The sequence below is a fragment of the Streptomyces sp. NPDC096310 genome (assembly GCF_044763125.1).
Lineage (GTDB): Bacteria > Actinomycetota > Actinomycetes > Streptomycetales > Streptomycetaceae > Streptomyces.
Genome location: NZ_JBIWFO010000014.1, coordinates 1 through 112,645, shown reverse-complemented (window position 1 = coordinate 112,645; position 112,645 = coordinate 1). Strand labels below are relative to the sequence as shown.

Genomic DNA, 112,645 nt, shown 5'->3' with positions numbered 1-112,645 from the left:
CGCGCCCTACGGCGACGGCGACGGATTCGACGGGGTCGAGGCGCATGGCGCCGAGCCGGGCGACGACTTCGGCGGCTCGGAGGTCGGAGCCTGTCTGGAGGCCGTGGTCGACGGTGACGGCTCCCGCCCGTACGGAGAGCTTGGGCGCCTCGAAGGCGAGGGCGGACGCGAGCGCCATGGAGTCGGCGCCGCCGGAGCAGGCGACGAGGACGAGCGGGAGCCCGTCGGCGGCGTGAGGGGAGGTGGCGGAGGCGTGCGGGGTGGTGTTGAGGAGTTCGGCGTGGTCGGTGAGGACCTCGTGGAGTACGCGGCGGACCGCCAGGCGTATCGCCGCGACCGCAGGATGGGGACCCATATCCGGTGCCCTTCGTGATGTTATTTGGGGGGTGCCTCGGTCGGAGAACGGACGGAGAACGTCACTCAGAGTGCGTCGATGGTGACAGAACCGAGCCATTACCCGAGCATTGCACGCCTATCCCTCACCCACGGTCCCTCGGATGGGTGATACCTGAGGCGTCCTCCTGCCAGACGTCAGCATCGGCTCATGAATCCGCCTTGCGGTGCACCCGTGCGACCCAGTCAGCCGGTTTGGCGATCTCCGCCTTGGTGGGGAGGGTGTTCGGCGAGGTCCAGACGCGGTTGAAGCCGCCCATCCCGACCTCGTCGACGACGGCGCGTACGAACCGCTCGCCGTCGCGGTACTGGCGGAGCTTGGCGTCGAGGCCGAGCAGCTTGCGCAGCGCGAGGTCGAGGCGGCTGGCGCCGCGGGCCCTGCGCTGCTGGAACTTCTCGCGGATCTCACCGACGGAGGGCACGACCTGCGGCCCGACGCCGTCCATGACGAAGTCGGCGTGGCCCTCCAGGAGGGACATCACGGCGGTGAGCCGGCCCAGGATCTCGCGCTGCTCCGGGGTCTGCACCAGCTCGACGATGCTCCTGCCGTCCTCGTCCCGCTCGCCCTCGGGGCGTCCGCCCGCGAGGGACTGGGCGGCTTCGCGCAGCCGCTCGACGACGGTCATCGGGTCGACGTCGGTCTGGTCGAGGAACGACTGGATCTCGCCCTGGAGGTGGTCGCGCAGCCAGGGCACACCGGTGAACTGCGTGCGGTGGGTCTCCTCGTGAAGGGCGACCCAGAGCCTGAAGTCGTGCGGGTCGACGTCCAGTTCCCGTTCGACGTGGACGATGTTGGGGGCGACGAGCAGCAGCCGGCCGCCGTCGGCGGCCGCCGGGAGATCGCGGGTGGCGGGGGCGAACGTCTCGTACTGGCCGAGGACCCGGGAGGACATGAAGGAGAGCAGCATCCCCACCTCGACGCCGGTGACCTTGCCGCCGACCGCGCCGATGACGGCTCCGCCGGCGCCGCCGGGGCGGCGCTCCCGCATCTTCTCGAACAGCGGCTTCAGCAGCTCGCGGAAGCCTGCCACGTTGGCCTTGACCCAGCCCGCGCGGTCGACGACCAGGACCGGGGTGTCGGGTGGCTCGTGCCCCTCGGGGATCATCTTCGTGTAGCCGCGGACATGGTCCTCCGCCGCCTTGGCGTGCCGCCGCAGCTCGGCGACGATCTCGCGCGCCTCGTCGCGGGTGACCTCCGGTCCCGGCCGCGCGAGGCGGGTCGCGGTCGCCACCGCGAGGTTCCAGTCGACCATCTCTGCACCACCGATGCTCGTCATGCGTCAACCGTACGTGCTCGGCCCGGAGTGCGGTCAGGTGTGGGGCGCCCGGATCTTCCCTTGGTTCGCCCCCTAGGGGGCGGCGGAGCCCGTGGCCGCGCGGGGGGTCGGAGGGGGTACGGGGGCCGTGCGCGGGACCAGTGCGGCGGAGAGCCGGTCCAGGGCCGTCCGGGCGGTGTCCGGGGCCTTCGTCGCGCCGGCCAGGAAGGCGAAGGCGAGGAGGCGGCCCTCGCCGTCGACGACGGTGCCGGCCAGGGTGTCCACGCCGGTGAGCGTGCCGGTCTTGGCCCGGATGAGCCCGGCGGCGGGCGCGGCGTCCCCGTACCGGCTCCTGAGGGTGCCGGTGAACCCGGCGACGGGCAGGCCGGTCAGGACGGGCCTCAGCTCCGGGCGGTCCGGGTCGGCGGCGCGGGTGAGCAGGGCGGTGAGCAGGGCGGCGCTCGCCTTGTCCTTGCGGTTCAGTCCGCTGCCGTCGGCGAACCGTGTCCCCTTGAGGGGCAGCCGGAGTTCGGCGAGCTGCGCCGTGACGGCCCGGCCCGCGCCCGCGAAGCTCGCCGGTTCGCCGGCGGCGACGGCGGTCTGCCGGGCGAGGGATTCCGCGATGTCGTTGTCGCTCTCGGTCAGCGCGCGTTCGACCAGGTCACCCAGGGGCGCGGAGTAGGTGCGCGCGAGCGGTTCCGCGCCTTTGGCGGGCTTGCCGGTGGCGGGGGGCCGAGCGGTGCGTACGCCACGTTCGCGCAGCAGATGGGCGAAGGTACGGGCGGCGTCGCCGGCCGGGTTGCCGCTGCGCGGGGCGGGGCCGGTCGTGGACTTGTCGAGGCGTCCTTGTCCGGCCATCAGGGAGACGACGGGGGCGATGTTGTCGTTGGGGCCGATGGGGTGTTCCCGGGGGCCCGAGTAGAGGGAGGTGTCGTAGCGCAGTTCGACCTTGGTGATGCCGCTGTCGCGTAGCGCGCGGGCGGTGTCGCCGGCCAGGTCACCCAGCCGCTTCCGGTCGAGGGTGGCGTCCCCGCCGCCGACCAGGGTGAGTGCGCGCTGGTCGGGGGTGGCCATGACGGTGGTGGGGATGCGGTGGCCGGAGCCGAGCGCGGAGAGCGCGGCGACCATGGTCGCGATCTTGACGGTGGAGGCCGGGGTCATCGGGGTGGCGGCGCCCTTGCCGTACAGGACCTCGCCGGTGGCCGTGTCGACGACGGACGCCGTACGGGAGGGGCCGAGCGCCTCCGCGTCGAGCAGCGGGCCGAGTCTGCGGCCCAGATCGGCGGGTGACGTTCCTCCGGACGCGACTCCGGTGCGGGGGGTGTCCGGGGCGGTGAGCGCGCTGAGCACTCCGGCGGCGCTGGGGGCGGGCGCGGGCGTGCGCGGCGCGGAAGGATCGTGATGTGCGCCACCCGCGCGGTTCTGCGCGACCGCCCACTCCCGCTCGGCCTTACGCTGACCGGAGTCCCAGGGTCCCGCCGCGACCACCGCCACGGCGGCGAGGGCGAGGCCGAGTGCGGCAGAACCCGCCGTGACCTGCCACGCTTTCGGCTCAACCACGGCTGACCAGCCCCTTTCGCGATCACACTGCTGCGTGGGGGACACTTAACCACTGCGCCTCGCCCCGAGCATGGCAACCCCGGCCGGTAACGGCCTGTCAGGCCGGGGGCATGGGGCCGTAACCGCAGCATCACCCGGACATTGTGTTGATCATGGAGGAGCCACCCGTGGAGTTCGACGTCACCATCGAGATCCCTAAGGGTTCGCGGAACAAGTACGAGGTGGACCACGAGACCGGTCGGATCCGCCTTGACCGTCGTCTCTTCACCTCGACCAGCTACCCGGCGGACTACGGATTCGTCGAGAACACCCTGGGCGAGGACGGCGACCCGCTGGACGCGCTGGTCATCCTGGACGAGCCGACCTTCCCCGGGTGTCTCATCAAGTGCCGCGCCATCGGCATGTTCCGGATGACGGACGAGGCCGGCGGCGACGACAAGCTGCTGTGTGTCCCGGCCTCCGACCCCCGGGTGGAGCATCTGCGCGACATCCACCACGTCTCGGAGTTCGACCGCCTGGAGATCCAGCACTTCTTCGAGGTCTACAAGGACCTGGAGCCCGGCAAGTCCGTCGAGGGCGCGGACTGGGTCGGCCGCGCCGAGGCCGAGGCCGAGATCGAGGCCTCGTACAAGCGCCTGGAGGCGCAGGGCGGCGCGCACTGACGCACGGCTCCACCGTGTGACCGGCGCACGGCCGCCGGGCGGACGACGGGCGGCGTACCCCTCGTGGGTGCGCCGCCCGTCCGCGTGTGCCCACCCCTTCCCCATGCACATACTGGGCGGAAAGCGGACGTGACATGCCGTACCGCCGGGGACCGTCCGCCACAGGGACACGTGCCTCGGCGACGAGCGGGTACGACGACGAGCGGGTACGGGACAGCAGCGACAGCGATACGACACCGAGTGGTACGACAGGGAGTGAGGACGCAGACCGTGGTGGCCGAGCCGGACGGGTCCGAGGACCGAAAGCCTCCGTCGGACGAGGCACGCAGCGCCTTCACCCCACCGCTCGGGGTGGAACAGCCCCCGCTCCCCGAGGACGAGCATCCGACATCGGAGTTCGCGCTCCCCGACGGGACCAGCACGGAGCCGCCGCCGGAGCCCGAGGGGTCGGCCTTCGACCTGCCGGACCGGGCCCGGGTGCCCCAGGGGGCGGGGGCGGGCTCGGTGTTCACGCCGGCGCACGGTGTGCCGCGGTTCGCGCTGAGCAAGGAGGCGCCCTGGCAGGACCGGATGCGGACGCTGCTGCGGATGCCGGTCGGGGACCGTCCCGTACCGGAGATAGTGCAGCGCCACGACGACCAGGGGCCCGCCGTCCCACGGGTGCTCGACCTGACGCTGCGCATCGGCGAGCTGCTGCTCGCGGGCGGTGAGGGCGCCGAGGACGTCGAGGCCGCCATGTTCGCGGTGAGCCGGGCGTACGGGCTCGACCGCTGCGAGCCGACCGTCACCTTCACCCTGCTGTCGATCTCCCATCAGCCGTCGCTGGTGGACGACCCGGTGACGGCCAGCAGGACGGTACGGCGGCGGGGCACCGACTACACGCGGCTGTCCGCCGTCTACACGCTCATCGACGACATCACCACCGAGGACACGGACACCACGCTGGAGGAGGCGTACCGGCGGCTCGCGGAGATCCGCCGCAACCGGCACCCGTACCCCGGCTGGGCGCTGACCGCGGCGAGCGGGCTGCTGGCCGGTTCGGCCTCGGTGCTGGTCGGCGGCAGCGTGCTGGTCTTCGTGGTCGCGGCGCTCGGCGCGATGCTGGGCGACCGGCTGGCGTGGCTCTGCGCGGGGCGCGGGCTGCCGGAGTTCTACCAGTTCGTGGTGGCGGCGATGCCGCCCGCCGCGATGGGGGTGGCACTGACGCTGCTGGGGCCGCATCTGTCCTGGGAGGGCCGTCCCTCGGCGGTGATCACCGGTGGGCTCTTCGCGCTGCTGCCGGGGCGGGCGCTGGTGGCCGGGGTGCAGGATGGTCTGACGGGCTACTACATCACCGCCGGGGCGCGGCTGCTGGAGGTCATGTACTTCTTCATCGCGATCGTCGTCGGCGTGCTGCTCGTGCTCTACCTGGGGGTCCAGCTCCACGCCGAGCTGAATCCGGAGGCGGCGCTGCACGCGGACGTACGGCCGGTGGCGCAGACCCTGGCGGCGGTGACACTGAGTCTGGCCTTCGCGATCCTGCTCCAGCAGGAACGTTCCACCGTGCTGATGGTGTCGCTCAACGGCGGTATCGCCTGGGTCGTCTACGCGGCGATGCACGACATCGGCCGGATCTCGCCGGTGGCCGCCACGGCGGTCGCGGCGGGGGTGGTGGGCCTGTTCGGACAGCTCTTCTCGCGCTACCAGTTCGCCTCGGCGCTGCCGTACGTCACGGCGGCGATCGGTCCGCTGCTGCCCGGTTCGGCGACGTACTTCGGGCTGCTGGGCTTCGCACAGAACGAGCTGGACCGTGGGCTCGCCTATCTCTCCCAGGCAGTGGCGCTGGCGCTGGCGATCGCGGTGGGGGTGAACCTGGGAGGCGAGATCTCCCGGCTGTTCCTCAGGGTGCCCGGCTCGGGGCGGGCGTCGAGCCGCCGCGCGGCCAAGCGGACGCGCGGCTTCTGAGGGATACGGCGGTACGAGCGGGTACCAGCCGCCACGGCGCTACACGGGTCCGAGCGGTACGGCCGCGGGGTCAGCGCCTGGCGTGCCGGCCGCGACCGCCACCGGGGCCCTCGGGGTGGCCGCCGGGGCCCTCGGGGTGTCCTCCCTGGCCCTCGTACGGTCCGGGGGCCTGGTAGCCGCCCGGAGCCTCGTACCCGCCCGGGGCCCGGTGGGCGCCGTCCTGGCCGGAGGAGCCCGGGGCGCCCTGGGTGCCGGAGATCTTCGGGAACCGCATCGTCTCCGCGCCGGGCGTACCGGGGGCGGGGGCGCCCTGCGCTCCGTACCCCTCCATGGCGGCCGTACCGGGGCCGACCAGGCCGTCGTCGACCGCGGGGGCGGCCGGGCCCTCCTTCTTCGACTTGGAGCGCGCCCGCAGGACCTCGATCACGATCGGCAGCACCGAGATCACCACGATCAGGATGAGGATCATCTCGATGTGCTCATGCACGAAGGCGATCTTGCCGAGCGCCGCGCCCAGCAGTGTGACCCCCGCGCCCCAGAGCACGCCGCCGATGATGTTGAAGGTGATGAACGAGCGGTAGTTCATCCGGCTCACACCGGCGATGATCGGCGTGAACGTACGGACGACGGGCACGAAGCGCGCCAGGACCAGCGACTTGGGGCCGTACTTCTCGAAGAAGTCGTGCGCCTTCTCCACGTTCTCCTGCTTGAAGAACTTGGAGTCCGGCCGCTTGAAGAGCGCGGGACCGACCTTGCGGCCGAAGAGATACCCGACCTGGTCACCGGCGATCGCGGCGAGCACGATCAGCCCGCAGACCATCCAGAGCGGCGTCTTCAGCGTGCCCGCCGTGACCAGCAGGCCCGTGGTGAAGAGCAGTGAGTCGCCCGGCAGGAAGAAGCCGATGAGAAGACCGGACTCGGCGAAGACGATCGCCAGGACACCGATCAGCCCGAAGGTCCCGATCAGATAGTCCGGGTCCAGCCAGCTTGGTCCGAGCGCAAGGGTGGTCACGGTTTCCGGACTCCTGAGTCTTTGGTCGGTCGATCGTCGATTCGGCGTGGTCGGCCGCGCACAAGCTATCAACGGCTCAGCGCTCCCCCAGGTTCCACCCACCCTCCAGTGAATGCGCTCGGGATGCACACCGGGCAGAGGGGGACAAAGCTGTGCCTGACACGGGATCGCCCGGGGTCCGGGACGGAAGGCGGTACGCGCGATGGGCATCGAGGAGTACGGCGGCGGACAGGGCTCCGGGGCGGACATCCTGGTCGTCACCACGAACGACGTCCCCGGCCATCAGGTACGGCAGGTGATCGGCGAGGTCTTCGGGCTCACGGTCCGCTCGCGCCACCTGGGCAGCCAGATCGGCGCCGGGCTCAAGTCGATGATCGGCGGCGAGCTGAAGGGGCTCACGAAGACGCTCGTGGAGACCCGTAACCAGGCCATGGACCGCCTGGTCGAGCAGGCCCGCGCGCGGGGCGCCAACGCGGTCCTGATGATGCGGTTCGACGTGACGGAGGCGGCGGACATCGGGACGGAGGTGTGCGCGTACGGCACAGCCGTCGTGATCAGCGCGATCGAGATGTACGAGACGTAGGCGGGCGGCGCATGGCCGACAGCGCCCCGTCGACGCCGCCCGCGTCCCTCTCCGCCCGCGCCCTGCTGCCCCTGGTCGTGCCCTCCCTGGTGGTCGGGGTGGTCTCGGCGCTGGTGCTGCTCGGGGTGAGCGAGGCCGCGGACCAGCTCAAGAACGTGCTCTGGGGGACGCTGCCCGACGCCCTCGGCGTCGGGCGGTACTCGGCGCTCTGGACGATCGTGACGCTCACGGCGACCGGGCTGGCGGTGGGGATCGTCGTCCGGCGGGTGTCCGGGCACGCCGGCCCCGATCCGGCGACCACGGGGCTGGTCGACGCGCCGATGGCGCCCGGGGTCCTGCCGGGGCTGCTGCTCGCCACCGGGCTCGCGCTGGCCGGCGGGGTCAGCCTCGGCCCGGAGAACCCGATCACCGCCGCCAACATCGCCCTGGCGTACTGGCTCGGCCGCAAGGCGGCGCCGCGCGCCCCGGCCGCGCTCTGGGTCTCCCTCGGCGCGGCGGGCACCATCGGGGCGCTCTTCGGCACCCCGGTGGCCGCCGCGCTGATCCTCACGGAGACGCTGGCCGCGCGGCCGGGCCCCGGCTCGCTCTGGGACAAGCTGTTCGGCCCGCTGGTCGCGGCCGGCGCGGGCGGGCTGACCACCGTACTGATCGCGCGCCCGACCTTCGACCTGGATCTGCCGCCGTACACGGACACCCACTGGAGCGACCTCCTGGCCGCGCTGGTGATCGCCCCGCTGGCCGCCGCGCTCGGCATGGTGGCGGTACGGGCCTTCCCGTACGTCCACGCGCTCTTCCGGCGGATCGGGCACCCCGTGCTCGCCCTGGCCGCCGGCGGGCTGGCGCTGGGGCTGCTGGGGGCGCTCGGCGGGCCGCTCACGCTCTTCAAGGGGCTGGACGAGGTGAAGACCCTGGCGAGCGACCCGGACGGCTGGTCGGCCGGTTCGTTCGCGCTGATGACGGTGGTGAAGCTGGCCGCCCTGCTCACCGCCGCCGCCTGCGGCTTCCGGGGCGGCCGGATCTTCCCCGCCGTCTTCGTCGGGGTCGCCCTCGGCCTGTGCGCGCACGCCCTCGTCCCGGCCGTACCCCCGGCCGTGGGGGTGGTCTGCGGTGTGCTGGGGATCCTGCTCGCCGTCACCCGGCAGGGCTGGCTCAGCCTGTTCACCGCGGCGGTCATGGTCTCCGACGCCACCGTGCTGCCGCTGCTCTGCGTGGCCACGCTCCCGGCCTGGCTGCTGGTCACCGGCCGCCCGCGGATGCAGCTCCACGAGAACGGCACACCGTTGCGGTGACGGAGGGAGCCGGCCGGACCGGCTCCGTACCACCCGCCGGGCGGTACGCGGCTTTCGTCCGTATTCTCGCGGAGGGGGCCGTACCCACGCACCCACCCCGAGGAGATCCGCCGATGCCACTCCACCAAGGCGCGGACAGGGCAGCCGACCTACCCGAGGAGGACCGCGCCGAGCTGCGGCGGCTGTCGCTCAACCCCTTCTTCGGGGAGGCGGATCCCGTCGGCGAGATGACCTCGGCTCCGCCCACCCAGCGGCTCCCCGACGGCCCGACCCCGCCGCACTCCGCCTATCAGCTCGTCCACGACGAGCTGATGCTCGACGGCAACTCACGGCTCAACCTGGCCACCTTCGTCACCACCTGGATGGAGCCGCAGGCCGGCGTGCTGATGGCGGAGTGCCAGGACAAGAACATGATCGACAAGGACGAGTACCCGCGCACCGCCGAGCTGGAGCGGCGCTGTGTCGCGATGCTCGCCGATCTGTGGAACGCCCCGGACCCGGCGACCGCCGTCGGCTGCTCGACCACCGGGTCCAGCGAGGCGTGCATGCTCGCCGGGCTGGCGCTCAAGCGCCGCTGGGCCAAGCGGAACGCGGCGCGCTATCCGGCGACCGCCCGGCCCAATCTGGTCATGGGCGTCAACGTCCAGGTCTGCTGGGAGAAGTTCTGCACCTTCTGGGAGGTGGAGGCGCGGCTGGTGCCCATGGAGGGCGACCGCTTCCACCTCGACCCACGGGCCGCCGCCGACCTCTGCGACGAGGACACCATCGGAGTGGTGACCGTCCTCGGCTCCACCTTCGACGGCTCGTACGAACCGGTCGCCGAGATGTGCGCGGTGCTGGACGCGCTCCAGGAACGTACGGGGCTCGACATCCCCGTCCATGTCGACGGGGCGTCGGGCGCCATGATCGCGCCCTTCCTCGACGAGGACCTGGTCTGGGACTTCCGGCTGCCGCGCGTCTCCTCCATCAACACCTCCGGGCACAAGTACGGGCTGGTGTACCCGGGGGTCGGCTGGGCGCTGTGGCGGTCGCCCGCCGAACTCCCTGAAGAGCTGGTCTTCCGCGTCAACTACCTGGGCGGCGACATGCCCACCTTCGCGCTGAACTTCTCCCGGCCGGGCGCCCAGGTCGTCGCGCAGTACTACACCTTCCTGCGGCTCGGCAGGAACGGCTACCGCGCGGTCCAGCAGACCGCGCGGGACATCGCCACGAGCCTCGCCGGGCGTATCGAGCGGCTGGGCGACTTCCGGCTGCTCACCCGGGGGGACCAACTGCCCGTGTTCGCCTTCACCACCGCTCCCGGCGTGACGAACTTCGATGTCTTCGACGTCTCGCGGCGGCTGCGCGAACACGGCTGGCTGGTGCCCGCGTACACCTTCCCCGCGCACCGCGAGGACCTGTCCGTCCTGCGGGTGGTCTGCCGCAACGGCTTCTCGGCCGACCTTTCCGCGATGCTGGTGGCCGATCTGAAGCGGGTACTGCCCGAACTGCGCGCGCAGGAGCGCCCGCTGGACCGCGACCGGGCGGCCGCCACCGCCTTCCACCACTGAACCGCCGGCCCGGCGGCCGGATCGTACGCGGTACGTGCCCGGCCGGTGGGCGCGTACCGCGTACGGTCCGGGGCCGCCGGGCCAGGACCGCGCGCCGGTCAGTCGCTGAGCCGGCCGAACCTCCGTACCGCCGGCGGGAAGAACACGGCGAGCAGCGCCACCGGCCACCCGACCGCCAGGAGCCCCGCGTGGTCCGCCGCCCAGGAGCCGTCCGTGGCACCCGCTCCAGCGGCGCCCGGGGCGCCGAGCAGGTCCCGTACGGCGGTGGCCGTCGCCGACATCGGGTTCCACTCCACGACCGCGCCGAGCCGGCCCGGCATCGGCTCCGGGGCCGCGATCGCGTTGGAGAGGAAGCCGATCGGCCAGACCAGGATCTGCACCGCCTGCACCAGCTCGGGACGGCCCGGGAGCAGCAGCCCGGCGGCGGCGAGGAAGTGCGCGGGGCCGCCCTGCCAGCGCCAGCCGATCGCGTACCCGGCGCCGATGAGCACGGCCAGCACGAGCGCCGACTGGAGCATGTCCGCCACGCTCCGGCCCACCAGGACCGCCGACGGCGCCATCGGCATCGAACGGAACCGGTCCACCACGCCCTTGTCGAGGTCCCGCGTGACGTCCAGCATCGTCGACTCCAGCCCGAAGGCCATGGTCAGGGCGAGCATCCCGGGGATGAGGAACTCCAGGTACTCCCCCTCGATCCCGCGTCCGCCGCCGATCAGGAAGCCGAACATCAGCAGCAGCATCACCGGGAAGACCAGCCCGACGACAACCTGGGCCGGTTCGCGCGCCCAGCGCGCGAGTTCGCGCCGGCTCATGGTCCAGGAGTCGGCGAGCGCCCAGCCGAGCCCGCCGCCCCGGGCCGCCTCCGGTCCCGGCACAGGGGCCGTGGGAGCTGCGCGGGCCGTGGGGTTCACCGCCGTCATGCCGACACCTCCGTACGCTCCGGCGTGCGCCGCCCGGGGCCCTGCCCTGAGCCCTGATCGTCCTCGGCCTCTCCCGCTCCCGTCAGCCGGAGGAAGACCTCGTCCAGCGTCGGGCTGCGCAGCGCGATGTCCTGCGCCTCGATCCCCGGCGCGGACAGCGCCCGTACGGTTTCGGCGAGCGCCGCCATCCGGTCCGTCACGGGCGCGCTCAGCAGCCGCCGGTCGGTGTCCGCGCGGACGGACGCCGTACCGGCCGTACGGGCCAGCAGCCGCGCCCCGTCCGGGAGCCGGTCCGCGTCGCGCAGAACGACATCGATCCGGTCCCCGCCGATCCGGGCCTTCAGCTCGTCCGGCGTGCCCTCCTCGACGACCCGGCCGCGGTCCGTACGTCGAACCCGGCCACCCGCAGCAACGCTGTTTACTCCGGTTACTTCGGTTACTCCGGTTACTTCGGTCGCTCCGCCTACTTCGGCCAAGGTCTTCGCCTCCCACCTCAGTAATCAAACTTGACTACTGGCTGGAAAGAGTAACCTCGGCCCACCAGTTAGTCAAACTTGATTACTGAAGATCCCCGTCATCGGGGACGCCCGTCGCGTACGGGTTCTCCTCGCCCTCGCCGAGCACCCCGACAAAGGCCTCGCCTTCCCCCGCGAAGGAGTACGCACCGCCCTCGACCCGCTTGATCAGGCCCTGGGTCCACTCCGCGCCCGAGTCCGCCGAGTGGACCCAGAAGTTCATGATCTCGCCGATGTGGCCGAGCTGCCCGGGGCCCTCCTCCGGCACATAGGTCTCGGTCACCGCCGATCGCCACGCCTCGATCGCGCGCACCCGCTCCTTCAGCAGCTCGACCACCTCGGCGCGCGGCAGGTCGAGCATGCAGCCGAGCCCGGCCGACAGGATGTCCATCTTCTGGTCGTACGTGGTCAGCGCGGCGCGCAGCAGCGTGAGGTACTCCGTCTCGCCGGCGTCCGTCATCTCGTACTCCGTGCGCGGCGGCCCGCCCGCCGTGCTCGGCGCGACCTCGTGCGCCAGCAGGACGCCCTGCTTCGCCATCTGCTTCAGCGCGTGATAGATCGAGCCGGGCTTGGCGTTGGACCACTCGTGGGCGCCCCAGTACTCCAGGTCGTTGCGGACCTGATAGCCGTGGGCCCGCCCGTGCTGGCGGACCGCGGCGAGCACGAGCAAACGGATCGCTGACATACGCCCAGGTTATGGCCCGGGAACGCCGCGCCCCCCGCGGGCCCGGACCGCCGCCGCGCGGGGGCCGCCACGAGGAGGGCCGAGGGGGTTCAGAGGGGGTACTCCGTGCGGCCGTGCTGCACCGAGATCCACTTCTGCGTGGTGAACGCCTCCACCGTCGAGTCCCCGTTGAGCCTGCCGAGCCCCGAGGACTTCTCCCCGCCGAAGGCCACCATCGGATCGTCCTGCAGGGTCGAGCCGTTGACGTGCATCATGCCCGTGACGATCCGCTGCGCGAACGCGACGCCCCGCTCCACGTTCGCCGTGTGGACGGCGCCGCTCAGCCCGTACGGGGTGTCGTTGGCGATCCGTACCGCCTCGTCCTCCCCGTCGAACGGGATCAGCAGCGCCACCGGGCCGAAGATCTCCTGCCCCAGCAGCGACGAGTCGTCCGGCAGCCCGGTCAGCACCGTCGGCTCCACGAGATTGCCCCGTGTCCGCCCCCGTACGAGCGCGGTCGCGCCCTCCGCGAGCGCCTGATCGACCAGCGCCGTCAGGGCGTCCGCCTGGAAGGTGTTGATGACCGGGCCGATCTGGGTCTCCGGGTCGCGCGGGTCGCCGGTCCTGAGTGCCGCCACCCGCGCCACGAACTTCTCGGTGAACGCCGCCTCGACGCTCCGGTCCACCAGGATCCGGTTGGCGGCCATACAGACCTGGCCCTGGTAGGAGAACCGGCTGGCGACCGCCGCGTCCACCGCGTGGTCGAGCCCGGCCTCGTCCAGGTCGTCGAGGACGACGAGGGCGCTGTTGCCGCTCAGTTCGAGCACGGTCCGCTTGAAGCGGGCGGCCGCGACGGCGCCGACATGGCGGCCCACCCGGTCCGAGCCCGCGAACGAGATCACCTTCGGGACGGGGTGCTCGATCAGCGCGTCGCCGATCTCCGCGATGTCCGTGACGAGGACGTTGAGCAGTCCGGCCGGCAGCTCCGCGTCCTCGAAGAGCTTGGCCACCAGACCGCCCCCGGTGACCGGCGCGTTCTGGTTCGGCTTGATCACGACGGCATTGCCGAGCGCGAGCGCGGGCGCCACCGACCTGATCGTTATCAGGAAGGGGAAGTTGAAGGGGCTGATCACGCCGACGACGCCCACCGGCAGCCGGTAGACGCGGTTCTCCCTGCCGTCGACCGGGGACGGCAGGATCCGGCCCTCCGGGCGCAGCGAGAGCTGGATCGCCTCGCGCAGGAACTCCCGGGCCGCACTGACCTCGTACCGCGCCTTGAGGCGGGTACCGCCCAGCTCGTCGACGATCGCCTCGACGATGTCGTCCTCGCGCTCCTCGACCAGCCGGAGCACCCGCTCGAAGACCGGTCGGCGCCGGTACGGGTTGGTGGCGGCCCACAGGCGCTGCGCGCGCTCGGCGGCGCGGTACGCCTCGTCCACCTCCCGGGCCGTCGCGACCGTGATGGCGGCGAGCTTCTCCCCGTTGTACGGGTTGAAGTCGATGATGTCCCACGAGCCGCTGCCGGTCCGCCACTCGCCGTCGATGTACTGGTGGGCCAGGTCGGTGAAGTAGGACATGCGATCCCTTACGGTGCGATCCCTTACGACGGGTGCGTACTCCTGATGCGAGGCCATCGTACTGATGTCGTCAGATCAGTTGGAGCAGTCCGCGAAGGACATCGCGGCTCTCTTCGGGACCGGGGCTGTCCGCCTGTAGCCGTTCCATCACCCGTTCGTACTGGGCGACCTCCTCGCCCTTGTCCAGATAGAGCGCGCTGGTGAGCTGCTCCAGGAAGACGACGTCGGAGAGATCGGACTCGGGGAAGCTCAGCATGGTGAAAGCACCGCTCTCGCCGGCGTGGCCGCCGAAGCTGAACGGCATCACCTGGAGCGTGATGTTCGGCTGCTCGGAGATCTCGATGAGGTGCTTGAGCTGACCCTGCATGACGGCACGGTCGCCGTAGGGCCGTCTCAGCGCCGCCTCGTCGAGTACGGCGTGGAAGCGCGGCGCGCGTTCGGAGACGAGGGCCTTCTGCCGCTCCAGTCGCAGGGCCACCCGGCGCTCGACCTCGACGCAGGGCGCGTCGGGCTGGCCGCGGGTGACGACGGCGTGCGCGTACGCCTCGGTCTGGAGCAGCCCGTGGACGAACTGCACCTCGTAGATACGGATGAGGGAGGCGGCGCCTTCGAGACCGATGTACGTCTGGAACCAGCCGGGCAGCACATCGCCGAAGCTGTGCCACCACCCCGCGACGTTGGCCTCCCGGGCGAGGCCGAGCAGGGCGGCGCGCTCGCCCTCTTCGGCGACCCCGTAGAGAGTCAGCAGGTCCTCGATGTCCCTGGCCTTGAAGCTCACCCGTCCCAACTCCATACGGCTGATCTTGGACTCGGATGCGCGGATCGAGTAGCCCGCTGCCTCACGTGTGATGCCGCGCGACTCGCGCAGCCGTCTCAGTTGTGAGCCCAGCAGGATGCGCCGCACCACGGAACCGCCCGATTCGGCTGCGGTCACGTCTCCAACCCTCCCCATCGCATGTGGTTCTTCTCGGAGTCCCCGAACTCCAAGTGCCGGATTCTGCCATCAAAACGCTTCGCCCCGTACTCATTCGATTACGGAAATAAGAAGGCTTTGCGGAGAGGGCGAAACTGGTCACAGGAAGAAATGCGCCAGAACCGTCACGGGAGGGGCGAAGGCGGGCGCGTGCACGTGCATCTGCCCTTGCATCTGCCGTACGCATTCGGAACCATGGGCCCCGCGCACCTGCGTGCTGGATCGCGCGGTGACGTGTTGTGCCGCTGAACCACCCGCAGTATCGCTACGGCCGCGAACCCCGGGAGTGCTCGCATGGGGATGAATGGATCGACCATGCTCGAGCCTTTAAGGCAAGGGCTTCCCCCGATCGATCCCGCAGGGGCGGTAGGTTCGGCCTCGTGCGCCCTGCCCGCCCGGTACGAGGCGGTGCGCGGGGCCCGGCAGTTCACCCGGACCACGCTCTCCCAGTGGGAGCTGAGCGAGCGGTTCGACGATGTCGCGCTGGTCGTCTCCGAGCTGGTCACGAACGCGCTGCGGCACGCCCTGCCGGCCGACACCCCGCGCGAACCGCACGAGCCTCCCGTACGGCTGCATCTGATGCGGTGGTCGTCGCGGCTGGTGTGCGCGGTGCGGGACCCGAGCATCACGAGCCCGGCGACCCGCGAGACGGACGAGGACTGCGCGGCGGAGTCGGGCCGGGGGCTGTTCCTGGTGGAGTCGTTCAGCGACACCTGGGGGTGGCACCCGCTGGCCGGTTCGCTGCACGGCAAGGTGGTCTGGGCGCTGTTCCACCTCCAGGCGGAACAGGCCTGACGGGTCCGGTGACAGGGCGTCGACGGGCACTGACCGACTGTCGAGCGAGTGCCCGGTGAGTGCTGGGTGAGTACCGGGTGAGCGTTGAGCGCGAGGGTCTGCCGACTGGCTGAAACACGTCGTCGGCAGACCCTTTTCGCTGGGGCGCGCAGGAACTGGTCCAGACCTAGTCCATGGTTTTTCGGCCAGGCCGCAGCCAAGTTTGGCGTGTTCTCATCGCACTGAGGTGCGAATCACCGTCGGCCAGAGGTGCGACCGTCGGTAACAAGCCAGGCGCTCAGGCGCCCGCCACCAGATGGTCGAACTCGCCCGCCTTGGCGCCGATGAGCATCGACTCGATCTCGGCGAGGGTGTAGACGAGCGCGGGCCCGTCGGGGTGGCGTGAGTTGCGTACCGCCACCTCGCCGCTGGGCAGCTTGGCGAACTCCACGCAGGACCCCTGGGAGTTGCTGTGCCTGCTCTTCTGCCAGACGACTCCGTGAAGCTCTGTGGCCGCTATGCCGTTGTACACGTGGTGCACAGGTCGCTCCCCGAGTTGCAAGGTGCAGGTGTCAACTGTCTCGGATCATAGCTGTGTTTCATGTGCCGATGCATGAGCAGATGCACGTGCACGCGGGGTGGTGCCGCGATTACAGCCGGCCTTGCGGATACCCGCGCGCCCGCGTGCGAAGACGTGTGTCCCCGCTCTACGGAGAGAGACGCGGAACAAGGCCCTGAGGATCCCCTTCGGGCCCAGTCTCCACATATTGGTCCAGTCCGCGGCGCCGGGGTCACCCCTCGCGGCTACCCCGGCGCGGACAAGAGACTCCCCCGGCCGCAGGGCCGGGGGAGCGGGACCGGACTCAGACTTCCAGGAGGGCGTCGAAGGCGGGCGGCAGGCGTTTCCAGGCGGCGGGGCCCGCACCGTACTCCGCGTCGGTCAGCAGACAGGATTCGAGCAGCCGCCCGATCCCATCCCGGTCCAGCGCGGGCGAGACGAAGACCAGGTGCTGGCAGCGGTCCCCGTGGCACGCGTCCCAGTCCAGGGCCGCGGCGGCCCGGCGCAGCGGCGGCACGCCCTCCCAGTCGGCGTCGGAGAGCGAGGCGAGCCAGGGCCCCGTGCTCTCCACGCAGAGCGCGCCGCCCGCGGCGTCCCAGGCCAGCAGGGTGTCCGGCCGGTCGGCGAGCCAGAACCGGCCGCGGCTGCGGGCCGCCGCGCAGCACAGTTCCTCCAGTGCCTCGTAGAGCCGGCCGGGATGGAAGGGGCGGCGGCGGTGCCAGACGTACGTGGCGACGCCGCCGTCGTCGGCCTCCTGCGGCAGCAGGGCGCAGGCCGGGTGCTGCCGGGCCGCGGCGGCCTCGACGTCGAACCCGGCGAGGGCGACGGCGGCGAGCGACCCGGCGCCGGTGCCGGTGCCGGTGCCGGTGTCATTTCCGGTGCCGATGCCGGTGCCGTCGCCGGTGTCGCCGTTTGCGGGAGCGGTGCCGCCTCCCCCGATCCGTACCCGCTGGGCGGTCGGGTGCAGTTGGGCGAGGAGCGCGTGGTCCTCGTCGTCCGCCAGCGGGTTGTCCACCAGGGCGAGCACCGGCGCGTACTCGACCTGCCGCGCCCAGGTGTCGGCGATCGTCCGCCGGTCCGAGGCCGCCGCGGCGAGCCCCGCGTCCGCCAGGTCGTCGCCGTTGCCGAGGTAGGGCAGCACCAGCGCCGGGTCGACCGCGGTGATCACCGAGCTGACGACCAGCCCCTCGCCGTGCGCTGCCACGAGCTCCGCCATCGCCCGGGGCTCGACGGAGTCCCAGAGTTCGACGATCGCGAGCCGGGGCGGCCCCGCGTCCGCGAGGCGCTCCAGCTCCGGCACGAGATCTTCACGCAGGGCACAGCAGGCACAGTCGTTGACCAGGGGCGCCTCCTCGTGGGACAGCGTTCCCGTGGCGTCGCGGGCGGTCCGTACGACGGTGCCGCGCGCGGCCGTCGACAGGTCGTGGTGGAGCGCGACGCTGCCGGGCACGGTCTCCAGCAGTCGCTGTACGGCGGCCTTGCGCGCGTCGCTGTGCAGCCCGCCGACGATCGCGACGGACAGGCAGGGCCCGGCCGCCATCAGCGGGCTCCTGGACGGCCTCGGCCGTAACGGCGCTCGAAGCGCTCGACGCGGCCGGCGGTGTCCATGACGCGGGCGGTGCCCGTGTAGAAGGGGTGACTCGCCGAGGAGATCTCCACGTCGATCACGGGGTAGGTGTTGCCGTCCTCCCATACGACCGTTCTGCCGCCGCCGACGGCGGTCGACCGGGTCAGGAAGGCGAAGTCGGCCGCCTTGTCGCGGAAGACGACGTGCCGGTACGCGGGATGGATTCCAGGCTTCATCTCAGTCGGTCCTCGTGCCTCGTGTCGTGGTGGTGAGCGCGCTGTGCGTGGGCGGACGTCAGCGCTCTTCGCGGAAGTCGACGTGGCGGCGCAGGAGCGGGTCGTACTTGCGCAGGGTCAGGCGGTCGGGGTCGTTCCGGCGGTTCTTGCGGGTGACGTAGGTGTAGCCGGTCCCCGCGGTGGAGCGGAGCTTGATGATCGGGCGGAGTTCGTTGCGGGCCATGGGGCTAGTATATGGAAATGGTTTCCATTTCCAAAGAGAGAGGGGTGTGACGTTGTCCGCCCACTGCCAGCTCACCGGGGCGAAGCCCGGCTTCGGCAACCAGATCTCCCACTCGCACCGGCGCACCTCCCGCCGCTTCGACCCCAACATCCAGCGCAAGCGCTACTGGCTCCCGAGCGAGGGCAGGCATGTCCGGCTCACGCTCAGCACGAAAGCGATCAGGACCATCGACACGATCGGCATCGAGGCGGCCGTCGCCCGGATCCGTGCCCGCGGGGTGAAGGTCTGATGGCGAAGAAGAGCAAGATCGTCCGCAATGAGCGGCGGAAGCTGATCGTCGAGCGCCATGCCGTACGGCGGGCCGAACTGAAGGAGATCCTGCGACGCCCCGGCACCACCGTGGAACAACGGAGCGCGGCGGAGCGAGAGTTGCGACGTCAGCCGCGCGACGCCAGCGCGACACGGGTGCGGAACCGCGACAGCGTGGACGGCCGGCCCCGCGGACACCTGCGGAAGTTCGGCCTCTCCAGGGTCCGGCTGCGCGAGCAGGCGCACGCCGGATTCCTTCCTGGCGTGCGCAAGTCGTCCTGGTAGCTTGGCGCGGTCTGGCTACCGACTGGGGGACAAGAACGTGCAGAAGTTCGTACGGAACGGCGCCGCCGCGGCCGGGCTCGTCGTCGCACTCTCACTCACGCTCACGGGGTGCGGCGGCGACAGCGAGGGCGGTGACGCGGGCAAGGACACAGGCTCCACCGCGCCGAGCGGCAGCGCCTCGGGCACGGGGGCGGACTCCGGCTCCGGCGCGGATGCCGCGAGCGTCGAGGGGACGTGGGCCGGGCTGACGGACGGCAAGTCGGTGGCGCTGGCCGTCGCCTCGGGGAAGGTCGCGCTCGTGGCCGCCGAGCACGTCTGCCAGGGCGCGGTGGAGGACATGGGCGGCGAGCCGATGTTCTCGCTGAAGTGCGGCGACGGCGACACCGAGCGCACGATGGGCTCGATCGAGTCCAACGACGGCAAGACGCTGGTGATCTCCTGGACCGGTGGCAAGAAGGACACGCTGAAGAAGGCGGAGTCCGGCGCGCTGCCGACCGGCCTTCCGACGGATCTGCCGTCAGGCCTGCCGACCGGCTGATGCTTGCCTGCTGTTCGGGCTGACTGTTCCAGCTGTTCCGGGCTGCCTGCTCCCTGTCGGCCGACGCTCCCGCCCGCCCGTCCTCCGACCGGCTGACGGCTGTGTCGCTGGCCGGTGGCCGGTGGCCGTCTGCCCGACGCGGGAGCCCGTCCGCCTGGCGCGGCTGTCGCGTCAGGCGGACGGGCCCTGCTCCGGTGCGCGGGCCGCGGACCCCTCGGGGGGCCGCGGCCCGTCGCCGTTTCCGGCCCGCTCCCCGCCGCGGTCCCCGTCCGCGCCTTCCTCCAGGGCCGCCGACAGCTCCTCCAGCGCGTCGAGGAGCAGGCCCGCCCCGCTCCGTACGACCTGGTCGGGGACGCCCTCGCCGTCCCAGCGCGCCAACTCCTCGCGGACCGCGTCCCAGCGCGGGACGCGCCGTTCCCGTACGTCCTTCGCGCCTCGTTCCGTCGCCTCCCGCAACGTCTCCGCGAGTCCGGCCGCCGCCGGTACGGGGGTGACGCCGCGCTCCGGCAGGTGCGCCTCCATCAGCATCGCGACCCGCGCGAGCTGGGCGAGCGCGTGCTCCGCGTGGTCGGCGGCGGTCCGCGACAGGCCCCGGTGCCGCACCGGTTCGTGCATGGCACGCTCCTCCGACGTGTGCCAGGCGACCCGCGCCGTACGGGTCGCGAGCAGGGTTTCGCGCACCTCGCGCGCGTCGGGGCCGCCGCGGTCACCGGGCCGGGCGTAGTGGCCGACCACCGCGGCGGCGTACCGCCCGTCGGCGAGCAGCCAGTCGGCGAGGCGGGCGCGCAGCCGCGGGGTCTCCCAGGCGGGGAAGACGGCGTACGCGATCATCGCGAGCAGCCCGCCGAGGAGCGTGAGCAGGGCCCGGTCCCGTACGGTCTGCGAGACCCCGGCCCCGGCCATGCCGAGCAGGAAGACGACATAGGCGGAGACGAAGATCTGGCTGATCGCGTAGCCGGTGCGCAGCAGCAGATACATCAGGCCCGCGCTGACGACGGCGAGCGCGGCGGAGACGTAGCCGCCGGGATGGGCGGCCTGCACGATCCCGGTGGCCAGCGCGACCCCGACGAGGGTGCCGCCGAAGCGGGCCACGGAGCGCCCGTACGTCTGGAGGAAGTCGGGGCGCATCACCATGACGACGGTCATGGGCGCCCAGTAGCCGTGGCCCAGAGGCAACGCGGCGCCGAGGACATACCCCGCGCAGGTGACGGTCGTGACGCGGACGGCGTGCCGCAGGATCGGGGAGTCGCGGTGGAGTTCGCCCCGTATGTCGCGCAGGACGACGGGGAGGAGCCGCAGCAGTCCGGGGCGGTCGCGGTGGGTCGCGGGGCGGGCCGCCGACGGGCGGTCGTCGGCGCCGCCGGTCGCGCCTGTGGTGCCTGAATGCCTGGCCCCGTTCGCGTTCCCTTCCGTACTCGTACCCGTACCCGTATCCGTACTCGTACCCGTACCCGTACCCGTACCTGTCATCGCGTCCGTGGCGACGACATCCGTCTCGACCACGTCGTCCAGCAGATCGAGCAGTGAGACGAGCCGGGTGGCGGCGCGGTGGGCCGGGCCGGTGAGCAGCGACTCGGTGTCCGGGGTCCGCAGGCCCGCGACGGCGGCCGGGGCGAGATGGACCGGCGTGCCGTGGCGGACGGCGCGCGCGGTGGAGTCCAGTACGGAACCGGCTGCGGCGAGGAGTTCCCGTACCCGGTCCCGATCCGGGCCCTCCGCCGCCACGCCCACCTCAGGATCGGCGAGCGAGGCGAGTACGGGCCTGATCCGCTCGGCGAGACCGCGCGCGCCGTGCAGTTCGGCCGGACGTCTGCGCGCCTGCCACGGGGTGACGGCGGCAGCGCTGCGGGCCGTCATCAGCGGTTCGGGGTCGAACGGCGCGGTCGGGTCGTGGCGCAGCCGTCGGGCGTAGTCGCCCAGCGCGGCGAGGGCGTCGGCGAGCGCGTCGCGCTGGAGCCCCCAGCGCCTGACGGGGAAGAGCACGATCATCCCGGCCTGGACGAGACCGCCGGCCGCGATCACGGCGGCGTGGCCGGCGGCGGTCGCGACGGAGGTCGGGAGCGTCACCGTCACGAGCATGATCGCGACGTTGGACGAGGCGATCACCCCCGCGGTCGGCCCGGCCGTCCAGGCGAGCCCGGCGAGAAAGGTCCAGAGCGCGAGCAGGGCGAGGAAGAGCGGGAAGTGGGCGCCGGTGACATAGCCGAGGAACGTACTGACGGCGAGGCTCGCCCCGGAGGCCAGCGCGAGCACCGGCCGGGGGCGCCAACTGCGTTGGAAGGTGGCGATCCCCGCCTGGAACGCGCCGAACGCGGCGCTGGCGGCGACGGTCGGCCCGAACAGCGCGAACGTGCCGCACACGACCACGGCAAGACCGGCGGCTCCGCGCAGCGCGACCAGTGGTTCGAGCCGCCGTCGCTCGACGCTGAACCCCGAGAGTGCGGTCTCCCTCAGCGCCCGGAGCCAGCTCATGGGGCGAGGGTAGCGATTTATGCCGGAACAGCGCGCTAAGAAGCGCTCACGCCGCCGCTGGTGCCGCGGCCGCCACCTGATCCGTGTCGGCGCTGGCGGGGACGGTACGGTCGCGGAGCTCGACGGCGCGCTGCTGCTGGGCCACGCCCACCCCCTCCCGCGTCAGCGGCGTTGCGCTCGTCGACAGACGACAGTCAGAGGCCGGAAGGGTCAGGTGGGGCGGATGCGGCCGCGTCGGTCCGTGCCGCTCCCGTCGCCCCTGCCGTCGCCGCGCCCGGGCACATGCGCCGCGTCCGCCGCCGAGACGCCGTGGGTCCAGCCCTCGGCGTCCGTCACGCCGCGCACGCGCGTCGCGACCGTCTCGGGGAACATCCGGTCCGTACGGTCGGTCACGGCGGCTTCCCGTGCCGCGAGAACCGGGAGCAGTCCGGAGCCACCGCCGCGCGCCGCTCCGTCACCCTCCGCCAACTGCTCCGTGGCCTCGCCCGTGGCCTGTTCCGTCGCCGCCGCGAGGCGCTCGCCGAGGCGGTGCGCGTAGGCCATCAGGAACGACTGACGGAAGGTCTTCGTCCGCTTACGCCCGCCCGCGCGCTGGGCCGCCTCCGCGCGGGTCATCGCCGAGGTGCCCTGCACCAGCAGGGAGGTGTGGAGCAGTTCGACCGCCTCCAGGTCCGGCTCGAACCCGACGACCGTCGAGAAGCCGTACGCGCTGTTCCAGACCGCGCGGCAGCGGTTCGCCGAGGCGACCGCGTCGAGCAGGATCGCCTTCGCCGTCTCGTACGGGGCGTCCACGCCGATCCGGCACGCGCCGGGCACATCGCCGCGGTGCGTCCGGTCCGCGAGCAGCGCCTCGTCGATGCTGTGGCGCGCCATCAGCTCCTGCGCCTTGGCGGTGAGCGCCTCGGCCTCCTGCGGATATCCGGTCGCCTCGGCCTTGGCGAGCAGCGCGCGGATCCGGGTGAGCATGCGCGGCTCGCCGTCGGCGGGCGCCAGACGGAGGGGCGCCCCGGGCACCGGGCCGACCGGCTCGATCGCGGGCAGCCGGGCCAGCAGCAGATACAGCTCCAGAACGGTGGTGGCGTACGAGAACCGGTCGGCCCGGTACGGCCCGGCGCCGCCCGCCTCCTGGTCGAGGTCGGCGAGCTGGGCCGCCCAGCGCGGCGGCAGCCGCGCGTACCGCCGTGCCTCCGCGGTGGTCAGCTCGGCGAGCAGCCGCAGATGAGGTCCGTGCAGGTCGCGGCGGGCAAGGCGGGCCACATCGGCGGGCTGCCAGCCGCGTTCCCAGGCCAGCCGCAGGAATCCCTCGCCGCGCCGCCGGAGTTCGGCGTCGGCGTCCGGGGCGGCGGCGAGGAGGGAGGCGCCGGTGTCGATGCCGTCCTGGCCGGTGGCGAGCATCGCGGCGACGGCGCGCTCGACCGTGCGCACGGGATCACCGGTGGCATGCTTCTCACTCATGCCGCGGCCTCGGGGTGCTCCATGGCCATGGGGGCGTCTCCTCCGACGGACGTGCCGCGTGCTTCTCGTTCCCGATGAGAGCGCTCGCGTTGAGGGCGCCCGCGTTGAGGGCGTTCTCGATGGGGCGCTCGCATTGAGGGCCTTCTCGATGGGGCGTCCTCGATGAGGGCGTTCTCGATGGTCGCAGGTCCGGGGTCCTGCACCGTACCCGCCCCGTCCGGCCTCACCTCGTCCTGCCCTCGCCCCACTTTTTCCACAGCCTGTGGATATCCAACTGACTGTCGGTGCGCCCGATTAGTCTGGGGCTCCTGTCGACCGAGGGCTTTCATCCGCGGAGGAGCACCCATGGGCGAGAACAAGCGGCGCATGCTGGCCCGGGAGTGGTATCTCCCGGACGACGAGGAGCTGGGGGCGGACACCGAGCGCCGCTGCGCGCTGTGCGCGGAGTACAACGCGAACGGCGGAGCCGCGCCCGGTGACCGCGCCAAGATCCTCGCGGAGCTGCTGGGTTCGGTGGGCGACGACGTCCGGATCCGCCCGCCGTTCCAGTGCGACTACGGGAGGTACATCACCGTCGGGGCGCGTACGTTCGTCAACTTCAACGCGGTCTTCCTGGACGCCGCGCCGATCACCATCGGCTCCGACGTACAGATAGGCCCGAACGTCCAACTCCTCACGCCCACCCATGAACTGGACACGGAGCGCCGCCGCGCGGGCTGGGAGAAGGCGTCACCGGTGACGATCGGGGACAACGTCTGGCTGGGTGGCGGGGTGATCGTCTGCCCCGGGGTCACCATCGGCGAGAACACGGTGGTCGGCGCGGGGTCGGTCGTCACCAAGGACCTGCCTGCGAGCGTCCTTGCCGTGGGCAATCCGGCACGGGTGATACGTGAACTGGCCGCGCCGGACGAGCGCCCCGGAACACCGCCGGACGAGCGGCGGGACTGAGCCCGGGCGGCACGACATCCACGCACCCCATCTCTCCCCCGGAACTATCTCTCCCCCGGCGCGAACTCGCACCAGACCACCTTCCCCCGGGCGGGGCCCGTGTGGTCGCCCCAGTCCGAGGCCAGGGCCGTGACCAGCAGCAGCCCCCGGCCCTCCGCCGCCTCCGCGTCGACCGTCCCGATGCCGGTCGGCCATCTCGGCGGCGTACGGGAGGGGTCGGCGACCTCGACGCGCAGGCAGCGACCGTCCGGCGACCGCAACAGGGTGAGGGTGACGGCGCCGCGGGTGCAGCCGCAGACGCAGACGCCGTGCCGTACGGCGTTGGTGACGAGTTCGCTCACCGCCAGTTCGACGGTGGCCGCGGACCCGCCGTCCACGCGGCGCAGGGCGAGCACCTCACGGGTGTGCCGACGGGCCCGGCGGGCCGCCTCCGGCTGGTGCGGGAGCGGGATCCGGGTGAGGGAGAGCCACGGCCGGCCGGAGTCGTAGACGTCGTGCGCAGGTCCACTGTCAGTGAGCATCGCTACTCTCGGACATCAATAGATCACAGAGGGCAATCTATCGTGCATGAGAGGAGCGCCGCCGTGCCACATCACCGTTTCCGGGCCCTGTCGGGCCGGGTGTTCCCCCGCGTCCGACGCGGCGACCGGTTCCGTCCCTCAGGGCGTGATCACGAGCTTCCCGCCCGCGTGCCCCTCCTCGCTCGCCTGCTGCGCCTTCGCGGCCTCCTCCAGCGGGAAGGTCCCGGCGATCCGTACCCGCAGCGCGCCCTCCGTGGCCAGCCGGGCGTTCTCCGTCAGGCCGGCGCGCTTCTGCTCGGGCGTCGTGCCGCCGGAGGAGAAGGTCACCCCCAGATCCTGCGCGGCCATGTCCGCGATGGTGATGATCCGGTCCGTGGTGCCGCCGCGCAGCTCGATCGAGTCGGGCAGTGCGCCCTTCCCCGACGCGTCGAAGACGGCGTCGACGCCCTGGGGCGCCGCCGCGCGGACCCGGTCGACCAGGCCGTCGCCGTACGCCACGGGCACGGCGCCCAGCGAGCGTACGTAGTCGTGGTTGGCCGGGGAGGCCGTGCCGATGACGGTCGCGCCGCGCGCCACCGCGAGCTGGGCGGCCACGGCGCCGACGCCGCCCGCCGCGCCGTGCAGCAGCAGGGTGTCACCGTCCCGGACGCCGAGCGAGTCCAGGACCCGCCGCGCGGTCTCCCCCGCCACGGGGAGCGCCGCGGCCTCGTCCCAGCTCAGACCGGCGGGCTTGGCCACGACGACATCGGCCAGGGCGTACGGGGCGTAGGCGCCGGTGGCGGACCAGCCCAGCACCTCGTCGCCGACGGCGAAGTCGGTCACACCGTCCCCTGTCTCGTCCACGATCCCGGCGAACTCAAGGCCGGGCACGGCGGGGAGCGGAGTGGGAAAGGCCGCTTCCATCCATCCGTGGCGGATCTTGTAGTCCATCGGGTTGACGCCGGCCGCCCGTACCGCCACCCGGACCTCACCCGGGCCCGCGTGCGGCTCGTCCACGTCCTTGAGGTGCAACACCTCGGGCCCGCCGAACTCCTCGAAAACGACCGCGCGCATCTCGACCTCCACAGATCTCGTGTGTTCCACATGCCCTGCATGCTCTATGTGCTGTACGTGTCCTGCGTGCTGTACGTGTCCTGCGTGTTCCACGGGTCCCGCGTGCTGTCCGTGTTCTCCGTTCGGTGCGGGCCCCGTGGGGTCGTCGGAGCTGTCAACACCCCGGCCCGCGCCCCTGTTCCGGTCCCACGACCGATCTTCCCGGTGACCGGACGTGCTCGCCTCCCGGGCGGCCGGGGTGTGGCGCCGGGCCGTTGCCGAAGGCCGTTGTCAGACCCTCCTGCCAGACTCGGTCACATGGGCGGACGATGGGCGGTGGCTCCGACGGACGGCGGCGGCGCGCTGCTCGTCCCGCTGGGCGAGGACGGCCGGGCGGACGGCCCCGTGCTGCGGGAGCCGGATCTCGTCGCGGCGGTCGGGACGCGGCTGCCCGAGGTGGCGCGCTGGGTGTGGCGGGCGACGTCCCTGGTGTACCCGCGCCTGCTGGCGGCGGGGGTGCGGGTCGAGCGGTGTTACGACATCGAGGCGAGCGAGTCGCTGCTGCTGGCCCACGAGGGGCGGCTCGGGGAGCCCCGTTCGGCGGCCGCGGCGTGGGCGCGGTTGCGGAACGGGCCGGTGCCGCCCGATCCGCCGCCCCGCTCGGCGGAGCCGGGTTCGCAGTCCTCGCTCTTCGAGCCGCGGGCGGGGGCGGAGATTCCGTTCGAGGCCCTGGTGGAGGTGTACGCGGAGCAGCAGCGGCGGCATGCGGCGGCCGAGCACCCCGGGCGTATGCGGCTGCTCACCGCGTCCGAGTCGGCGGGCATGCTGGTGGCCGCCGAGATGCACCGGGCGGGGCTGCCCTGGCGGGCGGACGTGCACCGGGAGGTGCTGCGCGAGCTGCTCGGCGAGCGGTACGCGGGCGGGGGCGAGCCCCGGCGGCTGGCGGAGCTGGCGGACGCGGTCTCGGAGGCGTTCGGACGGCGGGTGCGGCCGGACCTGCCGGCGGACGTGGTGAAGGCGTTCGCGCAGGCGGGCATCCGGGTGAAGTCGACCCGGCGCTGGGAGCTGGCGGAGATCGACCATCCGGCGGTGGAGCCGCTGATCGAGTACAAGAAGCTGTACCGGATCTGGACGGCGCACGGCTGGAGCTGGCTCCAGGACTGGGTGCGGGACGGCCGGTTCCGCCCGGAGTACCTGCCGGGCGGTACGGTCTCGGGCCGCTGGACCACCAACGGAGGCGGGGCCCTCCAGATCCCCCGGGTGATCCGCCGGGCGGTCGTCGCCGACGAGGGGTGGCGGCTGGTGGTGGCGGACGCCGACCAGATGGAGCCGCGTGTCCTGGCCGCGATCTCCCGCGATCCGGGGCTGATGGAGGTGGCGGGGCAACCCGGCGATCTGTACACGGCGCTGTCCGACCGGGCGTTCTCCGGCGACCGGGAGCACGCGAAACTCGCCCTGCTGGGGGCGGTCTACGGCCAGACGTCCGGCGACGGGCTGAAGAACCTGGCGGCGCTGCGCCGGAGGTTCCCGCTCGCCGTGGCGTATGTGGACGACGCGGCCAGGGCGGGCGAGGAGGGCAGGATCGTACGGACCTGGCTCGGGCGGACGAGTCCGCGCGCGGCCGGGGCCGAGGACGACGAGGCCGGGATCCCGCAGGAGATACCGGAGCCGGAAGGACCGGCGCCCGGCTCCTCCGGCACCGCGGGCACTTCGGGCTTCTCCGGGGGTGACTTCACCCCCGGGTACGCGTCGTCGAACGGCCGGGCCCGTGGCCGCTTCACCCGTAACTTCGTCGTGCAGGGCAGCGCGGCCGACTGGGCGCTGCTGATGCTGGCGGCGCTGCGCCGGGCGATCGCGGGGATGCGCGCCGAGCTGGTCTTCTTCCAGCACGACGAGGTGATCGTGCACTGCCCGGCGGAGGAGGCCGGGGCGGTGGCGGAGGCGATCGAGGCGGCCGGGGCGCTGGCCGGGAGGATCGCCTTCGGCGAGACGCCGGTGCGGTTCACGTTCACGACGGCGACGGTGGAGCGGTACTCCGACGCGAAGTGAGCGGTGCACCACCGGCGTTCCATCTCAGCCGAGCCCCTTCTCGCCGGTCGCGATGGCGGTGAGCCACCGGCCGTGAACTCCCGGAAGCCCTCCTCACGGGAGGTGCCGGGACGCCTCCGGCCCCTCGCCGGAGCCGACCTCCGCACCGCACCGCCCCCCTCCCGCCCCGCCCCACCCCGTCTGGCATGCGGGAAGGGGCGGGTCGGGGACAAGGTGGTACTGCTGGTGCCACATCCACCACTAGCGGTGACCGGGCACCGACGAGGATCATCATCGAGGCGGCACTCCCCGACAGACGCGGCACTCCCCTACACCGGAGACGGTCATGACTGAAAATGTCGACTTCAACGCACGCACCATCGCCGAGTTCCGCGCCCACCGCGGACAGGTCGGCGGCAATTTCGCGGGAGCGCCGCTGCTCCTGCTGCACACCGTCGGCGCCCGCTCCGGCGCGGCCCGTATCAATCCGATGATGTATCTGTCCGATCAGGGCCGCTATCTCGTCTTCGCCTCCAAGGCGGGCTCCGATCGCAACCCCGACTGGTACTACAACCTGCTCGCCCATCCCGATGTCCGGATCGAGGTGGGCGACGACACCCTCGCCGTACGCGCCGTCGAACTGCACGGCGCGGAACGCGATGCCCATTTCGCCGAACAGGCGCGCCGTTACCCCGGCTTCGCCGGCTACCAGCGCAAGACCGATCGGATCATCCCGGTCATCGCGCTCGTCCCCGCCGTCGACAACGACAGCGCGGACCCGCTCGCCGATCGTCCAGAACGGACCTCCTCATGAGCATGGCCTACCTCGCACACCCCGATCAGCAGCAGAAGCTCGAATGGCTGGACGGCGGGCAGTTCGCCGTACTCCTGGACGGTGCGGCCACCGACGGACAGCTCACCGTCGGGCGGTTCACCGTCAGCAAGGACGAGGCGCCGCCGTACCACATGCACACGCGTGAGGACGAGGTCTTCATGCTGCTCAAGGGCAGTGCGCTGCTGTGGTGCGACGACCAGGAGATGGAGCTGACGGAGGGCGGCATCGTCTATCTGCCCCGGAACGTCCCCCACGGCTACCGGATCACGTCGGACACCGCCGACCTGCTGATGATGGCCACGCCCGCGGGGATCGAAGGCATGTTCCGGCACGCGGGCCGCGACATGGCGACGCCCCGGCCGGAGGGGTACGAGATCTCGAAGGATCTGATGGCCGAGGCGGCGGACCTGTACGGGCAGGTCGCCGTCGGCCCGCCGCGCTGACCGGGGCGGGGAAAAAGGGGCAGGGACCGGGGCTCCGGGCCGTACCCGTGGCCACGGGTACGGGTACGGGTACCGCTCCGGCTACGGCCATGGCTTTACGCAAACAACACCGTTGAGGGGCAGAGGATCACTGTTTCCGTCCCGCCCGGTGGACGATGATGATCCGTATGGCCACGGCGAACCACTTCGGCATCGCGCTGCGGGGCTGGCGCGAACGGCTGTCACCGTCGCGGATCGGGGTGGCGCCCGACGCGCCGGGCACGGAGCGGCGCGGGCGCGGTCCGCGCCGTGAGGAGCTGGCCCGCCTGGCCGGCCTGTCGGTGGATTACGTGGTCCGGCTGGCGCAGGGCCGCGCCAGGAACCCCTCCGGCCAGGTCGTCACCGCCCTGGCCGGAGCGCTGCGGTTGGACCTGTCCGCTGCGTGCCACGTACCCCCCGCGGCGCGGGCTCCAGGACCGTCCCGACGCCCCGGCCCAGCCCTTGGTGAGCGGCCGGTAGACGAGGCGAACGCCCGCCTGGCCATCCGCCCGACCACTCGACCGCCCGCGCGACCGACGACCCGCCCCTGGCGGAGGGGCTTCCGTCAGGGGCGGGCGGGGGCGTTCGTCAGGCGTTCGGGTCGAACGGGATGGAGGCCGGCTTGGCCTTCTCCAGGTGGCTGTTGAAACTGCCGTCCTTGAGGCCGAAGTTGGCGCTGCCGAAGTTGGCCTGGCTGAGCTTGTCACGGAGGCCCGCCGAGTAGCCGTTCCAGCCGACCAGGCTGGGGTACTGCCAGGCCTGGTAGTGGTTCTCCGGCGGCTCGTCGTTGGCGTTGGCGGCGCGGAAGGCGTGCGTGCTCAGCCCGTCCTTGTGGTACACGATCTTGGGGTGCGCCCCGTCCCAGCGGATCTGGTCGCGGTTGTGGACGGTGAACCCGCCGTGGGCCGAGGTGGAGACGTACTGGGCCTGGTTGTTCTGCACCCAGACCACCACGTGCTCCCAGTCGTGCCGGTGCCCGCCGATCGACGCCTGGTCCTTCTCGAAGTAGAGGCCATACATGATCGCGCACCAGCCGTTGTTGCACTTGGACCGCGCGTACCCGTTGGTGTTGTCGAGGTCCGACTGGTCGCGGCATTCGCCCTGGGGCGCCCCGGACGGATTGAGGCCGCCGTTGAGGGTGCCGTCGGGCCCGATGGCGGGGGTGGGGTAACAGCCGTCGGTGTCGTAGTCGTAGGCCGGCTGGTACGCGCGCTCCAACTCGTCCGCGTTGCCGGGCAAGGCCGCCGGAGGGGCGGCCAGCGCGGTACCTGGCAGGGCGACGACCAGCGCGACGGCGCTGCCGAGGGTGAGTGCGGCCTTACGTATGCGCGAGCTTCTCTTCACTGCGTCCTCCTGATGGACCGCGACGTGGGGCCGGCGGCGCTACTGACATGCCCACTTCATACATGGGGAACTCCGGCACATGACAGCTCGTTACGAACCAAACGGAGCATCGAACAGAGCAACGAACAGGAGGAGAAGCCGAGTTGACGTCGAGCTGAAGCCGGTTCGACGCCAGACACCGAGTCCGCAGAGTTCCCCGCTTCCCACCCCCCTTTCTCACGGAGGCCCTGAACCATGACCCGGAACCACTCCCACTCCCACCGCCGCCCCCACTCCCTCCCCCACCCCGTCCCCCGCGCCGTGTCCGCTCCGTCCCGGCGCGCCGTGCTCGGCGGCACCGCCCTCGCGGCCCTCGCCCTGACGGCCGGCGCCGGGCAGGCGAACGCCGCCCCCGGCGCCTGGCCGACGGAGTTCCCGCTGCCCGACGGCTTCCTCCCCGAGGGGATCAGCATCGGCAGCCGCCCGTACGCGTACATGGGCTCACGCGCCAACGGCGCCGTGTACCGCACCGATCTGCGCACCGGCGCGGGCACGGTCCTGTACCCCGGCGAGACGGGCACGGCGGCCGTCGGCGTCGAACTGGACGACGACGGGCTGCTCTACGTCGCCGGAGGCGGCGGAGGGACGGCACGGGTGATCGACACCCGCTCCGGCCGTCTGGTGGCCACGTACCAACTGACGCCCGTGACCGGCCACTTCATCAACGACGTGATCCTGCTCGGCGACCGCGCCTGGTTCACCGACTCACGTGACAGCGTGCTGTACGGCGTCCCGCGCGGCCGGGCGCGAGCGGCCGGGGGCCACGGCGAGATCCGCGCTCTCCCCCTCGGCGGCGACTGGGTGCAGACCCCCGACGTGAACAACGCCAACGGCATCGTCACCGCCCCCGGCGGCCGCGGGCTGATCGTCGTCAGCAGCCAGCCCGGCAGGCTCTACCACGTGGACCTGGCCTCCGGTCACGCCCGGGAGCTGGCGCTGAACGGCGCGGCCGACGTCTCCAACGGCGACGGGCTTCTGCGGCTCGGCCGCACACTGTACGTCGTACAGAACAGGCAGAACCTCATCGGCGTGTTCGCACTCGACACGGGGCTCCGCTCCGCCGCCCTGCGCCGTACGATCACGGACCCGCGCTTCGACGTGCCCACCACCGTCGCCCGCTGGGGCGACCGCCTCTACCTCGTCAACGCCCGCTTCACCACGCCGCAGACGCCGGAGACGACCTTCAACGGGGTCGCCGTTCCCCTCTGACACGACCCGAAGCGCTCCAGGAAGGCGAAGGCCGGGACCGGTTCGAAGGTGGCCGACCACACGATGTCGAAGTTGACCGCCGAGGCCATCACCGCCATCAGCACCTCGTCGGGCGCCAGTTCGGGCATCACGACCTCGCCCACCTGGATGGACCGGCGGACGTCGGGATTCCGTTCGTCGGCACCGACCATGCTGACGTCCCGCTTACGAATGCAGGCCGCCCGGTAGCGGTCCGGCACCGGGCCGGGAGCCCGGCAAGTCGCTCGCCGGGAGCCTCGGGCGGCGCGGCCTCGGCGGGGTGCCGATCGCCGCGGACGAGCGGGTGATGGCGAATCCTCCTCGGCGCCGGCCTGGCCAAGGAGGAGGGCGAGATCGCCTTCGGCGCGCTGCTGCGGAAGTACCCGGCGCTGACGCTCGCGATCGACAAGTCGGAGTACACCTGGCAGCAACCGCACCCGGGGATGTGCGGGCCGGCCGAACTGCCGGTGCGCCTCTGACCGTACGACCGGCCCGAAGGACGAAGGCGCTGTCGTGCACGGCCCGTCGTACGGCACCATATGGAGGGATGAGCGACAGCCCAGCGCCTCTCGCCGACCCGCCCCTCGCGTCCGACCCCGTCGTCGGCGAGCGCGCCACCCTGTTACGGGCCGCCTGGGCGACGCGCGTCGCCCTTCCCTTCGAGCGCGTTGAGGTGGTCGTGCACCCCCAGTCGTATGTCCACTCGATGACTGAGTTCACAGACGGACGGACACCGGCCCGGGCGGCGCCCGCGGACCCGCGCGGGCCCGAGGCCATCTCCACCGAGCGGACCCACGCGGAGGCACGCCCATGACCACCCTGATGACGATCCTCGGCATGGTCGTCTTCGTGATCGGCCTGCTGATCTCGTTCGCCTGGCACGAGCTGGGCCACCTGTCGACCGCCAAGCTCTTCGGGATCCGGGTGCCCCAGTACATGGTGGGCTTCGGCCCGACCATCTGGTCGCGCCGGAAGGGCGAGACCGAGTACGGCCTCAAAGCGATCCCGCTCGGCGGCTACATCCGCATGATCGGCATGATCCCGCCCGGCCCCGACGGCCGTCTGGAGGCGCGCTCGACGTCCCCGTTGGGCGGAATGATCGATGACGCCCGCGCGGCCGCCTTCGAAGAGCTGAAGCCCGGCGACGAACGCCGCCTCTTCTACACGCGCAGGCCCTGGAAGCGCGTCATCGTGATGTTCGCGGGCCCGTTCATGAATCTGGTCCTCGCCGTCGCGATCTTCCTCACCGTGATGATGTCGTTCGGGATCAACACGCAGACCACCACGGTCGGCAAGGTCTCCGCCTGCGTCATCCAGGCCGACGAGAAACGCTCCACGTGCGAGAAGGGCGACCCGGCCGCCCCGGCCAGGGCGGCGGGCCTCCAGGCGGGCGACAAGATCGTCGCGTTCGACGGCGAGCCGGTGAAGGACTGGTCGACCCTCCAGGCCGACATCCGCGACAACCCCGGCAAGGACATCACCCTCACCGTCGACCGCAAGGGCCAGGAAGTCGACCTCACAGCCCACCTGATCAAGAATCAGGTCAGCAGGACCGACGGCGCCGGCGCCTACGTCAAGGGCGAGTACGTGTACGCCGGCTTCCTCGGCTTCACCCCCGCCTCCGGCATCGTCCCGCAGACGTTCGCGCAGTCCGTGGACCGCATGGGCGACATGATGGTCAACGGCGTCGAGTCACTGTTCGCCCTGCCCTCCAAGATCCCCGCCCTGTGGGACGCGGCGTTCGGCGGCGGCGAACGTGACCCCGAATCCCCCATGGGCGTGGTCGGCGCGGCCCGCGTGGGTGGCGAGATCGCCACCCTGGACATTCCCGCGTCCCAGCAGATCGCCACGTTCCTCATGCTCGTGGCAGGCTTCAACCTCTCCCTGTTCCTGTTCAACATGGTCCCGCTGCTCCCCCTCGACGGCGGCCATATCGCGGGCGCCCTGTGGGAATCACTCCGCCGCAACCTGGCCAAACTCCTGCGCCGCCCCGACCCGGGCCCCTTCGACGTGGCGAAACTGATGCCGGTCGCCTATGTGGTGGCGGGAATCTTCATCTGCTTCACGGCGCTGGTCCTGATCGCGGATGTCGTCAACCCGGTCCGCATCAGCTGAACGCCCCTCGGAATCCGCCGGACCCCTGCCCCCCGTAAATCCATACGGGGGAGGGGCGGGTTCATTCCGCGAAAAGAAACAAATAAAGCGGCCCGCCGAATTACGGGCAGTCCCGCAATGTCTTCAGCGCGGCCACGTCGACGTGGATCAACTGGGCCGTGACATAACGGTTCGGATGCTGCGCGGTCCCGGGCAGCTTGTACCAGAACTGGTTCGCGCCGGCGTACGTTCCACTCTTGTAGTCACCACCGGCGATCTTGCAGTCCAACTTCACGGTGGCACCGTTGCTCAGCGAGCCCACGTCGCGACCGTTCAGCGCCGGCTTGTCGTGGACCGTGAGCCTCCCCCCGTTGGTGGTCACCTTGCCGTTGACCTGAGCCGCGGCCTCTACCTGGGACACCGGGTTGCCGCTTGCCGCCGGCGCGGACGCCATGGCCGTCGCGCCCGCCAGAACTCCGGAACCGCCGAGCACAAGTGCCGCGAGCGCCGCTCCAGTTCGATTCCCTCTGAGCAGATTCCTCATGATCTTCCTCTCAGTAAAGGACGCGTTCCTTTCCTCGTTTATGCCACATGCGGATTCACCGGCGCGAGAGTCCCGGCATTTCCTCACTCGTACGAGGCGGCGAAACCATTTCCCCTGTCGAGTAGACGCCAGGTGACGGGAACTACCGGCGGCGGGTGCGGCGATACCACGTCCCCGGCAGCGCCGCCGCGGCGAGCGCGAAGAAGACCGCGGCGGCCGTGACGTACTGCTCCGTCGCTCCCCGGGCGAGGGTGCACCCTCCGTCGGCCACACCGCCTGCGACGAGACACCAGGCGGGAAGCCACCGGTCGCCGGAAAGGCCGTTGATCATCACGACGTAGCACGGCAGCACCAGAACGAACAGCACCGCTCCCCGCACCGTGTGGTCGTCGACGACCTGACACCCCCCGCGCGGCCCGGCCGTACAGCCGCCGTCGAGCAGGCCGGTCAACGCCCAGGCCGCCCCGGCCATCACCAGGGCAGCCAGCGGCACCAACCACCATGCGCACCAGGGCTCTTGGCGGTGACACACGTCCTGGCCCACAGCCGCCGCGCCGCTCCGGAGATCCCCCCGCGATCACCATGGCGGGACCATATGGCTCCGCGACCGGGCAGCCGTTTCACGCTCCGGCGGCGGTGCGGCGGTCGTGTTCCTCCTGGGCGGCGAGCACGGTGAGGGCGTTCCGCCGCACCCACGCGAGCATCGCCTCCAGCGGCTCGGCCGCCGCTTTCCCCAACGGTGTCAGGTCGTAGCGCACGCTCGGCGGCACCGTGGGCAGCACCTCGCGCGAGAGCAGCCCGTCCCGTACGAGGGTGCGCAGCGTCTGGGCCAGCATCTTCTCGCTGATGCCGTCGATGAACACGCGCAGCTCGTAGAAGCGCAGGGGCCTGTCCTGGAGCGCCACGAGCACCAACAGGCCCCAGCGGCCGGTCAGATGATTGAGGACTTCCCGCCCGGGACAGTCGCCGTTGAACGCGTCACACGGATTTCGGGGCTTGCCTGCCGTGAGCTGAGGCCGTCGAGGAGGATGTCCAGGAGCCGATCGGTTGTGACCGCGTGGCCAGACTGGTGCGCGACGGTGAAGATCCCGATCAGGCAGGCTGCAACCTCTTCGGCGGTGACGTCGGGCCGGAGATCCCCCGCAGTGCGGCCTGCGTCGAGGATCGTTGATATCGCGTTCAGAAGCTCGTCCCTGGTTTGGGCGTGGCCGACCGCGCCGGACTCGATCAGGGTCGGGAGGGTGTCGAGCATGCCGTTCTTCGTCGCGATCCAGTTGCCGAAGAGGTCCATCCAGCGTCGCATCGCAACGGCCGGGGCCACGTCGGCGAGCAAGTCCCGCGCGCCGCTCGTCAGCCGGATGACCTGGTCGCGGTAGACGGCCTCCACGAGGGACTCGCGGGTCGGGAAGTGACGGTAGAGCGTTGCGATGCCGACGCTGGCCTCGCGGGCGATAGCACGCATGGACGTCTCGGCGTCGGGCGAGGCGAGCACGCGCGTGGCGACTTCAAGCAGCTGTTCGCGGTTGCGGGCGGCGTCGGCCCGCGTCGCCCGCGGCTTTGAACTCGTCAAACGGATCACGCTCCGGTTATGCTGGATTCCATAAGCGGAGCATAGTCCGTTTTAGGTGACTCCAGGAATCACGAGGAAGCGAGCAAGACATGCAGCAACACGGTGACGCACTCCGAGACGGTGCGAGCATGGCTGTCCTGCTTGATTCGTTCGGCGGCCCGGAGGTCATGGCTCTCAAGGAGGTGCCTGAACCTCAGGCGGGCGATGGGCAGATCCGCGTCCGCGTGTCGGCAGCCGGGCTGAACCCGATGGACTGGTTCATGACCTCCGACGCCGAGACCGCGGCGCGGTTCGGCCTGAGCCTGCCCTGCGGGTTCGGGACCGACTACGCCGGAGTCGTCGACCAGGTCGGCGCCGGCGCGAGCGGCTACACGGTCGGCGACCGCGTGTTCGGGGCGGCCCTGTCCCGGGCGGTCGCCGACTACGTTGTCCTCGACGCGAACGGGAACATCGCGAGCGGCATCGCCCACCACACTCCGGATGGCGTCGACGACCGCACGGCCGCCACGCTCTCGATCGCGGGCAGCACCGCGTCCGCCGCTCTCGACGTCCTTGGCCTCGGCCCGGACGACACGGTGCTGGTCGGCGGCGCGGGCGGCGGGGTCGGCGTGTTCGCAGTCCAGCTGGCGCGGATCGCGGGTGCGCGCGTCATCGGGACCGGCTCGCCGTCATCGGCGGAGTATCTGCGCAGCCTCGGCGCAGAACCGGTCGCCTACGGAGAGGGCCTGGCCGACAGGGTCCGGAACCTCGGTGCGGGCTCTGTCACCGCTGCGCTGGACCTGCACGGGACGGACACGGTGCACGTCGCTCGCGAGCTGGAAGTTCCGGATGACCGCATCTGCACAATTGCGGGCCAGGTCGACGGCGTTCCCGCCGCCAACGGCGCCAACGCCGCGCCCGACGCGCTCGAGAACATCGCGCGCCTTGTCGCGGCCGGCCGTCTGCCGGTACCCATCGCAGCGACCTACCCAGTCGAAGATGTCCGCGCGGCCGTCGAGCTCCAGGCGGCCCGACACGTCCGCGGCAAGGTCGTCATCGACCTCTTGCCTCAGCCCTGACACCCGTGCCGCAGCCCAGGATCGGCCGACGCGGCACGCAGACACCCCCTTGAACCCCGTCCCCTGCAGAGGTCCTCGTGCCCCACCCCAATGCCCGGCTGACCGTTCACGACAGACGGCTCCTGGTCGACCGGGTCCGCTCTGGCCGACCTGTCGCGCACGTGGCCGACGTATCGCGTACCCGGGGGCACGGTGGCGTCCCCGCTGCCAGGCATCTCGGCGAAGGACTGAACGGCACGCTCCCGCACCTCCCGCGTCGAGCCTGAGACATCGACACCAGGAACGACTGCGCCACATACTGATCCTCCTTCAATTCTGACAACGGGGTCTTCTGCGTCCATGCCTTCCAGGACGGCGACTCTGCCGCCATCACGAGGGGGAATCGCAGTGAACCCACCTACGTCGTCGGCCGTTTGGGCGACCGGCGAGACCGTCGACGGCCGGTACAGGGTGACCGGCGAGCTCGGCCGGGGCGGGATGGGCGTCGTGCACCGGGTACGGCATCTCGCCTGGGGCATCGACATGGCGGTGAAGAGTTCGCGGCCCGAGCTGTTCCGGAGGCCCGGCGATCAGGAACTGTTCGTCAGGGAGGCCGAGGCGTGGGTGTCTCCCTCGGACTCCATCCGAATGTCTGCGCCTGCCATTACGTACGTGTGATCGACGGTGTCCCCCGCGTGTTCGCCGAGTACGTCGACGGCGGCAGCCTGGCCGAGTGGATCGGCGACGGGCCGCTCTACGCCGGGGATGCGCGGCAGGCCCTCGCTCGTGTGCTCGACACGGCAGTCCAAGCGGCCCGTGGGCTCGAGCACGCCCATGGCAGAGATTTGGTGCACCAGGATGGGAAGCCGGCCAACATTCTGCTCGACGGCACGGGGGCCGCGAAGATCACCGACTTCGGTCTCGCCCGGTCCAGGGCCACCACGGCCCCGGCTGACATCGAAGTGGCGCCGGGTGTCAGCGCGTTGGTGCCAGCCGGCGGTATGACGGTCGGCTACGCGTCCCCGGAGCAGCTCGCGGGCGAGCCCGTCGGGCGGCGCAGCGATGTCTACAGTTTCGCGGTCTCGGTCCTGGAGATGTTCACCGGCGGTGTGCGCTGGGCGGCTGGTTCGGTAGCGGGTCTCACGCTGGAGGAATACCTGGCCGACCCCTCGAATCCGGTCGCGGCGCCGCCGGAAGTCGCCCACCTGCTCAGGCGCTGCCTGCGGCAGCCCCCAGCCCACCGGCCGGCCTCGATGGCGGACATCGCGGATGTACTGACCGGGATCTACGAGCAGGCGACCGGCTCGGCATATCCTCGTCCCACGCCCCAGGCCGCCGATCTGCGCGCCGACGAGCTCAACAACCGTGGCCTGTCGCTCCTTGACCTGGACCGGGCCGCCGACGCCAAGCGGGCCTTCGGCCAGGCCCTCGCGGTCGACCCGCACCATGTCGGGGCCGTGTACAACGGTGGCCTGTTCCGGTGGCGTACAGGGACGATCACCGATGGGGAACTCGTCGCCCGGCTGGAGGCGATCCCGCGCGGGTCCGGCGCGTCCTCCTGGCAGGTGCGGCTGTTTCTGGCCCGGGTCCACCTCGAACGCGGCGACCTCGCGGCGGCACGCGACCTGCTCGACGCCCTCGCGCGCGAACGGCCCGACGACACCGACGTACGGGCGGCGCTGCGGGTGGCGGCCTCAGGGACCGTGGCCGATGCCCGCTCCACCGGCACCCGCGAGTTTCGCGAACCGTTCGCGGTGCCGTGCGCGCCGGTGAAACTGCTGGCCCGGCACGAGGTGATGGGCTACCTGCCGATCCGGTTCACTACCGACGCACGCCTCGCGCTGAGCGGCCACTGGGACGGCGTGCTCCGGCTGTGGGACACGGCGACCCGCGCACAGCAGTTGGCGGTCAAGGGCCACCGCACGCAGGTGCTCGGCGTCGACCTCACCCCTGACGGCTCGTACGTACTGTCCACGAGCCGCGACGGCACGGTGCAGTTCTGGGATCTCAGGGCGAGCAGGTGTACCCGCGTCATCCGCTCCGCCGCACGCGCCACGGGGTGCCCGGTCAGGTTGAGTGCCGACGCGCGTCGGTGTGTGGCAGGGCGTGGACGGGCGCGTCCAGGTCTGGGAACCGCGAACCGGGACCTGCCGGGTCGCTCGGGGCAGCACTCAAGGACGGCGCCCTGGACGGGTCACAGTACGAGGTGAGCGCCGACGGGCGCCATGTGCTCACCGCCGAGGAAGACGGGGCGCGGCTATGGAGCGTGGCCGATGGCCGGTGCCTGGTACTGGCCACCGGCTCGGCGACGCATGCGCTGTGCTTCAGTCCCGACGGGCGGATGGTAGCGGTGGCCGGCAAGGACCGGGTGATCCGGTTGTGGGATGTGGGTGACGGCCTGCAGGTCCGTACGTTGCGTACCTTGACGGGGCTGAGCGCCGCGGCCGGTCACCTGGCCTTCGGCGACAGTGGGCGGCTGCTGATGTCCGGAACGACCGGCGATCACACCGTTCAGATCTGGGAGCTGGGCAGCGGCCGGTGCCTGCGGACCTTCACCGCCCACACGTACGGAATGCACCACGTCGGGTTCCCGGACAGCGACGCCCGTTTCGGCTGCTCCGTCGGCGGCCATCCCGAACTGCCCATGCATCGTTGGCGGTTGCCCGAGACCGCATACGCCGCCGAGCAGCACGTGATCAAGCCGTGCGAGTACGCGGAGGTCAACCGGCTCGGCGAACTGGCCAAGGAACTGCTCGGCGACGCACGCCAAGCGATGTCGAACGGCCGACACCGGTCAGCCCTCGGCCTGCTGACCCGCGCACGCGAGATACCAGGATACGAGCGCGCGCCCCAGGTCCTGGCCGCCTGGCACGATCTGGGCCGCTCAGCGCGCCACATACGGCTGCGCTCCGCCTGGTCGCGGCCACCGGACGCCGGCCACCTCTCCTTCGGCGCCATCACGGCGATCGGTGTCGCCGCAGGTGGCCGGCTCACCGTCAGCGGGCAGAGCGGCGGCACCGTACGGATCTGAGATCTGGACAGCGGCGCGTGCACGCTCGTCCTCGACGATCCCCCGGTCAGGGTGGGCCGGGTGGCGTTGGGGACCTGTCCCCTACAGGGTCCTGGCACGGGCGTGCGAGAGCGCTGGCGCTATTTCGACTCGCTGGCTGTCGGTGCCGGGGCGGTCTGTGCCAGGCCGGCGAGCAGCAGGTCGATCATGCGGCGGGCCTGGTAGTCGGGGAAGGTTTCGACTCCGATGCACAGGTTGCCGATGGCGAGCATGAAGTCGTAGGCGCGGATGTCCGCGTGTGTGGAGCCGGCGGCGGCGGACGCTTTCAGCAGCTGGTCGAGCACGGGCAGCAGGCGTTCGACGAACTCGTTGTGCAGGCTCTCGAATCCGGCTTGGTCCGAGTGCAGTGCCTCGGCGAGGCCGTGCTTGGTGACCAGGAAATCGGCGAATTGGTGAACCCACAGCCGCAAGGCCTCGTACGGCGTATCGGCAGCGGGCGCCGTGTGTGCGGCGGTGGAGAGCGCGTCGACCTGGTGTCTGAAGACGGCGACCACCAGTTCCGCCCGGGTGGGGAAGTGGCGGTAGATGGTGCCCATGCCGAGGCCCGATTCGGCGGCGATCTCCCGCACGGGAGCGTCGACTCCAGCACGGACGAACACGGCCGCCGCTGCGTCCAGCAGTATCTGCTCGTTTCGGCGGACGTCGGATCGCTTGCGGCCGGCAGGGGGTGGCGGCGTGTTGGGCGTGGACATCGTGAGCACCTCCCTTGCAAAGCGGAGCAACGTTCCGTATCGTAATGCGGAGCGGGGCTCCGTATTTCAATCATGCCAGACGCCGCGCAGCACGGGCCACTTGGTCCCTCCGAGAAAGACATTCACCTCATGAGCGACACCACGTCCGCCGACGGCGGCAACGACTCCACCGCCCCGGTCATATCTGTCAGGCCGATCGCGCTTGCCGCCCCGGACCGCGGCCAGGACCTGCAGGTACGGGTCTCAGCGCCGACGACCGGCCACGACCTGCCCGTCGTCGTCTTCTCGCACGGCTATACGTCGTCCATGGACGACAACGCACCTCTGGTCGACTTCTGGGCCGCCCGCGGATTCGTCGTCATACAGCCCACCCATCTCGACTCGTTGGGCCTCCTCCCCGACGACCCGCGCACCCCGCTCATCTGGCGTATCCGCACCGACGACCTGACCGGCATCCTCGACCAGCTCGGCACCATCGAAGCCGGCGTGCCCGGGCTGGCCGGCCGCATCGACCACGACCGCATCGCGGTCGCCGGACACTCGTGGGGCGCACAGACCGCCAGCATGCTCGCGGGCGCACGGGTCGTCGACGCCGACGGCACTCCCGGTGAGAGCGTGAGCGACTCACGTGTGAAGGCGGCGGTACTGCTGTGCCTGCCCGGCACCGGCGGCGCCGACCTGAGCCCCCTCGCCGTCCAGTACTTCCCGTTCATGAGCCCTGATTTCGCCGAGCTGAAGACGCCGAGCCTCATGGTCGCCGGCGACCATGACCAGTCGCCGCTGACGGTGCGCGGTCCGGACTGGTTCACCGACGGCTACCGCCTCAGCTCGGGCGCCACCGATCTGCTGACCCTGTTCGGCGCGGAACACGCACTCGGCGGCATCCAGGGTTCCAACGACGCGCGGACCACCGACGAAAGCCCCGAGCGTGTCGCGGTCGTCCAGCACGCCACCCTGGCGTATCTGCGTACCGCGCTGGGCCTCGACAACGACGCGTGGCCCACCGCTCGTCGAACCCTGACCGAGACCGTCGACCCGCTGGGAAGGATCGACTCGAAGTGACCAACCCCCTCGCACCGGCCCGCAGGCCTACTAGTTTCGGAATCATGACCGCCCCATCCCAGGTCGCCTACGACGATGTCCTGCGGGTCTGGCGTGAGGCGGACGGCATCCCGCAGATCGAGCACGCCTGGCTGTTCGACCACCTCATGCCGCTCGGCGGCGACCCGAACGGGCCCACCTTCGAGGGCTGGACACTGCTGTCCGCCCTCGCAGCCCATACCGAGCGGTTGCGGTTCGGGGTGATGGTCACCAGCAACAGGTTCCGCCCACCGGCCATGCTGGCCAAGATCGCCGCCACTGTCGATGTCATCTCCGGCGGCCGGCTCGAGTTCGGCATCGGCGCGGGCTCTCGGCCCGACGTGCCCATGGCCCGGCGTGAGTACGCAGCTCACGGCCTTCCCTTCCACGATGCCGTCCACGCGGTCAAAAGCCTCGCCGAGGCGTGCACGATCATCCGCAGGCTGTGGACCGAAACCGCGCCGTTCGACTTCCAGGGTGACTACCACCAGCTGACCGGCGCGTTCTGCAGTCCCAAACCCGTCCAGCGACCCCACCCGCCGATCCTGATCGGCGGCCAGGCCACCCCGACGCTGCGCGTGGTGGCCGAGCACGCCGACCGCTGGAACATGCCCGGGGGCAGCATCGAGCAGGCGATCGCCCGCAGCGCCACGCTGGACCGGCTGTGCGCCGAGATCGGCCGCAACCCCACCGAGATCACCCGATCCATCATCCTGCCCGCCTCCTACGACCGACCCCGGGACACCCGCCACGTCGTCCGCGCGGCACTCGACGGCGGGTTCAGGCACATCGTCCTTGGACTCGACGCGCCCTACCCGGCCGAGGTCGCACGCAGGGTCGCCGACACCATCATCGACCCGCTCTCCGACACGAACTGATACACCGAATCACGGTCCACAACGCGAGGGCGGCGCCGCCGCTGCCCGAGTCCGTCCCCGGGGCCGATGCCGCCCCAGCCCCATGAGCCCCGCTGCTCGCGTGAAGGAACCCGTCATGAACGTCTCACCCACCCCGTCCACCGACGCCGCCTATCGCTTCGACGATCTGCGCGCTCTGTTCGTCAACTGCACGCTCAAGCCCTGGCCCGGGCTCAGTCACACGCAGGGGCTGATCGACAAGAGCCGGGCCGTCATGGACGACCGCGGCGTGACCACGGACGTCGTGCGCGCCGTCGACCATGACATCGCGCCCGGCGTCTACCCGGACATGACCGAGCACGGCTTCGCCACCGACGCCTGGCCCGGGCTGTACGAGCAGGTGATGGCCGCGGACATCCTGGTGCTCGCCGGCCCCATCTGGCTGGGCGACAACAGCTCGGTCACCAAGCAGGTCATCGAGCGCCTCTACAGTTGCTCCAGCCTGCTCAACTCCGCTGGCCAGTACGCCTATTACGGCCGCGTCGGTGGCTGTTTGATCACCGACAACGAGGACGGCGTGAAGCACTGCGCGATGAACGTCCTCTACAGCCTGCAGCACCTGGGCTACACGATCCCGCCGCAAGCGGACGCGGGCTGGATCGGCGCGGCGGGTCCCGGTCCGTCGTACCTGGACCCGGACTCGGGGGCCCGGACAACGACTTCACCAACCGCAACACCTCCTTCATGACGTGGGACCTGATGCACCTGGCCGCGATGCCCAAGCGCGCCGAGGGCATCCCGGCCTACGGCAACCAGCGCTCGGAGTGGGACGCCGGCTGCCGCCCCGGGGCGGACAACCCCGAACACCGCTGAGCCAGAGATCGCCGGCGGGCAGTCCAGCAGAGCGCCGACGATGGCTCGGACCATGGCTCGCGGGCCGTGGCAGGCGGCAACGCGGGCAACCTCGACCAAGCTCTCGCGTGGTCCGCGCTCGCGGGGGACCTCGGCGTCACCTTCCCCGGGATCACATCGTCGCAGGTCACCGTGTTGACCCTGGTCGGAGCGGTGGTACTCGCCGTGCTCGCGCTGCTCGGACGGCGGCTGCTGTTCGCCTTCCGTGGACCCGAAGGTGGCCGCCGGGCGCACGGTACCGGGCCGCGCTGTCTGTGGTCTTGAGTGAGCGGAAGGGCGTCGGTGTACGAGTTCACGGGCTTGGCGATCTTCTTCACGGACCGGGCGTCGAGCGCGGCGGTTGCGGAGCTCGCGCCGAGGGTTCCGCGGGTGCCAGGTGCCCGTGACGGCCACCCAGGTGTTGGCGGACGGGGCCGGGCCAGTGATCTGTTGCCGAGCGTGATCGGCGAGTTCAGCCGTTGACCCGACTGTCGGATCCGCACAACGAATCGGTCAGCAGCCAGCCTCCAGCAACGCCACTCCGACGGGCGTCCCAACACTGTCGCTGCAGCCATGGCCGCACATTGGCCACACCTGGCTCCTGATCACACGTCAGCCACAGCCGTCGCTACCACAAATGCGCAGCTCAGAGACTCAGAACCCAGGTCGCGCTACAGAAGACACACCTCAGACCTACGCATTGCGATGCACAGACCGCGCGTGTCCGCTTAGCCCGAATTCCAAGGTCATCCGAAACAAGAAACCCCAGGTCAGAGGCCTGACCTGGGGCTCGCCATGGAGCCGCCTTCGGGATTCGAACCCGAGACCTACGCATTACGAGACCACGAGCGTTCGTGCTGTGTGGTGCCCCGTCGTGCTACCCGGTGACGTTTTGCCTGATCAGAGCATGTGTGGCGGGTTGACCCATGCCACCCCGTGATGCACGGTCCAAAGGCGTTCGTCCACCGGCTGTCCACCGGCGGGGCCGCCCAATCAGTTACCCATCGCCCGTCCCATCCATTCTGGCGAGACTCCCGACATGGGCAGAGCCTGCGATGAGGGCGACTGTCCATCTCCTACAAGGGGCGATCTCGGCGACAACGCCACACGCAGCCGGGCGCCGAGGCCCCCGTCCGCAACGACCGCCTCCCTCAAAACGATATCTACCGCCGCTGATCGATGCTATCGTTTTCATGGCAGAAGCACTCGCGAAGGGACCATTCGCATGGCCAGAACCGTCATCGACCTCGACGAAGACATGGTCACCGAGGCCATGCGCATCTTCGGCACCAAGACCAAGGCCAAAGCTGTCCGCCTCGCCATGGAGGACGCTGTCAAGAGGCACCTGCGACAGGAGGGCTTCGACGCCATCGAGGCCGGTGAGCTCGACTTCAGCGAGATCGTCGAGAACACCGGCCCCCGCAACGCCGATGGCTCCCTCCAGCGCACCGGCAACCGCGCCGGAGGCCGGGCCGCCTGATGCAGGACAGCTACCTGATCGACAAGTCCGCCCTGGCCCGCTGGGCGAAACCGAACGTCAAGGAGGTACTCAAGCCCCTGCACGATCGCTACCTTCTCGCCGTGTGCCAGCCCACCGAGTACGAGATGATCCACTCCGCCCGGGACGCCTCGGAGGCGACCCGGATCAGCACCTGGCTTCGCGCCTTCGACTACCTCCACGCCGACGACCACACGTTCGCCCGCGCCCTGGAAGTCCAGCGCCACGCTCTCAACGCAGGCTTCCACCGCGCTCTGTCACTCCCCGACCTGCTGATCGCCGCCACGGCAGAACTGCACCGACGGACCGTCCTCCACTACGACGGAGACTTCGACATGATCGCTTCCCTCACCGGTCAACCCACCGAATGGGTCGTACCGCCCGGCAGCGCCGACCAGTGAGGCCCTCGGAGCCGACCACGCTTCACCCCTCCCGCTGACCGGCGTCGTCACGACGATCGAGGCCCAGGCTGTCGGCAAGCGCCTCTTTTCGAAGACCTTCAGGCCCTTGAGACGGAACCTGCTCGTCCACCGCGGCTTTCGTCAGTGCGTTCTGGGCCCGACTACCAAGGCTGGTCCTGGGTCAGTTTCAGCAGGCGCTGCAGATGCGTGCCGGCCTTGCGCAGGTCGGCCTCGGGGACCTCCCACAGCCGTGCCGCGTCTCCGTAGCCACCTGCGCCGACGCCGCTCCAGTAGCAGGTGGACCGTTCGGCGGCGGCAGCGAGGACCGCGGCCGGGTAGTGCTCCCACAGTGCCTCAGGATCGGTCAGGCGCCACCAGGAGGCCAGGGCCCGTGCGACCAGGTGCGCCCCGTGACGGGCAGGGGTGTGCTGCCACAGCAGGTGGGCGACCGGGTCCAGTTCGGCATCGGGGTGGGGAAGACGGGGCACCGTCGACCTGGTGCCACGGGTACGGTAGCGCACCATCATGGTAGCGGCATTCATCGCATAGGGGGTCTGGAAAGGCAAGACCTCGGCGATAAGCGGGGCAGGCCCCGGGGGCCCAGCGCAGCAGTTAATCATGGTCTCCCCGGTCGGTGTGAACCTCGCCTCCGGCACCGTCCCAGCCGCGTCGTCCCTCAGCAGGGAAGACCGCGACGCTGCAGGACTCCACCCGCTCCCGGGAGCCGACGCCGATCCCGTACAGCGGCCCGGCCGCGCTGTACAGCCGCAGCAGGGCGGCGGCCGGCGAATCCGGGACGCACAGCCGCTCCAGCTTTCGGTGGTCGCCTGCCGCGGCGCGCTCCCAGAAGGCGACGGCCCGCTTGTTCAGGGTCCTGGGATCGGAGGACCGGCGCTGCGGCGGGGACGGGGCACGGCCGGGTGTGGCGCGCCGGGAGGTGGACTGGGAGGAGGCGCGCGCCGGGGACGTCGCGGCGGTTCGCCCGGCCTTCGCCTCGCTCCCGCTCAGGGGCGAGGCGCCGTCGGCCGCGGCATGGACGTTTCGCGCGGCGACGGAGGTGTCCGCGCGCACCGGTGCCGCCGTGGATGCCGCCGTGTGCGCACCCGCGCCGTCGCGGGGCGGCGGTACGGACGCCGGGGCCGGCTGCGGGGTGGGGCGCTTGGGGGCCAGGCATCGGGCGCAGCCCAGGTGGGTCTTGGCCGCGACCAGCTGCGCGCCGCTCCGGTCGCAGGCCGGGCAGCGTAGTGGGGCGAACTCTCCGGCGGGCAGCAGCCAGTCCAGGTCCAGCGGGTAGCGCCCCTCGCCCCTGCGGACGTCCAGTGCGAGGCGCAGCACGGGGACTCTCAGCAGGTGCAGCCGGTAGGGAGTGAGCGTGTGGCGGGCACGGTATTTTCGGCGATCTCGGCCAGGCGGCGGGCGCGTTCCTCGCGGGTGCTCTCGATGCGGGCGCGCAGCAACGCCGCGCGGTTCTCGGGCGCGGTGGTGGCACGGCGCTGGAGGGAGTCCACGGCGGCGGCGTAGTACTCCTCGGCGCGGGCGCGCTCCTTGGCGTGCGCGTCGCCGATCTGCCGGGCCAGTCCGTCACGGCGCAGTTCGGCGCCGGCCTCCAGCATTCGGTGATGGGCATGCTCCGTCACCCGTGCGGTCCAAGTTACCGGCGACGTCGCCAGAACCGTAACCTTCGCCTCACCCGAAAGGTGGACGGCGCCGCCCTCGCGAAACGCGCCGAAGTGCCGGTCGATAGGATCCGCGGCCGTGAGCGAGTACCAGTACTACGAGTTCCAGGCCATCGACCGGCCGTTGACGAAGAACGAGCTCGAAGGGGTGCGGGCACTGTCGAGCCGGGCCCGAATCAGCGCGACGCACTTCGTCAACGAATACCACTACGGCAACTTCCGCGGTGACGAGCGCAGACTGATGGAGCGGCTGTACGACGCCCACCTGTACTTCGCCAACTGGGGTTCGCGGCGCCTGATGCTGCGCCTGCCCACCACGCTGCTGTCCGCGCGCAGCGCCGAACCGTACTGCTGGGAAGACGCCTTGTCCTGCTGGACCAGGAAAGGCCATGTGCTGCTCGACTTCTCCTACGCGGCCGAGGACGGCGGCGAGTGGGACTTCGAGACCTCCTTCACCCTCGCCTCGTTCACCTCCTTGCGTACCGAACTCGCCGCAGGCGACCTGCGTCCCCTCTATCTGGCCTGGCTCTCCGGACTCACCCGCTGGGAGCTGGAGGAGGACGTCGACGAGGACGAGTACGCCTCCACCATCGAGCCGCCCGTGCCGGCCGGCCTGGGCCGGCTCACCGGCCCCCAGCAGGCGCTGGCCGACCTCCTCCAGGTCGACCCGCAGCTGCTCACCGCTGCAGCCCGCGCCAGCGGCGCCGCCCACTCCCCGGCGGTCGACAAGGACGCCCTCGCCACCTGGATCCGCGCCCTGCCGGCGCATGAGAAGGACTCCCTGCTGCTGGACGCCGCCCTGGGCACCGCCCCGCAGCCCGGTCCCACCCTGCTGGCCCGCCACCGCGCCGCGTCCCGCGGCGCGGCCGAACCGTCCGCAGCCGCCCGTCGCCGTTCGGCTGCGGAACTCCTCGACGCCGCCCACGAGGTGCGCAGCGAGCACGCCAGGCAGCGTGAGCAAGCCCGCGCCCGGGCCCTCCGATCCGAACTGCGCGCTCGCGAGAGCCACCTGGACCGCCTGGCCGAGAACACCGAGCAAGCCTGGCAGGACATCGCCCACCTGATCGGGCAGAAGCAGCCGGGCCCCTACGACACCGCCGTCACCCTCCTGAAGGATCTCCGTGAGGTCCACGACCGGGTGGGCACCCCCGAGGAGTTCGCCCGACGCCTGCACGACCTGCGAGAGCAGCACCGAGGCAAGCCCTCGCTGATGCGGCGCTTCACCGACGCCGGTCTGATAGCCCGCTGAGGCGCACTCAGATGTGGTCGCGTGGGCCCTCGGCCAGGAGACGGAGCGCGGCGAGGGCGGCAGGGCGGCCGGTGGCGGACAGGGAGATCGGGGCGTCGATGGCCCGTTCCCGCTCGTCGAGGTAGCCGAGTTCGCGGCCGGTGTGCCAGAACCTCCACAGCAGCCGCTCCGTGTCCTCCACCTCCATCGCGGCGCCGTCACCGCAGGAGAAGCACGCGGCAAGCACCGGATGGATGACATCGCGCAGGTCCCGTCGGAGCCGGGGCTCCGTCCACAGTGCGCCCAGGGCGCACTCGGCAAACTGCCGCTCAGCTGCTGTGGGGCCGAGCCAGGACAGCGCGGCCGTGTGCTGGCGCAGCTGGTGGTCCGTCAGCTGAACACGGCCGGCAGCCGAGAGCTTGAGCGTGCGATGGCGCTTGCTCACAAGCCGGTGGGTGCGGGCGAGCTCGTGCAGGTCGGCCAGCTGAAACAGGTCCGCCTCCGAGCGCGGCCCCTTGCCGATCGGGTACCAGTGCGGGTAGCGGGCGAACGCGGCAGCCACCAGTTCCCGCGGCAGGTAGCCGGCCTGGGTCAGGGTGACGCCGTCACCGATCTGCTCCAGCAGCCACCGCAGCGGCTCAGCCGTGTCCACGGGTACCGCATCCGACTCCTCCAGGGCAGGCAGGACGGCAGCGAGCAGGGCGCGGCGCTCGGCCGGGGGCGCCGCGGCCCACAACTCGCGCCGTTCGCGGCGGACGCCCTCCAGCGGGGCACGGCCGTCGAACACGGGCTGCGCTGTGGTGAGCCAGTGCTGGGCGAACCGTCGGCGCGCGGCCGGGAACGTACGCGCGTCCGGGTCGAGCTCGCCCTCGTCCAGGGCCTGCTCCAGTCGACGTTCGAGGTTGGCACGGGCCAGCGCTTCCTGGATACCCATGACCTGGCCCCAGCTCAGCTCGGGTACGTCCGGCGGGGTCGTGGGCGAGGCAGCCACGGCCTTGCGGTATGCCGCGAAACCCGCCTCCTCGGAGCGCTGCCAGGCCGCCAGCACCTGAGCGGTGATCGCGCTCGTGCACACCGCGGCGGCCCGAACGCGGCCGGCCTCGGCCAACAGGTCTGCCAGGACCGCGACGGCCCGCCGCTGCTCAGGTGTGTCAGCGTGCCACTTGCGGGGCAGCTCGTACCAGCAGAAGCGTTTGATCTCGGCCGCCGAGAGCGCGACGAGCGGGTCACCGTCCGGCACCAGCCAGCCCAGCAGGCGCTGTGCCATCGCCTTGTCCGCCGCCAACGCGGTCACCTCCGCGGCGCTCTAATCCATCTACCGATCCTCCCACGGGCGACGGGCGGGGGTTCCCGTCAGAGCGCGACGACCCGGCGCGGGCCGCCGCTGAGCTCACGCAACCCGACGGCGATGCCCGCACCCGCTCCGCAGGCGCCGTGACGCTTCCCGCGCCTGTCAGAACTACACAAGTCCTCACGGCGCCACCCTCCCACCTTCGATCGAACGAGCGACCGCGCCTTGGTGGAGGACATCAGGAGACTCCTGACAAGGAATCACGCACAGCCGTCCACCGGCTGTCCACCGGAGACCGCCTCCGCCTGATCAACCCAACAAGCCGACACACCAAAACCGCAGTTCGGGGCCTTGGCGCGCTTCGCCGCCAACGGCGGGTGAACCCATGACCTACGCAGTGCAATACGTAGGACGCGAGTGTCCGATTAGCCCAAATTCCAAGGTCAACGAAAAGAGGAAACCCCAGGTCAAAGGCTTGACCTGGGGTTCACTACTGAGCCGCCTTCGGGATTCGAACCCGAGACCTACGCATTACGAGTGCGTTGCTCTGGCCAACTGAGCTAAGGCGGCGTGCCGTCCGGACCATCGTGCGGTCTGCGGCGCCGCCAAGTCTACACAGTTTCGAGGGGTGCTCCGTACACCCCAGGTGTGGAGGGGTTCTCGCAGGTCAGTGCGGTCAGGAGCACTTCTTGCCCCGGGTGGGGGGTGTGCCCTCCAGGAGGTAGGTGTTGATCGCCGTGTCGATGCAGTCGCTGCCGCGGCCGTACGCCGTGTGACCGTCACCGTTGTAGGTGAGGAGCGTGCCGGAGGAGAGCTGGTCCGCGAGGGAGCGGGCCCATGTGTAGGGGGTGGCCGGGTCGCGGGTGGTGCCGACCACGACGATCGGGGCCGCGCCCTTCGCCTCGATGCGGTGGGGGGCGCCGGTGGCCTTGACCGGCCAGTATGTGCAGTTCAGTGCGGCCCAGGCGAGGCCTTTGCCGAAGACCGGGGAGGCCTGTTCGAAGGAGGGGAGCGCCTTGGTGACCTCGTCGGGGCCGGTGAAGGAGGGCGGGAGGTCCAGGCAGTTCACGGCGGAGTTGGCGAACATCAGATTGGCGTACGTGCCGTCGCTCTCGCGTTCGTAGTACGAGTCGGCGAGGGCCAGCAGTGCCGCTCCGTCGCCGCCCATCGCGCCGGCCAGGGCCTCGCGGAGCTGGGGCCAGGCGGACTCGTCGTACATCGCGGCGATCACGCCGGTCGTGGCGAGGGACTCGGTCAGCTCGCGGTCTCCGCCCGTCGGGACGGGCCGGGCGTCCACCTTCGCGAAGAAGGCCTTCATACGGTTCGAGGCATCGGCCGCGGACTTCTGGCCGAGTGGGCAGTCCGCCTGCTTCACGCAGTCCTCGGCGAAGGAGCGGAAGGCCGTCTCGAAGCCGGCCGTCTGGTCGCGGTTCAGCTCGCGGGCCGGGAGCGAGGGGTCCATCGCGCCGTCGAGAACGAGGCGGCCGGTGCGCTTCGGGAAGAGTTCGGCGTAGGTCGCGCCGAGGAAGGTGCCGTACGAGGCGCCGACGTACGACAGTTTCCTGTCACCCAGGACCGCGCGGAAGATGTCCATGTCACGGGCTGCCTCGACCGTGGAGACATGCGGGAGGACCGTCCCCGAGCGCTTCTCGCAGCCTTGGGCGAACTTCTTGAACGACTCGGTCAGCTTCCTGACCTCCGCCTGGTCGTCGGGGGTCTGATCGACCTGCGCGTACGCGTCCATCTCCTTGCCGCTGAGGCATTCGACGGGCTCGCTGCGGGCCACCCCGCGCGGATCGACGGCCACCATGTCGTACCGGGCGCGGACCGGGGCCGGGTAGCCGATGCCCGCGTACGCCTGGAGGTAGCCGACGGCCGAGCCGCCGGGGCCGCCCGGGTTGACCATGAGGGAGCCGAGGCGCTTGCCCGGCCCCGTGGCCTTCTTGCGGGCGACCGCCAGCTCGATTTCCGGGCCGCCCGGCTTCGCGTAGTCGAGTGGGGCCTTCATCGTGGCGCACTGGAAGTCGGGGACACCGCAGTCGCGCCACTTGAGCTTCTGCTCGTAGTACTTCTTCAGCGCGGCCGGATCGGATACCGAGCCCGAGGCCGAGTCCGACGCGGATGCTTCCGACGGCGAGCCGCCGGAGCTGCAGCCGGAGATCAGCAGACCGGCAGCGGCGAGCGCGGTGGCGGAGATGCGGAGCAGGCGCCTGGTGTCCATCCAGGGATGCTAGCCGCCCGGCCCCGCCAGAGGTCAGGCCACACACGTAGGGGTGAATACCGGCCCGTACGGGTGATCTTCCGACTGTACGGGCGAATCACCCGGGTCAGCCCGTTCTGAGCGACACGGCCATCGCCTCCACCGCGAGCAGCGGCGCCACGTTCCGGTCCAGGGCCTGGCGGCAGGCCACGATCGCCTCGATACGGCGCAGGGTCCGCTCCGGGGTGGAGGCGCGGGCGATCCGTTCCAGCGCGTCCCGCACGTCGGCGTTGGCCAGCGCGACCCGTGATCTCATCTGGAGGGCGAGCACATCGCGGTAGAAGCCGGTCAGGTCGGTGAGGGCCAGATCGAGGCTGTCGCGCTGCGTACGGGTGGACCGGCGCTTCTGGCGGTCGGCCAGCTCCTTCATCACCCCGGCCGTTCCCCGGGGCATCCTGCCGCCCGCCGCGGCGCCGAGGGCGGCCTTCATCTCGTCGGTCTCCTTGACGTCGACCTCCTCGGCGACCTGCTTGGCGTCCTCGGTGGCGGCGTCGATCAGCTCCTGCGCCGCCTTGAGACATCCGCCGATGTCGTCCACGCGCAGGGGCATCTTGAGGACGGTGGCCCGGCGGGCCCGGGCGCGCGGGTCGGTGGCCAGCCGGCGGGCCCGCCCGATGTGGCCCTGGGTGGCGCGCGCCGCCGCGTGGGCGGCGTCCGGCTCGATACCGTCGCGCCGGATCAGGACGTCGGCGACGGCGGCCACGGGCGGGGTACGCAGAACGAGGTGGCGGCAGCGGGAGCGGATCGTGGGCAGGACGTCCTCCAGGGAGGGCGCGCAGAGCAGCCAGACCGTGCGGGGCGCCGGCTCCTCCACGCCCTTCAGCAGGACGTTGCCCGCGCCTTCGGTGAGGCGGTCGGCGTCCTCCAGCACATTGACCTGCCAGCGTCCGCCGGCCGGCGAGAGCTGGGCTCGGCGGACCAGTTCGCGGGTCTCCTTGACGCCGATGGAGAGCAGGTCCGTACGGATGACGTCCACGTCGGCGTGCGTACCGATCAGGCTCGTGTGGCAGCCGTCACAGAACCCGCACCCCGGCTCGCCGCCGAGGGCGCGGTCCGGACTGGTGCACTGAAGGGCCGCGGCGAAGGCGCGGGCCGCCGTGGACCGGCCCGACCCCGGCGGCCCAGTGAACAGCCAGGCGTGCGTCATCTTCGACGCCTCGGGCGGGGTGCCGCCCCCGGCCTCGGCCGTGACCAGCGCGTCGGCGTCCCGGGCGGCGGCGGCCAGTGTCTCGTGGACGCGGTCCTGCCCGACCAGCTCGTCCCATACGGTCATGCGCTGTCACCCCCTTCTCGCTGCGCGGCCCCTGGCCCGCGGCTCCGTACCCTGTGCCGGCTCCGTACCGTGTGCCGCCCCTGCGGGACGGACGCGCTCGGAATCCATTGTGGGGCCGGGGTCTGACAATCCGGCCCCACACGGTCCTCCGGCCGTCGCCGGGTCTAACGGCGCCGCTTACCGTCGGTGTCGTCGCCGTCGTCGTCCCGCCCGCCGAGCAGTTCGTCCGCCAGGGTCGGCAGATCGTCCAGCGGCGTCTCCTCCGCCCAGTCCGAGCGGCGGCGCGGGCGCTCCGGCGGGCGCTGGAGGCGGGCCTCAGGCGCGGCGTCCGGGTCGATCACCGGCAGCTCCCTCGTGCGCTCATTCTCCCGCTCCCCGGACGCCGGGGCATCGTCGCGGAAGAAGCCCCGCGGCACCCGGTCCGCCGGGTCGCTGTCGCGCGTCGGCGCCGCGTCGCCGTTGCGTACGGGCGGCAGGACGGCAGTCTCGTCGGCCGCGCGCGCGTCGCGCGAGGTCCCGTTCCGCCCGTCGCGCCCGGCCCCGCGCGGCTCGTCGCGCACCGGCGGCAGCACGGCCGTCTCGTCGGCCGCGCCGGTCCTGTCCTGTCCTGCGTCCGGCCGGTCGCCCCCGGGCCGCCGGGTGTCCGGGCGTACCGCCGGGACCTCCTGCGTCACGTCCTCCGGGGTGATGTCCGGCTTCCTGAGGTTCGGCTTGACCACCGGAGTCGGCACCGTGACCTCGTTCGGCGAGACCTCTGCCGAGGCCGCTGCCGCCGCCGCCTCCTCCGCGCGCCGACGCGCCTCCTCGGCCCTGAGCAGCGCCTCCTCCGCCTTGCGCTGCTTCTCCAGGCGCCGCTCCTCCGCCTCGGCGCGGAGCCTGGTCTCCTCCTGCGCCTGCCGCCTGAGACGCGCCTGCTCCGCCTCGTAGGCCCGCTCCTCGGCCTCGCGCCGCTTGCGCTCCTCCTCGGCGACCCGGCGCTCCTCCTCGGCGCGCGCCCTGGCCTCCTCCGCCAGGCGCTCCTCCTCGCGTCGGCGCGCCTCCTCCAGCTCGCGGCGCTTGCGCTCCTCCTCCTCGGCACGGAGCTTGGCGAGCTGCGCCTGGCGCTCACGCTCCAGCCGCTCCTCCTCCGCCTTGCGCGCGGCCTCTTCCTCGGCCTTGCGGCGGGCCTCCTCGATGGCCGCCTTCCGCGCCTCCTCCCGGGCCTTGATCTCGGCCTCGGAGAGCGGCAGAAGCTGGTCGAGCCGGTGCCGTACGACCGTGGTGACCGCCTCGGGCTCCTGGCTCGCGTCCACGACGAGATAACGCGTCGGGTCGGCGGCGGCCAGGGTGAGGAAGCCGGACCGTACCCGCTGGTGAAACTCGGCGGGCTCGGACTCCAGCCGGTCCGGTGCCTCCGTGAAGCGCTCGCGCGCAGCCTCCGGGGAGACGTCGAGCAGCACCGTGAGATGCGGTACGAGGCCGCCCGTCGCCCAGCGCGAGATCCGGGCGATCTCGGTCGGGGAGAGATCGCGGCCCGCTCCCTGGTAGGCCACGGACGAGTCGATGTAGCGGTCGGAGATGACGATCGCGCCACGCTCCAGGGCGGGGCGGACCACCGAGTCGACGTGCTCGGCGCGGTCCGCCGCGTACAGCAGCGTCTCCGCGCGGTGGGAGAGTCCGGCGCTGGACACGTCGAGCAGGATCGACCGGAGCCGCTTGCCGACCGGGGTCGCGCCCGGCTCGCGCGTGACCACCACTTCGTGGCCCTTGGCGCGGATCCAGTTGGCCAGCGCCTCGACCTGGGTGGACTTCCCGGCGCCGTCCCCGCCCTCCACGGCGAGGAAGAAGCCGGTCCCGACCGGGGTTTGTACGGGGTCGGCTCCGCCGCGCAGCGCGTCGCGGATGTCACGCCGGAGCGGCACGCCGGACCGGTCGTCCGTCTTGGCCAGCACGACCGCCGCGACGGGCAGCAGCAGCGCGCCGACGAGCATCAGGGTGAAGGCGGCGCCGTCGTGCGCGAAGACGAAGGTGCCGCTGGCGAGGCGGTGCGGGCCGATGGCCGCGGCGACGAGGGGGGCGACGACCACGCCGAGTGCGACAAAGACCCCGACTACAGCTTGCAGGTGTTCGGTGACTCGCTGTCGACGATACTCCTCGATCTCCACATCGATAAGGGCGTGGCCGGTATACGCCACGACTCCCGCTGTGAAGCCGGTGAACAGCGCGAGGAACAGCACCGTCGCCGTGTCCGGTACGAGACCCATGGCGAGCAGCGCGACACCGGTGACGGCGATGCCCAGCGCGAACGTACGGCGCCGGGACAGGGCGGGGAGCACCTTCGCGCCGCCGCGGATGCCCAGCGCCGTACCGCCGGCCAGTCCGAGGACCAGCAGGGCGAAGGCGACGGGCCCGCCGCCGAGGTCCTTGGCCTGGAGGACGGAGACCGCCACGGCCGCCGCGACGGCTCCGGCGATCGCGCCGCAGGCGAGGACGAGCAGCGGCACCGCGCCCGTACGGCCCTTGTCGCCGCCTCCGGAACCGGAGCCGCCGGGGCGGCGCAGTCCTTCGAGCGGCGAGCGCGGCCGGGGCGTCGGCCCGTCTGGCAGTTCCAGGAAGTACAACGCGGAGACGGACGCCGAGAACAGCCCGGCCGCGACGTACGAGCCGAGCGCCGCCTGATGCAGCGAGAACCACCCGATGCCCGTGCCCAGCAGATTGCCGAGCAGCGTGGCGACGAGCAGGACCGCCGCGGCGGCGGGGACGGACAGGAACGTCGTACGGAGCGAGAGCCGGCGCAGCGCGTCGAGGTGGTCGGGCAGCGGGCGTACGGCGGCGCCCTCCGGCGGCGGGGGCGGCAGCAGCGACGGGGCGGCGCTCTCCTTGGCCACCGTCCAGAAGCGCTCGGCCACGCCCACCACGAAGATGGTGCTGAGAAGGATCGGAAGGGCGCGGTCGGGGGTCCAGTCGAGCCAGAGCGGCGCGACGATCAGCAGACCGAGGCGGAGGACGTCCGCGACGATCATCGTCCAGCGGCGGTCCAGCGGCCCGCCGTCCCGTTCGGGCTTGGCCGGCTTGGCGGGCTCAGCGGGCTGCGCGGCGGTGTCGCCGGACTCGCCCCCGCCGGACTCCGCGGCCACGGGTTTCGCGACCGCCCTCGGCTTCCCGGCGGCTCCGGGGGCGCCCGTACGGGGTGCGACCAGCGCCGTCAGCGGTCCCAGCAGCACGGCGCCGAACAGCAGCGTGGCCAGGATCCGGGCGCCGAACACGGCGGCGACGGCGAACGCCGCGCCCCGGTATCCCGTACCGAACGAGCCCTCGGCGATCGCCGCTTGCAACGACAGCAGCAGAAGCACGAGAACGGCGAGTACGTCGCCGATCCCGCCGACGAACTGGGCACCCCACAACCGCCGCAGCGGAGGGAGGCGCAACAGAGATCGAACGGCGCGCTCTCGTGAGTCTGCGGCAAGTGCGTCGGAGTCGGAGGAGGGGCTCACGACCGTTGGCTGCTCGGCTCGCGTCATCCGCCCAGCCTATCCGGCCCCACCGACAACCCTGGAGCCCCGTCCGAACAAATGACCATGTGGCCGCCCGCGCCGGGCCCCCGGGGCGCGCCCGGCCGGTTCGCCCCGCCCCCGCTGCCCCGCTCCCTCGGCTTCTCAGCGTAGGCACCGCTTCTCCGCGTAAGCACCGCTCAGCGGCGCCTACGCGCGTACCGCGGCTACGCGTCCGTCCTCGTCGACCCAGGGGTCGCGGCCGACGCCTTCTTGGCAGCCGTCTTCTTCGCCGCGGTCGCCGTGCCCGTTACGGCCGCCTTCTTGGCCGTCGTCTTCTTCGCGGCGGCCTTCTTCGCCGTCGTCGCCTTCTTGGCCGGCGCCTTCTTGGCGGGGGCCTTCTTCGCCGCCTTCTTGGCGGTCTTCTTGGCCGGGGTCTTCGCGCGCTTCTCCGCGAGCAGTTCGTACCCGCGCTCCGCGGTGATCGACTCGACGCTGTCGTCCGTCCGCAGGGTCGCGTTCGTCTCGCCGTCCGTGACGTACGGGCCGAACCGCCCGTCCTTCACGACCACAGGACGCTCGCTCACCGGGTCCGTGCCCAGCTCCTTGAGCGGCGGCTTGGCCGCGGCCCGGCCCCGCTGCTTGGGCTGGGCGTAGATCGCCAGCGCCTCTTCGAGGGTGATGTCGAAGAGCTGGTCCTCGCTGGTCAGCGACCGCGAGTCGGTGCCCTTCTTCAGATACGGGCCGTACCGACCGTTCTGCGCGGTGATCTCGACACCCTCGGCGTCGGTCCCGACCACCCGCGGCAGCGACATCAGCTTGAGCGCGTCGTCGATGGTGACCGTGTCGAGCGACATGGACTTGAAGAGCGAGGCCGTACGGGGCTTCACCGCGTTCTTGCCGGTCTTCGGCGTGCCGTCGGGCAGGATCTCGGTGACGTACGGGCCGTAGCGGCCGTCCTTCGCCACGATCTGGTTCCCGGTGACCGGGTCGGCGCCCAGCTCGAAATCGCCGCTCGGCTTGGCCAGCAGCTCCTCCGCGTACGCGACGGTCAGTTCGTCCGGGGCCATCTCCTCGGGCACGTCGGCGCGCTGGTGGCCCTCCGCGTCCTTCTCGCCGCGCTCCACGTAAGGCCCGTACCGTCCGACACGCAGCATGATGCCGTCGCCGACGGGGAACGAGGAGATCTCCTTGGCGTCGATCGCGCCGAGGTCGGTGACGAGCTCCTTGAGGCCGCCGAGGTGGTCCCCGTCGCCGTTGCCCGCGCTGGAGGCCGCGCCCGCGTTGTCGTCGCCCTCGCCGAAATAGAAGCGCCTGAGCCACGGCACGGCCTGGGCCTCGCCCTGGGCGATGCGGTCGAGGTCGTCCTCCATCTTGGCCGTGAAGTCGTAGTCGACCAGCCGGCCGAAGTGCGTCTCCAGCAGGTTGACGACGGCGAAGGACAAGAAGGACGGCACCAGGGCCGTGCCCTTCTTGAAGACATAACCGCGGTCGAGGATGGTGCCGATGATGGAGGCGTACGTCGAGGGACGGCCGATCTCGCGCTCTTCCAGCTCCTTGACCAGCGAGGCCTCGGTGTAGCGGGCCGGCGGCTTGGTGGCGTGTCCGTCGACCGACATCTCCTCGGCGGAGAGCGCGTCGCCCTCGGCGACCTGCGGCAGCCTGCGCTCGCGGTCGTCCAGCTCCGCGTTCGGGTCGTCCGCGCCCTCGACGTACGCCTTCATGAAGCCGTGGAAGGTGATCGTCTTGCCGGAGGCGGAGAATTCCGCGTCCCGGCCGTCGCTCGATGTCCCGCCGATCCGGACGGTGACGCTGTTGCCGACCGCGTCCTTCATCTGGGAGGCGACGGTCCGCTTCCAGATCAGCTCGTACAGCCGGAACTGGTCGCCGCTCAGCCCGGTCTCCGCCGGGGTACGGAAACGATCGCCCGAAGGACGGATCGCCTCGTGTGCCTCCTGGGCGTTCTTGACCTTCCCGGCGTACGTACGCGGCTTGTCCGGCAGATAGCCCGCCCCGTACAACTGCGTGACCTGGGCACGCGCCGCCGAGATCGCGGTGTCGGAGAGTGTGGTGGAGTCCGTACGCATGTAGGTGATGAAGCCGTTCTCGTACAGCTTCTGCGCGACCTGCATCGTGGACTTCGCCCCGAAGCCGAGCTTGCGCGAGGCCTCCTGCTGGAGCGTCGTGGTGCGGAAGGGCGCGTACGGGGAGCGGCGGTACGGCTTGGACTCGACCGAGCGCACGGAGAAGGACGAGTCCGTCAGCGCGGCGGCCAGCGCCCGCGCGTTCGCCTCGTCGAGGTGCAGCACCTGGTCGGACTTGAGCCGGCCGTCCGGGCCGAAGTCACGGCCCTGGGCGACGCGCCGGCCGTCGACCGAGTTCAGCCGGGCGACCAGGGAGGACGGGTCGGAAGGGTCGCCGGGGCGGCCGGTGGAGAACGTGCCGGTCAGGTCCCAGTACTCGGCGGAGCGGAAGGCGATGCGCTCGCGCTCGCGCTCGACGACGAGCCGGGTGGCGACGGACTGGACGCGGCCAGCGGAGAGGCCGCGCATGACCTTCTTCCACAGGACCGGCGAGACCTCGTAGCCGTACAGCCGGTCGAGGATACGGCGGGTCTCCTGGGCGTTGACCATGCGCGTGTTCAGCTCACGCGGGTTGGCGACGGCGGCCCGGATCGCGTCCTTGGTGATCTCGTGGAAGACCATCCGGTGGACGGGGACCTTGGGCTTGAGAACCTCCTGGAGGTGCCACGCGATGGCTTCGCCCTCGCGGTCCTCATCGGTGGCGAGGTAGAGCTCGTCGGATTCGGCCAGCAGCTCCTTGAGCTTTCTGACCTGCGCCTTCTTGTCGGCGTTGACGACGTAGATGGGCTGGAAGTCATGCTCGACGTCCACACCGAGGCGGCGTACCTCGCCGGTGTACTTCTCGGGCACCTCGGCGGCGCCGTTCGGGAGGTCGCGGATGTGCCCGACGCTCGCCTCGACGACATAGTCAGGGCCGAGGTAGCCCTTGATCGTCTTCGCCTTGGCAGGCGACTCGACGATGACGAGTCGGCGGCCGCCGTGTGCGGTCTCGCTGGTCGGGGACAACTTCGCTCTTCTCTCCGGTCGACGCTGGGTGGGCCCGTACGGCAGTACGGCAGCACGGCACAGCGGGGCGCGGGACCGCCCAGCGATGACGCTGCTTCGCTGCGGAGTGTGACGGTACAACCCGCCCCCGTGTCAAACGGCGAAAGACCGCAACGGCCACTCGAACGGTAACCCGACTCCAGCCATTCCTGCCGCCCGGACCCCCACGCCCGCCGCGTCGGACCCGGCCGGCGGTGGATGCAACGGGGCGCCTGAGGAGGGTCGGGCAGGGGGGCCTCGTGAGGCGACCGACGTGCGGCCCGACCGGGCCCCGGCGCAGGTCCGGCCCAGGTCCGGCGCGCTTCAGCGGCAGGTCCGAGGCGGTGGCGGCGCGGCGCGGCGGGCCGGGACGATCATGGCCTGGCGGTTGTCCCGGAGCTGTGGAGCGCTTGGATCAGATACGACCGAAGCACCACACGCCGAGAGCGAGAAAGACCACGCCCGAGAGTGTGGCGAGCGTGATGGACGCCGCAGGCCGGACGCCGTGGGCCACCGGCTCCCGGTGCAGGACGCGAGCCCCCGTCCACACCAGCAGCCCTGCCCCGAACACCGCGAACACCACTCCCGCGAAGATCGCCGGCTCGCTCTCCATGCCCGCCCCCGTCCCTCCGTGGCGCCCGTTCCGGGGCGCCGGGAATCTCCTGGAGGCGGATGCTGGCAGCCCGGGACATACCCGGCGCGAATTCCGGGTGAACGCGGCACGTCCCGGTCGGCCGGGCGGCACCCGGGAGGGCTTGGCTCACCCGGGAGGGCTCATCCCCGCGAGGCCGGTTCCAGGAATCCCTCCTCCACGAGCAGCCGGATCGACTGCGGGGTCCGGTCGCGGAGCAGGACCGGGTCCTCCCCCATGAGCTGGGCGATCGCGTCCAGGATCCGCCCGGCGCTCAGGGATCCGTCGCAGACCCCCGCGAACCCGGCGCCGACCGTGTCGACCTTGGTGGCCCGGCGCATCCCCCGGTTCTGCCGGAGCACCACATGCTCGGGGTCCTCGGCGCCCGGCAGCCCGACCTGTTCCTGGACGACCTCGGCCGCGAGGACGAAGTGGTCGGCGAGCAGCGCGGCGTCGTCCCTGGCCCGCAGATAGTCCTGCCGCTCGAAGTGGGCCCGTACGCTCTCGCCGAGCGGCTGCTCCACCGAGTGCGGCCACTCCTCCACGACGATCGACGGCTGCGCGGCGCCCGACTTCCTGAGCGAGATCCAGCCGAAACCGACGCCCTTCGTCCCACGGGCCTCGAACTCGTCCAGCCAGGCGTCGTAGCGGGCCGCGTACGCCTGCGGATCACTGCGGTGGTCGCCGCTGTCGCGCAGCCACAGCTCGGCGTACTGCGTGACGTCCTGGACCTCGCGCTGCACGATCCAGGCGTCGCAGCCGCGCGGCACCCACGACCGCAGCCGCTCCTGCCACTCCTCCCCCTCCACGTGCTGCCAGTTGGCGAGGAACTGCGCGTATCCCCCCTCGTTCAGCCGCTCCCCCGCCTGCTGAACGAGCGTGCGGCACAGATCGTCCCCGCCCATCCCGCCGTCCCGGTAGGTCAGCCGGGCGCCGGGGGAGATCACGAACGGCGGGTTGGAGACGATCAGGTCGTACGTCTCGTCCCCGACCGGTTCGAAGAGCGAGCCCTCGCGCAGCTCGGCGGCGGGCGCGCCGGAGAGCGCCAGCGTCAGCCGGGTGAAGCCGAGCGCCCGGGGGTTGAGATCGGTGGCGGTGACGCGGGTGGCGTGCTGCGCGGCGTGCAGCGCCTGGATGCCGGAGCCCGTGCCCACGTCGAGCGCACTGCCCACGGGCGTACGGACCGTGAGCCCGGCCAGGGTCGTCGAGGCGCCGCCGACACCGAGCACCACGCCCTCGTCATGGCCGCTCGCCCCGGAGGCGCCGCCGACGGAGCAGCCCAGGTCGGAGACGATGAACCAGTCCTGCCCCTCGGGTCCGCCGTAAGGCCGTACGTCCACGGCGGCGGTGATCAGGGCGCCGTCCCGAACGACCCAGCCGTCGGTCAGCGCGTCGCCCAGCGGAAGGGCTGCTTCCGCGCGCTCCCGGGGAACGGGCCGCTGGAGCAGGAAGAGCCGGACGAGCGTTTCGAGCGGCGTGTCGCCACGGGTGGCGCGCAGGGCGGGAACAGTCTCGCCGCGGGCCAGGGCGGCGTAGGCGGGGGCGCCGAGCCGCTCCAGGAGGCCGTCGGCGGTGAAGTCGGCGGCGAGCAGGGCCGCACGGAGTCGGGGCGAGTGGTCGGGCGAGGGAAGGCTGGTCGTACTCACCTGCCCATTGTGGCGTCTCCCACTGACAACGGCCCGCGGCCCGGCCCCTGGACGCGTGGGTCCTCCGGGCCGGGCCGCGTGTACCGCGTTCGAGAGCGCGCGCCGCGGCCCGTGGGCCGCGGGCGGACTCCGCCGCGCCGGTCAGGACTGGCTGCCCGCCGTCGTGGGAGAGGCGGACGCGCCGCCGGCCGTGGGCTTCTGGCAGCCGGGCTGCTTCGCCATCGCCTTGCCGACATCGCCGGACTGGAGCTTCTGGAGCGCCTGGTCGCCGCTCTTGCTGAGGGTGGCCAGTTCGTCCGCGACGCCCTTGAGGCCGTCGGCGAACTTCGCCTGGTCCTTGGTGTCCAGCTCGTCGACCTTCGTCTTGAGGCCGCCGTAGGACGCCGCGGTGGCGTTGAGCTCCTTGACGGCCTCCTGCTGGGTCTTCTCGCCGTCGGTGACGGGCGGGGCGCCCGCGCTGTTCACGGCGGCACCCAGCGACTTGTACGCCTGGGAGATGGACTGGAAGGCGGCGGAGTCCGTCGACTGGACGTCGGCGGGCTTGCTGCTGTCGGAGGTCGCCTGCTGGATGGACGTGTTGGCGTCCGCGATCTTCTTCAGCTGTGGCTGGACCTGGTCGCAGACCTTCTTGGCCCAGTCGTTCACCTTGCTGTCGTTGTCGTCGCCACTGCAACCGGACAGCGCCATGAGCAGTACCGCACCGCCGGACAGCGCGGCCACAAGCTTCTTGTTCACCGGATGGGTCCCTTCCAAGGCTCTCGGCCCCGGAACATACACGCCGTCGGGGCGGCAGCCATGCGCCGAACGTCCGGTACGTAGGCTATTGCAGCCATTTGCACCAAGGGAGAGACACCTCACGCGTACGGCCCGTTCCGGGACGGCGCGGGCCCCGGTCCGTACCCGGACTCGTCGGGCCGGGTACGGACGGCGCGTCAATCCGCGCCGTCCGTACGTTTCTTGACCGGCTCCGACCAGCTAGAGAACGAGAAGTGAGGGGAATCGGTCGTTCGATGAGCGGTGGGCGATCGGTGGATGACCGGCTGTCATGAGGCCACCACCGGATCGGGCGACTTCTCGCTGCCGCCGCCGCTGCCCTCCCCGCCGCCCCCGCCCGCGTCGTCCACGGCGACCGAGCGCCGCTTGGAGACGTAGACCGCGCCCACGATGACGACCAGGGCGAGCACCGCGACCAGCGTGCGGATCCCCGCGCTGGCGTCGTCGCCGTAACTGAACTGCACGACCGCCGGGGCGATCAGCAGCGCGACCAGGTTCATCACCTTGAGCAGCGGGTTGATGGCGGGCCCCGCCGTGTCCTTGAACGGATCGCCGACGGTGTCGCCGATGACCGTCGCGGCGTGCGCGTCGCTGCCCTTGCCGCCGTGGCGCCCGTCCTCGACCAGCTTCTTCGCGTTGTCCCAGGCACCGCCGGAGTTGGCGAGGAAGACGGCCATCAGGGTGCCGGTGCCGATCGCGCCCGCCAGGAACGATCCGAGCGCCCCGACCCCGAGCGAGAAGCCCACGGCGATCGGGGTGAGCACCGCGAGCAGCCCCGGCGTGGCCAGCTCGCGCAGCGCGTCCTTGGTGCAGATGTCGACGACGCGCCCGTACTCGGGCTTCTCCGTGTAGTCCATGATCCCGGGGTGCTCGCGGAACTGCCGCCGCACCTCGTAGACCACCGAGCCGGCGGACCGGGACACCGCGTTGATCGCCAGCCCGGAGAAGAGGAAGACGACCGCGGCGCCGAGGATCAGCCCGACCAGGTTGTTGGGCTGGGAGATGTCCAGGCTGAGCGTGAGTTCGCCCGCTCTGGCCCCGACGTCCGCGACGGCCGTCGCGATGGCGTCCCGGTACGAGCCGAAGAGCGCCGCGGCGGCGAGTACGGCCGTGGCGATGGCGATGCCCTTCGTGATCGCCTTGGTGGTGTTCCCCACGGCGTCGAGGTCGGTGAGCACCTGGGCGCCCGCGCCCGTCACGTCCCCGGACATCTCGGCGATGCCCTGGGCGTTGTCGGAGACCGGCCCGAAGGTGTCCATGGCGACGATGACGCCGACGGTGGTGAGCAGCCCGGTGCCGGCCAGGGCCACCGCGAAGAGGGCGAGCATGATCGACGTACCGCCGAGCAGGAAGGCCCCGTACACCGCTAGACCGATCAGCAGCGCCGTGTAGACGGCGGACTCCAGGCCGATGGCGATGCCCGCGAGGACGACCGTGGCAGGGCCGGTCAGGGCGGATTTGCCGATGTCCTTGACCGGGCGCCGGGAGGTCTCGGTGAAGTAGCCGGTGAGCTGCTGGATCAGGGCCGCGAGGACGATACCGATGGCGACCGCGACCAGGGCCAGGACCCTCGGGTCGCCGCCGTGCGTGAGGATCGACCGGTCGTCGACGCCGTCCAGTCCCGCGTACGAGGACGGCAGGTAGACAAAGGCCGCCACGGCCACGAGGGCGAGCGAGATCGCCGCGGAGATGAAGAAGCCGCGGTTGATGGCGCTCATGCCGCTGCGGTCGGCACGGCGCGGGGCGACCGCGAAGATGCCGATCATCGCGGTCACCACGCCGATCGCGGGGACGATCAGCGGGAAGGCGAGGCCGAAGTCCCCGAACGCCGCCTTGCCGAGGATCAGCGCGGCGACCAGTGTCACGGCGTACGACTCGAAGAGGTCGGCGGCCATGCCCGCGCAGTCGCCGACGTTGTCGCCCACGTTGTCGGCGATCGTGGCGGCGTTGCGCGGATCGTCCTCGGGGATGCCCTGCTCGACCTTGCCGACCAGGTCGGCGCCGACATCGGCGGCCTTGGTGAAGATGCCGCCGCCGACCCTCATGAACATGGCGATCAGCGCGGCGCCGAGGCCGAAGCCCTCCAGGACCTTGGGGGCGTCGGCCGCGTAGACGAGGACCACGCACGAGGCACCGAGCAGGCCGAGGCCCACCGTGAACATGCCGACCACGCCGCCCGTACGGAATGCGATCTTCATGGCTTTGTGCGAGACGGCTGTCAGATCCTTTTCCGGTTCGCCCTCCGCCGGTGTCGCCTCGCGCGCCGCCGCGGCCACCCGCACATTACTGCGTACGGCGAGACGCATGCCGATGTAACCGGTGGCCGCCGAGAATCCCGCACCCACCAGGAAGAACAGCGAACGTCCCGCACGCTGCGACCAGTTGTCGGCCGGCAACACCAGGAGCAGAAAGAAAACCACTACGGCGAAAACGCCGAGGGTGCGCAACTGCCTGGCCAGATAGGCATTTGCGCCTTCCTGTACAGCGGCCGCGATCTCCTTCATGGAATCGGTGCCCTCACCGGCCGCCAGGACCTGACGCACCAGTACTTGAGCGACGAACAGAGCGGCCAGCGCGACGACCGCGATGACGATCACGATCAGCCGATTGCCGTCCGTGAGTATCGCGACCGCGAGAGAAGTGGGGTGCTCGGACAGTTGTGGTTGGAAGTGTCCCGCCATTCGTCCTCCTTGACGCTCAGCGTTCAAGATGGACGGATTGTAGGGAGCGGAACCTGATCAAAACAGGGCGCGCCACAGCGTAATTGACCTTGACATAAGGAATCACCCGGGAAACGAGTAATGGGATAAAAGCGTTTACGAAGCCCGGGAAAATAGGAAAGACCCTGCTCAGCAGGGCCTTTCCCGGGTCGGCCGGAAGGGGTCGGCCGACGGAATGATCAGGACATGAGAATGGTCAGGACGTCGAGACGGGTGGCGTCGTGGGCCAGCTCATCCGGATGACGCCGCCGTCGTCCCCGGATGTCACCTCGACGTCGTCGACGAGGCCGCTGATGACCGCGAGGCCCATCTCGTCCTCGCCCTCGGCGTCACCCTCGTAGTCGCCCGAGGAAGCGCCCGCCTCCGAGGCCCCGGCACCGGGGCTGCCCGTACCGGACACGCCGTCGCCGACCTCGATGGAGAAAGCCTTCTCCTCCTCGGTGAGCACGACGCGCACCGGTTCGGTGATGCCATGACTGCGGTGCAGCCCGACCGCACGGCTGCATGCCTCGCCGACAGCGAGTCTGACCTCGTCCAACACAGCTTCGTCGACGCCCGCCCGGCGAGCCACGGCGGCCGCCACCAGACGGGCCGTCCTGACATGTTCGGGCTGCGCGCTGAAGCGGAGTTCAACGGTGGCCATGCGATCCCCCTCGAACGTACGGGCGTGCGAAACTCACGGGCGCGGGCATCCGGGCGCGATGCCCGGTGCCTCTGCCCACTCCTCCGGAAAGCGGCGTCCGACCTCAGTCGGTGGCCGCCACGGCCTCGTCGACCGTGGTGTGGATGGGGAACACCTTGGTCAGACCGGTGATCCGGAAGATCTTGAGAATGCGCTCCTGGTTGCAGACCAGACGCAGCGAGCCCTCATGGGCGCGCACACGCTTCAGTCCACCCACGAGCACGCCGAGACCGGTCGAGTCCAGGAAGTCCACGCCCTCCATGTCGACAACCAGGTGGTAGCTGCCGTCGTTCACCAACTCGACCAACTGCTCGCGCAGCTTGGGCGCGGTATACACATCAATCTCGCCACCGACCTCGACGACCGTACGGTCGCCACCAGGGCCGGACACATTGCGAGTCGACAGGGACAGGTCCACGGATCCTCCAGCACCTTGCTATCGAGCGGTCGCCCCTCGGGTCTCCCCGACGGAGCCAGGGGACGTATCGCCAGCCGCGATGGCATTCAATCACTTACCAGCAGTCATGCACGACGCCTTGGGCTCATTGTCCGTCATGCCAGTGACACACTCGATGCCGATGGCCAGGAAACATCACCCCAGTGGACCCCCGCAGACCGGGGGCGAACGCCCCTCTCCCGGTACGGTCCTCGACCGGCTCGCCGCAGGGGCGGGCCGTGCTGCGCGCATCACCCATACGGAGCACCTGCCCCCACGTGCGGGCCGTCATGCCGTCTGGCCCGATCGCATCCGCGGGGAAGTGATCAACGCCATTCAGCGGGCCGGCATCGACCATCCGTGGACGCATCAGGCCCAGGCCGCCGAGCACGCTCTGGACGGCGAGTCCGTCGTGATCGCCACCGGCACGGCCTCCGGCAAGTCACTCGCCTACCTCGCCCCCGTGCTGACCGCGCTCCTCGACGGCTCCGAAGCGCCCAACGGCCGGGGCACCACGGCGCTCTACCTCGCCCCGACGAAGGCCCTCGCCGCCGACCAGCGGCGCGCCGTGAAGGCCCTCGCCGCCCCGCTCGGCAACGCCGTACGCCCCGCCGTCTACGACGGCGACACCCCCGTGGAAGAGCGCGAATGGGTCCGGCAGTACGCCAACTACGTGCTGACCAATCCGGACATGCTGCACCGGGGCATCCTCCCGTCCCACCCCCGCTGGGCCTCCTTCCTGCGCTCGCTGCGCTATGTCGTCATCGACGAGTGCCACACCTACCGCGGCGTCTTCGGCTCCCACGTGGCCCAGGTGCTGCGCCGGCTGCGCCGCGTCTGCGCCCGCTACGGCGCGAACCCGGTCTTCCTGCTCGCCTCGGCCACCGCGGCCGACCCCGCCCAGGCCGCGGGGCGGCTCACCGGTCTGCCCGTGCGCGAGGTCGCCGACGACGCCTCGCCCCGGGGCGAGGTGGTCTTCGCCCTCTGGGAGCCCCCGCTCACGGAGCTCCACGGCGAGCGGGGCGCGCCCGTACGCCGGACCGCCACCGCCGAGACCGCCGACCTCCTCACCGATCTGACCCTCCAGGGTGTCCGTACGGTCGCCTTCGTACGCTCCCGGCGCGGCGCCGAACTGATCTCCGTCATCGCCCAGGAGCGCCTCGCCGAGGTGGACCGCTCGCTGGCCCGCCGGGTCGCCGCCTACCGGGGCGGCTACCTCCCGGAGGAGCGCCGTGCGCTGGAGAACGCCCTGCACTCCGGCGAACTGCTCGGCCTCGCCGCCACCACCGCCCTGGAGCTGGGCATCGACGTCTCCGGCCTGGACGCCGTCGTGATCTCCGGCTACCCCGGCACCCGTGCCTCGCTCTGGCAGCAGGCGGGCCGGGCGGGAAGAGCCGGACAGGGCGCGCTGGCCGTTCTCGTCGCCCGCGACGACCCGCTGGACACGTACCTGGTCCACCACCCCGAGGCGCTGTTCCGGCAGCCCGTGGAGTCCACCGTGCTCGATCCGGACAATCCATACGTCCTCGCCCCCCATCTGTGCGCCGCCGCCGCCGAACTCCCCCTCACCGAGGACGACCTGACGCTCTTCGGCCCCGCCGCGCCCGCCCTGCTGCCGCAACTGGAGTCCGCGGGGCTGCTGCGCCGGCGCACCTCGGGCTGGTACTGGACCCGCCGCGAGCGGGCCGCCGATCTCGCCGACATCCGGGGCGAGGGCGGCCGCCCCGTCCAGATCGTCGAGGCGTCGACCGGGCGGCTGCTCGGCACGGTCGACGAAGCGGCCAGCCACACCGCCGTCCACGACGGCGCCGTCCACCTCCATCAGGGCCGCACCTACCTGGTGAAACAGCTCGACCTCGCGGAGTCGGTCGCCCTGGTCGAGGAGGCCAACCCGCCGTACTCCACCACCGCCCGCGACACCACCGCCATCTCCGTCCTCGAAACCGACACCGAGATCCCCTGGGGAACCGGACGTCTGTGCTACGGCTCCGTCGAGGTCACCAACCAGGTCGTCTCCTTCCTACGCCGCCGGCTCATCACCGGGGAAGTCCTCGGCGAGAGCAAGCTCGATCTGCCCCCACGGACCCTGCGCACCCGTGCCGTGTGGTGGACGGTCACCGAGGACCAGCTCGACGCGGCCCGGGTCAACCCCGAGCAGCTCGGCGGCGCACTGCACGCCGCCGAACACGCCTCCATCGGCATGCTGCCGCTCTTCGCCACGTGCGACCGCCGGGACATCGGCGGCGTCTCCGTACCGCTGCACCCGGACACTCTTCTGCCGACAGTCTTCGTGTACGACGGCCATCCCGGCGGCGCCGGATTCGCCGAGCGCGCCTTCCGCACGGCCCGCGCCTGGCTCGGCGCCACGCGTGAGGCCATCGCCTCCTGCGAGTGCGAGGCGGGCTGCCCGTCCTGCATCCAGTCGCCCAAGTGCGGCAACGGCAACGACCCGCTGCACAAGCGGGGCGCCGTACGGCTGCTGTCCGAACTGCTCAGGGCGGCACCGGCGGATCCCGCGGATCCGGATACGGCGGAACAGGACGGCCCGACGGATCCTGGTACGGCGCCTCCGGCGGGGGAAGCGGATCCGGCGGGTACGCCGATAGGGGCGGACCGGCCCGCGCCCTGACCGTGGGCGTGTACGGACCCAAGTGCGCCGCGGCCGTCACCTCCGCGATCTCCCCGCTCAGCACGCACCGGACCACTCGCGCACCCTGCGCCGCCGCCAGGTCCGCCGCCTCGCGGCAGGCGAGAGCCGGCCCGCTCGGCGCGCGGTCGGCCGCGGCGAGGGCCGCCAGGTCCGCGGCGGCCCCGGCACGGTGGCGTGCGACGACCGCCTGGCCCAGGGCGAGCACGGCGGCGAAGACCACACACATCGTCGTCGCCGCCATGGCCGTCCACACCGTCGCAGAACCCCGGTCCCGGCTCACGGGGCTCATGGAGCCGCCTCCACCGGTCCCGGGCCTCCTGGGGCCGCTCCAGGGCCGTCCTGGGCGTCCTCCGCCGATGCGACGGCCTCGGAAGCGAGCGTCAGGGCCAGTGCGCCCGGTCCTGGCGTCGGCGCCTCCACCCGAACCCGCCACAGATCGCCGGTACGGCCCAGGGTGACCCGGGCGCCCTTTGGCGCCGCCGACCGGGCGGCGGCCAGCGCCACGGTCCGGGGCTCGGACCTGGCCGCCGCCCGCGCCCCCGCCCTGGCCGCGTCCACACACTGGATCTGCGCGGCGGCCGCCGTCAGCCCCCAGACCAGCGACAGGGCGAGGACCACCAGCGCGGGCACCGCCACGGCCGCCTCCGCCGTCACCGAACCCCGGTCCGCCGCTCCCACCCGGAAGCGGCGCCCCAGAGCCGCACGGATCGGCTCAGAACTGCGCATCGAGCGCCCTGCCGATCAGCCCCTGCAACGCGCCCGAGACGGACCCGCTCGTGACCACCCGGTAGAGCACCGCCGCGAAGGCGCAGGCGGCGATCGTGCCCACCGCGTACTCGGACGTGGTCATCCCCCTGTCGGCCCGCGCCCCCCGCGCCCTCCGCAGCCAGGTCCGGCGCGGCCTGTCCACTCGCCGGGTCCATCGTGTCCGCACATGCCACATATCGCTCTCCCCGTGTTCCCTGTGAGAAATTGCCGAAAACGTTGACGGAAAAGATCAGTTGCCGCTCAGCAGACCGCTCGCCAGGCCGATGACCACCGGGGCCACCCCCACCGCCAGGAAGGCGGGCAGGAAGCACAGCCCCACCGGCGCGGTGATGAGCACCTGGGCACGCTGGCCCCGGGCCACCGCGTCCCGGGACCGGGCCGCCCGGAAGCCGTCGGCGAGCCGGGACACCGGTTCCGCGGCCGGCGCCCCGGTGGCGCCCGCCCGCTCCAGGCAGCGGGCCAGCCCGGCGGCGCCCGGTATCGCGCCGAACCGCCCCCACGCCTGGGCCGGTTCACCACCGAGCCGGATCTCGGCCGCCGTATGCGCCAGGCGCTCCCCGACGGGGCCGCCCAGGGACTCACCGACGGCCTCCGCGGCCTCGCGCGGTCCGGCTCCGGCGGCGACGCAGGCGGCCAGCAGATCGGCCGCGAGCGGAAGCTGTCCCGCGATCGCGTCGGCCTGGGAGCGGTCGGTCGGCCGGTGCGTACGCAGCCATCTCCGGATCGCGTACGCCCCTGCCAGCCCGACCGCCGCTCCCGTCATGCCGCCGAGCAGGGCCCAGCCGATGACCATCACGCCGAGCGGCGGACCCCAGCGCCCGGCCCGTTCCGCCGGCCACGCACGCGCCGGTGAAGGCGGCTGTCCGCCTCCGACGCCCAGAAGCGCCGTGAGCCGCCCGCGCACCCGCCGCTCGCGCCGCCCGGCCGATACGGCGAAGGCCAGACACCCGACGGCGGCCAGCACCGGGACAACCGTCCACAGCCCGCGTACGAAGGCGGCGCTCATGTCCCCTCCCCGGTCCGTACGATCCGCGCCGCCCACCACAGCCCGGCCGCCTCCAGCAGGCCGCCCACCGCCAGACAGCCCAGACCAGCAGGGGTGTGCAGCAGTACACGCAGGGGGTCCGCGCCCAGCGCCCAGCCCATCGCCAGCCCCACGACGGGCAGCAGCGCGAGCACCACGACCGTCGACCAAGCGCCCGCCAACTGCGCGCGCAACGCCTCCCGCTGGTCCCTCTCCGCCCGGAGGGCCGCCTCCAGCCGGTCCAGCCCGGCAGCCAGTCCCGCGCCGCCGTCCACGGCCACCCGCCAGCACGCGGCGAGCCCCACCAGGCCCTCGGCCCCCGGCTCGCCCGCCGCGCGCCGCAACGCGTCCGGTACATCTCCACCGAACCGCGCCGCGGCCAGCACGGCAGGCTCGGCGCCGCCCAGACCACCGGTGGAGGCCGCCGCCGCCAGCAAGGCCGGTACGGGCTGGAGTCCCGCCCGCAGTTCGCCCGCGGCCGCGCCGCAGAGCGCCACGATCCCGTCGGCCCGCCGCTCCCGCTCCTTCCGCTCCTCGACGGCCCGCAGCCGTCGCCCCACCAGCGGCACCGCCAGCGCGCCTCCGAGCAGCGGCAGCACCGACCCGCCCAGCAGGGCGAGCAACGCCGCCGGAGGCACGCACAGCCACTCCCGGGGCAGCCCGCGCGTCCGCCCCCTGACCCTGGGCAGCAGACGCTCCCATGGCGGCTCCCCGGGCACCGTCCTCCGGGCCGCGCCGACGGGCGCGAGCAGCGCCCGGGCCCTGCGCAGCCCCCTCTCCTGATGGACCGCCAGCCGGACGGCGGCCACCGCGCCCGGCACCGCCGCACACATGAGGGCCGTCGTGGACACCGCTCTCATGGACGCCGTCACAGCGCACCCCCCAGCAGCGTCCGCAGCCGCGGCCAGCCCCGCTCGTACGCGAAGCCGTCAACACCCCAGCGCAGCGCGGGCACCGGCACCACGAGCCCGGCGGCGTCCCGCTCCAGCACATGCGTCTCGGCGAGTCTCCGGCGCCCGTCACGGTCCCGTACGAGATGGATCACGACGGACAGCGCGGCCGCCAACTGGCTGTGCAGCGCCGCCCGGTCCAGCCCCGCCGTCGTCCCGAGGGCTTCAAGGCGCGCGGGTACGTCCGCCGCCGTATTGGCGTGCACCGTGCCGCAGCCGCCCGCGTGTCTGCCCTAACCGTTCACAGCGGTTTGGGACAGACAGACACCCCTAGAGGTCGGCATGAGCCCGAAAACCGTAGTGATCTACGACCGACTGTCCCGCCTGTTCGCCGAGGAAGCACCCGACCACCGCATAGCCGCTTGCAAGGCGTACGCCGAACAGCGCGGATGGAAGGTGGTCCACGTCGCCACGGATACCAACGTCAGCGGCGCAAGCAAGCTGGAAGACCGGCCCGGAATGCGCGAGGTGCTGTCATGGATGCCCCGTGTTGACTACGTGCTGGCCGCGAAACTGGACCGGTACGCCCGTAGCGTGCTGGAGTTTCAGCGGTTGTTGAACGCCGCCAAGTCGACTAACTCAACGGTCGTCACGGTGGACGGCGTTGTCTCGCCGGAAAACGCAAGCATCATCGTTAACGTTCTTGCCGCATTTGCCGAGTATGAGCGCGACATGATCAAGTCACGAATCACGGACAGTAAGAAGCATTTCAAGTCGCGCGGAAATCACTTGGGCGGAGTGGCACCATACGGCTACAGCGTCACCGGCCCAATCAACGACAAGCGTTGGGCCATTGACGAAACGTCCGCCTCCGTGATCCGTGAATGCGCCGACAAGTTGATCAATCATGGCGCGACACTCACCGGCCTTACTCGCGAACTCAACGAACGCGGGATACTTCCCCCGGCAGATCACGCGCGACAGCGAGACGGCCGGAAGATGCGCGGCGGGAAGTGGCACACCACGACGCTCCGCGATGTTCTTTACACTCCGTCCCTACGCGGGTGGCTTGTGCAGTCGGTGCCCGGACAGAAGCGCGGCGCCATCTACAACCAACCCGTTCTTGACGCTGCGGGCAGTCCGGTTTCCGCTGGCCCCGAAATTCTCGACGGTGAAACGTGGGCAGCGGTACGCGCAATACTCGACGAGAAGTCAAAGGGGCGCGGAGTTGAGCGCACCGGCAAGGCACTACTCCTGCATATCGCGGAGTGCTCAGAATGTAGCGGCCCTATGTACCGACAGCGCCGAGAGGTGAAGGGGAAGGATTACAGTACGTATGTATGTCGCGACGGAGTCGGCAAGCGGGGAATTCACCGGGCGAACGTCATCACAGCACACTACCTAGACGAACTCGTGGCCGCTGACTATCTGAAATGGTTCGGGGGGATGGCACTTATGCGTTGGGCCGAGCCGGACGGAAGCGCGGTTCTGCAACTCTCGGAAATCACGACGCAGATTGAGCGGCTGGCCGGAAACCTGGCACAGCTTGACCCGAACGGAACGGCGGCAAGACTGGTCATCGCACAACTGGAAGCACTGGAGAAGCGGGAAGTTGAGTTGCGCGTGGAGGCAGATCACGCCGTAGGCCGATGGGTGAATGCGGGTGTCACTGTGGCCGACGAGTGGGAACGGCGCACGGATGAGGGACGACGGGCGTTGCTCGCTGATTTGGGAGCGCGGGTAGTAGTCCGTCCGGCGACTCCGGGCGCACCTAAGCGGTTCGACGCATCGCGGGTATCCGTGACCTTTGAGGGTCCGGCATGGGCCCGGGAAACCGATCCAGCGACGGCAGAACTGATCGTTCACACGATGGAGGAAATGGAGGTCAACCCGGCCACGGTTGAGGCAATTGCCCAAAGGATGGGCCAGACGACCGCGTAAGACTCCCTGAGAGCCGATCAGGGGCCCGGCGGGATAACTCCCCGCCGGGCCTTTCTCATGCCCGCAGACGGCCGTACGGCCGCCCTCACGGACCGGCCACCCCCGAGGGCTCATCCGTGACTCGGCCGACCGACCCCGGCAACGCCCCTAGGTGGCTGCCTGCGCCGCGTTCACTGGCCAACGGGCCCGGTTCCTCGGGTGCCCCGAGATAGGCCGCCAGGGGGGCATAGAGAGAATCTGTAACTAAAACATTACTTAGAGTGATTGCCGCGAACCGGTCGACGCTTTTCCCGAATGTCATAACGGTTCGATAACGGTCGTGTCGGCATTGCCCATTCCGTCGCCTATGCGGCTCACACACACCCCTCGTAGGCATTGAGGGCAGCGAGTGGCGTTAGCGCGTATGGCCATACAGCGAATCGCACTCGCTGTTCCTCCCATGGCGCGACCTAATACGCGCCCCTCGTAAAGCGCAGGCACCCGTCGACGGTGTCTTTTTTCTTGGCCCTGATTTGGATGCATCCAAAAGGAGGAACCCCTATGCGCGCCAAGTGCGAATGCGGACAGCCGATCAAGCCGTACTGCGGCAAGGGACAGCGACCCCAGTGGTGCAGCCGTTCTTGCCGTAGCCGCGCCTACTACCAGCGCAAAACCTACGGCACTACCCGATAACCACCATGAACGTTCAGGGTGACCACGCGAGGAGAAACCACAGTGGCCGGATACGCCTTCGACCGGAGCATCTTTCAACCTACTCCCGAACAGTACGAAGCAGCGAGGGGGCGCGAACGGGAAGCGGAACGCCGCAAGGCAGAAATAAAAGCCGCCGGACGCAAGATGACTGAGGCCGAAAGGCAGCGAGCACGCGTTGACGCACTAGTCATCTGGTTTGAGAAAAGGGTGCAGGAACTCAACGACTACGGGCCCGGCGCAATCGGCACCGCTGATCTGAAGTTCCCCGACCCCTACCCGACCACCGACGCGCCCGAGCACAAGCCGCGCACTCTTCGCGAGAACCGAAACGCAGCCGCCGCCCTAGCATTCCTGGAGAACGACAAGTGACCACCTTCAATGACGCTTACTGGACCCGACAGCGCGAACTACTCGGCATTGACCCCGAGGTTCGACACGTGAACTTTGCGCGGTTCGTCGCCGACCAGTGCGGGCACGAATTGCGGCACGTCCAGCATGTTGGTTGGTACCGCTGGAATGGCCGAGTATGGGAAGCGACTGGCGACGACGGCGCAGCAATGCAGGCAATCACCGACGCTGCCCGCATTCTCGCTCGCCGCGCTGCTGATTCCTCCGCAGATACCAACTGGGCAAGCGCTGCCGTTAGCAAGATGCTCGTTAACTTCCAGCGGCGCGCGATCGTTTCCGAAATGGTCGTTCTCCCCGCATTCCGTGCCACCGTCGATGATCTCGACACGCACCGACACCTACTGACGTTCAAGAACGGCACCGTGGATCTCCGCACCGGGGAACTCCACCCGCACAATCCGGCGGTCATGCTCACTCAGTGCGCGAACGTCGATTACGTGCCCGATGCCAAGTGTCCGCGCTGGCTCCGATTCGTAGAGGAAGTGTTCCCCGAGGACACCGAACTACAGCGGTACTACCAGACGTTCCTAGGCGTGGCGATTACCGGCGAAGTCCGCGAACACGCGCTAGGCGTTTGGTACGGCGAACACGGCCGGAACGGCAAGGGAACCACCATTCGCACCATGCAAAAGGTGTTCGGTCACGACATCGTGCACGAGGTGCCTTTCACCATCTTTGAGAACGTACGCGGGCAGGCCGTTCACACCGAACAGATTGCAGCGCTGCGAGGAAAGCGGCTAGTCGTCGCGCAGGAAGGTAACCAGGGAGTGCCGATGAATACGGCGCTACTCAAGAACCTTTCCGGCGGGGATCGAATCAGCACGCGACATCTTCACGGCAAGGTGTTCTCTTTCGAGCCGACCCTAACCATCGTTCTCGCAACCAATTACCTGCCGGAATTCGGGTCGGGTGGTGCCGCGCTGTGGGCCCGCACTAAGGCAATGCTGTTCGGGCAGTCCTTTGCCGACCGGCGCGACCCGGACCTAGAGCCGACCATTCAGGGCCCCGAGCGAGAGGGCGTGGCCGCATGGGTGGTGCGCGGTGCCGTGCGCTACTACGCCGAGGGCCTACGTGACCCGCTAAGCGTCGTTGCAGCGACCGAGCATCACAAGGATGAGGTAGACCCGCTAAAGCCTCTCGTGGGCGAGGTATTCGAGTACGACGATGAAAGCGAGGTTAAGCGGTCCGACTTCAACCGCGCGCTTAAGGAGTGGCGCGAGGATAACGGCGATAAGTCGGCCAAGTTCGCACCGAGCAACGTCAAGAACCACCTAAAGACGAACGGCGTAACCGAGGTGCAGCGCAAGGGCAAGGGGTGGATGTACGGGGGTATTTACCTGTTGTCTGACGTGCCCGCGCACATCGATGGGCCGGGAGTTTTCGACCGCACGGACGGCTGACAGCGGAAAGGTCGCTTTAGCGTGAAGGGGTAACAGAAAAGTTGTTACCTGTACCTAGCTCCTATATACGTATGGAAAGAAGGTACAGGTAACAAGAAATCTGTTACCCCCCAACGCTTTCGCAGTCTTTCCGCTGTCTGGCCGCCCGACTTCGTAACGACCGGATAACGAATTCCCATCCAACGCTGAATGGCAGACGTTATCCACGAAAGCACCTCACACACTCCCCTCGTAGAGAGTGGTAGTGGTTGGCGTTGTTCTCTCTCCTCGGTCAGTGTGACCGGTCGTTTTCTCCGTTCGGCCGGTCCCACACTGAATGTTCAGGGTGAGGTACCCCGTCTCATTGCCGCTGCGGCTGCTCCCGCAATCCATTTGACTTTCCGGTGAGTTGATCTCTTGCACGCATAAAGCGGCGGAGTGCTTACCGGGTGGGCCCCTTGCCCGCTGTGATCTGAGCAGAGATCCGGCGAGTGAGGGGCCTTTTTTGTTCTCCCGAGAGGACACCCAATGACTGCATGGAGTTGGGCCGAGGTCGGCAATAGCGGTGGTTCGACTACTTACGATCGTGAGTACGCCGACCGCCGTTCCCGTGCTCGGGCCCCACGTAGCAACCCGAATGACCACTCCGACCATTACGCCGAAAAGGCGGCGGCTCGTGAGGCTGACCGTCGAGAGGCCGAGGAGTATAGGCAGGCTCTCGCTGATTCCCGAGAGTGGGCAGCGGAGAACGCGGCGAACATCGCTTTCCAGGGCGAGAATCCACGCCCGCGCATTCCGGCACATATGAACGATCCGGAGTTCGGCAAGCAGCTAGCGGAAGACCTTGATTGGGTCGGAGAGCGCGACAAGCACGTACTACGCGCTGAGGGTGAAGCGCTAGCCGCCGAAATTTACCGCAACCGTCACTGAGAACCCGAGAGAGGAACACTAGTGGAATTCGCCAACAACGACCTACGGATGTCGCTCCATTACGCCGATGCTGCTAAGGCCCGAATTGCCGAGCTAGAGCGCACTGTGCAGCGGGCCACGCGTCCCGAGGACATTTGGACGAGTGAGGCGCAGCTACTCGCTACCAACGCATGGCACTGCGACCTAGCACCGGATATCGCCGCTGAGCGTTGGGCGAAAGTGGTGGAACTCGGCGCCACTTGCGATGAGCTAGAGGAACTGTGGCCTCAGCTAGAGGATGCCGCCGAGGACATCCGAAAAGGTGCCGCGAAGGCGCACGCTGAGGCCATTCGGAAGGGTACTAAGGCGCCGTCTACGGCCGCTAAGGCGCTAGAGGCGGACGCTGCCCTAGAGGGTTGCTCGCTGGCGCTCAGTGAGGCTGTGGGCGATCTCAAGCGTGCGCGTGCGTCGTACAATTCGCTGATAGAGGATCGCGGATTCCTAAACGAGTACCGGGCCGCTGTCATCGCCGAATTCAACGCACAGCGTGAGCGGGCGGCCGAGGCTTTCGCGGTTGCGGCCGGTGCTCTTAACGAGACGCGTCGACGTTTCGGCGTGCTGCACGAGCTGACGATGGGCGGCCTACTCGATATCCCCGAGGACGCGCAGAGCTACCTAGTGTTGAGCGGTAAGGGCTGGGGTGCTGCCGACCTATCCACGGCCGTCAACATCATCTCCCGTCAGGTGAACGAGACGGACCCGTTCCTCTCGGGTGAGTTCCTGACAGCACCTATGGATGAGGTCAACGCAACGGCGATTGCGACGGCCGAGAACGCAAAGGCCGAGGCCGATAAGAACCGACAGAACCGTTACTCGCGTGACGGAATTGTCAGTTCCCGGATGATCTGACGTTTAGTGATGCGGGGTCGGACCGGTATCCACCACCGGCCCCGCTCTCGCACTGCATGAGTCGTCACATTCCGCGCCGACTTTCACGCTGAGTAGTGGTAATTCCTGCCACGGAATGTGACCGAAAGGGTGGGGGGTACCCCCTTTTTGACGCCTTTCCGGACCGCAAGCGTATAGCAGCTCGAAGTCTGTACGGGTTTCAAGGTCGCCGAACGCCCTATCGCTCACAGCGGGTAATGCCGCCCGAATCCCGCTGAATACAGAACGTGCACACCTCGCCCTGCATGTTCAGGGTGGCTACCCGAGGAGATCCAGTTGAGCAAGGAATCGAAAGTCCTCAGCGTCCGTCATACGGCAGAGTCCCGCGCAAGCCTCGCTGTCATACATCAGCTATCCGGCTGTGAGACAGCGAGCGAGGCTGTCATACGCGCGCTTGACCTGTATGCCGCATATCTCAAAACGGCGCCCGGTGCTGTCATGCATGTGACTGGCTATACGCGTAAGGAATTGACTAATGCCTGAATATGGAGTGTACCGCCGATGACTGACACTCGGCATCGTTGTTCAGAGTGCGGCCGAATGCTCCGCCTAGGGACGTTCACCATTCACCTGAGCTTTCCGGACGGTCGGCCGCTGACCTGTAACGACTGCATGGAATCCGAAGACGAGTTTCCGCCTCCCGTGCCGCTGTCCCGGTTCTGGACGTGAGGGCATCCACCTTGAATGTTCAGGGTGACTGCTGGCCCCCTGACGGCTCCGCGCCGTCGGGGGGTTTCTCGCGTTTCCGGGACACCTTCAATTCAAAGGCGTTAATTTTGCCGGATCGCGGGGTGCCCGGGGCTGCTGTTGCCCAGCATTCGCAAGGATTTTCGATACCTGCGATTCGTAGGCGGTTGGGTCGCATCCGGCCCTATCCGCTGACTCCACACATATCTGACGGCCTGCCAGATTTCACTGATGACCCGTCAGATCTGATATGGGTCTTCATTTATTGCCGACTCGATATGATCTAGGGCGTCCCGAAGATTGCGCGGGGCTGCTTTTATGGACTTCCCCGCCTGTGCGGTTCTGTTAAGCAAGCTAAGGGTTCGGGCAGATGAGGTCTCGCTCACAGCGGGGATGATCGACTCGGCCAATCCCTCGGCATCTCGCCATGCGTGCACTCCAAGTAGGCAGCGAAGAAGACGAACGGCAGAGATGGCCCTGTAGCCTACTTGCGCCCCCGCTTCCTGCCGTACGGCCCTTTGAAGGTGGGGAATTCCCTTCTTCCATTGTCCGGATTCTTGGAACGCGAATCCCTGGTGTCCGTCGATCTCGTCCGTAGTAACCCACCAGGCCCAGACGGGATCACTGTTCCGCTCGCTGTCTTGGAGGAGGGAACGGGCACGGTCGAAGGATCGGGCGGCTTCCGATTCTTGCCCTGATCCTGCTAGTCCTTTCGCTTCGCGGACTCTGAAAATGGCTTCAATCCGGGGCGAGATTCGTCCTTGCTCAATGATGGAGCGAGCGATGGCCAACTCTTCACGGGGGCGCCCTGTCCAGCCTGCCAACATGGCCATGTTTTGCATGATCAACAGTTCGATTGATCGATCACCTGAGAGCTTCGCCAAGAATAGAGCCTCTTGGTTGAATCGACGGGCGGGGGCGTGTTTCTCTGCGTCGAATAGCGCCCATCCTGCCACTTCGGCCAACTCGGCTGCCGCTGCTTGAATGTCATGTTCCGCTTTTAGGTCGTAGTCTCCTGCCCCTAGGCGACGGTGAACCTTTTTGAAGGACTGCGCGGCTACGTCTGCGATGGGCAGGCCGTTCAATTCATTGTCCAGAACAACAAGGCGCTGTGATGTCTCACGGATTGTGAGTGCCAAACCTTCACCCCTGTTCCCATTGAGCGCGGGAAGCTCTGGCGTATCAGGCGCCAACAGTGCGTCCAACTCTTCAGAGTCCACTTGGAGAAGCTTGGCGATTCTCGGTCGTTGGTGCGGTTGCGGTCCGACGTCGCCACGTTCCCAACGCTGAACCGTCGTACGGTCCACGCCTAGGGCTTGGGCAAACGTCTCTTGTGAGTGCCCGCATGTTTTCCGGCGCTGCGCTAGGCGCTTTCGCTTGCCTGCCATGCCCGTACTCCGTCCGGCTGACGTCTTCCCTGGTCAGCATACGCTGTGCAGCCAAAATGCAGCCTGAATACGGCAGTTGTGCCGTGGTGCGGCTGCCTGCCACCGGGGAACGTGGTCAGACGCAAGAACCCCCGCGACGCGGTGACGTCCGGGGGCGTGGCCACCAACCGGTAAGGGTTGATGACGTGTCCAAAGCTACAGCGGGACTATCCGAGCGGCAGCCGTGGGAGGGGTCGGAGACCGATGCGCGGCAGTGGGAATACGCGACTTACGCGCCCCCTGGCGAGACCTGTCCGGCGTGCGGAAAGCAGATCAAGAATCTTGAGAGTTGCCGACGCGGAACGCTGGCCCGTCGTGGCACCGCCCCGCTGGTGGCGTACTGGCACACGGGTTGCTCCCCGAAGGAAGGTGGGCAGTGATTCCAATGGACGAGTACAAGAGCGCCCGCGCTGAGGCAGAGCACACGGCAGCGCTGTTGCGTGCGGCCCTGGAACGCGCCGGAGTCCCGGAGCACGAAACCGCACAGGTGCGCCCCCTGGTTACCAGGAAGGGACGCGCGTATGTGGAAATCGGAGCGCTTCCGATCGCCTCTGCGGTGAAGCTGTTGGGTGCCCTTCCGCTGTCGCTGGGATCGTCGCAGTGAGCCGCGCCGTTCTGCGTTTCGTGCCCCACACGATCCGGCAGGAAGAGACGCAGGGAGCCACCTTTCAGGCCCTGTGCCTGGCGTCTGGCTGTGATGAGGGCTCCGGCCCGCACGATGCCCAGGAAGCCGCTCAAGACTGGTGTCTGCGCCATACGGGGCGGAACCCCACTCATGATCTGTTCCGGCGCGTGTTCACCGACCATGCCCGTGTGACGCGGGAGGAGTGAGCGCCGCCCGTTGATCTCCCGCAACCCCCGTGACTGCGGCAGTGCAGCGCGAGGGGTACGGGCCCTCAGCCCCGTCCGTGTGCTTCCCCCCTGGCGCATGGGCGGGGCCGTTGCTTGTGCGGCAACTCCGTTGCACGGTACGGCAGTTGGGGTGGACGGGCGCTCTAGCGCTGGCATGCGTCGACGCATGTATGGTTTAGGTGGACACGCACCTTCATGGCCCGTGTTCAGCGCCGCCAGCAGTTCGGAGACTTCTGAGCCTCTGACCTCGCCGACCACCAGCCGGTCCGGCCGCATCCGCAGCGCCTGCCGGACCAGGTCCCGCAGGGTCACCAGACCGGCGCCCTCCTGGTTGGCCGGACGGCCCTCCAGCCGCACCACATGCGGATGGTCAGGCCTCAACTCCGCAGAGTCCTCGGCCAGTACGATCCGCTCACGCGCTCCGACCAGACCGAGCAGGGTGGACAGCAGGGTCGTCTTCCCCGTGCCCGTACCGCCACTGACCAGGAACGACAGCCGGGCGTCCATCAGCGCGCTGAGCAGCCGCCCGCCGCCCGGCGGGACCGTGCCCGCCTCGGTCAGCTCCGCGAGGGAGAACGCCTTGGGGCGCACCACCCTCAGCGACAGACAGGTCGAGCCGACGGCCACCGGTGGCAGCACCGCGTGCATCCGCGTCCCGTCGGGCAGCCTGGCGTCGACCCAGGGCCTGGCGTCGTCGAGTCTGCGTCCGGCCGCCGCGGCGAGCCGCTGCGCGAGCCTCCGTACGGAAGCCGCGTCCGCGAACGACACCGCCGTGCGTTCGAGACCCCGGCCCCGATCCACCCACACCTGGTCGGGCGCGGAGACCAGCACGTCCGTCACGGACGGATCGGCGAGCAGCGGCTCCAGCGGCCCCGTGCCCACCAGCTCGCACCGTAACTCCTCGGCGGCTCCGAGCACTTCCAAGTCGCCCAGCAGCCGGCCCTGGGCCCGCAGGGCGGCGGCCACCCTGGCCGGTGTCGGTTCCGCCCCGCTCTCCGCGAGGCGTTGCCGTACGGCGTCCAGCAGGCCCCCGGCCGCGGCAGCGTGCCCGGAGGTCAGAGGCGTCGTGGGCGTCATGCCGTCACGCTCCCGTCCCCGGCGAGGGCTCGCTCCCAGAAAGCCGCGCAGAACGCCGCGAGCGGGCCGCGCGCCCGGGAGCCCGGTGGCGCTCCGCTCTCCTGGGCCTCCGACAGCCCTGGCTCCGGAGGCAGTTCGCCCGCCAGCGGGAGGCGGAGCGCGTCGGCGATCCACTGCTCGTCGAGACCGGCGGCGTACGGACCGCGGACCACGGCGCGCAGATCGTGCAGGACCATGCCCACCGTCGAGGCCACCCGCCCGGCCGCCGCGACGGCCCGCAGCTCGGCCGGGACCACCAGCAACCCCAGATCCACCTGGGCCAGCGCCTCCGCCATGGCCTCGTCCACCCGGCGCGGGAGGTCCACGACGACCACACCGCCGCGCCTGCGGGCGGCGGCGAGCACCGATCTCATGGCCTCCGGCCGGATCACCACGGAATCCCCACGATCCCAACTGAGCACCCGCAGCTCGTGCAGGAAGGGCAGCGACTCCTCCAGGGCGCCGCCCGCCACCCTTCCTTTGCTAGCCGCGAAATCCGGCCACCGCCGCCCTTCGACCTGTTCACCGCCGAGCAGGACGTCCAGCCCGCCGCCGAGCGGATCGCCGTCGACGAGCATCGTGCGCCGGCCGGCCCGCGCCGCGGTGACGGCCAGGGCACAGGCGAGGGTCGAGGCCCCGGCGCCACCCCGGCCGCCGATCACCCCGACGGTCAGCGCCGGCCTGCCCACGCCCTCGACGGCGTCCGCGATACGGTCCACCAGCCAGCTCTCCGCGTCCGGCAGCCGCAGCACACAGTCGGCGCCGATCTCCACCGCCCGTCGCCACACCCCCGGATCGTCCTGGTCCTTCCCGACGAGCATCACCCCGCGCCTGCGCGTGGCGCCCCGGCAGCGCGCCGCCGCGTCGTCCCCGACAAGGACCATCGGCGCGTCCTCCCAGGAGCCCTTCCGCTCCGGCACCGCGTGGTGCACCTCCGGCTCGGCACCGGCCGCGGCGCACAGGCGCAGCAGGTCGTCGAGCAGCTCCACGTCCTCGGTGAGGATCAGCGGACCGGCCCGGTGTCCTTCCGGCCCGTGCGAACGATCGGATGTCATGGATCCAGCCACGATCTCCGCCCCCTATCTCTGACGTGATCCGGTATCCGCGAGCGCGTGTCTCCGCGATCTCGCACTGATCCGGTATCCCTGATTCCGGCTTCCGCGAAGTTCGCGGTCGGAATCACCGTGCAGGAGAACAAGAAATCGTGTGGATCTTGCTGGAAAACTGTGGACAACTCACCAGTTGTGAATATCCCGGTAGCTCATACCGGTGACTTCCGGAGCGGAGCGCATCGACTACGCACCGTGACGGGCATGCTGATCGCGAAGCCGCCGCACGGAGAGATCGAAGAGAGGGGGACGCCGTGGCACGAGAGCCAAAAACGCGTCCGGACATGCGACGACCCCCGCCGGGGGGGAGAGCGGGGGTCGTCCCCACGGCCGACTCGGGGGGGGGGAGGAGCCGGACCGGGTTAGCACGGTCGCGAACGATCCGTGACTTCCATGGTGTACCCGAGAGCCTTCTCAGGCAAACCCACGCGCCGCACCTTACGCCGAATGGTGGGCGCATATGCTCGGCCTCGTGGAAAACCACTCCTTGCCGCGCACAGCAGCCTTCTTCGACCTGGACAAGACGGTCATTGCGAAGTCCTCGACGTTGACCTTCAGCAAGCCCTTCTACCAAGGCGGCCTGATCAACCGCCGTGCCGTGCTGCGCACCGCGTACGCACAGTTTGTCTTCCTCGCCGGGGGCGCGGATCACGATCAGATGGAGCGGATGCGGGAGTATCTTTCCGCGCTCTGCAAAGGCTGGAACGTCCAGCAGGTCAGAGAGATCGTCGCGGAGACCCTGCACGATCTGATCGACCCGATCATCTATGACGAGGCGGCGTCCCTCATCGAGGAGCACCACACTGCCGGCCGCGACGTGGTGATCGTCTCCACCTCGGGCGCCGAGGTCGTCGAGCCCATCGGCGAGCTGCTGGGCGCCGACCGGGTCGTGGCCACGCGGATGGTCGTCGGCGCCGACGGCTGCTTCACCGGCGAGGTGGAGTACTACGCGTACGGGCCGACCAAGGCGGAGGCGGTCAAGGCACTCGCCGCGTCCGAGGGGTACGACCTGGCCCGCTGTTACGCGTACAGCGACTCCTACACCGATGTGCCGATGCTCGAATCGGTCGGCCACCCCTTCGCCGTCAACCCGGACCGGGCACTGCGGCGCGAGGCGGTGGCACGCGAATGGCCGGTTCTCGTCTTCAACCGACCCGTCCGGCTGAAGCAGCGGCTGCCCGCCTTCTCCATGCCGCCCCGCCCTGCCCTGGTCGCGGCGGCGGCGGTGGGCGCGGCGGCGGCGACAGCCGGACTGGTCTGGTACGCCAGCCGGCGTCGCCAATCCGCTCCCTTTGCCCGTGTTTGAACCTAAAAGTAAAGAAGTGGGGCCAGGGGTTCCGCATCCTGGCGGACAGGAGTAGAAAGGATTCAACGGCCCGCGAGACCAAGGACATCCGAGAGGATCACCTTTTTACGCACCAGGCCCCACGGACCGAGCACGGAAGCTGGGCACCCACGCGACGTCGACCCGTCGATTACGGGCCAGCCGCACCAGGTGACGGGCAAAGCACCCGACCTGATGGGCAACACACGAGGACGCTTGGTAACCCGGTGGACGTGCCAGCGGCGGTGCCCCCTACGGCGCCGCCGCAACTTCGTTCGGGACGGACTCTCAGGCCGCGCCTCGCTGAAGCGCCTCACAGACGGCCGTCGATTCCCGTACCCCCAGTTCGACCGCGCGACCGCAGTGCGTGATCCAAGCTGCCATGCCCTCCGGGGTCCCGGACACGTAGCCCTCAAAGGCCGCCGCGTATGCCGCGCGCCCCAGCTCCGCGTGGCCGACCTCGGCCGGACAGACCGACTTGGGGTCGAGACCGCTGCCGATCAGCACGATACGCTCGGCCGCCCGCGCCACCAGGCCGTTGTACGAGCCGAAGGGACGCAGCGCGAGCAGTTCGCCGTGCACCACCGCGGCCGTCACCAGAGCGGGCGCCGCACTGGGAGTGACCACCAGCCGAGCCAGCCCGTCCAGTCGGGCGGCGACCTCGTCGGCGTCCGGCAGCGGCGTCCCGGCCGGCGGCACCGGAGCGGGCACCTCCGCGACCGGCACCTCCGTGGCCGACGCCTCCTCGGACGGCGTGACCGTGACTCCGCCCGCCGGGGCCGCGGCGCCGACGCCGGGCGCCTCCACGACCGGTTCGCCCGCCAGCCGGGGCCGTCCCACCGTACGGTCGGAGACTCCCGCTCCGCCGGCCGCCACCAGATGGAGCCGGGCCAGCACCCGGAGCGGCGATTGCGACCAGACGGAGAGCAGTTGGCCCGCCTCGGCGTTCAGCCGCAGTGCGGCGCCGACGGTACGGGCCTCGGCATCGGAACCGAAGTCACTGCGCCGGCGCACCTCTTCGAGCGCCCAGTCCGCCCCGGACAGGGCGGCGGACCCGCGCGCCGCCCGCAGCGCCGCCTCGGACGTGACCTCGCCGCTGCGACGCCGCATCACGCGGTGACCATAGACCCGGTCGACGGCCTTGCGTACGGAGTCCACCGCGCCGGGAACGCCCGGCAGAGCGGCCAGGGTGGCCAGGGGGTCCTCCGGCCGTGGTGCGGAGGAGGCGTCAGAGGCTGTCGTACTCATAGGTAGCGAGGCTACGCGCCCCGTGCGCGCGCCCCACCTTGGAGTGGTCTTCTCCATACGAACCCATCACCTGGAGCGAGATTGCCGCTACCCTACGTGAACATGAAGATCGCTTTCGTGGGGAAGGGCGGCAGCGGCAAAACGACGCTGTCCTCGCTCTTCATCCGCCACCTGACCGCCAATGAAGCCCCCGTCGTCGCCGTGGACGCCGACATCAACCAGCACCTCGGGGCCGCGCTCGGTCTCGACGAGACAGCAGCCGCGACGCTGCCCGCGATGGGGGCGCACCTCCCGCTGATCAAGGAGTATCTGCGGGGCACCAATCCGCGGATCGCCTCGGTGGACGCGATGATCAAGACGACACCGCCGGGCGAGGGCTCACGGCTGCTGCGGGTCTGCGAGAACAACCCCGTGTACGACGCGTGCGCCCGTCCCGTCACTCTCGACGACGGCGAGATCCGGCTGATGACCACCGGCCCGTTCTCGGAGTCCGATCTGGGCGTGGCCTGCTACCACTCGAAGGTCGGCGCGGTCGAGCTGTGCCTGAACCATCTGGTCGACGGGCCTCACGAGTACGTGGTCGTCGACATGACGGCGGGTTCCGACTCCTTCGCCTCCGGGATGTTCACCCGGTTCGACATGACGTTCCTGGTGGCCGAACCGACCCGTAAGGGCGTATCGGTCTACCGCCAGTACAAGGAGTACGCGCGGGACTTCGGCGTCTCGCTGAAGGTTGTCGGCAACAAGGTCCAGGGCCGGGACGACGTGGAGTTCCTCCGTGACGAGGTGGGCGAGGACCTGCTCGTCACGGTCGGCCACTCCGAATGGGTACGGGCGATGGAGAAGGGCCGGCCCTCCCGGTTCGAACTACTGGAGGCGGACAACCGCTGCGCCCTCCAGACACTGCAGGACACGGCGGAGGACTCGTACGAGCTGCGCGACTGGGAGCGCTACACACGGCAGATGGTCCACTTCCACCTCAGGAACGCCGAAAGCTGGGGCAACGCGAAGACGGGCGTCGACCTGGCCGCCCAGGTCGACCCCGCCTTCGTCCTCAGCGAAGCTCTGGCCCTGCCCCAGCCGTCCTGACGGAACCCGCCGGGCGCCGCCCAGGCCTCGTGCCGCCGAGCAGGCTCAGTGCTTCGCGGCCACCGCGGGGGAGGCCGAGGCGGCCGGGGAGGCGGAGTTCGGCGGGGTCGAGGTGTAGGCCGCCCAGCCGCCCTTCGGGGCCTCGCCCACGCCGAGGCCCCGCAGCTTCTCCAGCGTCGCCGGGTCCTGTGCGTCCAGCCAGTCCACAAGCTGGCGGAAGGTCACGCACTGCACGTCCTTCTGGGGGCAGACCGTTTTGATGGTCTCCTCGACGGCGCGCATGTACGTGCCGCCGTTCCAGGACTCGAAGTGGTTGCCGATGATCAGCGGGGCGCGGTTGCCCTTGTAGGCGCGGTCGAACGCCTGGAGCAGGCCGTCACGCATCTGGTTGCCCCAGTAGGTGTGCTGCGACTCGTCGCCGCTCGACTCCCCGGACTGGTTGTACATGAAGTTGTAGTCCATCGAGAGCGTCTCGAACTCGCGGCCCGGCACCGGGACGAGCTGGAGCGGAACGTCCCACAGCCCCTCCTTCTTCTTCGGCCAGACCTGGTTGCCGATGCCGCTGGAGTCGTAGCGGAAGCCCATCGCCTTACCCGCGCGCATCGCGTTCTTCTGGCCCTCCAGGCAGGGGGTGCGGGCGCCGATCAGCTCCTTGTCGTAGTCGAAGGGCAGCGGGGCCTCGTCCTGGAGGCCCGTGTTGGACTTCCAGCCCTTCACGAACGCCTTGGCCTGGTTGATCTCGCTCTTCCACTCGTCGACGGACCAGGTGCCGACGCCTCCGTTGTTGCCGCAGAAGTGGCCGTTGAAGTGGGTGCCGATCTCGTTGCCCTCGCTCCAGGCGGCCCGCACCTCCCGCAGGGTGTCCTGGATCCCCTTGGTGTCGTTGAAGCCGATGTCGGAGGTGCCGACCGTGTGCTTCGGCGGGTCGTACTGCTTGGCCTTCTCCTCGGGGAGCAGGTAGACGCCGCTCAGGAAGTACGTCATCTTCGCGTTGTATTTCTTGGACAGCTCCCGGAAGTACGAGAAGAGCTGCTGGCTGTCCTCGCCGGCGCCGTCCCAGGAGAACACCACGAACTGCGGAGGCTGCTGACCGGGCCGCAGCCGCTGCGGCTTGCCGAGGTGAGGCTGAGCGCCGGTGAACGCGGTGGAACCGTCACCGATGAGCCGTACGGCGTTGGGCGCCCCCAGCCCCTTCTTCGCCGCCTGGGAGCCCTTCGACGTTTCCTGCTTGGTGTCCTGAACACCGGAGCATCCGGCGAGGCCGACGGCGAGCGCCATGGCAGCAGCGCCGAAGGAAATTCGTTTTGTGGCGGCCAGCATCCGCCCACCTCTTCCTTCAGATTCAGTACCGAAGTGCCGAGCGGCGACTGCCGGCGCGGCGTCGAGCGCCGACAACCTCGCACTGAGACTGATTAGAAGAAGAAACGACAAGCCGTACAAAATGACTAATCATCACTCCGAGTGAAGCTCTAGACCATTCGCCCGAAATGTCATGCCTTAATCTTTACTCTCCATTACGATCCATTTACCAAGAGTTGAGACAACGCATCCGCCAGCCGCCCGGAGGGGACGGAAATATGAGTGTCGGCGTTCCCACTCACACCGGCCGACCGGCCCGCCCCGCCCCACCGGACGGCCGCAGGTTCCGGATCGCGGGGGCGGATCTCTCCGCGTCCATCTCCGTCTTCCTGATCGCGCTGCCGCTCTCCCTGGGCATCGCGCTCGCCACCGGCGCACCGCTCCAGGCGGGCCTGGTGGCCGCCGCGGTCGGCGGGCTGGTCGTCGGCCGGCTGGGCGGCGCCCCGCTCCAGGTCAGCGGGCCGGCGGCCGGGCTCACGGTGGTCACGGCCGACGTGATCCAGCGATACGGCTGGCGCACCACCTGCGTCATCACCGTCTGCGCCGGTCTCGCCCAACTCGGCCTCGCGGCGCTACGGGTGGCCCGCTCGGCGCTCGCGGTCAGCCCGGCGATCGTGCACGGCATGCTCGCGGGGATCGGCGTCACGATCGCCCTCGCCCAGCTCCACATCGTGCTCGGCGGTTCACCGCAGAGCTCCGCCGTCGCCAATGTGCGCGGTCTGCCCGCCCAGTTGGCCCATCTGCATCCGGGCGCTCTTTCCGTGAGCGCCCTGACGGTCGGGGTGCTGCTCCTCTGGCCGCGCCTTCCGGGGCGCGCGGGCCGGGCCGTACGGAAGATCCCGGCCGCTCTCGCCGCGGTCGCCCTGTCCACGACAGCGGCGGCTCTCGTCGGGCTGCGCCTGGAGCGGGTCGATCTGCCGTCCTGGAGCAGCCATGTCCTGCCCGGGCTGCCCGAGGGGCCCGTGCTCGGACTGCTGGCCGCCGTCCTCACCATCACCCTGGTCGGCAGCGTCGAATCACTCCTGTCCGCGGTGGCCGTGGACAAACTGGTGGCCGCGCGCAAGACACCCGGCGTCCGGGTCCCACGCGCCCGGCTCGACCGGGAGCTGGCCGGACAGGGCGCGGGGAATGTGGTCTCCGGCGCGCTCGGCGGGCTTCCCGTCACCGGGGTCGCCGTGCGCAGCGCCGCCAATGTCGCAGCGGGCGGCGTGAGCCGGAACTCGACGATGCTGCACGGCCTGTGGGTCGCGGTCGCGGCGCTGCTGCTCGTACCGGTGCTCGATCTGATCCCGCTGGCAGCCCTGGCCGCGCTGGTGATGGTGGTCGGGGTCCAGATGGTGAACATCACGCATCTGCGCAGCGTGCGGCGCAACCGCGAACTGCTGGTGTACGCGGTGACCCTGACCGCCGTGGTGTTCACCGGCGTGCTGGAAGGGGTTGTGATCGGTATCGCGGTGGCCGTGGCGGTCGCGCTGCACCGGCTGACGCGGACGCGGATCACGGTGGAGGAGCGGGACGGCGTCCACCGGGTGTGTGCTCGGGGCCAGTTGACCTTCCTCGCCGTACCGAGACTCAGCCGGATGCTGCATCAAGTCCCTCAGGAGGCCAGATGCGTGGTGGAGCTGGACGGATCCTTCATGGACCACGCGGCGTACGAGGCCCTGCACGACTGGCGGTCCGCCCATGTCGCCCAGGGCGGTACGGCGGAGTTCGCCGGCCGGGCGGGCGCCAGGATCACGGAACTGCCCTCCAGTGAGCCGCATGTCCGCTGCCGCCTCTGGGCGCCGTGGCGCAACCACCGCCACGTCGTACCGCCCGCCCCCAGGCCTGACCCCACGCCGGATGCCGCGCCCGGGCCGGATGACGCGCCCGCCCTGTCGTCCGGCGGAAGACAACTGGCCAGCGGGCTCAGCCTCTTCCAGCGGAACACGGCCCCGTTGGTCCGCGGTGAGCTGGCGCGGCCGGCGCGCGAGGGCCAGCGCCCCTCCCAGCTCTTTCTCACCTGCGCAGATTCCCGGCTGGTCACGAGCGTGATCACATCCAGTGGTCCGGGTGACCTCTTCACCGTACGGAACGTGGGAAATCTGGTGCCGCCGCCGGGGGCGGTCGGTGTGGACGACTCGGTGGCCGCCGCGATCGAATACGCCGTGGATGTACTGCGGGTGGAGTCGATCACCGTGTGCGGTCATTCGGGGTGCGGGGCGATGCAGGCCCTGCTCGACACGCCCGGTCCGGACCCCGGTCCCGGAAACCACTCCGCAGACGCGGGGGTCGTCCCCTCGCCGACCCCGCTGGCGCGCTGGCTGCGTCATGGGCAGCCCAGTCTGGAGCGGATGAGGAACCGCCGGCAGGAGGGGGCCAGAATCTCCGGCCGACTGCCTGCCGACGCGGTCGAGCAGCTCTGTCTGACCAATGTGGTCCAGCAGTTGGAGCATCTCCGGGCCCATGACGCGGTCGCGCGGGGGCTCGCCGAGGGCCGACTGGAGCTGCACGGCATGTACTTCCATGTCGGCGAGGCCCAGGCGTATCTGCTGGCCGACGGCGTCGGGGGCGGCGCCGGCGCCGCCCCGGGCGAAGAGGTCTTCAACCGGGTGGGGCCCGCCGCACGGGAGGAGTCGCGCGCCTGAACCGTCCGCGTACCGCATCCGTGAGAGTGTGTGGCCCCTTCCCTCCTCTTCCCACCCACCCGTCCGGGGGAAGCGGGCCGCTCCCGCCCGGCAGGGCACCGGGCGGGAGGCCGGGCGGGGAGCCCCGGTGCCGGAGGGGAAGCCCCTTGTCACCAGGGCATCGGCCTGATGAGCTAGGGCCGGGACACATAGAACGCTAGGACGCCCTGGGAAAGGGAGATGTCGTGAGCAACGAAAGCCTGGCCAATCTTCTCAAGGAGGAGACGGGAGTATGAACGAGCCTTCTTCCCTCTCCAACTTGCTCAAAGAGGAGCGGCGGTTCACTCCGCCGGCCGAGCTGGCCGCGCACGCCAATGTGACGGCGGAGGCGTACGAGCGGGCCGAGGCGGACAGGCTTGGCTTCTGGGCCGAGCAGGCGAGGCGGCTCACCTGGGTCACCGAGCCGACCGAGACACTCGACTGGTCGAACCCGCCGTTCGCGAAGTGGTTCGCGGACGGCGAGCTGAATGTCGCCTACAACTGTGTCGACCGCCATGTCGAGGCCGGTCACGGCGACCGCGTGGCGATCCACTTCGAGGGCGAGCCCGGCGACAGCCGGACCCTCACCTACGCGGAGCTCAAGGACGAGGTGTCGCGCGCCGCGAACGCCCTCATCGAGCTGGGCGTCCGCACGGGGGACCGCGTCGCCGTCTATCTGCCGATGATCCCCGAGGCCGCGATCGCCATGCTGGCCTGCGCCCGGATCGGGGCCGCGCACTCCGTGGTCTTCGGCGGCTTCTCCGCCGACGCCGTCGCCTCCCGTATTCAGGACGCCGACGCCAAGCTGGTCATCACCTCCGACGGCGGTTACCGCCGCGGCAAGCCGTCCGCGCTCAAGCCGGCCATCGACGAGGCCGTCGCCAAGTGCCCGCAGGTCGAGCACGTCCTCGTGGTGCGCCGTACCGGACAGGACACCGCGTTCGACGCCTCCCGGGACGTGTGGTGGCACGAGATCGTGGGCCGCCAGTCCACGGAGCACACCCCCGAGGCGTTCGGCGCCGAGCACCCGCTCTTCATCCTTTACACGTCCGGTACGACGGGAAAGCCGAAGGGCATCCTGCACACCTCGGGCGGCTATCTCACCCAGACGTCCTACACCCACCACGCCGTCTTCGACCTCAAGCCCGAGACGGACGTGTACTGGTGCACCGCCGACATCGGCTGGGTGACGGGCCACTCGTACATCGTGTACGGGCCACTCGCCAACGGCGCCACGCAGGTGATGTACGAGGGCACCCCCGACACCCCGCACCAGGGGCGGTTCTGGGAGATCGTCCAGAAGTACGGGGTGACGATCCTCTACACCGCGCCGACCGCGATCCGTACGTTCATGAAGTGGGGCGACGACATCCCCGCCAAGTTCGACCTGTCGTCCCTGCGCGTGCTGGGCTCGGTCGGCGAACCGATCAACCCCGAGGCGTGGATCTGGTACCGCGAGCACATCGGCGCGGGCAAGACCCCGGTCGTGGACACGTGGTGGCAGACCGAGACCGGCGCGATGATGATCTCGCCGCTCCCCGGGGTGACCGCGACCAAACCGGGCTCCGCGCAGCGCGCCCTGCCCGGCATCTCCGCCACGGTCGTGGACGACGAAGGGCGCGAGGTGCCCGCCGGGGGCGGCGGCTATCTCGTCCTCACCGAGCCGTGGCCGTCGATGCTGCGCACTATCTGGGGTGACGACCAGCGGTTCATCGACACGTACTGGTCGCGCTTCGAGGGCAGGTACTTCGCCGGGGACGGCGCCAAGAAGGACGACGACGGCGACATCTGGCTGCTGGGCCGGGTCGACGACGTCATGCTCGTCTCCGGCCACAACATCTCGACGACCGAGGTCGAGTCCGCCCTCGTCTCCCACCCGAAGGTCGCCGAGGCCGCGGTCGTCGGCGCCGCCGACCCGACCACCGGCCAGGCCATCGTCGCCTTCGTGATCCTGCGCGGCTCCGCCTCCGTGGACGACGGTCTGGTGGCCGAGCTGCGCGGCCATGTCAGCGGGGTGCTCGGCCCGATCGCCAAGCCCCAGCGGATCCTTCCGGTCGCCGAACTGCCGAAGACCCGCTCCGGCAAGATCATGCGGCGTCTGCTGCGGGATGTCGCGGAGAACCGCCAGCTCGGTGATGTCACCACCCTCACCGACTCCTCCGTCATGGAGCTCATCCAGACCCAGCTCCCCGGCGCGAGCAGCGAGGACTGAGCACCGGCGCACGTGTCCGGTGGACGGGGCGCCCGGCGGAGAACCACACGCCGGCGCCCCGTTCCGCGCATCCGGGTAGGGTAGGAAACGCGTTAACAAATGAACAAGAAGTCCACAGGGGCGCCGGGAAGTCTGGTCGGCATGTGATACGTCATGCCCGCCGACCCAACCGGAGGACGCCGGATGCCCGCGCCTGCCCCCAGCCCCGTACGCACGTTCCTCGGACGGCTCCCGCTTCCCGAGCGGAACTACGTCGCGGAGGCGCTGCGCACCGAGACCGTCGGCGGTGTGCTGCTGCTCGTCGCCGCCGTCGCCGCCCTCGTCTGGGCCAACTCCCCGCTCAGCGGGGCGTACGACGCCGTACGCAACTTCCATTTCGGGCCTGGCGCGCTCGGCCTCGACCTCTCCGTGCAGCACTGGGCTGCCGACGGTCTGCTCGCCGTCTTCTTCTTCGTCGCCGGCATCGAACTCAAGCGTGAGCTGGTGGCCGGGGAGCTGCGCGAGCCGAAGGCCGCGGCGCTCCCCGTCATCGCCGCGCTCTCCGGGATGGTGGCGCCTGCGCTGGTGTACGTGCTGGTCAACACGGTGGGCGGCGGCTCGCTCGGCGGCTGGGCGGTGCCCGTCGCCACCGATATCGCCTTCGCCCTCGCCGTTCTCGCAGTCCTCGGCACGTCCCTGCCGTCCGCGCTCCGCGCCTTCCTCCTCACCCTCGCGGTCGTCGACGACCTCTTCGCCATCCTGATCATCGCGGTCTTCTTCACGGGCGAACTGAACTTCCTGGCGCTCGGCGGCGCGTTCGCGGGCCTCGTCGTCTTCTGGCTGCTGATGCGGAAAGGGGTGCGCGGCTGGTACGTGTACGTCCCGCTGGCCCTGGTCATCTGGGGCCTGATGTACAACAGCGGCGTCCACGCCACCATCGCCGGGGTCGCGATGGGCCTGATGCTGCGCTGCAGCCGGCGCGAGGGCGAGGAGCACTCCCCAGGCGAGCACATCGAACATCTGGTGCGCCCGCTGTCGGCGGGCCTGGCCGTACCGCTGTTCGCCCTCTTCTCGGCGGGCGTCTCGGTCTCCGGCGACGCGCTCGGCCGGGTCTTCACCCAGCCGGAGACCCTCGGGGTGGTCCTGGGCCTGGTGGTCGGCAAGGCCTTCGGCATCTTCGGCGGTACGTGGCTGGCCGTACGGTTCACCCGCGCCGAGCTGAACGAGGACCTGGCCTGGCCCGATGTCTTCACCCTCGCGACGCTCGCCGGGATCGGCTTCACGGTCTCGCTGCTCATCGGGGAGCTGGCCTTCGCAGGCGATCCCGGGCTCACCGACGAGGTGAAGGCCGCGGTGCTGGTGGGCTCCCTGATCGCCGCCGTGCTGGCGGGCGCCCTGCTGAAGATGCGGGTCCGTACGTACCGTGCGCTGTACGAGGCCGAGGAGCGCGACGAGGACCTGGACGGCATCCCCGACATCTATGAGCAGGATGATCCGGGGTACCACTTGCGCATGGCCGCGCTGTACGAGGCGAAGGCGGCGGAGCACCGCCGGCTGGCGGAACACGCGGGGGCGGCGCGCGATGACGGCTCCGGTCCGGCATGATCGGACATCCGACGGACCTGCGATCGCGCGGACGGACCGACCTGCGATCCGCAGACGAGAAGAGCGAGAAGGTAGGGAGTCACCGATGAGCGACCCCGGCATGCACGTCGCCGACGCTGTCACGACCGGCACCGTTGTCGAGGCCGGCAGTGCGGACCGCAGTATCGGTCAGCTTGTCGCCTTGGCGACCGCCGAGATGTCCGCGCTGGTGCACGACGAGATCGCCCTGGCGAAGGCTGAGGTACGGCAGGACGTCAAGCGCGGCGTCACCGGGGGCGCCGCCGGCGCCATCGCGGCGGTGTTCGCGCTGTTCGCGCTGCCGGTGCTGAGCTTCGCCGCCGCGTACGGGATCCACAATCTGGGGCTGGGCCTGGCCTGGTCGTTCCTGATCGTGGGCGTTGCGTTCCTGTTGATCGCCGGGCTGCTGGCCGGCCTCGCGCTCATGAAGTTCAAGAAGGTCAAGCCGCCGGAGAAGTCCATCGCCTCGGCCAAGCAGACCGCCGCCGTACTCCAGAACGTGAAGCCGCACCCGCGCGAGGTGGGGGAAGGCTCCAAGCCTGTGGCACGCTCGACCGTATGACCGCCCCTGATTCCGAGCCTGGTGCCACCCCCGGTACGACCCCGGTGAGTTCGTCGGGTCCGGCGCACCGGGCCACGCCGGCGCCGGGCTCCGCCGTACGCCTCGACGGGCCCTGGACGCATCGTGACGTGGCGGCCAACGGCGCGCGCTTCCACATCGCCGAGATGGGCGACGGGCCGCTGGTGCTGCTGCTGCACGGCTTCCCGCAGTTCTGGTGGGCGTGGCGGCATCAGCTTCCTGCCCTCGCGGACGCCGGGTACCGGGCGGTCGCGATGGATCTGCGGGGGGTGGGCGGCAGCGACCGTACGCCACGGGGGTACGACCCGGCGAACCTGGCGCTCGACATCACCGGGGTGGTGCGCTCGCTCGGCGAGCCCGACGCCGCACTCGTCGGCCACGACCTGGGCGGCTATCTCGCCTGGACGGCGGCCGTGATGCGCCCCAAGCTGGTGCGCCGGCTGGCGGTCTCGTCGATGCCGCACCCGCGCCGCTGGCGCTCGGCGATGCTCTCCGACTTCTCGCAGAGCCGCGCGGGCTCGTACATCTGGGGCTTCCAGCGACCGTGGCTGCCGGAGCGTCAACTCGTCGCCGACGACGCGGCGCTGGTGGGGCGGCTGATCCAGGAGTGGTCGGGGCCCCGGCTGCCGGACGACGAGGCGATCGGGGTCTACCGGCGCGCGATGGCCATTCCGTCCACGGCGCACTGCTCGATCGAGCCGTACCGCTGGATGGTCCGGTCGATGGCGCGCCCGGACGGCATCCAGTTCAACCGGCGGATGAAACGGCCCGTGCGGGTGCCGACGCTCCAGCTCCACGGGTCACTCGATCCGGCGATGCGTACGCGCAGTACGGCCGGGTCGGCCGCGTACGTGGAGGCTCCGTACCGGTGGCGGCTCTTCGACGGCCTGGGACACTTCCCGCACGAGGAGGATCCGGCGGCGTTCTCGTCGGAGCTCATCAACTGGCTCAAGGACCCCGAACCGGACCGTTGAAGAGCCGGGGAGGCCCGGAAGTGACGGTCATTCACACCAACGGGCGAACGCCACGAACGCTTGTCCTACGAGCAGCCAAATGCCGGACGCATAGGCCGATTGGCCCCCTCCGGCGCGGTTACCGACCATGGGGCACGGGCAGACGTCGGGGTATGGGCTGGACGCACGACTACGGTGACGCAGCACGCAACCGCCGCTCGGCCTCGGGGCCGATCACCCACAGAAGGGGCGGACCCGATGATCAGCGCCATGACGCCCGGCTCGGCATTTCGCTGATCCTCCGCCGCCGGGCGCGCTGGGTCTCGGCCCGGCTGCGCCATCAACGCGTCTAGAGCGCGCATCCCTGGGTGTCGACCTGCTGGTTCGCGGTCCGGCCGAGGGTGATGTCGTCGCGGATCTCGTCGACCGTCAGGGCGTAGCCGGTGTCGAGGTCGTCGAGCGACCTGGCGAAGATCACCCCGTACACCTTGCCCTCGGGGGTGAGGAGCGGGCCGCCGGAGTTGCCCTGGCGCACGGTCGCGAAGAGCGAGTAGACGCGGCGCTGGACCTCACCGCGGCGGTAGATGTCGGGGCCGTTGGCGTCGATACGGCCACGGACGCGCGCGGAGCGGACGTCGTACGCGCCGTTCTCCGGGAAGCCGGCGACGATCGCGTCGTCCCCGCTGGACGCGCCCGCGTCCGTGAACTGGAGCGGCGTCGCGGGGAGATCGGGCACGTCCAGTACGGCGATGTCGCGCCCCCAGTCGTAGAGGACGACCTTGGCGTCGTACAGCTTGCCCTCGCCGCCGATCTGGACCGTCGGCTCGCTCACGCCGCCGACCACGTGCGCGTTGGTCATGACCCTGCGGTCGGCGAAGACGAAGCCGGAGCCTTCGAGGACCTTGCCGCAGCTCGGGGCGGTGCCGACGACCTTGACGATGGACCTCTGCGCGCGAGCGGCGACCGGGCTGCCGGCGAGCGCCGGGTCCGGGGGCTTGACCTCGGTGATGGGCTCGCTGGCGAACGGACTGAAGACCTGCGGGAAGCCGTTCTGCGCGAGGACGGACGAGAAGTCCGTGAACCAGGTCGACGCCTCCGAGGGCATCACCTGGGAGACGCCGGTGAGCACCTTGGAGCTGCGGACCTCCTTGCCGAGCGTCGGCAGCGACGTACCGGCGAGGGCGGAGCCGATCAGCCAGGCGACCAGCAGCATCGCCACGACGTTGACCAGCGCGCCGCCGGTGGCGTCCAGGGCCCGGGCCGGGGACCAGGTGATGTAGCGGCGGAGTTTGTTGCCGAGGTGAGTGGTGAACGCCTGCCCCACGGAGGCGCAGACGATCACTATGACGACCGCGACGACGGCGGCGGTCGTGGAGACCTCGGAGTCCTGCGTGAGCTTGGCCCAGACCACGGGGAGGAGGTAGACCGCGACGAGGCCGCCACCGAGAAAGCCGACCACCGACAGGATGCCGACGACGAACCCCTGGCGGTAGCCCACGACGGCGAACCAGACGGCGGCGAGCAGCAGCAGGATGTCCAGCACGTTCACCGTCAGTAGCCTCGCTTGCCTCGCGGAAATGTCACCGGTGGCCCCGACCAGGGCACCGGGTCAGCCTTTCATGCACGCCAGTCCAGCGGGACGTGCCGGGAGCGGTCCCACGGCCGCTCCCATCCCGCGTGGTGCAGGATCCCGTCGATCACTCCGGCGGTGAACCCCCAGACCAGGGCGGACTCGACCAGGAAGCACGGGCCCTGGTGGCCTCGGGGATGGCGGGTGGTCGCGCGGTTGGCCGGGTCCGTCAGCTCGGCCACCGGGACCGTGAAGACCCTGGCCGTCTCCGCGGGGTCGACGACACCGACCGGGGTCGGGGTCCGCCACCAGCCGAGGACGGGCGTCACCACGAAGCCGCTCACCGGAATGTAGAGCCGGGGCAGCACGCCGAAGAGCTGGACGCCCGCCGGGTCGAGGCCGGTCTCCTCCTGGGCCTCCCGCAGGGCGGCGCGCAGCGGGCCGGTGGTCGCCGGGTCGCCGTCCTCGGGGTCGAGAGCGCCGCCGGGGAACGCGGGCTGTCCCGGATGTGAGCGGAGGCTGCTGGCGCGCTCCATGAGCAGCAGTTCGGGCCCGCGGTCGCCCTCACCGAAGAGGATCAGCACGGCGGACTGACGGCCGCCTTCGCTCTCCGGCGGCAGGAAGCGGCTGGGCGGCTCGCCCTGGACGGTCCTGACGGCGCCGACGACGGGCGCCAGCCAGTCGGGCAGGCCTTCGCTGGTGACGGCGATGCCGTCGGCCGATGGATCGTAGGTCTCTCTAGCGCGCGTCATAGGCACCCCCGTCGTACAACGCCTGCCGTCGGCGGGATCGTTCCGCGCCCGTCCGGCTCCACCCGATCGTGCGGCCGACGCGGACGCCACCGGCCGCGCGGCCTCCACTGCTCGCTCGGCCGTCATCGCCCGCGCGGCTTCTGCGGCTCGCGCGGCCGTCATCGCCCGCCGCGCCCCGTGATGTCATACGGCGCTTCATACGGCGCACCTCCTCCGCCTGCTCAATTCCGCCGCTCAATCGCCCGCGTCCGCCGCTCAGTCCCGCGCCGTGCCCGCGGGCGGGGCCGGCTTGCCCGGGTAGTCGGCGGGCGGGCTCAGGCGCTGGCCCGGGTAGCCGCCCAGCTCGTACTTGAGCAGCTTGCGGGCCTTCTCCGGGTCCGTCTCGCCTTCTCCGTACGAGGGGCAGAGCGGCGCGATCGGGCAGGCGCCGCAGGCGGGCTTGCGGGAGTGGCAGACCCGGCGGCCGTGGAAGATCACCCGGTGCGAGAGCATCGTCCACTCGCTCTTGGGGAAGATCGCGGCGATCTCCGCCTCGACCTTCTCCGGGTCCTCCTGCTCCGTCCACTTCCAGCGGCGGACCAGCCGGCCGAAGTGCGTGTCCACGGTCAAGCCGGGGACTCCGAAAGCGTTGCCGAGCACCACGTTGGCCGTCTTGCGGCCGACGCCCGGCAGTGTCACCAGATCGGCCAGCCGGCCCGGCACCTCGCCGTCGAACCGGTCACGGAGCGCGGTGGAGAGCCCGATGAGCGACCTGGCCTTGGCGCGGAAGAAGCCCGTCGGTCTGATGACCTCCTCCAACTCCTCCTGCACGGCCGCCGCCATGTCCTCGGGCGTCGGGTATCTGGCGAAGAGGGCGGGCGTCGTCTGGTTGACGCGGAGGTCGGTCGTCTGGGCGGACAGGACCGTCGCCACCAGCAGCTCGAACGGGTTCCGGAAATCCAGCTCGGGATGGGCGTACGGATAGATCTCGGCCAGCTCACGGTTTATCCGGCGGGCCCGGCGGACCATCGCCAGTTTCGACTCCGGTCTGGCCTTGGCCCCGGCAGCCGGAACCGCCACCTTTGCTTTTGACCCTTTTGTGGCTTTTTTCGGTTTCGCCGAAGGCTGTTCGCCCACAGCGGAATTACGCTCCGCGGACACTCTTCCAGCCCCCTTGGCCTGCGCTGTCACCGGCGAGTTGGACACCCGGCCAGCGTAAAGCCCGCCACCGACATCCGCCCCGACCATGGCGGATCACCACTCGAATCGGCCCTCCGGGCACGGTGGGGCACGTACGTACGTCAAACTTGTGACTGATCGCACGGTTTCGAACACGTCGTTCGAACAGTCGGGACTCGGAGAAGGGCGGAGAAGCCCGGGATGCCGAGCCACCCGAGAAGAAGCAGCACGTACGGCATCATGGGGACCACGGTCCTCTGAGCAGGTGGGGACCACGGTTCCCTGAGCAGGTCGACAAGGAGAGAACACGTGGACGACGTTCTGCGGCGTGCCCCGCTCTTCGCGGCGCTCGATGACGAGCAGGCGGCGGAGCTCCGCGCCTCGATGAGTGAAGCGACGCTGGCGCGCGGTGACGCGCTGTTCCACGAGGGCGACCCCGGCGACCGCCTCTATGTGGTCACCGACGGCAAGGTCAAGCTTCACCGCACCTCGCCCGACGGCCGGGAGAACATGCTGGCCGTGCTCGGCCCCGGCGAGCTGATCGGCGAGCTGTCCCTGTTCGACCCGGGCCCGCGTACCGCCACCGCGACCGCGCTCACCGAGGTCAAACTCCTCGGCCTGGGCCACGGTGACCTCCAGCCCTGGCTGAACGCCCGCCCCGAGGTGGCCACGGCGCTGCTGCGCGCCGTCGCGCGACGGCTGCGCAAGACCAACGACCAGATGTCCGACCTGGTCTTCTCCGACGTTCCCGGCCGTGTGGCGCGGGCGCTCCTGGACCTGTCGCGCCGCTTCGGTGTGCAGTCCGAGGAGGGCATCCACGTCGTCCACGACCTGACCCAGGAGGAGTTGGCCCAGCTCGTCGGCGCGTCCCGCGAGACGGTCAACAAGGCGCTCGCCGACTTCGCCCAGCGCGGCTGGCTGCGACTGGAGGCGCGCGCGGTGATCCTGCTGGACGTGGAGCGCCTCGCCAAGCGCTCGCGCTGAGGGCGGGACGCGCAGAACACGGGCTTCTTACCCCTGATGGGCCCGGCCGGGCGACGGCGGGGCCCATCGGCGTGTGCGGGGCACGCCCGCGGCCCGGCTACTCCGGGATGAGGCCGTGCTCGCGCAGATAGTCGAGCTGTGCGCGTACGGACAGCTCGGCGGCGGGCCACAGCGAGCGGTCCACCCCCGCGTACACGTGCGCCACGACCTCCGCGGGCGTGCGGTGGCCGTTCTCGACCGCCGTCTCGATCTGGGCGAGCCGGTTCGCGCGGTGCGCGAGATAGAACTCGACGGCGCCCTGCGCGTCGTCCAGGACCGGCCCATGGCCCGGCAGAACCGTGTCGACCCCGTCGTCGACGGTGAGCGAGCGCAGCCTGCGCAGCGAGTCGAGGTAGTCGCCCAGCCTGCCGTCCGGGTGCGCCACGAGCGTTGTACCGCGCCCCAGGACGGTGTCTCCCGTCAACACCGCGCGGTCGGCCGGCAGGTGGAAGCAGAGCGAGTCGGAGGTGTGGCCCGGGGTCGGCACGACCCGCAGTTCCAGACCTCCGGTGGTGATGACGTCGCCGGCCGCCAGGCCCTCGCCCCCGAGCCGCAGAGCCGGGTCCAGGGCGCGGACACCGGTACGGGTCAGGGCGGCGAAGCGCGCCGCGCCCTCCGCGTGGTCCGGATGGCCATGGGTGAGCAACGTCAGCGCGATCCTCTTCCCGGCCTTCTCAGCGGCGCTGATGACCCCCTTGAGGTGGACGTCGTCCAGCGGCCCGGGGTCGATCACGACCGCGAGGTCGGAACCTGGCTCCGAGACGATCCACGTGTTGGTGCCGTCGAGCGTCATCGGGGAGGGGTTCGGGGCGAGGACGTTCACGGCGCGGGCGGTTGCGGGGCCGGAGAGCACCCCGCCGCGCGGCTGGCCGGGGAGGACTGCGGCGTCACTCATCGGGGCCTCCGGTCGGGCTCTGCCCACTGGGGCTGCTGGGATCGCTCAGGTCGAGCGGGCCGGGCGGGGATGCCGGGCCGACGCGCTTGGTGAACTCGTCGTGCCCCGGCCAGCTCAGGACCAGTTCCCCGCCCTCCAGCCGGGCCGTGGCCAGTACCGGCGTCAGGTCCCGCCCCTCGGCCCCGGCGAGCGCGTCCGTGGCCGTACCGTACGACTTGAGCTGACGGAGCGTCGCGACGGTCGGCGGCATCATCAGCAGCTCGCCCCTGTCGTACGCCTCCGTCGCCTCGGAGGGCCTGATCCACACCGTACGGTCGGCCTCGGTCGAGGCGTTCCTGGTGCGCTGGCCGGGCGGCAGGGCGGCCACGAAGAACCAGGTGTCGTAGCGGCGCGGCTCGAACTCCGGGGTGATCCAGCGGGCCCACGCGCCGAGGAGATCGCTGCGCAGGATCAACCCGCGCCGGTGCAGGAAGTCCGCGAAGGACAGCTCGCGGGCGACGAGGGCCGCGCGATCCGCCTCCCAGCCGTCCCGGTCGTCGTCAGAGGCGTCAGAGACACCAGAGGTGCCATCGACGACGTCACCGGCACCGTGGGCGCCGTCTCCTGTCCGCCCGTATCCGCCGATGTCCCCCACGACGGTGTCCGGGGTCCTCCCCGCGAGCAGGACGCCCGCCTCCTCGTACGTCTCCCTCACCGCCGCGCAGACGATGGCCTGCGCGGCGGCCGGGTCGACGCCGAGCCGCCGCGCCCATACGTCGCGGCCAGGACCCGCCCAGCCGACGAGGCGGTCGTCGTCCCTGGGGTCGACTCCTCCGCCCGGGTAGGCGTACGCGCCCGCGGCGAAGGCCATGGAGGTGCGGCGACGCAGCATGTGGACGGCGGGGCCGCCGGGCTCGTCGCGCAGGAGCATCACGGTCGCGGCCCGCCGGGGGGTCACCGCGGTGATCTCGCCGGCGGCGAGGCCACGGATCCGCTCGGGCCATTCGGGCGGGTACCACTGACCATTGGACATGGCCGGATGCTATGCGCTGGCGCCAGGATGTTCGAGAGCGTCCGGCCGCGCGCCGACCCGGGTCGGTGTCGCGCGGTGTCCGGCGGCTTCCCGTCCGCGGAGAGGTCCCGCCTCGTACGTGACGTACCCACGTACCGGACGGGACCTCTCCCGGGCGGGGATCCCGGGGTTCCGGGATCCGGCGGCTCAATCCTGGGTCAGCTCCACCTGGATCTCGACCTCGACCGGCGCGTCGAGCGGCAGCACGGCCACGCCGACGGCGCTGCGCGCGTGCACGCCCTTGTCGCCGAGAACCTGTCCCAGCAGCTCGCTCGCGCCGTTGACGACGCCCGGCTGGCCGGTGAAGTCCGCGGCCGAGGCGACGAAGCCGGTGACCTTCACCACGCGGGCGATCCGGTCCAGGTCACCGACGACCGACTTGACGGCGGCGAGGGCGTTCAGCGCGCAGGTGCGGGCCAGTTCCTTCGCCTCGTCCGCGGTGACCTCCGCGCCCACCTTGCCGGTGACCGGAAGCTTGCCGTCCACCATCGGGAGCTGGCCCGAGGTGTAGACGTACGCGCCGGACCGTACGGCCGGCTGGTAGGCGGCCAGCGGCGGTACGACCTCGGGCAGCGTCAGCCCCAGTTCGGCGAGGGTGGCGTCGACGGTCCCGCTCATGCGGCCTTCTCCCGCTTCAGATAGGCCACCAACTGCTCCGGGTTGTTCGGTCCGGGAACGACCTGGACGAGCTCCCAGCCGTCCTCGCCCCAGGTGTCCAGAATCTGCTTGGTCGCGTGCACGAGAAGGGGCACAGTCGCGTATTCCCACTTGGTCATGGGGCGACTGTAGTCGTACCGGGTGGCAGCCTCGTGCGTAGCCCGTGGCCTTACTGGTTAGGCTCGAATACGTGAGCAGGCTCCAGGTCGTCAGCGGCAAGGGCGGTACCGGTAAGACGACGGTGGCCGCCGCCCTCGCGCTCGCCCTCGCGACGGAGGGCAAACGCACCCTTCTCGTCGAGGTCGAGGGCAGGCAAGGAATCGCGCAGCTCTTCGAGACGGAAGCCCTTCCTTACGAAGAGCGGAAGATCGCCGTCGCCTCGGGCGGCGGTGAGGTGTACGCGCTGGCCATCGACGCCGAGCGCGCCCTCCTCGACTACCTCCAGATGTTCTACAAGCTCGGCAGCGCGGGCCGGGCGCTCAAGAAGATCGGCGCGATCGACTTCGCCACGACGATCGCGCCGGGTGTACGGGACGTGCTGCTGACCGGCAAAGCGTGCGAGGCCGTACGCCGACGGGACAAGCAGGGACGTTTCACTTACGACTACGTCGTGATGGACGCGCCGCCCACCGGCCGCATCACCCGCTTCCTCAATGTGAACGACGAGGTGGCGGGGCTGGCCAAGATCGGCCCCATACACAACCAGGCGCAGGCGGTGATGCGGGTCCTGAAGTCGCCGGAGACGGCAGTGCATCTCGTGACGCTGCTGGAGGAGATGCCCGTCCAGGAGACCGCGGACGGCATCGCCGAGCTGAGGGGCGCCGAGCTACGGGTCGGCAAGGTGATCGTGAACATGGTGCGTCCGCACCTGCTGGACGAGGCCGCCGTACGGGCCGCGGCGGGCGACCGCCGCCAGGAGGTGGCCGAGGCGCTCGCCTCGGCCGGGGTGGCCGCGCCGGCGACGCTGGTCGGGCCGCTGCTCGACCAGGCCGCCGAGCACGCCCAGCGGGTGGAGCTGGAGCGCGAACAGCGGGCCGTGCTCGCGAGGCTGGGGCTGCCCGCGTACGAGCTTCCCCTCGTCGGGGAGGGGATGGACCTCGCCGGTCTCTACCGGCTGGCGGGAGAGCTACGGGAACTTGGTGAGGTCTTCGCATGACCCTGGACTCCGCTGCCGCCCCGCTCGACATCGATCCGCTGCTCGACGACAGGGACACACGCATCATCGTGTGCTGCGGCTCCGGCGGGGTCGGCAAGACGACGACCGCGGCGGCGCTCGGTGTACGGGCCGCGGAGCGCGGCCGCAAGGTCGTCGTCCTGACCATCGACCCGGCGCGCCGGCTGGCCCAGTCCATGGGGATCGACTCGCTGGACAACACGCCGCGGCAGGTCAAGGGCGTCGAGGGGCCCGGCGAACTGCACGCGATGATGCTCGACATGAAGCGGACCTTCGACGAGATCGTCGAGGCGCACGCGGACGCGGACCGGGCCCGCGCCATTCTGGAGAACCCGTTCTACCAGTCCCTGTCGGCCGGTTTCGCGGGCACGCAGGAGTACATGGCGATGGAGAAGCTGGGGCAGCTACGGGCCCGCGACGCCTGGGACCTGATCATCGTCGACACCCCGCCCTCCCGCTCGGCGCTGGATTTCCTGGACGCGCCGAAGCGGCTGGGGTCCTTCCTCGACGGGAAGTTCATCCGGCTGCTGATGGCCCCGGCGAAGATGGGCGGCCGGGCCGGGATGAAGTTCCTGAATGTCGGTATGTCGATGATGACCGGGACGCTGGGAAAGCTGCTCGGCGGTCAGTTCCTGCGTGATGTACAGACGTTCGTGACGGCGATGGACACGATGTTCGGCGGCTTCCGCACCCGGGCGGACGCGACGTACCGGCTGCTCCAGGCGCCGGGCACGGCCTTCCTGGTGGTGGCGGCGCCGGAGCGGGACGCGCTGCGGGAGGCCGCGTACTTCGTGCAGCGACTGGCGGCCGAGGAGATGCCGCTGGCGGGGCTGGTCCTCAACCGGGTCCACGGGAGCGGGGCGGCCCGGCTGTCGGCGGAGCGGGCGCGGGCCGCGGCGGAAAATCTTGAGGAGGGGCGCATGGCGGATCGGATACGGGGGAATGCTGGCAGTGGCGCTACCGCCCCGGACAGCTCCTCTCCCGAAGCGTCCGAGCCGCACGGACTTCATGAAGCCGTCGAGCCCCCTGTAGCCGCCGAGCCGGCCTCCGACGTGGACCAGACCGAGAAGACCCCCGATACCCCCGATACACGCGATACATCAGACAGCCGGGAGTCCCCGCCGGGTCCAGAACGCTCGGACCCCCCGGACCCCTCCGACGAGCCCATCTCAGCGACCCCGGGCTCAGAGGCTCCGGAGGACATTGCGACGGATGTGTCCGTTTCCGACACCGGAGACGCGGCCGCTTCCGTCACAACTGTGGAACAGCTCACGGCCGGTCTGCTGTACCTCCACGCCGAACGCATGCAGGTCCTCGCGCGTGAGCGGCGCACGCGCGACCGCTTCACCGCGCTCCACCCCGAGGTGGCGGTGGTAGAGGTGGGCGCCCTGCCAGGTGACGTGCACGACCTGGCCGGACTCAGGACGATCGGTGAGCGTCTCGCCTCGGGAACTCAGATGTAGACAGATGACATAGCTCTGCGCATAGGTCTCTGTACATAGGTACGTCTGCGCAGACGTACGCCCGTACAACAGAGGCCTGTGGGGATGAGACGCGGACCTGGGAGCACAGAGGTGCGCCGGAGAGCTGGAACTGGGGGTACGCGGACGACATTGCGAGGCCACGGGGATGTATGGCCCCCACAATGCGCGACACGAGGATCAGTCTCGCCTCGCAGCCGCTCGTCCACGTCACACCCAGCGCGCTTCCGGCAGGCTCCCGGCCAGGGCGGAGACCGTTTCGGTATCGGTGGGACCGAAACGCATCCGCCCCAGCACCGGGACGGCCCGGGATCTACCCGACCGCCGCGTAGGTCTCGTACGTCTCGTCATCCTCCAAGCCCACAGGCAGCAGGCCCGCGCTGCGCTCGTACTCCGTACGCGCCGTCTCCAGCAGCCTGCGCCACGAAGTGACGGTCGGACGCCTGCGCAGCAACGCGCGGCGCTCCCGCTCCGTCATCCCGCCCCACACGCCGAATTCCACGCGGTTGTCCAGCGCGTCGGCCAGGCACTCGGTCCGCACCGGGCATCCGGTGCACACCGCCTTGGCCCGGTTCTGCGCCGCGCCCTGTACGAACAGTTCATCTGGATCGGTAGTGCGGCAAGCTGCCTGCGCACTCCAGTCGGTTACCCAGCCCATGCCGGCGCCGTCCTCTCCCGAATCGAGGCTCCCCCACGGCGGCAGCGGCATATTCACCGTTGCCAGTTGAGGACGTTACGGAAGGCGGACACAGCGCAACACCCCCTTCGGGCCCAATCTTGAATGGCCCGAACGGACTATGCGTACGCGGCAGATCACCCAGGGGAGTGACCCCGGGGCATAAAGGAACAATCCAAAAGAGTCGGGTTATTTCAGTCGAGCCACAACGGGCAAATGGCCGTGGATCAGGGTGATTCAGACATCACTTCTCGCGTTTCGGGTTCGCGGGAAGTTCATCGGGAGGTCTTGATGCATGACCGCACTGCTGTGACAGTTGGGGACAGCTTAGGCCAGAGCCTTGACGCGTGTCCGGCGATTGAGAACGTAGGCTGCCCTCATGCCAAAGAAGCGCTCGGGCGGGGGTCTGACCGGGACCCAGCAGGCCGCCAAGTTCCTCGGTGTCAGTGTGCTCGCGGGAGCGGTGCTCGCCGGAATCGCACTGCCGGCCTTCGGCGCGCTCGGGCTCGCCGCGAAGGGGACGGTCGAGGGGTTCGACGAGATCCCCGCCAACCTCAAGACGCCGCCGCTGAGTCAGCGCACCACGATCCTGGACTCCCAGGGCGGCCGTATCGCCACCGTCTATTTCCGCGACCGTACGGTCGTCCCGCTCAACAAGATCTCCCCGTACATGCAGAAGGCGATCGTCGCGATCGAGGACTCGCGCTTCTACGAGCACGGGGCCATCGACCTCAAGGGTGTGCTGCGCGCGGTCAACCGCAACGCGCAGTCGGGCGGCGTCGCGCAGGGCGCCTCGACCTTGACACAGCAGTACGTGAAGAACGTGTTCGTCGAGGAGGCCGGTGACGACCCGGACAAGGTCGCCCAGGCCACCCAGCAGACCCTGGGCCGCAAGATCCAGGAGCTGAAGTTCGCGATCCAGGTCGAGGAGGAACTGGGCAAGAAGAAGATCCTGGAGAACTATCTCAACATCACGTTCTTCGGGCAGCAGGCGTACGGGATCGAGGCGGCGTCGCAGCGCTACTTCTCGAAGCCGGCCAAGGACCTGAAGCTGGAGGAGGCGGCGATGCTCGCGGGCATCGTCCAGTCGCCGACCCGCTACGACCCCGTCAACGACGAGGAAGAGGCGACCAAGCGGCGCAACACCGTGCTCCAGCGGATGGCCACCATCGGCGACATCTCGCAGACGGAGGCCGACCGCGCCAAGGCCACACCGATCGAGCTGAAGGTGAGCCGCCCGAAGAACGGCTGCATCACCGCGGTCAGCGGGTCGGGCTTCTTCTGCGACTACGTGCGCGAGGTCTTCCTGACCGACCCGGTCTTCGGCAAGAGCCGCGAGGAGCGCGCCAAGGTCTGGAGTCAGGGCGGCCTGACGATCCGTACGACGCTGGACCCGCAGGCCCAGTCCTCGGTGCAGACATCGATCAAGGACCACGTCAACCAGAGCGACAAGGTCGCCACGGCCGTGACGCTGGTCGAGCCCGGCACCGGCAAGATCCTGGGTATGGGCCAGTCCAAGCCGTACGGCTTCGGGAAGAACGAGACCCAGATCAACCTCTCGGTCGACCACGGGATGGGCGGCTCGAACTACGGCTTCCCGACCGGTTCGACGTTCAAGCCGTTCCTCGCGACAGCGGCGATCGAGCGCGGCGTACCGCCGACGCAGTCGTACCCGTCGCCGTACGACATGCCGTACCCGGCGTCGATCCAGACGTGCAGCGGCAAGCCGTGGGTCAACACCGGCGGCGACACGGCCGAGAACGAGAACGAGTCCGAGGTCGGTCCGTACGCGCTGAAGGAGGCGATGGCCAAGTCGGTCAACACCTACTTCGTGCAGATGATAGGGCAAATCGGGCTCTGCCCGGTGACGGAGACGATCTCCAAGCTGGGCGTCGTCCAGGGTGACGGCAAGAAGCTCCCCGAGTCGCCGTCCGCCCTGACCCTGGGCTCCCAGGGCATCTCGCCGCTGCGGATGGCCAGCGCGTACGCGGGCTTCGCGAACCGCGGCACGTACTGCACGCCGATCGCCATCTCCTCCATCAAGACGGTCGCGGGCGGAAGCCTCAAGGTGCCGAAGTCGAACTGCTCGCGGGCGATGACCGAGAAGACGGCCGACACGATCAACACCCTGCTCAAGGGCGTGGTGGACTCCGGTACCGGTGAGTCGGCCGGTCTGACCAGCCGCGACAACGCGGGCAAGACGGGTACGACGGACCTCAGGAAGAACGCCTGGTTCGTCGGCTACACCCCGAACCTGTCCGGCGCGGTCTGGGTCGGCAGCCCCTCCCAGCAGGTCGAGATGGAGAACATCACCATCGGCGGCACTTACCACGACAAGGTGTTCGGTGGTCAGGTACCGGGGCCGATCTGGAAGGACGCGGTCACCGGAGCGCTCGACGGGAAGGAAGCGCCGACCTTCAACACCGTCGACATTCCGGACGGGCCGAAGACCAAGGACCCGGACCGCGACAGCAGCCCGGGCGGCGGTGGAGGCAACGGCGGCCAGGACGGCGGCGACTCCGGCAACAACCGCCCCGGCGGCGGAGGCTCGAACGACAACAAGCCGAACCCAGGCTTCTCGTTCCCGGGGGACCTGTTCGACGGCGGTGGCCGGCACGGCGGCGGTGGCGGTGGCGGCGGGAACTTCCCGTAACCACGCGCCCGCGCGTCTGACCGCGTAACCGACCGGAGGGTGGCCCGCACACAGGCGGGCCGCCCTTCGGTGCGTTCGGAACCGCCGCCCCGACGGCTCCCCGGGCTCAGCCCTGGCCGGCGAGAGAGCTCTTCACCAGGGCCGCCACCCGGCCGCCGTCGGCGAGACCGGCCACCTTCGGGTTCACGATCTTCATGACGGCACCCATCGCCCGCGGCCCCTCGGCGCCGGCGGCCTTCGCCTCGGCGACGGCCTGGGCCACGATCCCGGCCAGCTCCTCGTCGGTGAGCTGCTTCGGCAGATACGTGTCGAGCAGCGCGCCCTCGGCCTTCTCGCGCTCGGCCTGCTGGTCACGGCCGCCCTGGGCGAACGCCTCGGCCGCCTCGCGGCGCTTCTTCGCCTCCTTCGCGATCACCTTCAGCACGTCGTCGTCGGACAGCTCGCGCGCCGACGTGCCCGAGACCTCCTCCTTGGTGATCGCGGTGAGGGTGAGCCGGAGCGTGGCCGAGCGGAGCTCGTCCCGCGCCCTGATGGCCTCGGTGAGGTCTTCCTTCAGTCTGGACTTAAGGCTGGTCATGAGGCCAAGTGTGGCAGGTGGGCCGCAGTCGCCGCCTGCGGATATCCCCGCCTGTGGACAACCGTCCCGCGGATGCCCCGCCGGCCGCCCCACGGATCTCCCGCACCCGGCGCGTCTGCGACCATGGGCGCATGCGCGCACGCTACGGGGTTCCCCTCAAAGTCACCGCCGGTATCGCGGCAGTCGGGGCCGCCGGCCTCGCCTACGCCGCCGGATTCGAAGCCCGCTCGTTCCGGCTGCGGAGGATCTCCGTACCGGTGCTGCCGCCCGGTATGCGCGATCTTCGGGTCCTCCAGGTCTCCGACATCCACATGGTGAGCGGACAGCGCAAGAAGCAGCGCTGGCTCCAGTCGCTGGCCGGGCTGCGCCCCGACTTCGTCGTCAACACCGGCGACAACCTCTCCGACCCGGAGGGCGTGCCGGAGGTGCTGGACGCGCTGGGCCCGCTGATGGAGTTCCCCGGCGTCTACGTCTTCGGCTCGAACGACTACTACGGCCCGAAGCTCCGCAACCCGGCCCGCTATCTCTTCGAGAAGGCCCAGGGCCGCCACGGCCTGAACGGCAACGCCCCGGCCGTCCACGCGGTGCACAACCCGTGGGAGCCCCTGCGCGACGCCTTCGACGAGGCGGGCTGGGTGGGCCTGAACAACGCCCGCGGCCGGCTGAAGATCGACGGCCACGAGATCGCCTTCACCGGCGTCGACGACCCGCACATCAAGCGGGACAGGTACGCACGCGTCGCGGGCGGCCCCGCCCAGGACGCGGACCTCTCGATCGGCGTGGTCCACGCCCCGTACCTGCGCTCCCTGGACGCCTTCACGACCGACGGCTACCCCTTGATCCTCGCGGGCCACACGCACGGCGGCCAGCTCTGCATCCCCTTCTACGGCGCGCTGATCACCAACTGCGACCTCGACACGGACCGCGTCAAGGGCCTCTCCACCCACCGCACGCCGGACCACACGGCGTACCTCCACGTATCAGCGGGCTGCGGCACGAACCGCTACACCCCCCTCCGCTTCGCCTGCCCCCCGGAAGCGACCCTGCTGACCTTGACGGCCGCGGCCACCCGCGCCTGACGAGGGTACGGGCGCCCTGGGCCCGAGACGCCCGGGGCCCGGGGCGTCTCGGGCCCAGGGACGGCCTGGGCCCGCCGAAACCGGATTTCGTCTCCGGCCAGCGGTGGGCTAAAGTAATCGATGTCGCCAGGACAACAACGACATCGGGGTGTAGCGCAGCTTGGCAGCGCGCTTCGTTCGGGACGAAGAGGTCGTGGGTTCAAATCCCGCCACCCCGACAGCTGTAAGACCAGGTCAAGGGCCTGATCCTCATCGAGGATCAGGCCCTTCCTGCATCTCCGGTGATCGTTTGGGAGAAATCCGGGAGAAGATCTTGGTCGGGGTTCCCCAGGGGCAGCAGCCGCCCTCGCTTTGACCACCACATATCTGCATCTCGCCCACGTGTACGTCCGCGAACCGGACGCCGCGCCACCCGGCCTCGCCTCTGCGATTCGCCCGGCCAGATGGGCCGCCTTCGATCATGGGCCGCGTCGACTTCTCCGCTCGGCTGAAACGCTCAGCCCACTCCCTAAGCGGGGATCAGAGCGCAGACGACAACCGTGCCGCCGCCGTGGCCCGCGCAAGCCATCCGGACGCCCATGCACTCCAGGCGCCGATCGACGAGGCGTACCCCAGAGTGGTCAGCTACTGCCAACTCCGGTCTGTACGTCGGCAAACAGCTCCGCCCGCCGTTCGAGGAGCTGTTCTCGGCGGGCACGGGTAGTGACGACTTCCTCGCCGAGTTCCCTGGCGGAGGTAGTTCGCTCAGCTACAGGCTGCTTCGCCAGCTCGTCGAGGCGGGCCGTCACGTGGGCCAGGTTGGCGGCGACTGCGGCCAGTTCTTCCAGCACCAGGGCCGCCTTGAGGTGGCTGGGCTGCTGGCCGCTGTTGGCGGCCACGTTCTCCAGATGCCGTTCTGCGCGCGTGCGGACGCCCTGTGTCCACTTCTTGACTTGCCGGTCGAGCAACAGCGGCTGGGCGCTTTCGGCAACGCGTGGATCGTCGACGCGGCCGAGGCGGACGAGTTCGGTGATCCCAGCGTCCGCGAGGCGCTTGAGGGCGTTATCGATGGCGATGTGGGTCTGGCTGACAATGAGGATGCGGGCGGTGGGGTGCCGGCTGAGCGTCTGCTCAACGATCTCGGCGATCACGGTGGTCTTGCCGGTGCCAGGTGGTCCCTCGACGAGCAACAGGTCCTGAGTGCCCAGGGCGTGGGCGACGACGTCTCGTTTGCTCTGGTCGAGATCGGCGCGGACCTAGGTGGTGACTTCGGTGGGCGGGCCGACTGAACCGTTCCGGTTTCGGTAGAGACTTCAGCTTGTGGTTGTGACCCGGGGTTTCGTGCTGGTGAGGTAGGAGTTGGTCTCGTATTCGACGGGTGGGATGTGCCCTATTTCACCGTGGAGCCGGCGGTGGCAGTACCAGTCG

98 protein-coding genes, 2 tRNA genes and 8 pseudogenes (1 of these 108 cut by a window edge) are annotated in these 112,645 nt (G+C 70.3%); 47 read left to right on the top strand and 61 right to left on the bottom strand.

Annotation, left to right across the window (positions count from 1 at the left end):
* From tilS to dacB, 3 genes are all read right to left on the bottom strand, one after another.
* A protein-coding gene (gene tilS, locus ACIQ7D_RS24390) for a tRNA lysidine(34) synthetase TilS (protein ID WP_403940805.1) crosses the window boundary here: on the bottom strand, positions 1-355 show its 5' portion. Its footprint begins 692 nt before the window's first position; the window shows 355 of its 1,047 coding nt (coding positions 1-355); its start codon is at positions 353-355; its stop codon lies beyond the left edge, outside the window.
* 187 nt (positions 356-542) lie between these two features.
* Positions 543-1,670 (bottom strand): zinc-dependent metalloprotease, encoded by a 1,128-nt coding sequence (locus tag ACIQ7D_RS24385; protein ID WP_403940803.1) that lies wholly within the window; start codon positions 1,668-1,670, stop codon positions 543-545.
* A gap of 72 nt (positions 1,671-1,742) precedes the next feature.
* Positions 1,743-3,209, bottom strand: a complete 1,467-nt coding sequence (dacB, locus tag ACIQ7D_RS24380; protein WP_403940802.1) for a D-alanyl-D-alanine carboxypeptidase/D-alanyl-D-alanine-endopeptidase — start codon at positions 3,207-3,209, stop codon at positions 1,743-1,745.
* A 167-nt stretch (positions 3,210-3,376) separates the two neighbouring features.
* Between dacB and ACIQ7D_RS24375 the strand changes: the two genes are divergently transcribed.
* Positions 3,377-3,871, top strand: a complete 495-nt coding sequence (locus tag ACIQ7D_RS24375; protein ID WP_003968257.1) for an inorganic diphosphatase — start codon at positions 3,377-3,379, stop codon at positions 3,869-3,871.
* Between the two features lie 270 nt (positions 3,872-4,141).
* Complete coding sequence (locus ACIQ7D_RS24370) at positions 4,142-5,815, top strand: threonine/serine exporter ThrE family protein (protein WP_403940901.1); 1,674 nt, start codon at positions 4,142-4,144, stop codon at positions 5,813-5,815.
* Between the two features lie 274 nt (positions 5,816-6,089).
* Here the strand turns inward: ACIQ7D_RS24370 and ACIQ7D_RS24365 are convergent.
* A pseudogene (locus tag ACIQ7D_RS24365) lies at positions 6,090-6,827 on the bottom strand (DedA family protein); the annotation flags it as partial.
* A 202-nt stretch (positions 6,828-7,029) separates the two neighbouring features.
* Between ACIQ7D_RS24365 and ACIQ7D_RS24360 the strand changes: the two are divergent.
* The 3 genes from ACIQ7D_RS24360 to ACIQ7D_RS24350 all read left to right on the top strand — a co-directional run bounded on the left by ACIQ7D_RS24360 (position 7,030) and on the right by ACIQ7D_RS24350 (position 10,249).
* Positions 7,030-7,410, top strand: a complete 381-nt coding sequence (locus tag ACIQ7D_RS24360; protein ID WP_403940800.1) for a YbjQ family protein — start codon at positions 7,030-7,032, stop codon at positions 7,408-7,410.
* A gap of 11 nt (positions 7,411-7,421) precedes the next feature.
* Positions 7,422-8,699, top strand: coding sequence for an ion channel protein (locus ACIQ7D_RS24355; RefSeq protein WP_403940798.1), 1,278 nt, complete (start codon positions 7,422-7,424; stop codon positions 8,697-8,699).
* Positions 8,700-8,812: 113 nt separating this feature from the next.
* A complete protein-coding gene (locus tag ACIQ7D_RS24350; RefSeq protein ID WP_403940794.1) occupies positions 8,813-10,249 on the top strand; it encodes a glutamate decarboxylase in 1,437 nt (478 codons plus the stop codon).
* Between the two features lie 98 nt (positions 10,250-10,347).
* On the opposite strand, the gene ACIQ7D_RS24345 is transcribed toward ACIQ7D_RS24350, so the two are convergent.
* The 5 genes from ACIQ7D_RS24345 to ACIQ7D_RS24325 form a co-directional block, all read right to left on the bottom strand.
* The gene (locus ACIQ7D_RS24345; RefSeq protein ID WP_403940792.1) at positions 10,348-11,169 is read right to left on the bottom strand and encodes an ABC transporter permease; all 822 of its coding nucleotides are present in this window, start codon (positions 11,167-11,169) and stop codon (positions 10,348-10,350) included.
* On the bottom strand, positions 11,166-11,645 hold the full coding sequence (locus ACIQ7D_RS24340; protein WP_403940790.1) for a DUF4162 domain-containing protein: 480 nt from the start codon (positions 11,643-11,645) through the stop codon (positions 11,166-11,168). Before ACIQ7D_RS24340 ends, ACIQ7D_RS24345 begins: the two co-directional genes overlap by 4 nt.
* An 82-nt stretch (positions 11,646-11,727) precedes the next feature.
* Entirely contained in the window at positions 11,728-12,369 is a 642-nt protein-coding gene (locus ACIQ7D_RS24335; protein WP_403940788.1) for a PadR family transcriptional regulator, read from the bottom strand.
* Positions 12,370-12,458: 89 nt separating this feature from the next.
* Positions 12,459-13,925 carry an aldehyde dehydrogenase family protein gene (locus tag ACIQ7D_RS24330; RefSeq protein WP_403940786.1) on the bottom strand — a complete coding sequence of 489 codons (1,467 nt, stop codon included), beginning with the start codon at positions 13,923-13,925 and terminating at the stop codon, positions 12,459-12,461.
* 70 nt (positions 13,926-13,995) lie between these two features.
* Positions 13,996-14,877, bottom strand: a complete 882-nt coding sequence (locus ACIQ7D_RS24325; RefSeq protein ID WP_403940784.1) for a helix-turn-helix domain-containing protein — start codon at positions 14,875-14,877, stop codon at positions 13,996-13,998.
* A gap of 315 nt (positions 14,878-15,192) precedes the next feature.
* Between ACIQ7D_RS24325 and ACIQ7D_RS24320 the strand changes: the two genes are divergently transcribed.
* Complete coding sequence (locus ACIQ7D_RS24320) at positions 15,193-15,693, top strand: ATP-binding protein (RefSeq protein WP_403940782.1); 501 nt, start codon at positions 15,193-15,195, stop codon at positions 15,691-15,693.
* Between the two features lie 277 nt (positions 15,694-15,970).
* On the opposite strand, the gene ACIQ7D_RS24315 is transcribed toward ACIQ7D_RS24320, so the two are convergent.
* From ACIQ7D_RS24315 to rpmG, 4 genes are all read right to left on the bottom strand, one after another.
* Complete coding sequence (locus ACIQ7D_RS24315) at positions 15,971-16,213, bottom strand: DUF397 domain-containing protein (RefSeq protein WP_385002428.1); 243 nt, start codon at positions 16,211-16,213, stop codon at positions 15,971-15,973.
* Between the two features lie 322 nt (positions 16,214-16,535).
* On the bottom strand, positions 16,536-17,771 hold the full coding sequence (locus ACIQ7D_RS24310) for a CobW family GTP-binding protein (protein ID WP_403940780.1): 1,236 nt from the start codon (positions 17,769-17,771) through the stop codon (positions 16,536-16,538).
* Positions 17,771-18,034 (bottom strand): type B 50S ribosomal protein L31, encoded by a 264-nt coding sequence (locus ACIQ7D_RS24305; protein WP_385002437.1) that lies wholly within the window; start codon positions 18,032-18,034, stop codon positions 17,771-17,773. Before ACIQ7D_RS24305 ends, ACIQ7D_RS24310 begins: the two co-directional genes overlap by 1 nt.
* Positions 18,035-18,092: 58 nt before the next feature.
* Positions 18,093-18,257 (bottom strand): 50S ribosomal protein L33, encoded by a 165-nt coding sequence (gene rpmG, locus ACIQ7D_RS24300; protein ID WP_403940778.1) that lies wholly within the window; start codon positions 18,255-18,257, stop codon positions 18,093-18,095.
* 52 nt (positions 18,258-18,309) lie between these two features.
* Here rpmG and rpmB point away from each other — a divergent pair, with 52 nt between their 5' ends.
* The 3 genes from rpmB to ACIQ7D_RS24285 are packed head-to-tail and all read left to right on the top strand — an operon-like array spanning position 18,310 to position 19,389.
* The gene (rpmB, locus tag ACIQ7D_RS24295; RefSeq protein WP_385002455.1) at positions 18,310-18,546 is read left to right on the top strand and encodes a 50S ribosomal protein L28; all 237 of its coding nucleotides are present in this window, start codon (positions 18,310-18,312) and stop codon (positions 18,544-18,546) included.
* The gene (rpsN, locus tag ACIQ7D_RS24290; RefSeq protein ID WP_403940776.1) at positions 18,546-18,851 is read left to right on the top strand and encodes a 30S ribosomal protein S14; all 306 of its coding nucleotides are present in this window, start codon (positions 18,546-18,548) and stop codon (positions 18,849-18,851) included. The genes rpmB and rpsN overlap by 1 nt, the downstream gene beginning before the upstream one ends.
* A 1-nt stretch (position 18,852) precedes the next feature.
* Positions 18,853-19,389, top strand: coding sequence for a hypothetical protein (locus ACIQ7D_RS24285; RefSeq protein ID WP_403940775.1), 537 nt, complete (start codon positions 18,853-18,855; stop codon positions 19,387-19,389).
* 171 nt (positions 19,390-19,560) lie between these two features.
* Here ACIQ7D_RS24285 and ACIQ7D_RS24280 read toward each other — a convergent pair whose 3' ends face one another.
* Entirely contained in the window at positions 19,561-21,861 is a 2,301-nt protein-coding gene (locus ACIQ7D_RS24280) for an FUSC family protein (RefSeq protein WP_403940773.1), read from the bottom strand.
* A gap of 210 nt (positions 21,862-22,071) precedes the next feature.
* Positions 22,072-23,316 (bottom strand): DUF2786 domain-containing protein, encoded by a 1,245-nt coding sequence (locus tag ACIQ7D_RS24275; protein WP_403940771.1) that lies wholly within the window; start codon positions 23,314-23,316, stop codon positions 22,072-22,074.
* A 345-nt stretch (positions 23,317-23,661) separates the two neighbouring features.
* Between ACIQ7D_RS24275 and ACIQ7D_RS24270 the strand changes: the two genes are divergently transcribed.
* The gene (locus ACIQ7D_RS24270) at positions 23,662-24,264 is read left to right on the top strand and encodes a sugar O-acetyltransferase (protein ID WP_403940769.1); all 603 of its coding nucleotides are present in this window, start codon (positions 23,662-23,664) and stop codon (positions 24,262-24,264) included.
* Between the two features lie 44 nt (positions 24,265-24,308).
* Here ACIQ7D_RS24270 and ACIQ7D_RS24265 read toward each other — a convergent pair whose 3' ends face one another.
* Together ACIQ7D_RS24265 and ACIQ7D_RS24260 are read right to left on the bottom strand one after the other, a co-directional pair.
* Positions 24,309-24,785: an ATP-binding protein gene (locus ACIQ7D_RS24265; RefSeq protein WP_403940768.1), complete on the bottom strand. Its 477-nt coding sequence runs from the start codon at positions 24,783-24,785 to the stop codon at positions 24,309-24,311.
* A gap of 138 nt (positions 24,786-24,923) precedes the next feature.
* On the bottom strand, positions 24,924-25,838 hold the full coding sequence (locus ACIQ7D_RS24260; RefSeq protein WP_403940766.1) for an NADP-dependent oxidoreductase: 915 nt from the start codon (positions 25,836-25,838) through the stop codon (positions 24,924-24,926).
* 297 nt (positions 25,839-26,135) lie between these two features.
* Here ACIQ7D_RS24260 and ACIQ7D_RS24255 point away from each other — a divergent pair, with 297 nt between their 5' ends.
* The 3 genes from ACIQ7D_RS24255 to ACIQ7D_RS24245 all read left to right on the top strand — a co-directional run bounded on the left by ACIQ7D_RS24255 (position 26,136) and on the right by ACIQ7D_RS24245 (position 29,123).
* Entirely contained in the window at positions 26,136-27,866 is a 1,731-nt protein-coding gene (locus ACIQ7D_RS24255) for a bifunctional 3'-5' exonuclease/DNA polymerase (protein ID WP_403940764.1), read from the top strand.
* Between the two features lie 325 nt (positions 27,867-28,191).
* Positions 28,192-28,659 carry a nitroreductase family deazaflavin-dependent oxidoreductase gene (locus tag ACIQ7D_RS24250; protein WP_403940762.1) on the top strand — a complete coding sequence of 156 codons (468 nt, stop codon included), beginning with the start codon at positions 28,192-28,194 and terminating at the stop codon, positions 28,657-28,659.
* Positions 28,656-29,123, top strand: coding sequence for a cupin domain-containing protein (locus ACIQ7D_RS24245; RefSeq protein WP_403940760.1), 468 nt, complete (start codon positions 28,656-28,658; stop codon positions 29,121-29,123). Before ACIQ7D_RS24250 ends, ACIQ7D_RS24245 begins: the two co-directional genes overlap by 4 nt.
* Positions 29,124-29,729: 606 nt before the next feature.
* On the opposite strand, the gene ACIQ7D_RS24240 is transcribed toward ACIQ7D_RS24245, so the two are convergent.
* On the bottom strand, positions 29,730-30,485 hold the full coding sequence (locus ACIQ7D_RS24240) for an NPP1 family protein (RefSeq protein WP_403940758.1): 756 nt from the start codon (positions 30,483-30,485) through the stop codon (positions 29,730-29,732).
* A gap of 234 nt (positions 30,486-30,719) precedes the next feature.
* On the opposite strand from ACIQ7D_RS24240, the gene ACIQ7D_RS24235 reads away from it, so the two are divergent.
* Positions 30,720-31,733, top strand: coding sequence for an SMP-30/gluconolactonase/LRE family protein (locus tag ACIQ7D_RS24235; protein WP_403940756.1), 1,014 nt, complete (start codon positions 30,720-30,722; stop codon positions 31,731-31,733).
* Here the strand turns inward: ACIQ7D_RS24235 and ACIQ7D_RS24230 are convergent.
* Positions 31,658-31,924: a hypothetical protein gene (locus ACIQ7D_RS24230; RefSeq protein WP_403940754.1), complete on the bottom strand. Its 267-nt coding sequence runs from the start codon at positions 31,922-31,924 to the stop codon at positions 31,658-31,660. The two genes, ACIQ7D_RS24235 and ACIQ7D_RS24230, sit on opposite strands and share 76 nt — an antisense overlap.
* 374 nt (positions 31,925-32,298) lie before the next feature.
* Here ACIQ7D_RS24230 and ACIQ7D_RS24225 point away from each other — a divergent pair, with 374 nt between their 5' ends.
* Entirely contained in the window at positions 32,299-32,565 is a 267-nt protein-coding gene (locus ACIQ7D_RS24225) for a hypothetical protein (protein ID WP_403940753.1), read from the top strand.
* Positions 32,562-33,866, top strand: coding sequence for a M50 family metallopeptidase (locus tag ACIQ7D_RS24220; RefSeq protein WP_403940751.1), 1,305 nt, complete (start codon positions 32,562-32,564; stop codon positions 33,864-33,866). The genes ACIQ7D_RS24225 and ACIQ7D_RS24220 overlap by 4 nt, the downstream gene beginning before the upstream one ends.
* 100 nt (positions 33,867-33,966) lie before the next feature.
* On the opposite strand, the gene ACIQ7D_RS24215 is transcribed toward ACIQ7D_RS24220, so the two are convergent.
* The 4 genes from ACIQ7D_RS24215 to ACIQ7D_RS24200 form a co-directional block, all read right to left on the bottom strand.
* Complete coding sequence (locus tag ACIQ7D_RS24215) at positions 33,967-34,389, bottom strand: hypothetical protein (RefSeq protein WP_403940750.1); 423 nt, start codon at positions 34,387-34,389, stop codon at positions 33,967-33,969.
* A gap of 142 nt (positions 34,390-34,531) precedes the next feature.
* Entirely contained in the window at positions 34,532-34,882 is a 351-nt protein-coding gene (locus ACIQ7D_RS24210; RefSeq protein WP_403940749.1) for a hypothetical protein, read from the bottom strand.
* Positions 34,883-35,009: 127 nt separating this feature from the next.
* Entirely contained in the window at positions 35,010-35,294 is a 285-nt protein-coding gene (locus ACIQ7D_RS24205; protein WP_403940747.1) for a winged helix-turn-helix transcriptional regulator, read from the bottom strand.
* A gap of 26 nt (positions 35,295-35,320) precedes the next feature.
* On the bottom strand, positions 35,321-35,968 hold the full coding sequence (locus ACIQ7D_RS24200) for a TetR/AcrR family transcriptional regulator (RefSeq protein WP_403940745.1): 648 nt from the start codon (positions 35,966-35,968) through the stop codon (positions 35,321-35,323).
* Between the two features lie 119 nt (positions 35,969-36,087).
* Here ACIQ7D_RS24200 and ACIQ7D_RS24195 point away from each other — a divergent pair, with 119 nt between their 5' ends.
* The 4 genes and pseudogenes from ACIQ7D_RS24195 (at position 36,088) to ACIQ7D_RS24180 (ending at position 40,027) form a co-directional block, all read left to right on the top strand.
* The gene (locus tag ACIQ7D_RS24195; protein WP_403940744.1) at positions 36,088-37,017 is read left to right on the top strand and encodes an NADP-dependent oxidoreductase; all 930 of its coding nucleotides are present in this window, start codon (positions 36,088-36,090) and stop codon (positions 37,015-37,017) included.
* A gap of 77 nt (positions 37,018-37,094) precedes the next feature.
* Positions 37,095-37,241, top strand: a pseudogene (locus ACIQ7D_RS24190) (IS481 family transposase); the annotation flags it as partial.
* Positions 37,242-37,616: 375 nt separating this feature from the next.
* Positions 37,617-39,206 carry a protein kinase gene (locus ACIQ7D_RS24185; RefSeq protein ID WP_403940742.1) on the top strand — a complete coding sequence of 530 codons (1,590 nt, stop codon included), beginning with the start codon at positions 37,617-37,619 and terminating at the stop codon, positions 39,204-39,206.
* A complete protein-coding gene (locus ACIQ7D_RS24180) occupies positions 39,203-40,027 on the top strand; it encodes a WD40 repeat domain-containing protein (RefSeq protein WP_403940740.1) in 825 nt (274 codons plus the stop codon). The genes ACIQ7D_RS24185 and ACIQ7D_RS24180 overlap by 4 nt, the downstream gene beginning before the upstream one ends.
* A 119-nt stretch (positions 40,028-40,146) precedes the next feature.
* Here ACIQ7D_RS24180 and ACIQ7D_RS24175 read toward each other — a convergent pair whose 3' ends face one another.
* Entirely contained in the window at positions 40,147-40,758 is a 612-nt protein-coding gene (locus tag ACIQ7D_RS24175) for a TetR/AcrR family transcriptional regulator (protein WP_403940738.1), read from the bottom strand.
* Between the two features lie 129 nt (positions 40,759-40,887).
* Here ACIQ7D_RS24175 and ACIQ7D_RS24170 point away from each other — a divergent pair, with 129 nt between their 5' ends.
* From ACIQ7D_RS24170 to ACIQ7D_RS24155, 4 genes and pseudogenes are all read left to right on the top strand, one after another.
* Positions 40,888-41,820 carry an alpha/beta hydrolase family protein gene (locus tag ACIQ7D_RS24170; protein WP_403940736.1) on the top strand — a complete coding sequence of 311 codons (933 nt, stop codon included), beginning with the start codon at positions 40,888-40,890 and terminating at the stop codon, positions 41,818-41,820.
* A gap of 44 nt (positions 41,821-41,864) precedes the next feature.
* A complete protein-coding gene (locus tag ACIQ7D_RS24165; protein WP_403940734.1) occupies positions 41,865-42,716 on the top strand; it encodes an LLM class flavin-dependent oxidoreductase in 852 nt (283 codons plus the stop codon).
* A gap of 115 nt (positions 42,717-42,831) precedes the next feature.
* Positions 42,832-43,568: pseudogene (locus tag ACIQ7D_RS24160) on the top strand (flavodoxin family protein).
* A gap of 66 nt (positions 43,569-43,634) precedes the next feature.
* Positions 43,635-43,871: a hypothetical protein gene (locus tag ACIQ7D_RS24155; protein ID WP_403940732.1), complete on the top strand. Its 237-nt coding sequence runs from the start codon at positions 43,635-43,637 to the stop codon at positions 43,869-43,871.
* A 2-nt stretch (positions 43,872-43,873) separates the two neighbouring features.
* On the opposite strand, the pseudogene ACIQ7D_RS24150 reads toward ACIQ7D_RS24155, so the two are convergent.
* A pseudogene (locus tag ACIQ7D_RS24150) lies at positions 43,874-44,024 on the bottom strand (TIGR03943 family protein); the annotation flags it as partial.
* A 787-nt stretch (positions 44,025-44,811) separates the two neighbouring features.
* Here ACIQ7D_RS24150 and ACIQ7D_RS24145 point away from each other — a divergent pair.
* On the top strand, positions 44,812-45,066 hold the full coding sequence (locus tag ACIQ7D_RS24145; protein ID WP_360455758.1) for a type II toxin-antitoxin system VapB family antitoxin: 255 nt from the start codon (positions 44,812-44,814) through the stop codon (positions 45,064-45,066).
* Positions 45,066-45,485, top strand: coding sequence for a PIN domain nuclease (locus ACIQ7D_RS24140; protein WP_403940730.1), 420 nt, complete (start codon positions 45,066-45,068; stop codon positions 45,483-45,485). The genes ACIQ7D_RS24145 and ACIQ7D_RS24140 overlap by 1 nt, the downstream gene beginning before the upstream one ends.
* 161 nt (positions 45,486-45,646) lie before the next feature.
* On the opposite strand, the gene ACIQ7D_RS24135 is transcribed toward ACIQ7D_RS24140, so the two are convergent.
* The 3 genes from ACIQ7D_RS24135 to ACIQ7D_RS24125 all read right to left on the bottom strand — a co-directional run bounded on the left by ACIQ7D_RS24135 (position 45,647) and on the right by ACIQ7D_RS24125 (position 47,098).
* Positions 45,647-46,027 carry a hypothetical protein gene (locus ACIQ7D_RS24135; protein WP_403940728.1) on the bottom strand — a complete coding sequence of 127 codons (381 nt, stop codon included), beginning with the start codon at positions 46,025-46,027 and terminating at the stop codon, positions 45,647-45,649.
* Between the two features lie 70 nt (positions 46,028-46,097).
* Positions 46,098-46,820, bottom strand: a complete 723-nt coding sequence (locus ACIQ7D_RS24130; protein WP_403940727.1) for a hypothetical protein — start codon at positions 46,818-46,820, stop codon at positions 46,098-46,100.
* A gap of 8 nt (positions 46,821-46,828) precedes the next feature.
* Positions 46,829-47,098, bottom strand: a complete 270-nt coding sequence (locus tag ACIQ7D_RS24125) for a hypothetical protein (RefSeq protein ID WP_403940725.1) — start codon at positions 47,096-47,098, stop codon at positions 46,829-46,831.
* A gap of 142 nt (positions 47,099-47,240) precedes the next feature.
* Between ACIQ7D_RS24125 and ACIQ7D_RS24120 the strand changes: the two genes are divergently transcribed.
* Positions 47,241-48,410 (top strand): hypothetical protein, encoded by a 1,170-nt coding sequence (locus ACIQ7D_RS24120; protein WP_403940724.1) that lies wholly within the window; start codon positions 47,241-47,243, stop codon positions 48,408-48,410.
* Positions 48,411-48,417: 7 nt separating this feature from the next.
* Here the strand turns inward: ACIQ7D_RS24120 and ACIQ7D_RS24115 are convergent, their stop codons facing one another.
* From ACIQ7D_RS24115 to ACIQ7D_RS24060, 12 genes are all read right to left on the bottom strand, one after another.
* On the bottom strand, positions 48,418-49,674 hold the full coding sequence (locus tag ACIQ7D_RS24115; protein ID WP_403940722.1) for a hypothetical protein: 1,257 nt from the start codon (positions 49,672-49,674) through the stop codon (positions 48,418-48,420).
* A 502-nt stretch (positions 49,675-50,176) separates the two neighbouring features.
* A tRNA-Thr gene (locus tag ACIQ7D_RS24110) sits at positions 50,177-50,250 on the bottom strand.
* Positions 50,251-50,356: 106 nt separating this feature from the next.
* Entirely contained in the window at positions 50,357-51,901 is a 1,545-nt protein-coding gene (locus tag ACIQ7D_RS24105; protein WP_403940720.1) for an alpha/beta hydrolase, read from the bottom strand.
* A gap of 106 nt (positions 51,902-52,007) precedes the next feature.
* Complete coding sequence (locus ACIQ7D_RS24100) at positions 52,008-53,213, bottom strand: DNA polymerase III subunit delta' (RefSeq protein ID WP_403940718.1); 1,206 nt, start codon at positions 53,211-53,213, stop codon at positions 52,008-52,010.
* Between the two features lie 164 nt (positions 53,214-53,377).
* Entirely contained in the window at positions 53,378-56,713 is a 3,336-nt protein-coding gene (gene tmk / locus ACIQ7D_RS24095; protein ID WP_403940716.1) for a dTMP kinase, read from the bottom strand.
* 197 nt (positions 56,714-56,910) lie between these two features.
* Positions 56,911-59,772, bottom strand: coding sequence for a type I DNA topoisomerase (gene topA / locus ACIQ7D_RS24090; protein ID WP_403940714.1), 2,862 nt, complete (start codon positions 59,770-59,772; stop codon positions 56,911-56,913).
* A 433-nt stretch (positions 59,773-60,205) separates the two neighbouring features.
* Positions 60,206-60,403 (bottom strand): hypothetical protein, encoded by a 198-nt coding sequence (locus tag ACIQ7D_RS24085; protein ID WP_403940712.1) that lies wholly within the window; start codon positions 60,401-60,403, stop codon positions 60,206-60,208.
* Between the two features lie 161 nt (positions 60,404-60,564).
* Entirely contained in the window at positions 60,565-62,067 is a 1,503-nt protein-coding gene (locus ACIQ7D_RS24080; protein WP_403940710.1) for a methyltransferase, read from the bottom strand.
* Positions 62,068-62,208: 141 nt separating this feature from the next.
* On the bottom strand, positions 62,209-62,802 hold the full coding sequence (locus tag ACIQ7D_RS24075) for a small secreted protein (protein ID WP_403940708.1): 594 nt from the start codon (positions 62,800-62,802) through the stop codon (positions 62,209-62,211).
* A 308-nt stretch (positions 62,803-63,110) separates the two neighbouring features.
* A complete protein-coding gene (locus ACIQ7D_RS24070) occupies positions 63,111-65,522 on the bottom strand; it encodes a sodium-translocating pyrophosphatase (RefSeq protein ID WP_403940706.1) in 2,412 nt (803 codons plus the stop codon).
* A 235-nt stretch (positions 65,523-65,757) separates the two neighbouring features.
* Complete coding sequence (locus ACIQ7D_RS24065; RefSeq protein ID WP_403940704.1) at positions 65,758-66,204, bottom strand: ATP-binding protein; 447 nt, start codon at positions 66,202-66,204, stop codon at positions 65,758-65,760.
* A gap of 103 nt (positions 66,205-66,307) precedes the next feature.
* Positions 66,308-66,661: an STAS domain-containing protein gene (locus ACIQ7D_RS24060; protein WP_003967428.1), complete on the bottom strand. Its 354-nt coding sequence runs from the start codon at positions 66,659-66,661 to the stop codon at positions 66,308-66,310.
* Between the two features lie 79 nt (positions 66,662-66,740).
* Here ACIQ7D_RS24060 and ACIQ7D_RS24055 point away from each other — a divergent pair, with 79 nt between their 5' ends.
* Positions 66,741-69,308 (top strand): DEAD/DEAH box helicase, encoded by a 2,568-nt coding sequence (locus tag ACIQ7D_RS24055; protein WP_403940703.1) that lies wholly within the window; start codon positions 66,741-66,743, stop codon positions 69,306-69,308.
* A gap of 40 nt (positions 69,309-69,348) precedes the next feature.
* On the opposite strand, the pseudogene ACIQ7D_RS24050 reads toward ACIQ7D_RS24055, so the two are convergent.
* The 6 genes and pseudogenes from ACIQ7D_RS24050 to ACIQ7D_RS24025 all read right to left on the bottom strand — a co-directional run.
* A pseudogene (locus tag ACIQ7D_RS24050) lies at positions 69,349-69,555 on the bottom strand (Rv3654c family TadE-like protein); the annotation flags it as partial.
* Between the two features lie 59 nt (positions 69,556-69,614).
* Entirely contained in the window at positions 69,615-70,055 is a 441-nt protein-coding gene (locus ACIQ7D_RS24045) for a TadE family type IV pilus minor pilin (RefSeq protein WP_403940701.1), read from the bottom strand.
* On the bottom strand, positions 70,042-70,272 hold the full coding sequence (locus ACIQ7D_RS24040) for a DUF4244 domain-containing protein (RefSeq protein WP_403940699.1): 231 nt from the start codon (positions 70,270-70,272) through the stop codon (positions 70,042-70,044). The genes ACIQ7D_RS24045 and ACIQ7D_RS24040 overlap by 14 nt, the downstream gene beginning before the upstream one ends.
* Before the next feature lie 54 nt (positions 70,273-70,326).
* Positions 70,327-71,103, bottom strand: coding sequence for a type II secretion system F family protein (locus tag ACIQ7D_RS24035; protein ID WP_403940698.1), 777 nt, complete (start codon positions 71,101-71,103; stop codon positions 70,327-70,329).
* Complete coding sequence (locus ACIQ7D_RS24030) at positions 71,100-71,981, bottom strand: type II secretion system F family protein (protein WP_403940696.1); 882 nt, start codon at positions 71,979-71,981, stop codon at positions 71,100-71,102. The genes ACIQ7D_RS24035 and ACIQ7D_RS24030 overlap by 4 nt, the downstream gene beginning before the upstream one ends.
* Before the next feature lie 8 nt (positions 71,982-71,989).
* Positions 71,990-72,298, bottom strand: a pseudogene (locus ACIQ7D_RS24025) (ATPase, T2SS/T4P/T4SS family); the annotation flags it as partial.
* A gap of 55 nt (positions 72,299-72,353) precedes the next feature.
* On the opposite strand from ACIQ7D_RS24025, the gene ACIQ7D_RS24020 reads away from it, so the two are divergent.
* From ACIQ7D_RS24020 to ACIQ7D_RS24000, 5 genes are all read left to right on the top strand, one after another.
* Positions 72,354-73,952 carry a recombinase family protein gene (locus ACIQ7D_RS24020; protein ID WP_403940694.1) on the top strand — a complete coding sequence of 533 codons (1,599 nt, stop codon included), beginning with the start codon at positions 72,354-72,356 and terminating at the stop codon, positions 73,950-73,952.
* A gap of 714 nt (positions 73,953-74,666) precedes the next feature.
* Complete coding sequence (locus tag ACIQ7D_RS24015) at positions 74,667-75,014, top strand: hypothetical protein (RefSeq protein ID WP_403940692.1); 348 nt, start codon at positions 74,667-74,669, stop codon at positions 75,012-75,014.
* Positions 75,011-76,453 carry a phage/plasmid primase, P4 family gene (locus tag ACIQ7D_RS24010; RefSeq protein ID WP_403940690.1) on the top strand — a complete coding sequence of 481 codons (1,443 nt, stop codon included), beginning with the start codon at positions 75,011-75,013 and terminating at the stop codon, positions 76,451-76,453. Before ACIQ7D_RS24015 ends, ACIQ7D_RS24010 begins: the two co-directional genes overlap by 4 nt.
* A gap of 507 nt (positions 76,454-76,960) precedes the next feature.
* Complete coding sequence (locus ACIQ7D_RS24005; protein WP_403940688.1) at positions 76,961-77,362, top strand: hypothetical protein; 402 nt, start codon at positions 76,961-76,963, stop codon at positions 77,360-77,362.
* A 21-nt stretch (positions 77,363-77,383) separates the two neighbouring features.
* On the top strand, positions 77,384-78,250 hold the full coding sequence (locus tag ACIQ7D_RS24000) for a hypothetical protein (RefSeq protein ID WP_403940686.1): 867 nt from the start codon (positions 77,384-77,386) through the stop codon (positions 78,248-78,250).
* 965 nt (positions 78,251-79,215) lie between these two features.
* On the opposite strand, the gene ACIQ7D_RS23995 is transcribed toward ACIQ7D_RS24000, so the two are convergent.
* The 3 genes and pseudogenes from ACIQ7D_RS23995 to ssd all read right to left on the bottom strand — a co-directional run bounded on the left by ACIQ7D_RS23995 (position 79,216) and on the right by ssd (position 83,426).
* Entirely contained in the window at positions 79,216-80,364 is a 1,149-nt protein-coding gene (locus ACIQ7D_RS23995) for a helix-turn-helix domain-containing protein (protein ID WP_403940684.1), read from the bottom strand.
* A 1,074-nt stretch (positions 80,365-81,438) separates the two neighbouring features.
* Positions 81,439-82,332, bottom strand: a pseudogene (locus ACIQ7D_RS23990) (TadA family conjugal transfer-associated ATPase); the annotation flags it as partial.
* On the bottom strand, positions 82,329-83,426 hold the full coding sequence (ssd, locus tag ACIQ7D_RS23985; RefSeq protein WP_403940683.1) for a septum site-determining protein Ssd: 1,098 nt from the start codon (positions 83,424-83,426) through the stop codon (positions 82,329-82,331). The pseudogene ACIQ7D_RS23990 and the gene ssd, both read right to left, overlap by 4 nt.
* A gap of 514 nt (positions 83,427-83,940) precedes the next feature.
* Between ssd and ACIQ7D_RS23980 the strand changes: the two genes are divergently transcribed.
* The gene (locus tag ACIQ7D_RS23980) at positions 83,941-84,786 is read left to right on the top strand and encodes an HAD family hydrolase (RefSeq protein ID WP_403940681.1); all 846 of its coding nucleotides are present in this window, start codon (positions 83,941-83,943) and stop codon (positions 84,784-84,786) included.
* A 306-nt stretch (positions 84,787-85,092) separates the two neighbouring features.
* On the opposite strand, the gene ACIQ7D_RS23975 is transcribed toward ACIQ7D_RS23980, so the two are convergent.
* Positions 85,093-86,052, bottom strand: coding sequence for an oxidoreductase (locus ACIQ7D_RS23975; protein WP_403940679.1), 960 nt, complete (start codon positions 86,050-86,052; stop codon positions 85,093-85,095).
* Positions 86,053-86,154: 102 nt separating this feature from the next.
* Between ACIQ7D_RS23975 and ACIQ7D_RS23970 the strand changes: the two genes are divergently transcribed.
* Positions 86,155-87,141, top strand: a complete 987-nt coding sequence (locus ACIQ7D_RS23970; RefSeq protein WP_403940678.1) for an ATP-binding protein — start codon at positions 86,155-86,157, stop codon at positions 87,139-87,141.
* Positions 87,142-87,186: 45 nt separating this feature from the next.
* On the opposite strand, the gene ACIQ7D_RS23965 is transcribed toward ACIQ7D_RS23970, so the two are convergent.
* Positions 87,187-88,461, bottom strand: a complete 1,275-nt coding sequence (locus tag ACIQ7D_RS23965; protein WP_403940676.1) for a hypothetical protein — start codon at positions 88,459-88,461, stop codon at positions 87,187-87,189.
* A 257-nt stretch (positions 88,462-88,718) separates the two neighbouring features.
* On the opposite strand from ACIQ7D_RS23965, the gene ACIQ7D_RS23960 reads away from it, so the two are divergent.
* The 6 genes from ACIQ7D_RS23960 (at position 88,719) to ACIQ7D_RS23935 (ending at position 96,845) form a co-directional block, all read left to right on the top strand.
* On the top strand, positions 88,719-91,127 hold the full coding sequence (locus tag ACIQ7D_RS23960) for a bifunctional SulP family inorganic anion transporter/carbonic anhydrase (RefSeq protein WP_403940674.1): 2,409 nt from the start codon (positions 88,719-88,721) through the stop codon (positions 91,125-91,127).
* A 271-nt stretch (positions 91,128-91,398) separates the two neighbouring features.
* A complete protein-coding gene (gene acs / locus ACIQ7D_RS23955) occupies positions 91,399-93,357 on the top strand; it encodes an acetate--CoA ligase (RefSeq protein ID WP_403940672.1) in 1,959 nt (652 codons plus the stop codon).
* Between the two features lie 183 nt (positions 93,358-93,540).
* Positions 93,541-94,941, top strand: a complete 1,401-nt coding sequence (nhaA, locus tag ACIQ7D_RS23950; protein ID WP_403940670.1) for a Na+/H+ antiporter NhaA — start codon at positions 93,541-93,543, stop codon at positions 94,939-94,941.
* Between the two features lie 85 nt (positions 94,942-95,026).
* On the top strand, positions 95,027-95,521 hold the full coding sequence (locus tag ACIQ7D_RS23945) for a phage holin family protein (protein WP_403940668.1): 495 nt from the start codon (positions 95,027-95,029) through the stop codon (positions 95,519-95,521).
* Positions 95,518-96,513 (top strand): alpha/beta fold hydrolase, encoded by a 996-nt coding sequence (locus tag ACIQ7D_RS23940; RefSeq protein WP_403940666.1) that lies wholly within the window; start codon positions 95,518-95,520, stop codon positions 96,511-96,513. Before ACIQ7D_RS23945 ends, ACIQ7D_RS23940 begins: the two co-directional genes overlap by 4 nt.
* Positions 96,514-96,665: 152 nt before the next feature.
* On the top strand, positions 96,666-96,845 hold the full coding sequence (locus tag ACIQ7D_RS23935) for a hypothetical protein (protein WP_403940664.1): 180 nt from the start codon (positions 96,666-96,668) through the stop codon (positions 96,843-96,845).
* Here ACIQ7D_RS23935 and ACIQ7D_RS23930 read toward each other — a convergent pair.
* From ACIQ7D_RS23930 to nth, 3 genes are all read right to left on the bottom strand, one after another.
* Positions 96,842-98,041: a MarP family serine protease gene (locus tag ACIQ7D_RS23930; protein WP_403940662.1), complete on the bottom strand. Its 1,200-nt coding sequence runs from the start codon at positions 98,039-98,041 to the stop codon at positions 96,842-96,844. The two genes, ACIQ7D_RS23935 and ACIQ7D_RS23930, sit on opposite strands and share 4 nt — an antisense overlap.
* Before the next feature lie 68 nt (positions 98,042-98,109).
* On the bottom strand, positions 98,110-98,814 hold the full coding sequence (locus tag ACIQ7D_RS23925; protein WP_403940660.1) for an NUDIX hydrolase: 705 nt from the start codon (positions 98,812-98,814) through the stop codon (positions 98,110-98,112).
* A gap of 255 nt (positions 98,815-99,069) precedes the next feature.
* Positions 99,070-99,930 (bottom strand): endonuclease III, encoded by an 861-nt coding sequence (nth, locus tag ACIQ7D_RS23920; RefSeq protein ID WP_403940658.1) that lies wholly within the window; start codon positions 99,928-99,930, stop codon positions 99,070-99,072.
* A gap of 351 nt (positions 99,931-100,281) precedes the next feature.
* Here nth and ACIQ7D_RS23915 point away from each other — a divergent pair, with 351 nt between their 5' ends.
* On the top strand, positions 100,282-100,956 hold the full coding sequence (locus tag ACIQ7D_RS23915; protein ID WP_391140222.1) for a cyclic nucleotide-binding domain-containing protein: 675 nt from the start codon (positions 100,282-100,284) through the stop codon (positions 100,954-100,956).
* Between the two features lie 97 nt (positions 100,957-101,053).
* On the opposite strand, the gene ACIQ7D_RS23910 is transcribed toward ACIQ7D_RS23915, so the two are convergent.
* From ACIQ7D_RS23910 to ACIQ7D_RS23895, 4 genes are all read right to left on the bottom strand, one after another.
* A complete protein-coding gene (locus tag ACIQ7D_RS23910) occupies positions 101,054-101,890 on the bottom strand; it encodes an MBL fold metallo-hydrolase (protein ID WP_403940656.1) in 837 nt (278 codons plus the stop codon).
* The gene (locus ACIQ7D_RS23905) at positions 101,883-102,902 is read right to left on the bottom strand and encodes an NUDIX hydrolase (protein WP_403940655.1); all 1,020 of its coding nucleotides are present in this window, start codon (positions 102,900-102,902) and stop codon (positions 101,883-101,885) included. The genes ACIQ7D_RS23910 and ACIQ7D_RS23905 overlap by 8 nt, the downstream gene beginning before the upstream one ends.
* A 186-nt stretch (positions 102,903-103,088) precedes the next feature.
* On the bottom strand, positions 103,089-103,559 hold the full coding sequence (locus ACIQ7D_RS23900) for a RidA family protein (protein WP_403940653.1): 471 nt from the start codon (positions 103,557-103,559) through the stop codon (positions 103,089-103,091).
* Positions 103,556-103,717 (bottom strand): DUF4177 domain-containing protein, encoded by a 162-nt coding sequence (locus ACIQ7D_RS23895; protein ID WP_014178397.1) that lies wholly within the window; start codon positions 103,715-103,717, stop codon positions 103,556-103,558. Before ACIQ7D_RS23895 ends, ACIQ7D_RS23900 begins: the two co-directional genes overlap by 4 nt.
* Before the next feature lie 71 nt (positions 103,718-103,788).
* On the opposite strand from ACIQ7D_RS23895, the gene ACIQ7D_RS23890 reads away from it, so the two are divergent.
* The gene (locus ACIQ7D_RS23890; RefSeq protein ID WP_403940651.1) at positions 103,789-104,754 is read left to right on the top strand and encodes an ArsA family ATPase; all 966 of its coding nucleotides are present in this window, start codon (positions 103,789-103,791) and stop codon (positions 104,752-104,754) included.
* On the top strand, positions 104,751-106,235 hold the full coding sequence (locus ACIQ7D_RS23885) for an ArsA-related P-loop ATPase (protein ID WP_403940649.1): 1,485 nt from the start codon (positions 104,751-104,753) through the stop codon (positions 106,233-106,235). Before ACIQ7D_RS23890 ends, ACIQ7D_RS23885 begins: the two co-directional genes overlap by 4 nt.
* A gap of 331 nt (positions 106,236-106,566) precedes the next feature.
* Here the strand turns inward: ACIQ7D_RS23885 and ACIQ7D_RS23880 are convergent, their stop codons facing one another.
* On the bottom strand, positions 106,567-106,911 hold the full coding sequence (locus tag ACIQ7D_RS23880) for a WhiB family transcriptional regulator (protein ID WP_030353248.1): 345 nt from the start codon (positions 106,909-106,911) through the stop codon (positions 106,567-106,569).
* A gap of 397 nt (positions 106,912-107,308) precedes the next feature.
* On the opposite strand from ACIQ7D_RS23880, the gene ACIQ7D_RS23875 reads away from it, so the two are divergent.
* Entirely contained in the window at positions 107,309-109,582 is a 2,274-nt protein-coding gene (locus ACIQ7D_RS23875) for a transglycosylase domain-containing protein (RefSeq protein WP_403940647.1), read from the top strand.
* A 106-nt stretch (positions 109,583-109,688) separates the two neighbouring features.
* Here ACIQ7D_RS23875 and ACIQ7D_RS23870 read toward each other — a convergent pair whose 3' ends face one another.
* The gene (locus tag ACIQ7D_RS23870) at positions 109,689-110,159 is read right to left on the bottom strand and encodes a GatB/YqeY domain-containing protein (RefSeq protein ID WP_403940645.1); all 471 of its coding nucleotides are present in this window, start codon (positions 110,157-110,159) and stop codon (positions 109,689-109,691) included.
* Positions 110,160-110,290: 131 nt separating this feature from the next.
* Here ACIQ7D_RS23870 and ACIQ7D_RS23865 point away from each other — a divergent pair, with 131 nt between their 5' ends.
* Complete coding sequence (locus tag ACIQ7D_RS23865; RefSeq protein ID WP_403940644.1) at positions 110,291-111,238, top strand: metallophosphoesterase; 948 nt, start codon at positions 110,291-110,293, stop codon at positions 111,236-111,238.
* Positions 111,239-111,382: 144 nt separating this feature from the next.
* A tRNA-Pro gene (locus ACIQ7D_RS23860) sits at positions 111,383-111,456 on the top strand.
* 402 nt (positions 111,457-111,858) lie between these two features.
* Here the strand turns inward: ACIQ7D_RS23860 and ACIQ7D_RS23855 are convergent.
* Positions 111,859-112,449: pseudogene (locus tag ACIQ7D_RS23855) on the bottom strand (AAA domain-containing protein); the annotation flags it as partial.
* Between the last annotated feature and the right edge of the window lie 196 nt (positions 112,450-112,645).

Bases quoted from the DNA above. Each gene is read 5' to 3' on its own strand.
- ACIQ7D_RS23870 (WP_403940645.1), bottom strand. From the start codon at position 110,159: ATGACCAGCCTTAAGTCCAGACTGAAGGAAGACCTCACCGAGGCCATC.
- ACIQ7D_RS24005 (WP_403940688.1), top strand. From the start codon at position 76,961: ATGACTGCATGGAGTTGGGCCGAGGTCGGCAATAGCGGTGGTTCGACT.
- ACIQ7D_RS23960 (WP_403940674.1), top strand. From the start codon at position 88,719: ATGAGTGTCGGCGTTCCCACTCACACCGGCCGACCGGCCCGCCCCGCC.
- ACIQ7D_RS24225 (WP_403940753.1), top strand. From the start codon at position 32,299: ATGAGCGACAGCCCAGCGCCTCTCGCCGACCCGCCCCTCGCGTCCGAC.
- ACIQ7D_RS24330 (WP_403940786.1), bottom strand. From the start codon at position 13,925: ATGTCCTACTTCACCGACCTGGCCCACCAGTACATCGACGGCGAGTGG.
- ACIQ7D_RS24230 (WP_403940754.1), bottom strand. From the start codon at position 31,924: ATGGTCGGTGCCGACGAACGGAATCCCGACGTCCGCCGGTCCATCCAG.
- ACIQ7D_RS23945 (WP_403940668.1), top strand. From the start codon at position 95,027: ATGAGCGACCCCGGCATGCACGTCGCCGACGCTGTCACGACCGGCACC.
- ACIQ7D_RS23895 (WP_014178397.1), bottom strand. From the start codon at position 103,717: ATGACCAAGTGGGAATACGCGACTGTGCCCCTTCTCGTGCACGCGACC.
- ACIQ7D_RS24215 (WP_403940750.1), bottom strand. From the start codon at position 34,389: ATGAGGAATCTGCTCAGAGGGAATCGAACTGGAGCGGCGCTCGCGGCA.
- ACIQ7D_RS24305 (WP_385002437.1), bottom strand. From the start codon at position 18,034: ATGAAGCCTGGAATCCATCCCGCGTACCGGCACGTCGTCTTCCGCGAC.
- ssd (WP_403940683.1), bottom strand. From the start codon at position 83,426: ATGACATCCGATCGTTCGCACGGGCCGGAAGGACACCGGGCCGGTCCG.
- ACIQ7D_RS24105 (WP_403940720.1), bottom strand. From the start codon at position 51,901: ATGGACACCAGGCGCCTGCTCCGCATCTCCGCCACCGCGCTCGCCGCT.
- ACIQ7D_RS24125 (WP_403940725.1), bottom strand. From the start codon at position 47,098: ATGCTGGAGGCCGGCGCCGAACTGCGCCGTGACGGACTGGCCCGGCAG.
- ACIQ7D_RS24325 (WP_403940784.1), bottom strand. From the start codon at position 14,877: ATGGGGAGGGTTGGAGACGTGACCGCAGCCGAATCGGGCGGTTCCGTG.
- ACIQ7D_RS23905 (WP_403940655.1), bottom strand. From the start codon at position 102,902: ATGTCCAATGGTCAGTGGTACCCGCCCGAATGGCCCGAGCGGATCCGT.
- ACIQ7D_RS24235 (WP_403940756.1), top strand. From the start codon at position 30,720: ATGACCCGGAACCACTCCCACTCCCACCGCCGCCCCCACTCCCTCCCC.
- ACIQ7D_RS24065 (WP_403940704.1), bottom strand. From the start codon at position 66,204: ATGGCCACCGTTGAACTCCGCTTCAGCGCGCAGCCCGAACATGTCAGG.
- ACIQ7D_RS24265 (WP_403940768.1), bottom strand. From the start codon at position 24,785: ATGCTCACTGACAGTGGACCTGCGCACGACGTCTACGACTCCGGCCGG.
- ACIQ7D_RS24350 (WP_403940794.1), top strand. From the start codon at position 8,813: ATGCCACTCCACCAAGGCGCGGACAGGGCAGCCGACCTACCCGAGGAG.
- ACIQ7D_RS24195 (WP_403940744.1), top strand. From the start codon at position 36,088: ATGGCTGTCCTGCTTGATTCGTTCGGCGGCCCGGAGGTCATGGCTCTC.
- ACIQ7D_RS23940 (WP_403940666.1), top strand. From the start codon at position 95,518: ATGACCGCCCCTGATTCCGAGCCTGGTGCCACCCCCGGTACGACCCCG.
- acs (WP_403940672.1), top strand. From the start codon at position 91,399: ATGAACGAGCCTTCTTCCCTCTCCAACTTGCTCAAAGAGGAGCGGCGG.
- ACIQ7D_RS24360 (WP_403940800.1), top strand. From the start codon at position 7,030: ATGGGCATCGAGGAGTACGGCGGCGGACAGGGCTCCGGGGCGGACATC.
- ACIQ7D_RS24255 (WP_403940764.1), top strand. From the start codon at position 26,136: ATGGGCGGACGATGGGCGGTGGCTCCGACGGACGGCGGCGGCGCGCTG.
- ACIQ7D_RS23865 (WP_403940644.1), top strand. From the start codon at position 110,291: ATGCGCGCACGCTACGGGGTTCCCCTCAAAGTCACCGCCGGTATCGCG.
- ACIQ7D_RS24175 (WP_403940738.1), bottom strand. From the start codon at position 40,758: ATGTCCACGCCCAACACGCCGCCACCCCCTGCCGGCCGCAAGCGATCC.
- ACIQ7D_RS24040 (WP_403940699.1), bottom strand. From the start codon at position 70,272: ATGTGGCATGTGCGGACACGATGGACCCGGCGAGTGGACAGGCCGCGC.
- ACIQ7D_RS24035 (WP_403940698.1), bottom strand. From the start codon at position 71,103: ATGAGCGCCGCCTTCGTACGCGGGCTGTGGACGGTTGTCCCGGTGCTG.
- ACIQ7D_RS24310 (WP_403940780.1), bottom strand. From the start codon at position 17,771: ATGGCGGCCGGGCCCTGCCTGTCCGTCGCGATCGTCGGCGGGCTGCAC.
- tmk (WP_403940716.1), bottom strand. From the start codon at position 56,713: ATGACGCGAGCCGAGCAGCCAACGGTCGTGAGCCCCTCCTCCGACTCC.
- ACIQ7D_RS24260 (WP_403940766.1), bottom strand. From the start codon at position 25,838: ATGCGCGCGGTCGTTTTCGAGGAGTTCGGCGGGCCCGAGGTGTTGCAC.
- ACIQ7D_RS24280 (WP_403940773.1), bottom strand. From the start codon at position 21,861: ATGAGCTGGCTCCGGGCGCTGAGGGAGACCGCACTCTCGGGGTTCAGC.
- ACIQ7D_RS24145 (WP_360455758.1), top strand. From the start codon at position 44,812: ATGGCCAGAACCGTCATCGACCTCGACGAAGACATGGTCACCGAGGCC.
- ACIQ7D_RS24100 (WP_403940718.1), bottom strand. From the start codon at position 53,213: ATGACCGTATGGGACGAGCTGGTCGGGCAGGACCGCGTCCACGAGACA.
- ACIQ7D_RS24220 (WP_403940751.1), top strand. From the start codon at position 32,562: ATGACCACCCTGATGACGATCCTCGGCATGGTCGTCTTCGTGATCGGC.
- ACIQ7D_RS24335 (WP_403940788.1), bottom strand. From the start codon at position 12,369: ATGTCAGCGATCCGTTTGCTCGTGCTCGCCGCGGTCCGCCAGCACGGG.
- ACIQ7D_RS23935 (WP_403940664.1), top strand. From the start codon at position 96,666: ATGGGCTGGACGCACGACTACGGTGACGCAGCACGCAACCGCCGCTCG.
- ACIQ7D_RS23995 (WP_403940684.1), bottom strand. From the start codon at position 80,364: ATGGCAGGCAAGCGAAAGCGCCTAGCGCAGCGCCGGAAAACATGCGGG.
- ACIQ7D_RS24275 (WP_403940771.1), bottom strand. From the start codon at position 23,316: ATGAGTGAGAAGCATGCCACCGGTGATCCCGTGCGCACGGTCGAGCGC.
- ACIQ7D_RS23900 (WP_403940653.1), bottom strand. From the start codon at position 103,559: ATGAGCGGGACCGTCGACGCCACCCTCGCCGAACTGGGGCTGACGCTG.
- ACIQ7D_RS23925 (WP_403940660.1), bottom strand. From the start codon at position 98,814: ATGACGCGCGCTAGAGAGACCTACGATCCATCGGCCGACGGCATCGCC.
- ACIQ7D_RS24030 (WP_403940696.1), bottom strand. From the start codon at position 71,981: ATGAGAGCGGTGTCCACGACGGCCCTCATGTGTGCGGCGGTGCCGGGC.
- ACIQ7D_RS24085 (WP_403940712.1), bottom strand. From the start codon at position 60,403: ATGGAGAGCGAGCCGGCGATCTTCGCGGGAGTGGTGTTCGCGGTGTTC.
- ACIQ7D_RS24345 (WP_403940792.1), bottom strand. From the start codon at position 11,169: ATGACGGCGGTGAACCCCACGGCCCGCGCAGCTCCCACGGCCCCTGTG.
- ACIQ7D_RS23875 (WP_403940647.1), top strand. From the start codon at position 107,309: ATGCCAAAGAAGCGCTCGGGCGGGGGTCTGACCGGGACCCAGCAGGCC.
- ACIQ7D_RS23970 (WP_403940678.1), top strand. From the start codon at position 86,155: ATGAAGATCGCTTTCGTGGGGAAGGGCGGCAGCGGCAAAACGACGCTG.
- ACIQ7D_RS24135 (WP_403940728.1), bottom strand. From the start codon at position 46,027: ATGAATGCCGCTACCATGATGGTGCGCTACCGTACCCGTGGCACCAGG.
- ACIQ7D_RS23965 (WP_403940676.1), bottom strand. From the start codon at position 88,461: ATGCTGGCCGCCACAAAACGAATTTCCTTCGGCGCTGCTGCCATGGCG.
- ACIQ7D_RS24055 (WP_403940703.1), top strand. From the start codon at position 66,741: ATGGCATTCAATCACTTACCAGCAGTCATGCACGACGCCTTGGGCTCA.
- ACIQ7D_RS24270 (WP_403940769.1), top strand. From the start codon at position 23,662: ATGGGCGAGAACAAGCGGCGCATGCTGGCCCGGGAGTGGTATCTCCCG.
- ACIQ7D_RS23980 (WP_403940681.1), top strand. From the start codon at position 83,941: ATGCTCGGCCTCGTGGAAAACCACTCCTTGCCGCGCACAGCAGCCTTC.
- ACIQ7D_RS24320 (WP_403940782.1), top strand. From the start codon at position 15,193: ATGGGGATGAATGGATCGACCATGCTCGAGCCTTTAAGGCAAGGGCTT.
- ACIQ7D_RS24355 (WP_403940798.1), top strand. From the start codon at position 7,422: ATGGCCGACAGCGCCCCGTCGACGCCGCCCGCGTCCCTCTCCGCCCGC.
- ACIQ7D_RS24385 (WP_403940803.1), bottom strand. From the start codon at position 1,670: ATGACGAGCATCGGTGGTGCAGAGATGGTCGACTGGAACCTCGCGGTG.
- ACIQ7D_RS23885 (WP_403940649.1), top strand. From the start codon at position 104,751: ATGACCCTGGACTCCGCTGCCGCCCCGCTCGACATCGATCCGCTGCTC.
- rpmG (WP_403940778.1), bottom strand. From the start codon at position 18,257: ATGGCCCGCAACGAACTCCGCCCGATCATCAAGCTCCGCTCCACCGCG.
- rpsN (WP_403940776.1), top strand. From the start codon at position 18,546: ATGGCGAAGAAGAGCAAGATCGTCCGCAATGAGCGGCGGAAGCTGATC.
- ACIQ7D_RS24170 (WP_403940736.1), top strand. From the start codon at position 40,888: ATGAGCGACACCACGTCCGCCGACGGCGGCAACGACTCCACCGCCCCG.
- ACIQ7D_RS23975 (WP_403940679.1), bottom strand. From the start codon at position 86,052: ATGAGTACGACAGCCTCTGACGCCTCCTCCGCACCACGGCCGGAGGAC.
- ACIQ7D_RS23880 (WP_030353248.1), bottom strand. From the start codon at position 106,911: ATGGGCTGGGTAACCGACTGGAGTGCGCAGGCAGCTTGCCGCACTACC.
- ACIQ7D_RS23910 (WP_403940656.1), bottom strand. From the start codon at position 101,890: ATGAGTGACGCCGCAGTCCTCCCCGGCCAGCCGCGCGGCGGGGTGCTC.
- nhaA (WP_403940670.1), top strand. From the start codon at position 93,541: ATGCCCGCGCCTGCCCCCAGCCCCGTACGCACGTTCCTCGGACGGCTC.
- ACIQ7D_RS24045 (WP_403940701.1), bottom strand. From the start codon at position 70,055: ATGCGCAGTTCTGAGCCGATCCGTGCGGCTCTGGGGCGCCGCTTCCGG.
- ACIQ7D_RS24020 (WP_403940694.1), top strand. From the start codon at position 72,354: ATGAGCCCGAAAACCGTAGTGATCTACGACCGACTGTCCCGCCTGTTC.
- ACIQ7D_RS24245 (WP_403940760.1), top strand. From the start codon at position 28,656: ATGAGCATGGCCTACCTCGCACACCCCGATCAGCAGCAGAAGCTCGAA.
- ACIQ7D_RS24165 (WP_403940734.1), top strand. From the start codon at position 41,865: ATGACCGCCCCATCCCAGGTCGCCTACGACGATGTCCTGCGGGTCTGG.
- ACIQ7D_RS24140 (WP_403940730.1), top strand. From the start codon at position 45,066: ATGCAGGACAGCTACCTGATCGACAAGTCCGCCCTGGCCCGCTGGGCG.
- ACIQ7D_RS24070 (WP_403940706.1), bottom strand. From the start codon at position 65,522: ATGGCGGGACACTTCCAACCACAACTGTCCGAGCACCCCACTTCTCTC.
- ACIQ7D_RS24250 (WP_403940762.1), top strand. From the start codon at position 28,192: ATGACTGAAAATGTCGACTTCAACGCACGCACCATCGCCGAGTTCCGC.